The sequence below is a fragment of the Sphingobacterium sp. UBA7625 genome (genome assembly GCF_002484085.1).
In the GTDB taxonomy this organism is placed as follows: domain Bacteria; phylum Bacteroidota; class Bacteroidia; order Sphingobacteriales; family Sphingobacteriaceae; genus Sphingobacterium; species Sphingobacterium athyrii.
The window spans coordinates 486,948-602,290 of the sequence record NZ_DLJD01000051.1; the positions used below are offsets into that span (position 1 = coordinate 486,948).

General features: G+C 42.5%; 66 protein-coding genes (2 of these 66 cut by a window edge). 64 read left to right on the plus strand and 2 right to left on the minus strand.

Annotation, left to right across the window (positions count from 1 at the left end):
* From B4G94_RS22125 to B4G94_RS22245, 25 genes are all read left to right on the plus strand, one after another.
* On the plus strand, positions 1–2,238 hold the 3' portion of the coding sequence (locus tag B4G94_RS22125) for a malectin domain-containing carbohydrate-binding protein (RefSeq protein ID WP_286862006.1). Its footprint begins 1,224 nt before the window's first position; the window shows 2,238 of its 3,462 coding nt (coding positions 1,225–3,462); its start codon lies off the left edge, out of view; the stop codon is at positions 2,236–2,238.
* 135 nt (positions 2,239–2,373) lie between these two features.
* Complete coding sequence (locus tag B4G94_RS22130; protein ID WP_286862008.1) at positions 2,374–3,024, plus strand: DUF3826 domain-containing protein; 651 nt, start codon at positions 2,374–2,376, stop codon at positions 3,022–3,024.
* Between the two features lie 27 nt (positions 3,025–3,051).
* A complete protein-coding gene (locus tag B4G94_RS22135; RefSeq protein WP_108634895.1) occupies positions 3,052–6,336 on the plus strand; it encodes a SusC/RagA family TonB-linked outer membrane protein in 3,285 nt (1,094 codons plus the stop codon).
* Between the two features lie 8 nt (positions 6,337–6,344).
* Positions 6,345–8,378 carry a RagB/SusD family nutrient uptake outer membrane protein gene (locus B4G94_RS22140; RefSeq protein ID WP_286862010.1) on the plus strand — a complete coding sequence of 678 codons (2,034 nt, stop codon included), beginning with the start codon at positions 6,345–6,347 and terminating at the stop codon, positions 8,376–8,378.
* 120 nt (positions 8,379–8,498) lie between these two features.
* Positions 8,499–10,130 carry a polysaccharide lyase gene (locus B4G94_RS22145; RefSeq protein WP_108634897.1) on the plus strand — a complete coding sequence of 544 codons (1,632 nt, stop codon included), beginning with the start codon at positions 8,499–8,501 and terminating at the stop codon, positions 10,128–10,130.
* A 112-nt stretch (positions 10,131–10,242) separates the two neighbouring features.
* Positions 10,243–11,871 (plus strand): polysaccharide lyase, encoded by a 1,629-nt coding sequence (locus tag B4G94_RS22150; protein WP_286862013.1) that lies wholly within the window; start codon positions 10,243–10,245, stop codon positions 11,869–11,871.
* A gap of 9 nt (positions 11,872–11,880) precedes the next feature.
* A complete protein-coding gene (locus tag B4G94_RS22155) occupies positions 11,881–14,991 on the plus strand; it encodes a DUF6298 domain-containing protein (protein ID WP_286862014.1) in 3,111 nt (1,036 codons plus the stop codon).
* A 4-nt stretch (positions 14,992–14,995) separates the two neighbouring features.
* A complete protein-coding gene (locus B4G94_RS22160) occupies positions 14,996–16,396 on the plus strand; it encodes a glycoside hydrolase family 140 protein (RefSeq protein WP_286862015.1) in 1,401 nt (466 codons plus the stop codon).
* The gene (locus B4G94_RS22165; RefSeq protein ID WP_286862017.1) at positions 16,396–17,325 is read left to right on the plus strand and encodes a glycoside hydrolase family 43 protein; all 930 of its coding nucleotides are present in this window, start codon (positions 16,396–16,398) and stop codon (positions 17,323–17,325) included. The genes B4G94_RS22160 and B4G94_RS22165 overlap by 1 nt, the downstream gene beginning before the upstream one ends.
* A 1-nt stretch (position 17,326) precedes the next feature.
* On the plus strand, positions 17,327–19,159 hold the full coding sequence (locus B4G94_RS22170) for an exo-alpha-sialidase (RefSeq protein WP_286862018.1): 1,833 nt from the start codon (positions 17,327–17,329) through the stop codon (positions 19,157–19,159).
* Complete coding sequence (locus B4G94_RS22175) at positions 19,160–20,593, plus strand: sialate O-acetylesterase (protein ID WP_286862020.1); 1,434 nt, start codon at positions 19,160–19,162, stop codon at positions 20,591–20,593.
* Positions 20,594–20,605: 12 nt separating this feature from the next.
* Positions 20,606–23,383 carry a glycoside hydrolase family 2 protein gene (locus tag B4G94_RS22180; protein WP_286862022.1) on the plus strand — a complete coding sequence of 926 codons (2,778 nt, stop codon included), beginning with the start codon at positions 20,606–20,608 and terminating at the stop codon, positions 23,381–23,383.
* On the plus strand, positions 23,383–26,121 hold the full coding sequence (locus B4G94_RS22185) for an alpha-L-rhamnosidase (RefSeq protein ID WP_286862023.1): 2,739 nt from the start codon (positions 23,383–23,385) through the stop codon (positions 26,119–26,121). Before B4G94_RS22180 ends, B4G94_RS22185 begins: the two co-directional genes overlap by 1 nt.
* A 99-nt stretch (positions 26,122–26,220) precedes the next feature.
* The gene (locus B4G94_RS22190) at positions 26,221–27,369 is read left to right on the plus strand and encodes a sialidase family protein (protein ID WP_108634903.1); all 1,149 of its coding nucleotides are present in this window, start codon (positions 26,221–26,223) and stop codon (positions 27,367–27,369) included.
* The gene (locus tag B4G94_RS22195) at positions 27,350–28,762 is read left to right on the plus strand and encodes an acetylxylan esterase (RefSeq protein WP_286862024.1); all 1,413 of its coding nucleotides are present in this window, start codon (positions 27,350–27,352) and stop codon (positions 28,760–28,762) included. The genes B4G94_RS22190 and B4G94_RS22195 overlap by 20 nt, the downstream gene beginning before the upstream one ends.
* Entirely contained in the window at positions 28,759–29,640 is an 882-nt protein-coding gene (locus tag B4G94_RS22200) for a sugar phosphate isomerase/epimerase family protein (protein ID WP_286862025.1), read from the plus strand. The genes B4G94_RS22195 and B4G94_RS22200 overlap by 4 nt, the downstream gene beginning before the upstream one ends.
* On the plus strand, positions 29,637–31,100 hold the full coding sequence (locus tag B4G94_RS22205) for a glycoside hydrolase family 28 protein (RefSeq protein ID WP_286862026.1): 1,464 nt from the start codon (positions 29,637–29,639) through the stop codon (positions 31,098–31,100). The genes B4G94_RS22200 and B4G94_RS22205 overlap by 4 nt, the downstream gene beginning before the upstream one ends.
* Before the next feature lie 39 nt (positions 31,101–31,139).
* Positions 31,140–33,878, plus strand: a complete 2,739-nt coding sequence (locus tag B4G94_RS22210) for a family 78 glycoside hydrolase catalytic domain (protein WP_286862028.1) — start codon at positions 31,140–31,142, stop codon at positions 33,876–33,878.
* 94 nt (positions 33,879–33,972) lie between these two features.
* Complete coding sequence (locus B4G94_RS22215; protein ID WP_286862030.1) at positions 33,973–35,073, plus strand: glycosylase; 1,101 nt, start codon at positions 33,973–33,975, stop codon at positions 35,071–35,073.
* A 104-nt stretch (positions 35,074–35,177) separates the two neighbouring features.
* Positions 35,178–37,580 carry a glycoside hydrolase family 2 TIM barrel-domain containing protein gene (locus tag B4G94_RS22220; protein WP_286862031.1) on the plus strand — a complete coding sequence of 801 codons (2,403 nt, stop codon included), beginning with the start codon at positions 35,178–35,180 and terminating at the stop codon, positions 37,578–37,580.
* 44 nt (positions 37,581–37,624) lie between these two features.
* Positions 37,625–40,714, plus strand: coding sequence for a SusC/RagA family TonB-linked outer membrane protein (locus tag B4G94_RS22225; RefSeq protein ID WP_286862033.1), 3,090 nt, complete (start codon positions 37,625–37,627; stop codon positions 40,712–40,714).
* 5 nt (positions 40,715–40,719) lie between these two features.
* The gene (locus B4G94_RS22230) at positions 40,720–42,462 is read left to right on the plus strand and encodes a RagB/SusD family nutrient uptake outer membrane protein (RefSeq protein WP_108634910.1); all 1,743 of its coding nucleotides are present in this window, start codon (positions 40,720–40,722) and stop codon (positions 42,460–42,462) included.
* Positions 42,452–44,968, plus strand: coding sequence for an L-rhamnose mutarotase (locus B4G94_RS22235; RefSeq protein ID WP_286862034.1), 2,517 nt, complete (start codon positions 42,452–42,454; stop codon positions 44,966–44,968). Before B4G94_RS22230 ends, B4G94_RS22235 begins: the two co-directional genes overlap by 11 nt.
* Before the next feature lies 1 nt (position 44,969).
* Positions 44,970–46,064, plus strand: coding sequence for a Gfo/Idh/MocA family protein (locus B4G94_RS22240; protein ID WP_286862036.1), 1,095 nt, complete (start codon positions 44,970–44,972; stop codon positions 46,062–46,064).
* Positions 46,061–47,641 carry a sodium:solute symporter family transporter gene (locus B4G94_RS22245; RefSeq protein ID WP_286862038.1) on the plus strand — a complete coding sequence of 527 codons (1,581 nt, stop codon included), beginning with the start codon at positions 46,061–46,063 and terminating at the stop codon, positions 47,639–47,641. Before B4G94_RS22240 ends, B4G94_RS22245 begins: the two co-directional genes overlap by 4 nt.
* Before the next feature lie 6 nt (positions 47,642–47,647).
* Here B4G94_RS22245 and B4G94_RS22250 read toward each other — a convergent pair whose 3' ends face one another.
* Positions 47,648–48,424 (minus strand): IclR family transcriptional regulator, encoded by a 777-nt coding sequence (locus tag B4G94_RS22250; protein ID WP_286862039.1) that lies wholly within the window; start codon positions 48,422–48,424, stop codon positions 47,648–47,650.
* 378 nt (positions 48,425–48,802) lie between these two features.
* Here B4G94_RS22250 and B4G94_RS22255 point away from each other — a divergent pair, with 378 nt between their 5' ends.
* The 30 genes from B4G94_RS22255 to B4G94_RS22400 all read left to right on the plus strand — a co-directional run bounded on the left by B4G94_RS22255 (position 48,803) and on the right by B4G94_RS22400 (position 101,608).
* The gene (locus B4G94_RS22255; RefSeq protein ID WP_286862040.1) at positions 48,803–49,975 is read left to right on the plus strand and encodes an ABC transporter substrate-binding protein; all 1,173 of its coding nucleotides are present in this window, start codon (positions 48,803–48,805) and stop codon (positions 49,973–49,975) included.
* Positions 49,968–51,119, plus strand: a complete 1,152-nt coding sequence (locus tag B4G94_RS22260) for a CaiB/BaiF CoA transferase family protein (protein WP_286862042.1) — start codon at positions 49,968–49,970, stop codon at positions 51,117–51,119. Before B4G94_RS22255 ends, B4G94_RS22260 begins: the two co-directional genes overlap by 8 nt.
* A 1-nt stretch (position 51,120) precedes the next feature.
* Positions 51,121–52,263 carry a CaiB/BaiF CoA transferase family protein gene (locus B4G94_RS22265; RefSeq protein ID WP_286862043.1) on the plus strand — a complete coding sequence of 381 codons (1,143 nt, stop codon included), beginning with the start codon at positions 51,121–51,123 and terminating at the stop codon, positions 52,261–52,263.
* Complete coding sequence (locus B4G94_RS22270; protein ID WP_108634917.1) at positions 52,256–53,479, plus strand: extracellular solute-binding protein; 1,224 nt, start codon at positions 52,256–52,258, stop codon at positions 53,477–53,479. Before B4G94_RS22265 ends, B4G94_RS22270 begins: the two co-directional genes overlap by 8 nt.
* Complete coding sequence (locus B4G94_RS22275; protein ID WP_286862046.1) at positions 53,476–54,549, plus strand: Gfo/Idh/MocA family protein; 1,074 nt, start codon at positions 53,476–53,478, stop codon at positions 54,547–54,549. Before B4G94_RS22270 ends, B4G94_RS22275 begins: the two co-directional genes overlap by 4 nt.
* Positions 54,550–54,585: 36 nt before the next feature.
* On the plus strand, positions 54,586–55,038 hold the full coding sequence (locus tag B4G94_RS22280; RefSeq protein ID WP_165309219.1) for a MaoC/PaaZ C-terminal domain-containing protein: 453 nt from the start codon (positions 54,586–54,588) through the stop codon (positions 55,036–55,038).
* Positions 55,039–55,049: 11 nt separating this feature from the next.
* A complete protein-coding gene (gene fucP, locus B4G94_RS22285) occupies positions 55,050–56,345 on the plus strand; it encodes an L-fucose:H+ symporter permease (RefSeq protein ID WP_286862047.1) in 1,296 nt (431 codons plus the stop codon).
* A 132-nt stretch (positions 56,346–56,477) separates the two neighbouring features.
* Positions 56,478–58,637, plus strand: a complete 2,160-nt coding sequence (locus B4G94_RS22290) for a trehalase family glycosidase (RefSeq protein WP_286862048.1) — start codon at positions 56,478–56,480, stop codon at positions 58,635–58,637.
* On the plus strand, positions 58,615–61,935 hold the full coding sequence (locus B4G94_RS22295; RefSeq protein ID WP_286862049.1) for a glycoside hydrolase family 2 TIM barrel-domain containing protein: 3,321 nt from the start codon (positions 58,615–58,617) through the stop codon (positions 61,933–61,935). The genes B4G94_RS22290 and B4G94_RS22295 overlap by 23 nt, the downstream gene beginning before the upstream one ends.
* A gap of 152 nt (positions 61,936–62,087) precedes the next feature.
* The gene (locus tag B4G94_RS22300; protein WP_286862050.1) at positions 62,088–65,489 is read left to right on the plus strand and encodes a glycosyl hydrolase; all 3,402 of its coding nucleotides are present in this window, start codon (positions 62,088–62,090) and stop codon (positions 65,487–65,489) included.
* A gap of 7 nt (positions 65,490–65,496) precedes the next feature.
* Positions 65,497–67,515, plus strand: a complete 2,019-nt coding sequence (locus tag B4G94_RS22305) for an aceric acid hydrolase (protein WP_286862052.1) — start codon at positions 65,497–65,499, stop codon at positions 67,513–67,515.
* Positions 67,516–67,533: 18 nt separating this feature from the next.
* Positions 67,534–68,955 (plus strand): sialate O-acetylesterase, encoded by a 1,422-nt coding sequence (locus B4G94_RS22310; protein WP_286862053.1) that lies wholly within the window; start codon positions 67,534–67,536, stop codon positions 68,953–68,955.
* Positions 68,956–68,961: 6 nt separating this feature from the next.
* Positions 68,962–71,286, plus strand: a complete 2,325-nt coding sequence (locus tag B4G94_RS22315) for a DUF5703 domain-containing protein (protein WP_286862055.1) — start codon at positions 68,962–68,964, stop codon at positions 71,284–71,286.
* A 264-nt stretch (positions 71,287–71,550) separates the two neighbouring features.
* Entirely contained in the window at positions 71,551–72,627 is a 1,077-nt protein-coding gene (gene rhaT, locus B4G94_RS22320) for an L-rhamnose/proton symporter RhaT (RefSeq protein ID WP_286862057.1), read from the plus strand.
* A 23-nt stretch (positions 72,628–72,650) separates the two neighbouring features.
* Complete coding sequence (locus B4G94_RS22325; protein ID WP_286862059.1) at positions 72,651–74,759, plus strand: bifunctional aldolase/short-chain dehydrogenase; 2,109 nt, start codon at positions 72,651–72,653, stop codon at positions 74,757–74,759.
* Positions 74,760–74,840: 81 nt separating this feature from the next.
* Positions 74,841–76,115 (plus strand): TIM barrel protein, encoded by a 1,275-nt coding sequence (locus tag B4G94_RS22330; protein ID WP_286862061.1) that lies wholly within the window; start codon positions 74,841–74,843, stop codon positions 76,113–76,115.
* 14 nt (positions 76,116–76,129) lie between these two features.
* Positions 76,130–77,497, plus strand: coding sequence for an FGGY-family carbohydrate kinase (locus B4G94_RS22335; protein WP_108634927.1), 1,368 nt, complete (start codon positions 76,130–76,132; stop codon positions 77,495–77,497).
* 248 nt (positions 77,498–77,745) lie between these two features.
* Positions 77,746–78,813, plus strand: coding sequence for a hypothetical protein (locus B4G94_RS22340; protein ID WP_286862064.1), 1,068 nt, complete (start codon positions 77,746–77,748; stop codon positions 78,811–78,813).
* Between the two features lie 264 nt (positions 78,814–79,077).
* Positions 79,078–80,385 carry a rhamnogalacturonan acetylesterase gene (locus tag B4G94_RS22345; protein WP_286862066.1) on the plus strand — a complete coding sequence of 436 codons (1,308 nt, stop codon included), beginning with the start codon at positions 79,078–79,080 and terminating at the stop codon, positions 80,383–80,385.
* A gap of 446 nt (positions 80,386–80,831) precedes the next feature.
* Positions 80,832–83,360 carry an alpha-L-arabinofuranosidase C-terminal domain-containing protein gene (locus B4G94_RS22350; RefSeq protein WP_286862068.1) on the plus strand — a complete coding sequence of 843 codons (2,529 nt, stop codon included), beginning with the start codon at positions 80,832–80,834 and terminating at the stop codon, positions 83,358–83,360.
* A 28-nt stretch (positions 83,361–83,388) separates the two neighbouring features.
* Entirely contained in the window at positions 83,389–85,785 is a 2,397-nt protein-coding gene (locus tag B4G94_RS22355; RefSeq protein WP_286862069.1) for a glycosyl hydrolase 115 family protein, read from the plus strand.
* 43 nt (positions 85,786–85,828) lie between these two features.
* A complete protein-coding gene (locus tag B4G94_RS22360; protein ID WP_286862071.1) occupies positions 85,829–86,767 on the plus strand; it encodes a glycoside hydrolase family 43 protein in 939 nt (312 codons plus the stop codon).
* A 123-nt stretch (positions 86,768–86,890) separates the two neighbouring features.
* Positions 86,891–88,315 (plus strand): sialate O-acetylesterase, encoded by a 1,425-nt coding sequence (locus tag B4G94_RS22365; protein WP_286862073.1) that lies wholly within the window; start codon positions 86,891–86,893, stop codon positions 88,313–88,315.
* A gap of 458 nt (positions 88,316–88,773) precedes the next feature.
* Positions 88,774–89,358, plus strand: coding sequence for an RNA polymerase sigma factor (locus B4G94_RS22370; protein ID WP_146191077.1), 585 nt, complete (start codon positions 88,774–88,776; stop codon positions 89,356–89,358).
* A 56-nt stretch (positions 89,359–89,414) separates the two neighbouring features.
* Entirely contained in the window at positions 89,415–90,560 is a 1,146-nt protein-coding gene (locus B4G94_RS22375; RefSeq protein WP_286862075.1) for a FecR family protein, read from the plus strand.
* A gap of 31 nt (positions 90,561–90,591) precedes the next feature.
* Positions 90,592–94,197: a SusC/RagA family TonB-linked outer membrane protein gene (locus B4G94_RS22380; protein WP_286862077.1), complete on the plus strand. Its 3,606-nt coding sequence runs from the start codon at positions 90,592–90,594 to the stop codon at positions 94,195–94,197.
* A 12-nt stretch (positions 94,198–94,209) separates the two neighbouring features.
* Positions 94,210–95,634 carry a RagB/SusD family nutrient uptake outer membrane protein gene (locus B4G94_RS22385; protein ID WP_286862078.1) on the plus strand — a complete coding sequence of 475 codons (1,425 nt, stop codon included), beginning with the start codon at positions 94,210–94,212 and terminating at the stop codon, positions 95,632–95,634.
* A gap of 20 nt (positions 95,635–95,654) precedes the next feature.
* Complete coding sequence (locus B4G94_RS22390; RefSeq protein ID WP_286862080.1) at positions 95,655–98,105, plus strand: zinc-dependent metalloprotease; 2,451 nt, start codon at positions 95,655–95,657, stop codon at positions 98,103–98,105.
* 1 nt (position 98,106) lies between these two features.
* Positions 98,107–98,649, plus strand: coding sequence for a hypothetical protein (locus B4G94_RS22395; protein WP_286862082.1), 543 nt, complete (start codon positions 98,107–98,109; stop codon positions 98,647–98,649).
* Positions 98,650–98,746: 97 nt separating this feature from the next.
* Entirely contained in the window at positions 98,747–101,608 is a 2,862-nt protein-coding gene (locus B4G94_RS22400; protein ID WP_286862084.1) for a glycoside hydrolase family 2 protein, read from the plus strand.
* Between the two features lie 152 nt (positions 101,609–101,760).
* Here the strand turns inward: B4G94_RS22400 and B4G94_RS22405 are convergent, their stop codons facing one another.
* Positions 101,761–103,131 carry a glycoside hydrolase family 28 protein gene (locus B4G94_RS22405; protein WP_108634937.1) on the minus strand — a complete coding sequence of 457 codons (1,371 nt, stop codon included), beginning with the start codon at positions 103,129–103,131 and terminating at the stop codon, positions 101,761–101,763.
* Between the two features lie 565 nt (positions 103,132–103,696).
* On the opposite strand from B4G94_RS22405, the gene B4G94_RS22410 reads away from it, so the two are divergent.
* The 9 genes from B4G94_RS22410 to B4G94_RS22450 all read left to right on the plus strand — a co-directional run.
* Positions 103,697–105,019: a rhamnogalacturonidase gene (locus B4G94_RS22410; RefSeq protein WP_286862085.1), complete on the plus strand. Its 1,323-nt coding sequence runs from the start codon at positions 103,697–103,699 to the stop codon at positions 105,017–105,019.
* Positions 105,020–105,054: 35 nt separating this feature from the next.
* A complete protein-coding gene (locus tag B4G94_RS22415) occupies positions 105,055–106,905 on the plus strand; it encodes a rhamnogalacturonan lyase (protein ID WP_286862087.1) in 1,851 nt (616 codons plus the stop codon).
* A 59-nt stretch (positions 106,906–106,964) separates the two neighbouring features.
* Complete coding sequence (locus tag B4G94_RS22420) at positions 106,965–107,735, plus strand: rhamnogalacturonan acetylesterase (protein ID WP_286862089.1); 771 nt, start codon at positions 106,965–106,967, stop codon at positions 107,733–107,735.
* A gap of 8 nt (positions 107,736–107,743) precedes the next feature.
* Entirely contained in the window at positions 107,744–108,523 is a 780-nt protein-coding gene (locus tag B4G94_RS22425; RefSeq protein WP_286862091.1) for a rhamnogalacturonan acetylesterase, read from the plus strand.
* Position 108,524: 1 nt separating this feature from the next.
* The gene (locus B4G94_RS22430) at positions 108,525–110,120 is read left to right on the plus strand and encodes an arylsulfatase (protein ID WP_286862093.1); all 1,596 of its coding nucleotides are present in this window, start codon (positions 108,525–108,527) and stop codon (positions 110,118–110,120) included.
* A gap of 115 nt (positions 110,121–110,235) precedes the next feature.
* Positions 110,236–111,390, plus strand: a complete 1,155-nt coding sequence (locus B4G94_RS22435) for a glycoside hydrolase family 88 protein (protein WP_286862094.1) — start codon at positions 110,236–110,238, stop codon at positions 111,388–111,390.
* Positions 111,391–111,520: 130 nt separating this feature from the next.
* The gene (locus tag B4G94_RS22440) at positions 111,521–114,478 is read left to right on the plus strand and encodes a sugar-binding domain-containing protein (RefSeq protein WP_286862096.1); all 2,958 of its coding nucleotides are present in this window, start codon (positions 111,521–111,523) and stop codon (positions 114,476–114,478) included.
* 38 nt (positions 114,479–114,516) lie between these two features.
* Positions 114,517–114,828: an L-rhamnose mutarotase gene (gene rhaM, locus B4G94_RS22445; protein WP_286862097.1), complete on the plus strand. Its 312-nt coding sequence runs from the start codon at positions 114,517–114,519 to the stop codon at positions 114,826–114,828.
* Positions 114,829–114,840: 12 nt separating this feature from the next.
* On the plus strand, positions 114,841–115,343 hold the beginning of the coding sequence (locus B4G94_RS22450; protein WP_286862098.1) for a glycosyl hydrolase. The gene runs 2,239 nt beyond the window's last position; the window shows 503 of its 2,742 coding nt (coding positions 1–503); it begins with the start codon at positions 114,841–114,843; the stop codon falls past the right edge of the window.

Here is a 115,343-nt window from a genome sequence, read left to right on the forward strand (position 1 = left end):
TGGGTGCGTGAACGTCGAAATAGTCCATCAGTAATTTTATGGGGACTTGAAAATGAAAGTACGCTTCCGGAAGATTTTGCACGTGAATGTACTGCGTTGATTCGCAAATTAGATCCAACAGCATCTATACAACGTTTAGTAACCACATGTAATGGCGGTAGTGGGACCGATTGGGACGTACCGCAAAATTGGACAGGTACTTATGGGGGGGATCAAAAAACCTATGGTGACGATCTAAAAAAGCAACAGCTCGTGGGGGAATATGGTGCTTGGCGCAGTTTGGGAATGCATGCCGAACCGCCCTATCTACCCAACGAAAATAATTACAATGAAGAACGTTTTGCTGATATTTTACAGACCAAGGTACGTTTGGCAGAATCTGTGAAAGATAGCGCTGTTGGCCATTATCTATGGCTTTGGAACTCACATGATAATCCGGGCCGTATCCAAGGGGGAGAAGGATATCGAGAGATTGATCGGATTGGGCCGGTTAATTATAAAGGGTTGTTGACACCTTGGGGGGAGCCCACAGATGCGTATTATATGTATCTATCGCATTATGGTAAGAAAGAACAACCTATGCTGTATATCGCCATGCATTCTTGGCCGAATCGTTGGTTGACCCCTGGGATAAAAGACAATATTCGTATTTTTTCGAATTGTGATGAAGTCGAACTTTTCAACGATCTCGGTTCATTATCGCTCGGAAAAAAACAACATCCCGGATTTGGTGGGCATTTTGAATTTAACGGTGTTGATGTGAGATATAATGTCTTGTACGCCGAAGGAAGAATAGGGGGAGAAGTTGTTAGCCGTGATACCATTATACTACAGAACTTTCCTGAAAGTCCACATTTTGGTGACTTGTATAAGGCTCCATCAGAGATTCTAAAACCAGATCCAGGATATCACTATCTCTATCGCGTGAATTGCGGCGGCGATAATTATACAGATGAATATGGGAGAAACTGGACAGCTGACCAACCTTATCGATCCGGACAGGGCTGGGGCAGTAAATCCTGGGCAGATCATTTTGAAGGGATGAACACTAATTTTGCCAGCCAACGAATAATTTTTGATCCAATTAAAGGAACTAAAGACTGGCCGCTTTTTCAGACCTTTCGCTATGGGCTTGATAAATTGGGCTATCAGTTTGACGTACCCAATGGAGATTATTTCGTCGAACTATATTTTGCCGAACCCTGGTACGGAAAATTTTCACACGGAAAGGGAGATCGTATTTTTGATATCGCCATTAATGGTCAAGTAGTGGAAGATCAGTTTGATATATATAAAAACGCTGGATTCCAGCGTGCGGTCAGAAAAAGGTATTCTGTCAAAGTAGTTGACGGAAAGATTTTCATCGATTTCCCGCGCATTTATGCTGGACAAGCTGTCATACAGGCAATTGCTATTGCCTCAAATGAACCTGTTCAATTCGTTTCGGAATCAGGGGGGCAAAACCATTATAATCTAGATCTAACGCATCAAAATATAAAACCCCGTAGTTGGTTGGATATAGGTAGTGTATTGAAAAAGGAAGGGAATAAGGTAACATCGTTTTTTTCATTGCCATCATTCTTGTTTGGCTCAGAATATTTCGAGTTGGATAGTAATCGAGCCTATCGTCTACGCTTTAAAGAGCCTACTAATGTTTTCTTATTGGGGGGTAATCAGCCTGATGATTTTGAACAGACCAAAGACAGTGTGCAATTGAATACAGGGAAATATCTGGCGGTATTCCGTAAGGTATTGCAGGCAGGCGAAGAGCTTTCCATAACGGCCAAGACGCAAGGGAAAATTCTGGTCTTTCAGCAGCAAAGCGGTCTTCTGCCAGTTTATGACTTGAAAGAGGTGAAAAACTATAAGGCCTATCAAAGTAGCTGGCGCGACGGTGTTTCCGAAATCGAGCTTGCAGGACAAAAGCGTTTGGTATTCAACAATCAAGGAGGTTATATCGGTTGGCAGTTTCAGGTTGGTGCGGCAGATGTGTATGCGTTATCGATTAAGTATCATAATCCATTTAAGGAAGCACGTCGTGGTTATTATGAAATTTTGGACAAAGATATGCATGTGCTAGTGCCTAAAACTCCAATACAATTGGAACCTACACGTGTAGGCAAATGGAATTATATCAATACTGATACAAAGACAATGATTAATGCGGGCACCTATTTTGTTAAACTATATTCTTCTGATTTAGAAGGTGTTATTGTTGATAATTTAGAGGTTAAATAGCCTAGCTGCCAGCATAGTACATGACGGTTGTCAATGAAATTTTCAGTTATATTGAAGACTCAAAAATTCTTTAATGTCATTTTGAAGTTTATTTGAGCGTTTATAGAGGAAAATAAAGGTAAGGGACTTTATTTAATGTTTAATAATAACCAAAAAGGGATAAACTATTTCATGCCTATGAAACGTTTTGCATTACTCATGTTTTTATTTTTAAGTGTATCTATGACATTTAGTCAAACAGAAGACGCTTATTGGAAAACCATTACAGATCGATCCGAAAAAATTGTAGCTAAATTGGCGTTACAGGATCAAGCCAAACAAGAAAAAGCCGTTCACATTATTCGTGATCAGTATTATCTTTTAAATGCTTGTTATTCACTTCGGGATTTAAAAATTAAGGAGAATACGGATAAGAGCCTAAAAGAGCAGATCACGCAGGAGACGCTAAAGGAAACTACCAATTTAAATCAAGCTTTCGTCAAACGACTAAAAGAAGTTTTAACAGACCCAGAAGTTGAGGCCGTTAAAAACGGTATGACCTATAATGTCTATCCGAATACTGTGAAAGCTTACCAGGATATGATTCCTCGACTCACAAAAGACGAAGTGCATATGATCGACAGCTTGCTTTATGAAGCACGGGATTTTGCGATGCAGGCTGAATCTTCGGAAAAAAAACACGCTTGGTTTGGTAAATACAAAGGCAAAATCAATAACTATTTAGCGTCTCATGGCTATAACCTAAAGGAAGAAGGCGATAAATGGGCTGCGAGATTAAAAAAATAACCCAGTAAATAAACTAATACCCAAATTATGAATCAGCTCATATTCCCGAGTAAATCCTCTAAAAGGTTGGCACAACTGCTGGCTATTGGAATAATGACTGGCGGGATCATTCCGTCATACTCCTATGGAGTAAATCTAAGTGAATACAATTTAAACTTTTTTAAGAATATAACAGGAAAGGTTGTTGATCAAAATGGAAAACCGCTTGCCGGAGTAACGATATCCATTAAGGGATCAAAGACCGCGACTTCAACAGATGCAGATGGTACATTTAGACTGAACTTGCCTGTTGGAAACGAGATTCTGGTGCTCAATTTTGTTGGTTATAAAAGACTTGAAATCCCCGTTGGAAACCAAAGTGTATTGAATATACGCATGGAAGCCGATAGTCAGGAACTCGAAGAGGTTGTTGCTGTTGGTTACACCACGCAAAAAAAAGCGCATTTAACGGGCTCTGTCGTAGCGATTAAAGCGGAGGAAATCGAAGATTTACCCTCAACGAATGTGGGTGCAACATTGGCGGGCCGGGTTGCAGGACTTAGTGTTAGCGGAGGAACGAGTCGTCCGGGGTCAAAAGCTACGTTAACAATCAGAAAACCAATGGGGCCGAGTAAGGATGGTGGTACCACAGACCCGCTATATGTTATCGATGGTGTGGTGCAGGTGGATGGCCAAAATCAACCTGATGCAACCTTGTTTAGTAATTTGGATGCTTCGGAGATTGAAAGTATTTCTTTCTTGAAAGATGGTGCGGCTGCCGTATACGGTGTTCGAGGGGCTAATGGTGTGGTGTTGGTGACGACAAAAAAAGGAAAAGTAGGTACGCCGAAGATCAGTTACAATGGTTCGTATGCCATTAATGATGCAACTTATCGGACGAAAGTGTTGGATGCTTACCAGTTTGGGAATTATTTTAATATTTTGAACGGCCCAAATGGGAATTATAATGCGGTTACGGATCCTACAAAGCCCGAGCATAAGAATTACTTTTTTTCTCAAGATGAATTGGATTATTTTAAAGGCCACTCCTACAATTGGTTGGATGATGCTTGGAAAGCAAGTTATCTGACGCGGCATTCCGTGAATATTTCGGGCGGGGCAGATAAAGCGACCTATTTTGCCAATGTGGCCTATAACAAGCAAAACGGTAATTTAGGGACCTTGGATTATGATCGTTGGAATTTCCGAGCCGGTAGTGATATCCGGGTGGCTAGTAATTTTAAAGTAGGTATACAGGTGTCTGGAAATACGGGTAATCAGCAGAAGACCTTTAACAAGATTGGTGGTGAAAACGATGATAATGATTATCGTAATCTCCTGTTAGCGTCACCTTATATACCAGCTTATATCAATGGTCTGCCTGTTCGTTTACCAGGAACTGTTGGTGCTAGCGATTTATCGTCCTATCATTATTTTGAGTTGCAAAAGTTAGCCAATTTGGCGACAACAGATTCACGTCAATTTAGTATCAACTTGAATGGTGAATACCAAGCACCTTGGTTAAAAGGCTTAACGTTAAGAGGATCTTATAACAAAAATTATAAGAATGACCGGGGCACGCAAATTGGTACCAAATATCAAACGTATACATTCGATCAGCGAAGTGGACAATATGGTCATATTTATGATGATAACGTCAGTGGTGCGAAGGCTGCAAGCTATAGTAATGGTAATCGGGTTTATTTTTCGAATGCGGCAGGCAATAATTATCAAGCCAACTTTACAGCGACATATGATAAACAATGGAAACAACATAATTTCTCCGGTTTATTTTCGGTAGAAAAAGCTGAAGCGAATTCTTCGCAAGAAGACGTCTGGAAAGATAGCCCGCTTTCCAATACCAACGGGCAGTTCGGAACAGCCTTCGGGGCCGTTGATGGGCGTACCGCAGCGTATGAGTCGGGCACCCTTGGATATGTCGGCCGTTTAAATTATCGTTATAGTGATAAATACCTTGCCGAAGTGCTATTTCGTTCGGATGCGTCCACAAAATTTGCCCCCGAACATTATTGGGGGAAATTTTATAATATTTCTGTGGGTTGGGTAATCAGCGAAGAAGACTTCTTTCATGTCAAAGCTATTGATTATTTGAAATTACGTGTATCACATGGTAAGTTGGGTAATGATCAAACTAAGGCTTGGGGTTGGTTACAACGTTATACTTATCAACAGGGAAAAGGGGCTGTATTTGGGGACAACAATAACAATGTCGATGCAAGTACTGGGCTGAGAATGGAGAAATCCCCTAATCGGGATGCGACTTGGGCAGATGAATACAAAAACAATATTGGTATCGATGCTCGATTCTTGAATAACCGATTGTCAGCTACGATTGATGGTTACTATAATAAGGGTGTAAATTTGTTGGTCGAACGTACAGCTAATATTCCGGTTACTGTCGGTGGAACGGTCGCAGCCGAAAACTATGGTAAGAAAAACACCTTTGGTCTCGACTTTGATTTGGGATGGCGAGATAAAGTGAACGAGGTTAGCTATGGTGTCAGTGCACGCTTATCTTGGTGGAATGACAAAGTGATTCAAGACAATTTTAATGATGTTGATATTTTAAAACCATGGATAGCACATCCTAATGGACCTTCGGACAATGGTGCCTGGGGGTACGATTATTTGGGTATGTTCAAGACACAAGAGGATATTGAGCGCTATGTAAATCAATACAATATTACCCAGGTTTTTGATCAACCTGTTAATAGGTTGAGGCCGGGTATGTTATACTATCGCGATGTTCGCGGCCCCATACAAGCCGACGGAACTTTTGCAGCACCTGATGGCATCATCGATCAAAATGATCAGATTCAATTGGCAAAGAATGCAACAAATCATTATTCTCTTGGTATGACGTTAAGGGTTGGTTACAAAGGGTTTAGTGTAGAATCGGTAATCACAGGCTCCTTTGGCGGTTACAACGAAATTACCGAACGTAAGCCGTTGAATACTGACATTTCTAGGGTATATCAAAATGTACCGGCAATATGGGGAAATATTTATGATCCTGAGTTAAATCCGACAGGAACGATGCCCAATCCGTTTTGGGCTTCTATTTATGACGTAAGGTCAAGTTTCTGGACTGTTCCGGCTTTTCAGTTGCGTATGAGTAGCCTTAATGTCGGATACAAGTTTCCTGAAAAGCTGGTTAAATATCTAAAAGTATCAAATATGAGAGCATATATCAGTGCAGTGAATCCTTTTATACTGTACAATCCATTCAGTTATAAAGACGGAAATGGTGCCGCTTGGGATGTTTATCCAAATTTGAAAACTTATTCTTTTGGTCTTAACGTGACTTTATAATTTGAGAAATGAAAAAATTAACAATTTTAAATATAGGGCTTCTGTGTTTGCTTTTGACCAATCAAGCCTGTAAAGATAATTTTCTGGAAGAAAAGACGGATTTTGGAGCTGTAGGTGAAGACCAGGTGTTTAAAGATCCAATCTTGGCTGGAGCGTATGTAGATTATGTATATGGTTTATTCTTGCCACCAAATAATGCACAATCATTTGTTGCAACCCAGGATGCCGCTGAGAATGGAGGGTACACAAATACCTTTACACAAACGACGGATGAACTGGCAGGCGAGACAGCTTTTAATAAGACATGGAATGTCATTTCTTATGTCAATGACAATGCCAACAAGTACTTTGGTCAGCGGATGACGGCAAGTGTTGCCAACAATGTGTGGACTAGGATGAAAGAGATCAATGTTTTTTTAGAAAAAATTGATCAGGGGGGGATTGATGAGGCAACGCGCAATCAGATGAAAGGGCAAATGTACTTTTGGCGTGCCTTTCAATATTTTCAATTGGTGCGTATGTACGGTGGAGTGCCTTTGGTTCTTGGATCGCAAACTCCAACAGTTGTAAATAATGATGCTAACTCCGTTCCTCGAAGCACAACGTCAGAGTGTATTGAACAAATCGTGAGAGATTTGGATATGGCGAAGAGTTTATTACCTGGTAAATGGAATGCTGCAAATTGGGGCCGCATTACCAGTGGTGCAGCCGCAGCGTTAAAAGGACGCGTGCTCTTGACATATGCCAGCCCGCAATTTAATCCAAATGACTCACGCGATCGTTGGGAAGCAGCATACACTGCAAATGTAGAAGCCAAAACTTTATTGGAGCAAAATGGTTTTGGATTATTCCAGACAGGTGGTTCAACAGATGGAAAAGCTTGGGCCAATATGTTTATGCAAGAAGGTACAGCAAACACAGAAGCCGTTATCGTATATGGATTTAACACTGGTACAGCAGCAGCTAATGGTGTTAAAAACAATGGTTGGGAACAGGTGATTCGACCTCGAGCAATTTCTGGCTCAGGTTCGATTGCTCCGACTAAGCAAATTTTAGATGCTTTTCCGATGTTAGACGGTAAAAATATTGATGACCCGACATCAAAATATACCTATGATGCGAAGAAATTTTATAAAAACCGGGATCCACGCTTTGACAAGACTTTTGTTTATAATGGAGCGCTATTCCCTTATGCCGATGGACCGAACTATCGTCAATGGACCTATTATTGGAAAAATGAGAACGGTACTGCTTATTTATCTACTGAAGGATCGGGATTGAATGCCAGTGGTCTTTATTTAAGGAAAGGTTCTAACCCGAGTGCAAACAATAGGTCTAATGGAGGATCTGGTTTTCAACAAAGCGGTACAGACTTTATTGAATTACGTTTTGCAGAGGTAGTTTTGAATTTGGCGGAATCTGCTATCGGTTCGGATAAATTAGCCGAAGGATTGGAAGGAATCAAGGAAATTCGTAAACGTGCAGGACTTGAAGTTGGCGATGGATCATATGGTTTAGCCTCTGTTGCAGGAAATCGTGATAAATTATTTGGAGCAGTGATCAATGAAAGAAAACTAGAGTTTGCTTATGAGGGTAAGCGTTTTTACGATCTTAGACGCTGGAAGTTATTTGAAAAAGATTCGCCAACAGCTAAACGTATAGGCGTAAAACCATTGAATGGGACGAGAAGAACAGGCATATTGATTACATTTAAAAATAAAGATGCTGAATATAAAGGGGATAAAGACCCTTTGTTGAGAGATAAGAATGGTAATTTGGTTGTTATAGAGCGCGAACCCGCCACTTATCCAGGAGATATCAAAAACCAAGATGAATACCTCGATTACCTTTACGATAATTATTTCACCATCACAGAAAAAGATGATTTGGATCCAATTAAGAACAACTGGGTTTTCACATGGTATCCGCAATACTATTTCTTCGGATTAAATCAAACAATCTTGTCTACTTCACCTTATTTACAACAAACGACAGGTTGGGATAGCATGAATGGAGCAGGAACTTTTGACCCTTTGAAATAGGTTCCTTTTGCTAAAAATATTAAAGCAATGTATGTGAATTGTGACATACATTGCTTTTAATAAATGTACAATTGACATATATTTGAAATAGAAATTATAAATCCTACTAACTAGATAAACATGTTACATAAAATAACGCTGACAGCATTGTTGAGTCTCATTACATCAATCGCATTTTGTCAGTATCCCAAAATTCCAGAAGATGTCAAGAAGAATACAGATGAGCTGATGCGTAAAGCGACCAAACAATCGGATGAAGCTTGGCAAAAAGCCCTACCTGTCATAGAAGAATATGCGAAACAGGGTAAACCTTATATTCCATGGGCAGGCCGACCTGATGATCTCCCACAAGCTAAGATTTTGGCTTTCCCAGAAGCTGAAGGTGGCGGTAAATTTACTTTTGGTGGTCGCGGTGGGAATGTGTATGTGGTCACAAGCTTGGAAGACAATGGCCCGGGGTCATTGCGGGAAGCTTGCGAAAAAGGTGGGCCTCGTATTATTGTGTTTAACGTCTCCGGTATCATCCGCCTGAAAACACCATTAATTATCCGCGCTCCTTATATTACCATTGCAGGGCAGTCCGCTCCGGGCGATGGTGTCTGCGTGGCCGGTGAATCTGTTTGGATCAACACACACGATGTCTTGATCCGTCATATGCGTTTTAGACGCGGTGAAACTTATGTCGGCCGTCGAGATGATGCGATCGGTGGTAATCCCGTAGGAAATATTATGATAGACCATGTTTCGGCAAGCTGGGGTTTGGATGAAAATATGTCCATGTACCGTCATATGTATAATGACAGTACCGGAAAGGCAGAGGAGAAACGCGGTACTGTAAACATTACTATTCAAAATTCTATTTTTTCTGAAGCATTAGATACATGGAACCACGCGTTCGGAAGTACTTTAGGTGGAGAAAATTGTACGTTTATGCGTAACCTCTGGGCAAATAATGCAGCCCGTAATCCATCTATTGGTTGGAATGGTTTGTTCAACTTTTACAACAACGTGGTTTACAATTGGGTGCATCGTTCAATTGACGGTGGCGATTACCAAGCGACATACAATATTGTCAACAATTATTTTAAACCAGGCCCTGCGACTCCGTTGAGTCAGCCTGTAAGTTACCGCATCTTAAAACCGGAATCAGGAAGAAGTAAATTGCCTTATGTTGTATTTGGTCGTGCTCATGTAAAAGGTAATATCGTTGAAGGTAATGCAAAAGTAACATCAAATAACTGGGATGGGGGTATACAGTTGGAAAATAAAAAAGGGGATGCGATGACCTACGAGGAAGCACAACCATACTTTGCGGCGATGAATGCTAAAGAAGAATTTCCACATGCTCATTTTCCAGTGATGACTGCTCAGGAAACTTATGGTTTTGTTCTTGATCATGCAGGGGCAACCTTGCCTAAACGGGATCCTGTGGATACACGGGTTATTGCAGATGTGAAAAATGGTAAACCAGTCAAACTTTTGAGCAACGTGAAATTACCTGAAAAGGATTTTGAACACAGAAGATTGCCAAAAGATTCGTATAAGATCGGCATTATTACCGATATCTCCCAAGTAGGTGGATATCCAGTTTATCAGGGTAAACCATATAAAGATGCTGACAACGATGGTATTCCTGATGATGTAGAAAAACAAATGGGACTAAACCCGAATGACCCGAGTGATTCGGCAAAAATTACAGCATCAGGTTACGCAAACATTGAACTCTACCTAAATAAATTGGCTGCTAAATAATTCCGTGGAATACCCCTGTTTAGACGACAAATACAGCATCAAATAAGCTGGGGTATTTCATATAACTGAAAGAAATAAATTGAGCTTGTGGGCTTAAGTTAATCATCTGCATATGAAATCGTTATTTAATCGAAATACCGTCTTACTATTGGGCCTAATAAGCCCAATAGCTGCATTGGCGCAATATCCAGTTATTCCAGATTCTTTGAAGAAATTGGCTGCTGAGCGGGAAAATACGGAAAACATACGTTTAGAAAAGGTTTGGGAAAAAGCACAAGAGGCCATGAAGGTCGAAGGTAAGCCCTATATTCCTTGGGCAGCAAAACCTAGTGACTTGCCTCAGGCAAAAATAAAAGCATTCCCCGGTGCTGAAGGCGGCGGTGCTTTTACTGCTGGAGGTCGAGGCGGAAAAGTTTTTGTCGTGACGAGTCTTGCGGACAGTGGTCCAGGAACGTTGAGAGAAGCCTGTGAAGCCGGTGGCGCACGTATTGTCGTATTTAATGTTGCCGGTATTATTCAACTTGAGAAACCGATTGTCGTTAAGGCTCCCTATATCACGATTGCTGGACAAACAGCCCCTGGCGATGGGATATGTGTGGCCGGAGAATCTTTTCTGATTGATACCCATGATGTTATCTTACGGTTTTTGCGTTTACGTCGTGGGCAAACCGATGTAACGCGCCGTGATGATGCTGTAGGAGGAAATGTCGTGGGCAATATTATGATTGACCACGTATCTGCAAGCTGGGGCTTGGATGAAAATATGTCGATCTATCGGCATGTATACGACCGGGAAGGTAAGAACCTCAAATTACCTACAGTAAATATTACGATCCAAAATTCCATATTTTCGGAATGCCTGGATGCATATAACCATGCTTTTGGAAGTACAATAGGCGGTTTGAATAGCACCTTTATGCGTAATCTCTGGGCTTCAAATATCAGCCGGAATCCTTCCATAGGGATGTATGGCGACTTTGGATTTGTCAATAATGTTATTTGGAATTGGTGGAATAGAAGTGCTGATGGTGGTGATAATAGGTCGTTATTTAATTTTATCAATAACTACTATAAACCTGGCCCCATTACACCAAAAGATAAGCCGATTGCATACCGGATTTTAAAACCGGAATCTGGAAGAGATAAGGCGTTTAAGGATCAATATGGAAAGGTGTATGCGCATGGAAATGTGGTAGAGGGTTTCCCAAAAGTTACTAAAGACAATTGGGCTGGAGGGATTCAGATTGAAGATCTACCGAATGTAGGCGACCGCGAAAAAGAAATTCGGGTGGATAAAGCTTTTCCAATGGCGCCCGTTACAACACTATCCGCACAAGATGCTTACAACTATGTCCTTAAAAATGTAGGCGCATTTTTGCCAAAGCAAGATGCAGTGGATACACGGATTATAAAGCAAGTTGCTGAGAATAAAGTCTATTATGACACGACGAAAGCGCAACATGGTTTTGTATCGCCATATGTTAAGCGACGCCTCCCAGAAGATTCTTACAAACAAGGAATTATATCGGATATCGCGCAGGTGGGCGGTTATCCGGCTTATCAGGGAGTACCTTACCAAGACGCAGACAATGATGGTATCCCGGATGATGTGGAGAAAAATATGGGATTGAATCCCAATGATCCAAGCGATTCAAGAAAAATAGCGAAAAACGGCTACGCCAATATTGAGAACTATTTAAATGGGGTTGTAGCATTAGATGCTGTCGTGCCCAAAAAATAAGAAATAACCATGAGAAAAAGAATGCTGTTCTTTTCTTGTCTCGGACTATATGCCTTTATCTGTACTGCACATGCACAACAAATGAAGGCATATACTCCTTTGGTATGGGATGAGGCAAAGTTTGTTTATCATAAGGATTCACTTGGAAACCAAATTCCTGACTTTTCCTATGCAGGATACAAAGGGGGCAACGAAGCTATTCCTACAGGACAGATTGCTGTCGTTGTTCCTGTAAAATCAGGTGATGCGACGCAACGTATACAAGCTGCCATTAACTATGTGTCAATGCTACCGTTGGGTAAAGATGGATTACGAGGAGTGGTGCTTTTACAAGCGGGAGTTTATTCTGTTTCCGGTTCTCTTAAAATAAGTGCCTCAGGTGTTATTCTGCGTGGTAGTGGCTTCAAAACAAATGGAACTGTCATCGTTGGTGAAGGAACAACAAGAGAAACACTCATCCGTATTCTTGGAAAAGACGATATCACATTTGCGAAAAAGACAAACGTAACAAGTTCTTACGTCCCTGTCAACGCGCGGGTATTGGATATTGACCATGCCGCTTCCTATAAAGTTGGAGATAAAATTAGGATTACAAGACCTTCCACGCAAGATTGGATTAATCAGCTTGGTACCGATCATTTTGGTGGTGGTATTACTTCCTTAGGTTGGAAGCCCAGGCAACGCGATGTTACATGGGATAGAACGATCGTCGCTGTGAAAGGTAATCGTATCGAGATCGATGCGCCAATCACAACAGCATTGGATAGACGCTATGGCCAAGCGACTGTTGAGCAATATACTTGGAAAGGAAGAATCGAAGATGTAGGTATCGAAAATATTGCACTTAAATCTGCTTTCGATGCGAATAACCCGAAAGACGAAGACCATCGCTGGATGGCAATTACGATTGAAAATGCAGAAAACGTTTGGGTTCGCCGCATGCAGTTCCAGCATTTTGCAGGATCAGCTGTCTACGCTTTGGCAAGTACTAAAAAATTAACCGTTGAAGATTGTATTTCTTTGGATCCAGTTTCGGAAATCGGTGGGCAAAGAAGATATACCTTTTTTACAAAGGGACAGCAGACTCTGTTTCAACGACTCTATTCCGAACATGGTTACCATGATTTCGCAGTAGGCTACCTGGCGGCAGGACCAAATGCATTTGTTCAATGCCAAGCTGTAGAACCATTCAGTTTTAGTGGTAGTATAGACAGTTGGGCGTCTGGAATTTTATTTGATAATGCGGATATAGATGCACAGGCCCTTAGCTACAAAAACCGAGGTCAGGACGGCCAAGGCGCGGGCTGGTCAGCGGCAAATAGCGTGTTTTGGCAATCTACAGCGGGGCTTGTTGAGTGTTACCAACCGCCAACGGCGCAGAACTGGGCTTTTGGCATTTGGTCCCAGTTTCAGGGAAACGGCTATTGGGAGCAATCTAACGAATACATCAAGCCCAAAAGCTTGTATTATGCACAGCTACGGGAAAGAATTGGCCTAGCGGCTGATGAACGCGCAGTACTGTTGCCCCTTCTGACCGAAGCATCCAGTAGCCCTCCTGTCAGTGTTGCTATGGAGCTGACACGTCAGTCTGAAAACCCAATGACGAGACTGGTTGACTTTATTGCAGAAGCCGGTAATCGTTATCCCTTAAATACGACCGCAAATGTAAAGACCATCGATCAAATTGGCTATAAAGAGACTATCCCAGCAAAAAAACAAGCAGCTATGCGTGTCGTAAACGGTTGGTTGGTACGTGGTGATGAAGTACTCGTAGGGGCCAAATCGGATGTCCCATGGTGGAGTGGTAGCGCTCGCCCACATGGTGCTGAGAAAGCAAAACCACATATCACTCGCTATGTTCCTGGCGAGGCTGGCAGGGGATTGACGGACGATCTTGAGGAGATGACGGATTCATTAAAAAAAGATAATATTATTGCCATTGATCACAATTACGGACTTTGGTATGATCGGAGACGCGATGATCACGAGCGTATCCGACGGATCAATGGTGAGGTTTGGCCACCGTTTTATGAATTGCCCTTTGCGCGCAGCGGCCAGAGCTTAGCGTATGACGGCTTGTCGAAATATGATTTGACAAAGTATAACAAATTTTATTGGGGGCGCTTGAAACAATATGCAGATTTAGCCGACCAAAAAGGGTTAGTCTTGATTCACCAAAATTATTTCCAACATAATATTATCGAAGCTGGTGCACATTACGCGGACTTCCCATGGCGTGCAGCTAATAATATCAATAATGTCGGATTTCCAGAACCGGTTCCTTATGCCGGAAACAAGCGCATTTTCATGGCGGAGCAGTTCTATGATATCAGTAATCCTGTTCGTCGGGCATTACACCGCGCATACATCCGTCAATGTTTAAATAACTTTAAAGACAACTCGGGAGTCATTCAGATGATCAGTGCCGAATATACTGGACCTTTGCATTTCGTTCAGTTTTGGATCGATGTGATTAAAGAATGGAAGGCTGAGACGGGTAAAAATCCAATTATTGGTTTGAGTGCAACGAAAGATGTGCAAGATGCCATTTTATCGGACACCGAACGTGCCAAAGAAATCCAAGTCATTGATATCCGCTACTGGCATTACCAAGCCGATGGAAAGACCTATGCGCCCCAAGGAGGACAAAATCTGGCACCACGTCAGCATGCACGATTGTTGAAACCAAAGAAAACGTCGATGGAGGCTGTTTATAAAGCGGTATCCGAGTACCGGACAAGATATCCAGACAAGGCAGTGTTATACTTTGCGGACAACTATCCAACGATGGCTTGGGCCACTTTTATGGCCGGCGGGTCTATGGCCAACTTACCTAAAATAGGGAACAATGATTTCTACCGTGCGGCATCGACTATGAAAGCTGTACAAGTCAACAGCGGTACGTGGCTATTAAAGAGCACGCAGGGATTGATTATTTATAGCGAGCAAGCTATAGGTGAAAACATTGACTTATCCGATTATAAAGGACGTTTTGAAATGACACATATTAATCCGAAAAGCGGAGCGATTACCAAAACCGAGCAGATCAATTTGGGCAAGCACATTAATTTAAGCAATTATATAAAAGGGCCGGAAATTATTTGGCTAAATAAGAAATAACAACATGTCTATACGTAAGAAACTTATATTATTTACAGTTGCAGGAGCACTGTTTTCATGTACTTCCAATAAAGAGTCAAAGCACACTACATTATTGAAGATATCTGAAAATGGCAGATACATGATGACCAAAGATGGACAGCCCTTCTTTTGGTTGGGTGATACAGGTTGGTTATTGTTTAATAAACTCAACCGATCCGAAGCCGATCAATACCTTGAAGATCGAAAACAAAAGGGCTTCAATGTCATTCAGGCGATGGTCTTGCATACCGTTCCTTCTGTAAATATTTATGGAGATTCTTCGGTCGTCAATAAAGATATTTCTAAGCCATTTGTGACTGAAGGGAACAACCCGGATAATGCAACAGCGTACGATTATTGGGATCACATCGATTATATCATTGACAAGGCTGCTGAAAAAGGACTGTATGTAGCTTTGGTGCCAGTTTGGGGATCTCCGGTTAAGGATGGCAAAGTTTCGACGGAGCAAGCAGAAAAATATGCCACGTTTCTTGCGGAAAGGTGGAAAGACCGTCCGAATATCATTTGGTTAAATGGGGGTGATATTAAGGGATCAGATAAGATGGAAGTGTGGGAGAAAATCGGCCAAACAATAAAAGCCATCGATCATAACCATTTAATGACTTTTCATCCTAGAGGACGAACGGCTTCTTCGGATTGGTTCCACGATAGACCCTGGCTGGATTTCAATATGGTGCAATCTGGACACCGTACCTACGCTCAGGACACTTCCGCGAATGAACAGAAACATTATGGCGAGGATAACTGGAAGTTTATGGCAGCCGACTGGGATATAAAACCCATTAAACCAACGATCGACGGGGAACCTTCTTATGAAGGCATCCCACAGGGATTACACGATATCACCCAACCGCGCTGGAAAGATGCTGACGTCAGAAGATACGGTTATTGGTCTGTATTTGCAGGCGCATTTGGGTATACCTACGGACAGAACTCGGTCATGCAGATGCATGGAAAGCAAGACTCCACTTCGGCCTATGGTTCGGATGAATTATGGAGTTCGGCAATCAATGCACCTGGTGCTGCTCAAATGAAGTACTTAAAAGAACTTATGCTTTCTAGGGACAATTACTTTGATCGTGTTCCAGATCAGTCTTTAATTGCGGATAATGGTGAGAAATACAATCGTTTAGTAGCGACAAGAACAAATGGCTATGCATTTATTTACAATTACAACGGTAGAGAAATGAAAATTAATATGGGAATAATCAAAGGGGACAAGGTAAAAGCGTCTTGGTTTGACCCTCGAAATGGATCGACCAAGGTGATTGGGAAGTTTGAAAACAAAGGTGTACAAACTTTTGTGCCTGAGGGAGGACAAAAGGACGGAAATGACTGGGTATTGATCTTAGATAGCATTTAATGAGGAATTTGGTCAAATTGTTTGTTTTATTTAGTGTGGCATCGCTCTTGGCTTCATGTCAGCGGGATGTTTACCTATTTACCTCATTCCACGAACCTGCCAATGAAGGTTTGCGCTATCTATATAGCAAAGACGGATACCATTGGAATGCGATTAATGGGGTGTATTTAAAGCCGGAATTAGGAAAACAGAAAATCATGCGCGATCCGTCGATGATCCGGGATAAACGAGGTATTTATCATCTGGTATGGACCATTGGCTGGCAGGGAAATGAGGGGATTGGTTATGCCCGTTCAAAAGATTTGATCCATTGGGAAAATCAACAGATCGTTCCAGTGATGCAACAAGAAGCAACCACCGTCAATGTTTGGGCGCCAGAATTATTTTATGATGATGTAGAGGACCGATTTATAATTATTTGGGCCTCCACGATCCCTTATCGTTTTGCGAAAGGCGTAGAAGAGGAAAAGAATAATCATCGGATGTACTATACAACAACCAAGGATTTTAAATCTTTTACAGCCACGAAATTATTTAGCGATCCCGGATTTAGTATCATTGATGCGGTCATTGTCAAGAAAGCGCAGAAAGATTATGTATTGGTACTAAAAGATAACACGCGGCCCAACAGAAATCTAAAAGTTGCCTTTGCAGGCAATCCGCTAGGACCATTTCAACAGGTTTCTGAGCCTTTCTCGCCGTATTTAAGTGAGGGGCCAGCAGTGCTTAAAGTAAAAGATCAGTGGTTGATCTATTTCGATTCCTATGGAAGTAAAAGCTATGAGGCTGTGTCCACCAAAGATTTCAAGGTCTTCGAAAAGATCAACGACAAGATTTCCGTTCCAGAAGGGCATAAACATGGAACGATCTTCAAAGCGTCCAATAAAGATTTAAAAAATTTGCTTCGGGATGAAGCCAAAAAGAAATAGTATGAGTATCAAATCAGTATTAGTGAGTCTATCGCTGGCTTCTATTATGCACCAGGCGGTGGCACAACAAGATACGGTAAAGTATATAGGAAAGACATTATCCAATGTAGATTATCACCACGGACAGCTGACACCTGCAGTGGGTACGCACAATATTCAGGTATTTAGAGCAAATAGAGAGTTTCCTGAATTAGCAGGCGGACACAATTTTACGTATAACCATCAGCCCTTTTTGGCGTATTGGAATAACACGTATTATTTACAGTTTCTGAGCAATCCTGTGGGCGAGCATATCGCGGAAGGAAAAACCTTGTTGTTAACATCAAAAGATGGTCGCAATTGGTCCAGCCCTATAGATCTATTCCCTACTTATCTGGTTCCAGAGGGCTTTACCAAGCCGGGACGTACCGATAAGGCCGGAAAAAACCTGTATGCGATTATGCACCAGCGTATGGGTTTTTATCATGCAAAGAATGATAAACTGCTGACCCTCGCGTATTACGGTGTAGCCCTGGATGCCAAGGACGATCCAAATGATGGGAATGGTCTCGGACGTGTCGTCCGGGAGATCCACAAAGATGGTAGCTTTGGGCCAATCTATTTTATTCACTTCAATGCCTCTTTCGATGAGAAGGGTGCCAAATATCCTTTTTATAAAAAGAGCAAGGATAAGGCCTTTATACAAGCTTGTGACGAGTTGCTAGGCACGCCACTCATGATGCAACAATGGGTAGAGGAGTCCGATCGAAACGATCCATTAATTCCCTTGCAACGTCCGGTAAAAGCTTTTTCGTTCTATCACCTCAATGATGGAAGAGTCGTCGGTTTATGGAAGCATGCGTTGACATCGATGAGCAAGGACAATGGCAAGACCTGGCAATATTCACCGTTGCGCGCGCCGGGTTTCGTGAACAGCAATGCAAAGATCTGGGGACAAAAAACATCTGATGGACGTTATGCAACGGTGTATAATCCTTCCGAATTCAGATGGCCTTTGGCCGTATCGACCAGCAATGATGGCTTGAACTATACCGATTTGTTATTGGTCAATGGTGAGATCACCACCATGCGCTATGGCGGTAATTATAAGTCTTATGGACCGCAATATGTCCGTGGTATCGTCGAAGGCAATGGCATAGTTCCAGATCATAACATGTGGTTGACGTACAGTATGAACAAAGAAGATATTTGGACTGCTGTTGTACCTGTTCCGATCAAGTCTACAGTAGATGAGGTCGTGAACGATGATTTTGCGAAAAATGCTGTGCAAGCCTATCACAACTGGAATATTTATAGTCCTTTGTGGGCAAGTGCCAAAGTCGAAGGAGATGCGTTGGTCTTGCGCGATAAAGACCCTTTCGACTATGCAAAAGCAGATCGTGTGATTCAATCGGCCCAAAAAGGGACCATCGAATTTACAGTGAGGCCACAGCAAAATGATCATGGTACTCTACAGATCGAGTTGGTCAATGATATAGGCTTAGCTGCCGCTAGAATTATCATTGACAAAGATGGTATTATCAAAAATAAGGCAGGTTATCGAAATGCCTCGCTGACAAAATATGCAGCGGGAAAGACCTATCACTTTGTGTTAACTTTCGACGTGAGCACCCGCTCTTATCAAGTTGCCATCAATGGCGAGGATAACGGCACGAAGCTATTTTTCCAACCCGTAAGCAACGTCAGTAAAATCTCTTTCCGAACAGGCGATGTCAGAAGATTTCCAAATGCGGATACAGAAACAGACCAGGACTTTGATGTTGAAAATGCAGGTGTTTCGGTAAAAGAAGCTATTTATCAGATTACTTCGCTGAAAGCGGAAAAGTTGAAATAAATGAGACGGTTTATTGTACATATTGCTTTATTGGTAGCCAGTTTCTCGGCAAAGGCAGATGTCATATTGCCCAATATTTTTGCCAATCACATGGTCTTGCAACGCAACCAGCCGGTCGCCATTTTTGGTTCCGCGAATCCTGGTGAGCAGGTAAGTGTGACTTTCCAAAATCAGTTGAAGACGACAGAAGCCGATCAAAATGGCCATTGGAAAGTTGAACTAAAAGCCATGTCAGCCAATGCGGTTGGACAGACCTTGACCATCAAGGGAAACAATACGATCGAACTTAAAGATGTTTTGGTCGGTGAAGTTTGGCTGTGCTCGGGCCAATCGAATATGGAATACCAAATGCGTAAAATTGTGAAGGTAAAAACTCCGCTGAAGGGTAATTATTTTCCTAAAAACGAAGTTTCTGAAGCAAACAATCCCAATATCCGAATATTTTTGGTCCGCCGGAAATTTCTGGCCAAGCCGGATGGCCAATATGAGGGCTGGGCTGTAGCAAGGGATTCGGCACTGCGTCAATTTTCTGCACCGGCCTATTTCTTTGGGAAAACACTACAGCAAGAATTAGGTGTTCCTATAGGCATTATTTCATCAGCTGTGAGCGGCAGTAGAATCGAGCCTTGGTTTTCCGAAGAATATTGGACAAGTTCTCCTTATCTGAAAGATAAAAAGAAAGAAGGCGATCCCGGTAAATTCTTTCATAAGATGATTGCACCATTAGCACCTTACACCTTAAAAGGATTTGTTTGGTACCAAGGTGAATCCAATACCTTTCTAAAAGAGAATATTAGTTATAGTTATAAAATGAAGGCGCTGATCGAAAACTGGCGGACACTTTGGGGAAACCCCAAATTACCGTTTTATTTTACCGAGATCGCACCTTTCTATTATTCCCTGGACGAAGAAGGTCATGTCCGTATGCCGAGAACAGTGTTGCCGGAATTTCGGGAAGCCCAAGATCTGGTTTTGCAATTGCCGCATACAGCACGCATCATTACGACAGATTTGGTCGATGACCCACACGATCTCCACCCAAGTTATAAATGGGAAATCGGTCGTCGTCATGCCCTTAAAGCTTTAAAATACGTCTATCATAGAAATATTGTAGCCGATGGCCCTGAACTAGAGGCTGTAAAATACCAAGGCAAACAAGCAACGGTAAAATTGAAACATGCGAAAGGCTTAAAGACTATCGATGGCAACCCCTTAACATCGTTTGAAGTTGCGGATGAGGATGGCATCTTTTATCCAGCACAGGCTGCTATCAACGCACAGACAGTCATACTTGATAGTGAACGGGTACAACAGGTCCATCAGGTCCGGTTCGGATGGGACGAAGCTGCCCAGCCTAATCTGGTGAATGCTGCAGGTTTGCCCGCGGCACCGTTTAGAACAAATAATCCATTACAACATATTAAATTGAAATAGTCTTTAGCGATCATGAACTTGAAAACAAAAATAGCGTTATCCTTACTTTTTTTTGGGACTATGGGATTGCAGGTATCTGCCCAAAAAACAGCGAGCCAATACCTCTCTGGAACAGGAAAGGATGATGGTGTGTTATGGGATTTTTATGTGACCGAAGGCTTGAACGCTGGGAAATGGACTAAAATACCAGTTCCCTCCAACTGGGAACAACAGGGTTTTGGGAAATATAATTACGGTTTCAATAAAGAGGCTGATAAAGGCAAAGAGGTCGGTCACTATAAATATAGATTTAATGTATCCGATGCCTGGAAAGATAAGCAGGTGCGTATTGTTTTTGAAGGTTCGATGACCGATACCGAAGTCAAGATCAATGGTAAGCTGGCCGGCGCTATCCATCAGGGATCATATTATGTTTTCAAATACGATATTACGAAACTGTTGAAGTTTGGCGAAGAAAATCTATTGGAAGTCCATGTTGCTAAGCATTCGGCAAACAAGTCGGTGAATGCGGCGGAACGGGAAGGTGACTTCTGGATTTTTGGTGGGATTTTTAGACCGGTTTATTTGGAGGCCCTGCCTCAGCATCATATTGAACGTGTTTCGTTGGATGCAAAGGCTGACGGAACATTCCGAGCCAAAATAAAGACGGTGGGAGAAGCCGATGAAATTGCTGTTCAACTGTTTGACGCCAAAGGAAGGAAATTTGGAAAACAGCTGAGAACAAAGCTGTCAGACAAAAACAATTGGGTAGAGGGACAATTTTCAAGCCCGCAATTATGGTCTGCCGAATTTCCAAACTTATATAAAGCGCAATTTACCTTATCGAAAAATGGTAAGGTACAGCACCAGCTGGAGCAAAAATTTGGTTTTCGGACCATAGAAGTGAAAGAACGTGATGGCGTGTATGTCAATGGCGTAAAGGTTCGATTCAAAGGTGTCAATCGACATGCTTTCGTTCCGGAATCCGGACGGACGACGAGTAAGGAAGTTAGTATTGCCGATGTGAAGCTCATGAAGGAAATGAATATGAACGCTGTTCGAATGGCCCATTATCCACCAGACAATCATTTTTTGGCTGTCTGTGATTCATTGGGTTTATATGTCATGAACGAGTTAGCGGGTTGGCACGGGCATTACGATAAGGAAGTCGGTACCAAATTATTGCGGGAGATGATGGTCGTATCCGAAAATAATCCGTCCGTTGTTTTTTGGGCAAATGGGAATGAAGGTGGGCATAATCCGGATTTTGATCCCATCTTCGCGGAAGAGGATATTCAAAAACGCGCTGTAATTTATCCCTGGGCCGTACATGATGGTTTTGAAACAACCCATTACCGGGAATATAACTATGGTATTGGTACCTATGATCATGGGCACAATATCATTATGCCGACTGAGTTTTTGCATGGTATGTACGATGGCGGGCATGGTGCCGGATTGGAGGATTATTGGAAAGCGATGCTTGCCAATCCCCTTGCTGCGGGTGGTTTTCTTTGGGATTTTCGTGATCAGGGGATCGTTAGGACAGATAAAGGCGGTATTATAGATACTGACGGAAATCGTGGTCCAGATGGTATAATTGGTCCACATGGCGAAAAGGAAGGAAGCTTCTTTACCATTAAAGAAGTATGGAGCCCTATTTTCTTTGAAAAACGTGAAATGACTGAGGGATTTGATGGTTCGTTCCATATTGAAAATAGATATTCTTTTACCAATATTAATCAGTGCACATTTTCGTACGAACTCAAAAAGTTGGGTGGTTATGATGAGGTGAAGGAAACAAAAAGCGGAACGATTGACGCTCCCAATATCCGGCCTGGAGATAAAGGGATCTTAAAAGTTGATTTCCCTACAGGGTGGGAGGACTTCGATGTTTTATATATTACCGCAAAAGATGTGCGTCAACAGGAACTCTTTACTTGGAGCTTTCCGATTACATTGCCGAATCAGTTGGCAAGTAGCCTCCTGAAACCAAATGGAACAGGGGATATTGCCGTACAGGAGACCGCGAAAGCCTATTTGGTGAAAGCGAATGGCATTAGCTATCAGATCAATAAGACGAGCGGATTGCTGGAGCAGGTTCAAAATGCCAAAGGAATTATTCCTTTCAAAAACGGACCGGTTTTACAGGAAGCGACGACAAATTATAAAAATTTCAAATTGAGCCGTGAACATGGAAAGGTGATTATTGCATCTACCTTTGATAAAAAAGATAGTTATAATACCTTACGTTGGGAAATCCTTGCTTCGGGACAGTTGAAAATGCATGTTCAATATTTTCCTGAAAGTTATTTTACACGTTTTGTGGGGGTGAATTTCGATTTTCCAGAAGATCAAATCGAAGGTGTTGAATATCGGGGAATGGGGCCTTATCGGGTTTGGAAAAACCGGATGAAAGGGAATCAGTTTGGCGTGTGGAAAAAGAAGTACAATAACACGGCAACGGGCGAATCGACATTCGAATATCCCGAATTTAAAGGTTACCATGCCAATATGTATTGGACAAAATTTATCGGAAAAGATCAAAGTTTCCGCGTGTTTACCGACCGGGAGGATGTGTTTTTACGCTTATATACACCAAAAGAACAGCAAGATACCGAATGGAAAAACATGGAGCCTACCTTCCCAAAAGGTGATATTTCTTTTATGAACGGTATTTCGGCCATTGGGACGAAAACACAAAAACCAGAAACCACCGGGCCTATGGGTATGAAGCACGTTTACTATGATTTTGAGAAGGAACCGAGCCGGGCATTGCATATGGTACTCTATTTTGATTTTGAAAACTAATGAAAGCAAACATCGTCATATTCATTGTATCGGTTTTCTTATCGACTTTGTGGTATCAGGCTACAGCGCAGATCACTGTTGTAAACCTGCGGACTGAATTACGTTCGAATCCGATCGGTATAGATGTTGCCGCACCAAGACTGAGCTGGCAATTGCAGGTCAGCGAGCGGTCTATCCGGCAAGAAGCCTATCAGGTTTTGGTTGCTTCTTCGCAAGAAAAACTGAACCAAAATATCGGCGATTTCTGGGATTCGGGGAAACAGCTTTCGAATAATTCCACGCATGTAATTTATGCAGGCAGAGCCCTACAGAGCAGAGCAGCAGTCTTCTGGAAAGTAAAAGTGTATACGAATAAAGGCGAAAGTAGCTGGTCTGAGCCGGCTGGTTGGACCATGGGACTACTACATTACAAGGATTGGACAGGACGTTGGATTGGTTTTGATCAGTATTTCCCATCAGACAATGAACAGACCGGGCAATTGGCTGCCCGTTATTTCAGAAAGGAGTTTACAACAACCAAGCAGATTAAGCAGGCTACAGCTTATATAATGGGCTTAGGACTTTACGAGTTATATATTGACGGCAAGAAGATAGGGGATCAAGTACTGGCTCCAGTGCCTACAGATTATACCAAGAACATTAAGTATAATGTTTTGGATGTAACAAAATCACTTTCGCAGGGTAAACATGCGCTTGGTGTCATTTTGGGAAATGGACGGTTTTATGCCATGCGTCAAGCAAAACCTTATAAAGTAAAAACCTTTGGATTCCCAAAATTGCAGATGCAACTTATGCTGACTTATACGGATGGTTCAACAGAGGTCATTAAGACCGATGATTCGTGGAAAGGAACGACCGAAGGACCAATAACGGCAAATAACGAATATGACGGTGAGGATTATGATGCTAGAAAAGAGCTAACAGGTTGGGCAAAACCAAATTATGACGATAAAACATGGTTAAAGGCTGCTTTTGTACAAGAGCCCGGTGGCAATTACGAAGCGCAGTCGGAAGGTATGAAGGTGATGCAAGATATCGCACCGGTTTCGATCGTCAAAAAATCCGAAGGAAAATACATTCTTGATTTCGGACAGAATTTCTCGGGTTGGGTAAAGATGACGGTGGCCGGTAGGCCTGGAACAGCAGTGACACTTCGTTTTGCAGAATCGCTGACCGAAGACGGCGAATTATTCACAACCAATTTGCGCGATGCCAAAGCAACGGATCATTATATATTAAAAGGTGGTGGAAAGGAAACCTGGGAACCGCGGTTTACCTATCATGGATTTCGTTATGTGGAAGTCAGCGGTTATCCGGGGGTAGCTTCAAAAAGTAATTTTGTTGGCCGTTTTGTCTACGACGATATACCCGATGCAGGAACCTTTGTATCTTCCAACGTACTCATCAATCAGATCTATCAAAATGCATGGTGGGGTATCGCTTCCAATTACAAAGGTATACCGGTGGATTGTCCACAACGAAACGAGCGTCAGCCCTGGTTGGGCGACCGTCCGATTAGTGCCTACGGCGAGAATTTCCTCTTTGATAACGCCAATTTTTATAATAAGTGGCTCGAAGATATTCGGCTGTCCCAAAAGGAGGATGGAGCATTACCGGATGTTGCACCAGCGTTCTGGCGTTACTATAGTGATAATGTCAGTTGGCCGGGAACCTATCTGCTTATCGCCGATATGCTCTATCAGCAGACAGGTGACCTGCGCATTTTGGAAAAGCATTATCCAGCCATGAAAAAATGGATGGATTATATGCAGGCTCGCTATACAGGCCCGGGCGGTATCATTACCAAAGATAGTTACGGAGATTGGTGTTTCCCACCGGTAACCATTGAAGCCGGAAGAGGAAAGATTGCCGATAAAAAATACCCAAGTGCATTGATCGCAACATCTTATTACTATCATTTGCTGCAGACGATAGCCCGCTTTAGTGTTCTCGTCAGCAACGATCGAGATCAAGCTGATTTTTTGGGCCGTGCAGCGAAGATGAAAATCGCATTTAATGCCGCGTTCTATAACGATGCAGGTTATTATGGCAGTAATTCATTGACCGATAATCTACTGCCAATGTCTTTTGGCTTAATCGAAGATGCGAATAGAGAAAAGCTCAGTAATCGGATCGTTGAGATTGTCGAAAAAGAAAATCGGGGGCATCTGAGTACAGGACTTATCGGAACACAATGGATTATGCGTACGCTAACCGAAATCGGTCGTGCAGATCTTGCCTATAAAATTGCAACAAAAAAGACCTATCCTTCTTGGGGTTATATGGTCGAAAATGGGGCAACAACAATTTGGGAGTTGTGGAATGGTAATACAGCCCATCCCAAGATGAATTCACAAAATCATGTGATGATGTTGGGCGACCTCTTGGTATGGCTCTATGAGGATCTGGCGGGCATCAAATCAAAAGAGCATGCTTTTCAGACTGTTATCATGAAACCGCAGGTCGTAGCAGGGTTGGATCATGTGGATGCAAGCTACAAAAGTGTTTATGGAATCATTCAATCGAATTGGAGTAAAAGCAAATCTGCTTTCGAATGGAAGATTTCTATTCCAGCCAATACCAAAGCAGAGATTTATCTGCCAACGACAGAGCTGTCCGCGATCCTGGAAAATAATCAAAAATTAAAAAACAATACAGATATTCAGATTCTACGACAGGAAAAATCAGGTACTTGGTTAACTATAGGATCAGGAGATTATCAGTTTAGAATTAAATAGACTTAAGCGGATAAATAAAAAAAAAATAGAAAGCGCATGTGTGTCGGCAGCAATTGAAAGTCCAATAAAAATGCACATGTATAAAATACTGTTACACTGATGAAGATAAAAATTAAATTGGCAACAGCCCTATTGTTTTTATGCACCTTGAATTCTTACGGACAAAATCCGACATTAAAAGAATGGCAAAAAGGGGTCATAAAAGATGAGTTTATTTATGATACGGCATCTTTCCCTTCCTGTCATTCCGCTACTATGGCAGAGACGGATAAAGGTCTAGTATATGCCTTTTTTGGCGGAACGAAAGAACGCCATCCCGATGTGGAGATCTATGTGAGTAGACTTGAAAACGGCAACTGGTTAGCGCCAGTGTCGGCAGCGGATGGTGTACAGCCAGATGGCAAACGCTTACCGACCTGGAATCCTGTTTTATACCAAGTGCCCGGGGGAGAGCTCTTGTTATTCTACAAAATTGGACCCAAACCATCAGAATGGTGGGGGATGCTCAAACGGTCCAACGATGGCGGAAAGACTTGGTCTGCTGCCGAAAGATTGCCCGATGGCTTTATTGGACCGGTGAAAAACAAACCAGTTCTTTTACAAAATGGCACCTTGCTGAGTCCTTCAAGCACCGAAGGAAATGGTTGGAACGTACATTTTGAGGCGAGTTCGGATTTTGGTAAGACATGGCGCAAAATAGGTCCAATCGCTCGTGGTACAGATAATCTGGATGCGATACAACCGAGCATACTGGACCATGGAAATGGTCAATTGCAAATATTGGCGCGCACACGCAACCGTGCGGTCGTAACATCTTGGTCTAAGGACTGGGGCGAACATTGGACCCCATTGGAAAAAACGACGCTCCCCAATAATAATTCGGGTACAGATGCCGTAACGTTAAAAGACGGACGGCATGTATTGGTGTATAACCACGTGCTTCCGGAAGGTAACTTAGCCAAAGGGGCACGTACACCATTGAATGTGGCTTTTTCCAAAGATGGCAAGCAGTGGCAGGCCGCACTTATTCTTGAGGATTCGCCAATCAGTCAGTACTCTTATCCCGCAGTGATTCAAACCAAAGATGGGCTATTGCATTTTGGCTACACCTGGCGTAGAAAGAAAATGAAACATGTCGTCGTAGATCCGAAGAAAGTGAAGTTAATCCCGATTGAGGATGGCATCTGGCCAACAAAAAAAGGATATAAAAAACCAGATCCCAATGCATATGTCAAAGAAGAAGATTAATCTCGTTTGTGTAGTATGTCTGTTTTTTGTTTCGCTTGTTGTCAAGGGGCAGGACAGCTTACTCAATTATGAGCATAAATTTAAGCAACCCCTGGAAACAGTGCTTGTCATGATGCAGGAACGGTATCAGGTCAAGATTAAATATGATCCACGCAATGTCAAAGACATTATGGTGGACTATGCACCCTGGAAGTTTAGGGCGGATCTTGCGGGGACAGAAATCAATTTGCTGTATCCTTTGGGCTTTAAGTTGCAAGAGGAAGCAAAACCCAATACGTATAAATTAAAATCATACGAATATAACCGCTGGAAACCGCAGGAAGGCTGGGATTTTCTGACCTTATTATCCAAAAAATATACCGATCAGGCAAGTTGGGAAAAGAGAAAAGATCAATTGCGTGCTGCGGTAAGACAAGCGATGTATTGGGATAAACTGCAAAGTATACCGGATCAACCGATTCGCCTGGGCAAGACACGTCGCTATGCCGACTACCAAGTTCAGAACTTTGCCTTAGAAATTATACCGGGAGTCTATATCAATGGTAGTATCTATTCGCCGCTCAAGCAAAAGAAAAATATACCTGTGGTGTTATCTCCTGATGGGCATTGGCCACAGCAGCGGTACCGTTCGGATGCGCAGAAGAGATTTATCACCTTAGCCCGACTGGGCTGTATGGCTATAAGCTATGACCTATTTGCCTGGGGGGAGTCTTTATTGCAATTCGCTGGTCCAGATCATCGCAGCAGCGAAGCCATGTTGATGCAGACCTGGGGCGCTGAACGTATTTTAGATTACGTAACCAGCTTGCCACAGGTAGATCAAAAGCGAATAGGAATCAGTGGTGGATCGGGTGGGGGTAGCCACAGTATTTTAATGGCTGCTTTAGACGATCGCTTCACTTTGGTCGCCCCTGTCGTGGCGATGTCTTCCTACTTCTTTGGTGGTTGCCCCTGTGAGAGTGGACTGCCCGTACATTTTGTCTGTGGTGGAACCAATAATGTCGAACTGGCTGCAATGGCTGCGCCCAAACCACAACTGATCATTTCCGATGGACAGGATTGGACGAAGGAAACTAACGTGCATGATTTTCCTTATCTGAAACATATCTATGGTTATTATGGACAGCAAAATCAGGTGCAACACGCACATTTTCCCGAAGAAGGCCATGATTTTGGCTATAACAAAAGGCAGGCATTGTACAAATTTCTGATAGATCATTTCCATTTAGATCAGGCTAAAGCTGCCGATATTATTGCAGAGACTTCAGTTCAGATCGAACTGGAGGAGTTATTATACAGCTTTGGAAAGAAAGGTGAAAACTTACCAAAGAACGCGATTCATGGGATGGGACAATTGAAAGCATTATTAAAATCATACCAAATTGAACTATGATGAACCGAAAAAAATTTATACTGGATACCTTGGCGTTAGTTGGCGTTGCAGCCTTACCTTCTGCTGTTTTTGCTGCTCCTAAGCGACGCTATCATGTCGCCGTAATTGATCTGATGATCTTAAAACGGCAAAAACTAAGTGCATTCGACCTGGCGAAAGAAATAGGAGCGGATGGGTTAGAAGTTGATATGGGCGGATTGGGCAACAGGGTTACTTTTGACAGTAAGTTAGGCGATCCCGCTGAGCGGAAAGCCTTTCTCGACAAGGCGAAGGAAACTGGAATAACGATCTGTTCGTTAGCTATGACTGGTTTCTATGCACAGTCTTTTGCCACGCGACCGACTTATCAGCAGATGGTAGGGGATTGTTTGGACACTTGTCAGAAAATGGGGGTTAAAGTGGTTTTTTTGCCTTTGGGCGTAACGTGCGATTTGGTTAAGTATCCTGAGTTACGACCTGCTATCGTGGAGCGCCTTCGTGTGGTTGGCGAGATGGCAAAAAAGGCCGGTGTGGTGATCGGAATTGAAACAGCATTGGACGCGAAAGGCGAAGTCGGTCTTTTAAAAGAAGTCGGTTCCAAACATATCCAAATCTATTTTAATTTTTCCAATCCGTTGAAAGAAGGACGTGATCTGATTCAGGAGCTTACTATTTTAGGGAAGAAGAGGATCTGTCAGATACATTGTACGGATGAGGACGGTGTCTGGCTCGAAAATAATAAACGACTGAATATGCCCTTGGTAAAACAAACCTTAGATCGCATGGGCTGGCACGGTTGGCTCGTGATCGAGCGGTCGCGTGACGCAAATCTACCACCACGGGCTGTTAAAGAAAACTTTGGTGCAAATACACGTTACGTAAAACAGCTGTTTCAATGAGCATAAACTGGATAATATCACTTGTGGCGGTCATACTGGGAATACAGGGATGCCGAAGTATTCCAGTTGACAAGCAGTTGGATAAAGCCTTGCTGCGTGCGGATCAGGTAGGGGCTGGACAGATGCCCGCTGAGCCAGAAAAGGTGCAATCCCCTTTTAAGGCATGGAATGTCCAGCGGCCAACATTTCCGATGCGACAAGATACGGTATGGCCGAATGACGATATTCAGGGTAAGCTCGATCATCTTGCAGCTCAGGGAGGGGGTACGTTAGTACTGAAAGGACACCACCATACAGGACGGATTACGCTAAAGTCCGATATTAATCTAAAATTGGATGAAGGTTCCGTTTTGGAATTTAAGAATGAAATTAACGATTTTCTGCCTGTAGTGTTTACACGAAATGAAGGTGTAGAATTGTATAGCTTGGGAGCCTGTATTTATGCCAATGGGGCAGATAACATTGCCATCACGGGATCAGGTAGAATTATTGGCCCCGGTGAAGGCAGTGTTCGGAGTAAAACCATGACGCACGATGTCATTGAAAAGATTGTGGACAGTAATACGCCTGTTGATCAGCGAATCTATGATGGTAAAACAGCAGATTTTATCTTTCCACCCGCACTTATTGCTCCTATTAACTGCAAAAAAGTCTGGATTGAGGGCGTATCACTGGAGCGTACCGCTTTTTGGAATATCGTTCCTACGTACTGTGAGGATGTCGTGATCCGTGGGGTACGTATACAATCAATCGGCATACCACGTGGGGATGGTATTGATATTGAATCGTCTAAGCGTGTGCTCGTAGAGTACTGCACCTTAAATACTGGAGACGACTGTATCGCTGTAAAAGCGGGACGTGGATATGATGGACTGCGTGTGAATCGACCTTCGGAGGATATTGTAGTCCGTTACTGTTTTTCGGAAAAAGGTCATGGTGGATTTACGATCGGTAGCGAAACTGCGGGCATGGCCCAAAACGTGTACGTACATGATTGTGTATTTGGTAAAACCAATGTCGGTATCCGTTTTAAGACCAGAAGACCACGGGGCGGAGGTGGATCTGATATTCGCTTTGAACGTATTCGGATGCAGGATGTTGAGTCGGCTTTACGCTGGGATATGCTTGGACAGGTTCAACATGTGGGCAATCAGGCTAGCCGTGATTTCGAAGTTCAGAAGAACGCTCTGACACCACGTTTCTCGAATATCCAAATAAAGGATATATATATTGATGCGGCTAAGAATTGTATTAAGATCGAAGGTATTCCGGAATCTGTTTTGGAAAACGTATCTATTGATCGTGTTTTTGGACGCGGGGATCGATATCTGTCGATTAAAGATGCTAAAAATATCAAGATTAAAAATAGTGTTTTTGTGTGTAAGGATACTAGCGTTTTGACAATCAATGTTTCTCAGCTGATACAGGATCGTGTACGAGTGATGACTGAAGCTCCTTAATAGTTGGTTATGAATACAGTCGGGGAAAAAAGAAAAAGAATGAAGAATATCGTAAAACAGGGAATCGTTTTAGGAAGCATTTTCCTGTTATTGCTTGCTATGCCCATGGTTGGTAAGGCCAAGTTATCAGTAACTCGTGTTTTGATAGAAGGACGCGAAAACCCATTGGGTATAAATACATTAAAACCTTCATTTAGCTGGCAATTGCACAGCGATAAATTTGATGTGAAACAACTGGCTTATCGTATCCAGATCAGTAAAAGCGCTCGTTTTGCAAAGCAGGACATGCTTTGGGATTCCGAATGGGTAGCGGCAGAACAATCCCTAAATTTGTTATATCAGGGAACCCCTCTAACTACAGGTACAAGTTATTACATCAGGATACACGTTCGTGATAATAAAAACGAGACAGCCACAAGCGCGGTACAACGATTTCATACGGGATTGTTGAACGCAGAAGATTGGGGGAATGCCCGATGGATTGCAAAAGATATATTACCGGATTCGTTGGTCAATCCACTGCCACTAAGTTCCAGCAAGCTTCGGTTGGATAAAAGTTATGAACTTCCGGTTTTCCGGAAATCAGTTCAGGTGAAAAAGAAGATCAGTTCGTCAATCGCTTATGTGGCAGGCTTGGGACATTACGAGTTGCTATTGAACGGCAAGCAGGTAGATGATGCAGTGCTACAGCCGGGTTGGACAAAATATGACAAAGAAGCCTATTATGTGGTTTACGATCTTACCCAAGCCTGGCAACAGGGAAAGAATACAATTGCTGCCCTATTAGGAAATGGGTTTTATTATATTCCACCAATTAAAGGCCGATTTCAAAAACATAAAGTTGCTTTTGGCCTGCCAAAGCTCAAACTTAAGATCGTCAATACCTTCACGGACGGGACGCAAGAAATCATCGTTAGTGATGCAGGCTGGAAAACACACCGGTCGCCAATTACTTTTTCCAGCATGTATGGGGGCGAGGATTACGATGCACGGATTTTGCCTGAGCATTGGTCAGCTCCTGCTTACGATGACCGGAGCTGGCAGCAAGCGCTCATTACGGATGGACCAAATTTACGGGCACAGGATATCGATCCGGTGAAAATTATGCAGCGCTTCGCACCTGTTGGATTACAACAGGCTGATGAGGGGAAACGGATCACCTATGATTTTGGACAGAATGCATCAGGCATTGTCACCATGCAAATGACCGGACAAGCGGGAGATACGGTACGAGTGTATCCGGCCGAATTGCTGACAGCGGATGGACGCCCTAGTCAAAAACATTCAGGAAGCCCCTATTATTACCAATATATTTTTGCAAAAGATGGGACTGTGTCCTGGCAGCCACGTTTTACATATTATGGATTTCGTTATGCCGAAGTTCAGTTACATCCTGCTGGTGGCAAACCGGTTCGGATGGATGCGATACAGTTGGCCCATATCCGGAATAGTACAGCGCAGGTGGGAAGCTTTGAAAGCTCCGATACACTATTTAATCAGATCCATGAATTGATCAATTGGGCTATCAAGAGTAATATGGTCAGTGTCTTTACGGATTGTCCACACCGCGAAAAATTGGGCTGGCTGGAGCAGCTACATTTGATGGGGCCATCGGTACAATTTAACTTTGACGCTGAGCGCCTGTTTGCCAAGTCGCTGCGGGATATGCGACAATCTCAGACAAACGATGGTCTAGTTCCTGAAATAGCGCCCGAATATGTGCAGTTTGACTGGGGCGGCGATATGTTCAGAGATTCGCCCGAGTGGGGAAGCAGCTCAATTATCTTAGCCTGGTATGCCTATCGCTGGTATGGAAACAAAGCTTTCCTTGCTGATAATTATACCATGATGACCCGATATATTGATTATTTGGGCACAAAGGCAAAAGATCATATTTTGACACAAGGTTTGGGTGACTGGTATGATTTGGGACCAGAGCGTCCCGGTGTTTCCCAGCTGACTACTCCCGGGATTACGGCTACGGCAATCTATTACTATGACTTGAAGCTCATGGTAGACATCGCTACGCTACTTGGAAAAAAAGAAGATGCCGAAAAATTTAAGACATTACAGCAGGCCGTATTCAATGCGTTCAATCAGCAATTTTATCGACCTCAGGAACATAGCTATGGCTCTGGTAGTCAGACGGCGCTGGCTATGCCGCTCTACGTTGGTTTAGTACCCCAGGAGGCCGAACAGGCAGTCTTTGACAGATTAACAAAAACGGTCTGTCAAAACGATACGGCGTTGACAGCCGGAGATATCGGTCACCGTTACCTATTACAAGTGTTGCAAGCCCACAACCGTGATGATCTGATCTATGCCATGCATCATCGTGATGACCGGCCCGGATATGGTTATCAGCTGCGAAAAGGTGCCACGGCACTGACCGAGTCCTGGGCGGGCCTTCCAAACGTCTCCAATAATCATTTTATGCTTGGACACCTGATGGAGTGGTTTCATGCCGGCCTCGGTGGGATACAGCAAGATACAGGATCAATCGCATTTAAGCATTTTCGGATCGAACCCAAAATGCTGGACCTGCTGAAAGACTGTGAAATAAGTTTTAGGAGTCCTTATGGGAAAATTTATTTTAACCGAAAACAATCAAAAGAAAATTATCAACTGGAGGTTCCTGTCAATAGTCGCTGTACCTTGGTATTGCCTAAAGGAGTCTATCGGGTGAATGGGAAACAGCTGGATCCAAATGCAATGGTTTTGACAACGGATCATGTCGAGTTGCAATTAGGCTCCGGAAATTATACCATTACAAAGTAAAACAATGAAGTATCCGTATTTAAAAGTAGAAGGGCTGATGGCCATTCGGCAACATTAAGGCTTTAAGGCAAATAAAAAAGAATAATTATTACAGATGAAACCGTTGAAAAGAATCATGCTATTGCTATCCTTTGCATTGCTGGGGTGGAAATCGTGGGTACATGCCCAAAATATTTCCAGTACGGAAATGGCAAAAATTTATGATGAAGTAAAGACCCCCTATAAGTATGGACTTGTTTTAGTACCCGCGCATAAAGGCGAATTGATGGATTGTCCGACCATTTATAAGGAGGGGAAATATTGGTATATGACTTATATTGTGTTTGATGGAAGCGGTTATGAGACCTGGCTGGCGCAGAGCTCGGATCTTTTGAACTGGAAGACCTTGGGGAAACAACTCTCCGTGGCACCAGATGGCAGCTGGGATGCCAAGCAGCGAGCAGGATACAATGCTTTGGTTGATACAAAATGGGGCGGGAAATATCAGCTCAACAGCTACGCTGGAAAATACTGGATGTCCTATTTCGGCGGTTCTACCGCAGGCTATGAGCCTGAACCTTTGTCGATTGGGATGGCTTATACCAGTAAAAAGCCTACGAAGCCCGTCCAGTGGAAACAGCTGCCCAATCCGGTTCTAAAAAGTACTGATCCAGATGTTTCCTGGTGGGAAAATCGCCATAAGTTATTTAAAAGCTATGTTATCGAAGATCCTGATAAACATACAGGCCATCGTTTTGTGATGTATTACAATGCCGTGGGCGATTCCTTGGTAAATAACAAGGCGACCCGTTGGTATGAGCGGATCGGTATGGCCGTATCTGACGATATGAAAACTTGGAAGCGTTTTCAAAAGGATCCTGTGGTCCACCATCCGATGGGCATCACGGGTGATCCCATGATCCAACGTATTGATGATACCTGGGTGATGTTCTATTTTGGTGCATTTTGGAAGGATCGTAAGGGCGCATTTAACCGTTTCGCTGCATCTAAGGATCTGATCCATTGGACTGACTGGGAAGGTGCCAACCTAATCGAATCAAGTGAAAGTTTTGATCAGCAGTATGCCCACAAGTCTTTTGTGTTGAAAACGGAGGGGGTAGTTTATCATTTTTATTGTGCAGTGGACAGCAAAGGTAACCGTGGTATTGCCGTGGCAACTTCTAAGGGTCTGGGCAAGAGTCAGGTTAGTTTTTAAACCGAAGGCAGGATGCATGCCTCAATATAGATTAATGAATAAAGAAACATGCACTACTATCATTGACAGCAATGTAAGTAATGCTTATAAATCACCATTTAAATATGAAGTTACGTTATTTTATTTCCATGCTCATTTTATTGCAGCTTCAACTTGTATCTGGACAGGGACGTGCCACAATCAACTTTAATGAAAACTGGCATTTTACGTTGCAGGATCACCTCGGTTTTCGCTTGAACGACGGAGATGCCCAAGCTTGGGAATCGGTGGAATTACCCCATGACTGGAGTATCAAAGCTGATTTTTCCGCTAGCTACCCAGCAGGTAATGCCGGAGGAGCATTGCCTGGCGGAATTGGCTGGTATAGTAAGGAGTTTAAGCTACCGACCGCAGATCAGGGTAAATCCATACAGCTTCACTTTGGCGGAATTTACCGTTATGCGGAGATATGGATCAATGGCGTCTATTTGGGTAAAAAGCCTAATGGCTACCTCTCTTTTACATTAGATCTCACACCATATTTGAAATTTGGAAATCAGTATAACCGAATTGCCGTCCGTGTGGATAATAGCAAACAGCCAAACTCCAGATGGTATTCGGGTTCCGGAATCTACCGGGATGTTTACCTGATCAAGACCGGAGTAGTACAACTCGATGAACAGGAAACTTTTATCACCACGCCTGAGACACATGGTGAATTGGGGCAGTTGAAAGTACTTTCTAAATTGAAGAAGTTGGCGCGACCTAAAGGCGTTGCAGGGAATAAATATCAAATTACAGTATGGGATCCCAAAGGAAATATACTGTTGAAAAAAACAGGTGTGGAAAAGGATGGAAATATTAATGAATTACTTCGTGTGGACAAACCGAAGTTGTGGAGTACCAATGCACCGAATTTATATCGCGTACAACTCGCTCTTTTAAATAAAAATAATACAGTTGAAGATCAAATCGAAAAAAGAATTGGGTTTAGAACAATTCGATTTGATGCAAAAACAGGATTTTACCTCAATGGGGAAGCCCTGAAAATCTTAGGAGTCTGCATGCATCATGATTTGGGTGCGTTAGGGGCTGCTTTTAATAAGTCCGCTGCAAAACGGCAGCTTGTGATGATGAAAGAAATGGGCGCGAACGCCATTCGTACCGCGCATAATCCGCCGGCTGAAGAACTACTCGATCTCTGCGATGAAATGGGAATTTTGGTCTATAACGAAGCATTTGACATGTGGAAAAAGCGAAAAAATAAGTTCGACTACCACATTGACTTTCCGGCGGAACACCTTAAGGATATTGAAACTTGGGTGCGTCGAGATCGTAATCATGCTTCAGTTATCCTATGGAGCATCGGAAATGAAATCCGGGAGCAATTTGACTCCACAGGTATTGCCTTAACGCAAGAAATGGCCAAATTGGTTAAATCCCTAGATCCTACACGTCCCGTTACTGCTGCCCTGACAGAAAATAATTATGCGAAAAACTTTATTGCACAGGCACAAGCATTGGATGTCTTAGGATTCAACTATAAACATGAAGATTATGATAAATTGCCTGTAGAATTTAAGAATATTCCGCTACTGGCGTCAGAAACTGTTTCTGCTTTACAGACTAGAGCGGTATATGACAAGTTGCAAGATACGATTCAGCTCTGGCCCGCGTCTTCAAAAGATAAATATGTCGTTAATGGCAATCCTGATTTTACGGTTTCGGCCTATGATAATGTTGCTGCCTATTGGGGTACAAGCCATGAGAAAGCTTGGCTAGCGGTTAAGAACCGTCCTTTTTTGGCGGGAACATTTGTCTGGACCGGCTTCGATTATCTTGGGGAGCCTGTTCCTTACCCTTATCCTGCAAGGAGCTCTTATTATGGTATTGTTGATCTTGCCGGTATTCCCAAAGACGTGTATTATATGTACAAGTCTGAATGGACCGACAAAGATGTTTTACATCTTTTGCCACATTGGAACTGGAAAGCTGGCGACAGTGTAGACGTATGGGCTTATTATAATAAGGCTGATGATGTCGAACTCTTTCTGAATGGCAAGAGTCTGGGAACTTCAGCTAAAACCGCAGATCGTCTGCACGCCAGCTGGAAGGTGCCTTTTGAAAAGGGGGAATTGAAAGTCGTTAAAAAACGAGATGGTAAAGTTGTTCAGGAAGCTATACGGCAGACTGCGGGACCTGCGAAGACATTAAAAGCACAAGTCGAGCACGGTCTTTTTTCGACGGAAGATACACGAGATTTATATTTTGTGTCGGTTCAACTGTTGGATGGACAGGGTAGGGAAGTGACACAAGAGGATGTTGAAGTAACCTTCTTGTCGAATGACGGATATGAAGTAGTAGGAACTGATAATGGTTTTCAAGCCGATTTGCGTGGGTTAACGAATCCTTCCCGTAAAACATTTAAGGGTAAAGCTGTGGCGTTCGTCCATAAGAAAGATGGTACAACTGGAAGGGGAATGATACGTATTCAGTCTAAGTTGGGCGAAGTTGAGGTCAACTTGTAACCCCATTATTAAGAGAAATAAATAACCTTTAAATCTAATATTAAATGATGAACAAAACATGTCTAGCGATGGGCGGGTTTGCACTATGGATGGGCACACAATCTTTGTTCGCGATGAATGCAAGTCTCGAAAAATTACCCTTTTATTTCGCTATGCAGCAAACGGAGGTAAGTGGTAAAATAGTTGGGGAAGATGGAAAACCCCTCGGCGGAGTAACAGTTACATTAGCTGATGCGGTATCTTCTACCGCTACAGATGAGTCCGGCAATTTCACTCTGCGGATTCATGGTACGAGCGGAAAGATTGTTGTTTCGGCAATTGGCTATAAGACACAGACAATCTCGGTCAAGACTGGTGTTCCGGTTCAGTTAAAACTTGAAAAAGATGATCAGGCCTTGGATGAGGTTGTGGTAATTGGCTATGGAACGGTGAAAAAAAGAGACTTAACAGGGGCTGTGACATCGGTTAAGGCCGATGATATAGTTCGATCTCCAGCTTCGAATGCATTAGAATCGATTCAAGGTCAAGTCCCGGGATTAGATATTACACGTTCATCTGGGAGTGCAACTTCAGGCGTAAATATGACAATTCGGGGAAAACGTTCGCTATCCACTGCGGAAGGGTCCAATAGCCCACTTATTATTATCGATGGTATGCAAGGAGGAGAAATTAGTGATATTCCACCACAGGACATTGAATCAATAGAGGTCCTCAAAGACGCTTCCTCAACAGCGATTTACGGTTCTCAGGGTGCAAACGGTGTCATTATTGTTACAACTAAGCGAGGAAAAAATAGCGTGCCGAAAATAGCCTATACGGGTTATGTGGGTATAAATGGCTGGGCACAATATCCTACTATGCGGACAGGTGATGATTACATTGCCCTGCGCCGCGAAGCCGCAAAGACTGCCGGACAATGGAATACAGCTGCAGATGACCAGACTTTGTTTACGGTCAGTGAATGGGCTGCACTACAGCAAAATCAATGGACTAATTGGAAAGATCAGGTTTTTCATAATGGCATGGTTCAAAGTCACCAGCTTTCTATTGCTGGTGGCAATAATAATACGCAAGGGCGGTTGTCTGGGGGATATTATCGCGAATTAGGTTCTTTCAAAAATGATGCATTGGATAAGTTCAACCTACGACTTAATCTTGACCAAAATGTAGGCTCTATCGTGAAAATAGGCACGTCTTCGCAAATCACACATTATGATGGAAATAATAGAGCCGAAAATGTGCTTTGGCGCGCAGCAACGAATGTGCCATTGGGTTTACCCTATGATGAACAAGGAAAAGTGATCTTATGGCCTTTAGGAAGAGAAGGAAAGGTTAACCCATTAGCCGATGAATCCGACGAGTTTACTGCCCAACATCGTATAGCAAATACCCACTTGATCGCTAATGGTTTTGCCGAAATTAAGCCAATGAAAGCGCTTTCTTTTCGCTCTAATTTTGGCGTAAATCTCGCCTTTCGTAAGCGAAAGGACTTTGAAAGTGCAAGCTCGATAGACCGAGCAGGTGAGTTTCCGACGTCGTTGGCCAGTATCGATGATAAAAACAGGAGCTTTATTAACTGGGATAATGTATTGAACTATAGCTTTGCGATTCAGAATCATTCGATCAGTGTGACGGCATTAACATCTTGGACCCAAGCAAAATTAAATACAAGCTATATGGAAGGTACTGGTCAATTGGTACCTCAACAACTTTGGCATAATATAGGTGCAAATAATAAGGATTCTTACGTGATTCGATCAGGATATATACAAAGCCAAACACTATCATATGCATTACGCGCTAATTATTCCTATCAAGGGAAATATTTGCTAACAGTATCTAACCGTTGGGATGGAGCTTCGCGCTTATCCAAAGAGCATAAATGGGCTGCATTTCCTTCTGTTGCGGCAGGTTGGCGTATTAGTGACGAGAGTTGGTTTAAATGGAAGCCTGTTAAAGAGTTGAAATTGCGCGCTAGTTATGGACAGACCGGAAACTCCGGAATTAGTGAATACGGTACACAATCGGGAGTTTCTAGCTATACAAACGGTGCCTTTCAAAATCAGGGCTATGCCTATTATGTTTACAATAGGTTGATTGGAAATGCCGATTTGGGATGGGAACGTTCAGCGTCTTGGGACTTGGGCTTGGATGCCCAGCTTTTTAACAGCAGGGTTAATTTAGCTTTGGACGTGTATGATACCAAAACGACCGATATCCTATTGCCGAGAACTTTACCGACTTCAATGGGATCGGGAAACAATACCCCTTTCCAAATTTATCAGAATATCGGAAGTAGCAGTAATCGGGGCTTAGAGATTATTTTAAATACCAAGAATCTTACAGGTGCTTTTAAATGGGGAAGTGATTTAACATTTGGTACCAATCGCGAAAAAATTGTTGATCTAATAGATGGTCGGGATATTATTGGTACAACGACACGAGAGACGGAAAGTCTTTTGATCGGTCGCCCTTTACAATCATTTTATTCTTTCAAACGGATAGGAATATGGCAGCTGGATGAAGCAGAGGAAGCTGCACGATATTTTAAGGATACGGAAAAAACACAACCGTTTAAACCTGGAGATATTAAGTTGGCTGATCTGAATGGTGATTTTGTCATTGACGATGTCAACGACGTAACTTATCTGGGAACAACATCTCCACGATGGACCTTGGGTTTCAATAATACGTTCTCTTACAAAAATTTCGATTTGAGTATCTATTCGATTGCACGTTGGGGACAAATGATGGATTATGAGTTGACTGCAGCATTCGATCCACAAGGTCGCGGTAATCAACCGGCTTATCTCGATTATTGGACACCAGATAATCCTACAAATGATTTTCCAAGACCTGATCAAACCAACTTTTATAATTATTTGGGTTATCAAAGCTATAGTTATGTAGATGGTTCGTATATCAAGTTGAAAACAGCTACCCTAGGGTATCGTTTGTCTAAAGCTACATTAGATCGGTGGAAAATGAGCGGTGTTAGATTCTATTTGACCGCGAATAACCTTTTTTCCTGGTCGAAAAGTGATTTGGTACAAAATTATGATGCAGAGCGAGGTGGATCTGCAAAGAGTCCATTACTACGTCAGTTTGTCTTTGGTATTAACCTTGATTTTTAATCGTTATGAACAAAATAGCAAAATATATTATTGGAATAAGTCTGTTTGCGGGATTGCAAGGCTGTAGTCTGGAAGAATATAACCCCGGGGGAACAACATCCGATATTGTATTCTCTACAGAAGATGGAATAAATTCGTTGGTCAACTCGGCCTATGTATATTATGGAGCACAGTTTTATGGTCGTGAGGATATTTTGATGTTGACAGAAGGGGGGACCGACCTTTGGATTAATATTGCAAATTCAGGTTATGGTCGTCAAATGACGAAATACGATGGTTTGAATGCCACTGTAGGACAATTGCGAAATACATGGAATCGTTTTTATGAAATCATCAATTATTGTAATGCGGGACTTGAGCGTATCAATGCCGTTTCTTTCGCTAATCAGGAAGTAAAAAAATCCCGTATTGGCGAATTATCATTTTTACGTGCCTATGCTTACTGGCATTTGGTTGAACAGTTTGGCAATATCGATTTACGGACAAAGGAAACAAAGGAGGCGATCCTGACCGCAAATAGGTCCCCAATCTTAAGTTTTTACGACTTGATGCTTTCCGATCTGGAGGTCGCCATCGCGAACCTGCCTGTAGCCCCTATTCCTGCAGCCGAAATTGGCCGTGCCACCTTAAAGGCTGCATATGGTTTGAAAGCCCGTGTAGCATTGACTCGTGTAGCGTATGAAAGCGCTGCCGAAAAAGATAGGTATTATCAGGTTGCGTCCGAGGCAGCTCAATACGTTATTGATCATCAAGCAGCATTGCAGGTATCCTTATATGCGACGCCGGAGGAGGTATTCCGTCCGGCAAATAATAAAATTAATAAGGAAGCGATGTTTACGATAACCCACTCAACCATAAATTCGCTAAATCCACAACCGAATAATCCTAATAGGTTACATATTTGGTTTAAAGCAAAATATTCTGCCAAAGCAGGTATGGTGCAGGACCTGGAGTATGGTGCTGATCGTAATTCCAATTCTGGCGGAATGTGCTTTATGCCAACAAGACATTTGTTAGAGCTGTATAATGAGGACATTGACCGTCGGTATGAAGATTGGTTTAGAGAGAAATACTACTTGAATGTAAGTCAATACAAGTGGACAACAGATGATTTGGCTGCCTTTGAAAAACCCACATCTCTTGTCGGGTCAATTCTCAATCGTGGCGATTTAGCCCTGTGGTTTACGAAGAAAAAAATAACAGGTGAGAAAAGAAATTTTCCTTATGCTGTTGTGGATATAGACGATACTTACAATGGGGCAAAAGTAAATACAAATGCGCACTTTAATGTACATTTTCCGTCTCTGAACAAATACAATGATCCCGACTTGCCGTCGGTAGGGTCACAGGTGGGCACTAAAGACGTCATCGTAATGCGTTTGGCTGAAATGTACCTGATTGCTGCGGAAGCTGAAACAATGCGAAATGGCGGGAATAAAGGGAAGGCTGCCCAACTGCTGAACGTTTTACGAAAAAGAGCAGCTAAACCCGGTAAAGAAAATGATATGCTTATAAACGAATCTAAGCTTAATCTTGACTTTATATTGGCCGAGCGTGGTAGAGAACTGTGTGGAGAGCATATCCGCTGGTTTGATTTAAAGCGGACAAATAAGTTAGTCGATTACGTAAAACAATACAATCCTGATATAACGTTGATACAACCTTATCATGTTAACCGCCCTATTCCACAACAGTTTTTGGATGTAATTACTAACCCTATCGAATTTGGTCAAAATAATGGATATTAGGAAAACAGTTCTCGCATGGATTTTCGCTTTTTTTTCGCTCTGTAGCCTGTCGGCACAGACAGGTGAAATCCATGTAGGTAAACAAAGCAACAAGGAACAACGGGATGGCACCCAGGGAGCTCCATTTTCATGTTTGGAGGATGCCCTGCGTGAGGCTAGGGAATGGCGACGATTAAACGATCCGCGCATGCAGCATGGCATTACCATCTGGATTCAGGATGGTATTTATCGACCCGCACAGACGATCTTCGTCCGTCCGGAAGATAGCGGAACAGCCGAAAGTCCGACATGGATAAAAGCGGTAGGCAACGAAGCCATATTTTCGGGCGGGATTTCTGTTACAGACTGGCGGCAAGTAAAAAGTGAAAAGAGATTGGATCCTACTATTGCTAAGCATATCGTGGTGGCAGATGCCCCTCAGTCCGGAGGAAAGTATTTCCCTTTCCGTCAATTGTGGGTTGGTTCACGTAAAGCAATCCGTGCCGAAAGTCACGATGATGCCCACTTGCCCCGGATCATCAATTGGGATTTTCAAAAACAAGCGGCCGTCATTCCGAACGTGTTGCCGAAAAGGTTTGCCTATAAGGCCGGTATGGAGTTTTTCATCCATCAGTGGTGGGCAATAGCGCAGCTCCGGGTTCGTGAGACGGTAGTTACAAAAGATAGTACTACACTATTTTTTCATGAACCGGAAGGCAAAATCCAAAATGAACATCCCTGGCCTAAGCCTTGGTTGTCCAAAGAACATGGCAACTCGGCATTTCGTCTTGTCAATGCCCTTGAATTTTTGGACCAGCCCGGAGAATGGTTTTTGGATGAAGAACAGCATAAAGTTTATTATTACAAAAGACCAGATGAAAATATAAACCGTCTACAGGTGGTTGCTCCTTATCTGGAAACCATACTGACCATGCAAGGGACTCTGGAGTCACCAGTACAGCATGTCCATGTCGAGGGCATACAATTTCAGCACAGTTCCTGGTTAAGGCCACATTTTTATGGACATGTTGCCTTGCAGGCGGGTATGTACTTTTTAGATGCCTATAAGCTCACTAAACCCGGAACAGCTGATAAAGCGGGATTGGAGAATCAGGCCTGGCTGGGCCGGCCACAAGCGGCAGTCATACTTAGCCATACGGCCTTTACCAATATTTCAGCTTGCCGGTTTTCCCATTTGGCTGCAACAGGCATTGACTATCGGCAGGGCAACCTGAAGGATAGTCTAATTGGAAATCTATTTCAGGAGATCGGCGGATCGGGTGTACTGCTCGGTCAGTTTTCAGATGAGGAGGTTGAAGCACATCTGCCTTTTCAGCCCAGCGACGAGCGTATCTTGACAGATGGTGTTGTGGTCAGCAATAATCTAATCCAAGATATTGGGAATGAGGATTGGGGAACAGTAGGGATTGGCGCTGGTTTTGTCCGCAATGTAGCTATTACAAATAATGAATTGCTTGATCTTCCGTACACAGGCATTAGCTTGGGCTGGGGCTGGACACCGACAGTCAATGCTATGCGTAATAATCGTGTTTTCAAAAATAAGATCACACGTTATGGCAAATACATGTATGATGTAGCCGGTATTTACACCTTATCGGCTCAGCCCGGAACAAAAATTCAGGAAAATTATATCGACAGTATCTATGTGTCGCCTTATGCGCATATTCCTGAACATTGGTTTTATCTCTATACCGATGAAGGCTCAGCCTATATGAATGTTAGCAACAACTGGTTCCCATCCAATAAAATATTGCGAAATGCCAATGGGCCGAGCGTTGAGTGGATAAAGAATGGGCCCGAGGCGGATGCCAGGGTCAAAGAAGAAGCTGGTATCGGTCCACGTTATGCCTATTTATTGTCTGAAAAACGATCAATACCCAAAAATGTAGCTTTCAATACATATACTCCTTTTACCAAACCTGTATTTTTCCAGATCCATGATGTAAAAAAGCAGCTTGAACTGACTGAAATCAAAGATTTTTTTGCTAAACAAGGAGCCGATAGCAGCCAGGTATATCGCTGGAAGGATTACATCTTACTGATGACAGACGATGAGATCGGTAAGAAAATATCGAGTGCTTGGGTAGCCAATTATCCGGCAATTTCTTATAAGTTGTTCAATGATCTATTTTATACGTTCGATCGGAGCAACTGTGGAGCCGAGAAAGTGAAAGATATCGATTTTGTTTTACTTACTGCACAACTGGTGGACGATAAATCGAAACAGGAGGCTTATTTCGAAGCCCATAAAAATCAAACTAAAGAATGGCCCGAAGTTGCAGCAGGGTTCTGCAAAGCCGGCTTTGACGAGGTATTGGTCTACCGCAATGGAAGACAGCTTATGTTATATATTTCTTTTCCAAAAGGGCGGGATTTTAAAACAATCGATCAGCTGACGACCAGGGACAATCCACGGGTTATGGAGTGGAACAAACTTATGGGGACCTATCAGGAAGGTATTCCCGGAACGGGAGTGAATGAAACATGGATTTTTTATAAACAATAAAATGGAAAATATACAGCAGTTAAAATTAGGGATTTTAGGGCTCGGAGAAGGCCGGAGTACGATGTCTGCAGCCTTGCAGAGTCCATATATAGAGTTGGTCAAAGTCTGTGATCTCAATGAGGAACTGGGACGTAAGCGGATGAAGGAATTTGATTTTCATAATTATACCAATGACTATCAGGTTATGCTCAATGACAATAGTATTGAAGCCATCGCAATTTACACACCAGATCATCTTCACGCAAAACATATACAGCTGGCTTTGGAACATGACAAGCATATCATCTGTACCAAGCCATTTATTGATAATCTGGCCGATGCCAATGCTTTATTGGAACTCGCAGCTCAGAAAAATAAGCGTGTATTTGTCGGTCAGAGTTCACGTTTTTTTGAACCAGTGAAGAAACAAAGAGAAGATTTTGAAGCCGGGCTGATCGGTGAGTTGATTACCATCGAAGGCTATTATCATGCTGATCACCGCTGGTTTCTGGAGAAGCCTTGGTCTTTACAATCTTCCTTCAAATGGCTTTACGGTGGGCTGAGTCACCCGGTTGATTTTATCCGCTGGTATCTTCCGAATATTGAAGAGGTGATGGGATATGGCATGCTGAGCGCCAACGGAAAAAAAGGAGGGCTGCAAAATCCAGACACCATGCATTTTATTTTCAAAGCCGAAGATGGCCGTGTAGCCCGAGTAAGTGGTGCGTATACTGGGCCTGTGCAGCCTGTCACACGGGATAGTGAGATGAGCTGCATTTTACGGGGAACTGAAGGTGCTAGTCAGGCGGATTATATGGATCTCCGGTATGCAATTACAGATAAAACGGGCGAAGAACGCATGCTAACTTGGGAGCATAAACTAAAGCATTACTTCCGTTTTGAAGGAAAAAGTCATCATGCCGGTGAATATCAAAATTACCTGGAGCACTTCGCAAAGGCCATCCGTACTGGAGAGGAAGCATTTCCTGACATGAAAGAGGGTATAGGTACCATTGCTTTACTGCAAGCGATGGATGAATCTTTAACAACCGGAAAACCCGTTCGCCCGAAAGAATTATTGGCGAGGTTTGGAGTTGACTTGAATTTGGGAAGATGAACTCGATTTTAGACAAATTAACTATTTATGACTACTGCATTGTTGTCGTCTATTTGGTGGCGCTGTTGGCAATAGGCATTATATCTTCACGTAAAAAGACTGACGGAGCGGAACACTTCTTAGCCGGAAAATCCCTAAACTGGTACAGTATTGGATTCAATATGTGGGCGACAAATGTCGGACCATCCATGTTGCTGGCCTTTGCGACAGTCGGCTATACGACCGGTATTGTTGCCGTCAATTTCGACTGGTATGCGTTTATTTATTTATTCTTATTGGCCGTGCTGTTTGCCCCTCGTTATATTGCGACAGGTGTGCGTACCCTACCCGAATTTATGGGCAAGCGGTTCGGTTCAAATACGCAAACTATTCTGGCTTGGTATTCATTGGTAAAAATGCTCATTTCATGGTTGTCGTTGGGACTGTTTGCTGGTGGATTTTTAGTACGTCAGATTTTGGGAATTCAGATGTGGCAGTCGGTTACTGTACTCGTTGCCCTGGCGGGTTTGTTTGCTTATACTGGAGGATTAAGAACAGTCGCTAAGATCAATATCTTCCAGATGATTTTGCTCATCGCCGTGTCGGCCTTTTTGACTTTCCTGGGACTTTCCAAAATCGGTGGCATAAGTTCTTTAATGCAACAGACCCCCGACAATTATTGGTCGTTGATCAGACCGGCAAGTGATCCCGATTATCCCTGGTATGCCATTGCATTGGGATACCCCGTGGCCGCCATCGCTTTTTTCTGTACGGATCAGGCTATGGTACAGTCCGTGTTGGGGGCAAAGAATCTCGAACAGGGGCAACTGGGAATTAATTTTATCGCTTGGCTCAAGATACTTTCCTTGCCGCTGTTTATCCTGACCGGTATCATCTGTTCGGTTTTATTTCCGGGACTTAAAGACCCGTCACTTGCTTACATGACCATGGTGACCAACCTGTTTCCTACTGGTCTGAATGGATTGGTAATCGTGGTGTTAATTGCTGTATTAGTGGGTACCATTGGTTCCTCACTCAATTCTTTGAGTACCGTTTTCACCATGGATATATACTTAAAGCATATCCGGCCGGATGCGACCAATAAGCAAATAACCCAAATAGGGCGTTATACGGTCATCATCGGCTGTCTAGCTTCAGTTTTCGTCGCGCTGGCGATTGATCAGATTAAAGGACTCAATCTTTTCGATGTATTTCAGTCTATTCTTGGATTTATTGCGCCACCTTTAGCTGTTGCTTTTCTAATGGCCGTGTTGTGGAAAAGAACCAATCGAGCAGCAATCAATACGATTTTAACTTTTGGCGCAGTACTGAGCCTGGCGACAGGTGTATGTTATCTCTGGATTTTTCCAAAAGATGTTTACTCGTTTTGGCCGCATTATCTGATGCTATCCTTTGGTTTGTTTACCGCCCTACTGCTTATCGGCATTGCCGTCAGTCTGTTGGTGCCCAAATCCAGGTATGAACTGGAACATAAGGATAGCTTCCAGATTAAAATCGAGAAGCCGACTGTCCGGGTAAAGGCTGCCTGGATAGCCCTTTTTATTGTGATGATTGCCTTATATATGTTCTTTAAATAGCTTTGGTCAAGTTAATCCGAGATTGGATTCAATTTGTGATCGGCATTTTTTTAAGCTATCAACGATAGCTTCGGTCGGCATATTCTGACCCGTTTGACGTCGAACGAGCTTTGATACCGTGAGGCAGGCGATGATGCCTGTTTCGCTGGTTCCGATGGGAACAGAAATATCGATGATGCCCTCCGCATATGCGCTTGGCATTTCATAAAAGCCTTTGCGTTTGATATCGGCTAAGTCGCTGTCAAATTGCTGACGTTCAGCTTTCTTCAAGCTGCAGTAATACGGATCGGCTTCTAAAATGGATTTTCTTTTTTCAGTTTCGGAAAAACTTAAAAGGAGCTTGCCTGAAGCCGTTTGTGAAGTACTGTACAATTTGCCTTCTTCAACAACGATGCTGATGGGCGATGAACCTCTGGCGTAAGCGATGACCATCACCTGATTGTCGTAAATAACGCAGAGGTGACAGGGATCTTTGATTTCGTTGGACGTATCCTGCATCGGTAGTAATGAAGTTGCCCGTAGTTTCTCTACAAAGGAATGCCGGTGCGAAAGATAGTATAGCTTCAGTGAAAGCGAATATTTAGATGAAATTGGATCACGATGAATGTAACCGTTGGACTCCAGTGATGCAAGCATGCGATAGATTTCATTGGGACTTCGATATAAGCCCAAAGCGATCTCAGATTGGGATTGCGCTGTTGCTTGTAAGGCCAGAAATTCAAGGATCTGCAATCCCTTTTCGAGCGCTGGCGCTTTATATTTATCGGAGCTATTTGATGTCATAAAATGTTTTGCTTACAAATGATCGGGCTAAAGATAGAAAAAGTATTTGAAGAGACGTTTTTAGCTATTCGAAAAAAGAGTTTAAATTTTTATATTCAAATATTGTATTTATATTTGAATATTATAGACCGCTTTTTCTTTGTGAAAAAGCATTAGAAGGGAAAAAGATTATAAACACATTTAATACCAACATTAGATTATAGTACTGCGTTGCCTAGGCAATATTATCGTGCCTGGAAGGGCAAGAAGAATAGGGAAAATAGTTACAACTGCAATATCATGTTTTGCTGTTTTTGGAGATCGGAATAATTTTAAGGTTGGTAATCAAATAGTAAAAATGGTTGATAAGTCTCTCCGCAAGACTACATAAAATAATACATGAATACAATGACAGAGAAAATCCGGTTAAAGGGGATTACCTGGGGGCATACCAGAGGCTTTGTACCGATGGTTGCGACTGCGCAGCGTTATGAAGAATTATGTCCAGATGTTGAAATTGTTTGGACAAAACGGACTTTACAGGAATTTGCTGATAAGTCAGTGACGGATCTGGCAACGGAATACGATCTATTGGTCATAGATCACCCTTGGACAGGACACGCCGCAGCTAAGGGGATGCTTGCCTCATTTGACGATTACCTATCCGCAGACTTTTTGGCCGATCAACAGGCGAATAGTGTTGGGAAATCTTATGAAAGCTACAACTTTCTAGGCAAGCAATGGGCCTTGGCTATAGACGCGGCGACACCTGTTGCTGCAAGCCGTCCAGATCTTTTACAAGCCTTAGGCGTAGCACTTCCTCGTACATTCGAAGAAGTCTTGGCTTTAGCTAAAGCGGGGCGGGTTGGATTTTCGCTATTGCCGATTGATTCCTTGATGCACTTCTACGGTCTTTGTTGTTCTTTGGGTGAAGAACCTTGCCAAGATACCGAAAAAGTAATCAGCGATGCAGTTGGAATAAAGGTCTTAAAATTATTCAAATCACTTGCGGATGAACTGGATGCCGGATTTTATGATAAAAATCCATTTAAGGTGTTTGAAGAAATGACTCAGCGTGATGAAATTGCTTACTGTCCATTTGCCTATGGTTATTCGAATTACGCTCGGGCAGGTTATGCACGTAAGGTGTTGCATTTTCATGATTTAGTATCATTAAATGGTACGCCTATGATCAGCACACTTGGTGGAGCGGGACTGGCAGTATCCTCACAGGGCAAGCATATAGATGTAGCCATGGATTATGCGCGATTTGTCGCGACACCGGAAGTTCAGGAAACGCTATATGTCGAAAATGGTGGCCAGCCTGGACATTTACGTGCCTGGAAAAATGAGCAGGTAAATGCCGTTACAACCAATTATTTCAGCAGTACACTACCCGCATTAGATCGGGCTTATTTGCGTCCGCGTTATGATGGCCATCTTTATTTTCAGGATCATGCTGGTGATATCGTGGTTGGTTATCTAAGGAATGGCGGCGACGAAAAGGCAGTTTTGAACAAGATGAATGCGATGTATCGGGAATCATTAGTGGATAAAGAAGGCCATGGATAATAAACCACTGGAAGGACTTTTGGTCCTCGAGTTTTCACAATTTATGGCTGGACCAACTGCTGGCCTGCGTTTGGCGGATCTCGGTGCCCGAGTCGTCAAAATTGAACGTCCAGGGGCTGGCGAAGGGGGGCGGCAGATTGCGATTAAAAATATTTTTGTAGATGAGAGTAGCCTGGTCTTTCATACCATCAACAGAAATAAAGAATCGTATGCAGCCAATTTGAAAGATGAAAATGATCTGGAAAATATTAAAAAATTAATCCGTCAGGCAGATGTGATGACACATAACTTCCGCCCCGGTGTCATGGAAAAGATCGGTTTGGATTATGAGAGCGTGCAGAAAATTAACCCAAAAATGATCTATGCCACGGTAACTGGCTACGGCAATGAAGGGCCATGGGCTAAAAAGCCAGGGCAGGATTTACTCGTGCAATCGCTGTCGGGACTTTCCTGGTTATCGGGCTGTGCGCAGGATGGGCCGGTTCCTTTTGGATTGGCCGTGGTTGATATGTACTGTGCCACACATCTGACACAAGGTATATTGGCGGCATTGTTGAAACGTGCACGCACCCAACAGGGAGCTCTTGTTGAAGTCAGTTTACTGGAATCTGTGTTGGATATGCAGTTTGAAATGTTGACCACACATGTCAACGATGGCCGCAAGCTGCCGCAGCGGTCGACGGTTAGAGGAGCTGGGCATGCTTATTTAAGCGCGCCTTATGGACTCTACAAAACCCTTGATGGCTATCTAGCCTTGGCCATGGGCAATGTCGGGCATATTGCAGAAACCATAGGCTTGTCTGGACAGTTCTATCAAGACGCTGCAACCTGGTTTTCACGACGTGATGAAATACTTCAAGAATTTGCTGCGGTATTGTGTCAAAAGACAACCTGCGAGTGGATAGCCCGTTTGGAACCCGAAGGGATCTGGTGTGGTGCAGTCAACGATTATCATCGTTTTTTTGAGGAGCAGGGTTTTAAGGAGGCAGGAATGCTGCAAAAAGTCACCTTACAAGATGGCACCGCACTGACCACCACCCGTAGCGTGTACCAGATCGATGGAAAGCGTTTATATGCGGATAAACCTGCACCAAAAGTGGGCCAGCATACGGCATCAATTGTTCACGATTATTTAGAAAATTAATATGTTACCACTAGCAGGTTATACCGTAGTCGACTTTAGTCAATTTTTATCCGGCCCATTAGCAAGTTTACGGCTAGCTGACTTAGGCGCGCGGGTTATAAAAATAGAAAAACCAGAGACGGGTGATATTTGCAGACAATTATATACCTCTGATACGATATTGAATGGTACTTCAACAGTGTTTCATGCCATTAATCGGAATAAAGAAAGTATGGTGTTGGATTTGAAAAGCGAATCCGACAAACAGATTATACGTGATTTAATCGCGCGGGCAGATGTGGTGTTGCATAATTTTCGTCCGGGCGTCATGGAACGTTTGGGCTTTGACTATGCAGGTGTCCGAGAGATCAATCCGACGGTGATTTATGGAGAGATCTCGGGATATGGAAAAGAAGGACCCTGGGTGAAGCGGCCTGGTCAGGATTTATTATTGCAATCGCTTACCGGGATGACTTGGTTGAGTGGCGATGCGAATAATGGTCCAGTAGCCATGGGACTTTCCGTTGTGGACATGTTTGCCGGATCCAATCTATGTAGTGCCGTATTGGCCTGCCTGTACCGTCGAGCGATGCAAGGGATAGGAGCGCATGTTCATGTCAGCATGTTGGATTCTGCTGTGGATATACAGTTTGAGGCCGTTACAACCTATTTTCGTGATGGCAAATTGTTACCACAACGTAGCGAAGTGAGCAATGCACATGCATATTTGGCAGCACCTTATGGGGTGTATCGTACGCAGGACGGTTTTCTGGCCCTGGCGATGGGTTCCATTCCTTTTCTTGGTAAATTATTGAATTGTAAGGCGTTAGAAGGTTTTTCTGACGGAGAGCAAGCTTTTCGGGAGAGAGATACCATTAAGGCCATCTTAGCCGAGCACCTGACGACAGCGGGTACCGGACATTGGCTGGAGATACTCGAAGCAGCGGATATCTGGTGCGCCGATGTCTTGGATTGGCGTCGTCTGACCGAACATAATGCTTTTAAAATATTAGACATGCTACAGCAAGTAACGATGGGCGATGGCTTCCGTTATGAGACCACCCGTTGTCCCATTCGAATCGATGGCGAGCGGTTGACCGCCACAAAAGGTTCGCCCAAACTTGGTGAGCACACAGCTAAAATATTGGAGGAACTGTATGGATAAGTTACGTTTTGCTGTCCGGAAATTTGAACCCTTTGAGCGTGCCATGGAGAAATGTTGGGCAGCTTATCAGGAGGTATATCCATCGGATGTGGAGATGGAGTTTGTTCCGCTGGATTTAGAGGAATTAACAGCAGCTTTCTTTGAAAAGAAAGGCCTTAATAATGGCGATTGGGATATCATTCACATCAATACCGATTGGGTTGCACGTGCTTATGAAACCCAGGGTTTGTCGGTACTGGATAGTATGATCGTACAAAATCCACCGGAAGACCTGAAAGGGGCTTGGCCAGAAAGCTTACAAGCTCTACAACGTTTTGACGAGCAAATATTTGGCCTGCCTTTTCATGATGGTCCCGAATGCCTGGTTATTCGAAGAGATTTATTTGAAGATCCGCAGGAACAGACGCGTTTTCAGGTACGCTACGGAAAACCTTTGGCAATTCCAAAAACCTGGGCTGATTTTTTGACTGTTGTAGCATTTTTTACGCGGCCGGAAGATAACTTGTACGGGACAGTGTTCGCAGGCTACCCGGATGGGCATAATGCGGTATTTGATTTCTGTATTCAACTTTGGTCCCGCGGTGGAGATTTGCAGCAAGGCGACGTACCTGTTAAGTTGGATCAGCCGTTGGCTGTAGATGCATTGGATTTCTATCGTAGTTTATTTATGAAGGATAGCGGATTACATCCCGAATCGGCCAATTATGAATCCGTGCAGGCTGGTGCTGCCTTTGCGCGGGGTGAAGTCGCTATGATGGTCAATTGGTTTGGTTTTGCATCCTGGGCACAAATTGATACCGCCTCGGCCGTAAAAGGTAAGGTGGATGTAGCAGCTATTCCTTCAGCAGAAGGGGGAATGTCTCCCTCATTAAATGTGTATTGGTTGTATGCAATTCCGGAAGGTAGTCGTCATAAGCAGTTGGCTTATGACTTTATACGTTTTGCAGTCGGACGCCAACAAGATAAGCTGCTCACTGTCGAAGGAGGAGTAGGCTGTCGTTACTCCACCTGGTATGATTCCGAAATCAATCAGATGATACCCTTTTATAATAAATTGGCTGAATTGCACGATACTGCACGTACATTACCGCGCTTGGCCAACTGGCCGCAGATTGCACATATCATCGATGATACTGTAATTGCTGCGATTAAGACCGAAGAAAGTAGTCTTTCTTTATTAACAAAAGCACAGGAAAAAATAAATGCATGGTTATGATAGATATCCCTTATAAAACGATTTTACCCCAGACTGCTCTGCCGATTATTATTATAGGCGCAGGTGGTATAGTGAAAGATGCGCATCTCCCGGCTTATCGTAAAGCAGGCTTTCATGTGCATGGTATTGTCAATCGTACAAAGGCGAAAGCAGAAGCGTTGGCAGTAGAATTTGGTATTCCACATGTTTACGATACGGTGGAAGATGCCGTCGCACAGGCTCCCGAAAATGCGGTTTATGATGTAACCATTATGCCCAATAAATTTATCGAAACCTTGGAGGCATTACCTCATGGCGCGGCTGTATTGATTCAGAAGCCAATGGGTGATTATTATGCAGATAGTCAGGCGATATTAGAAGTCTGTCAACGTAAGGGCTTGGTTGCTGCGATCAACTGTCAGCTTCGGCAGGCACCCTTTGTCAATGCCGCACGCTGGCTGATCGACCAAGGCCATATCGGTGAACTGTATGATATGGAAGTACGGGTATCGGTACATACACCTTGGCAGCTTTTTCCGCATGTGATGGTACACCCACGCTTAGAAATTCTGTACCACAGTGTTCATTATATTGATTTGATCCGCTCATTTTTAGGCGATCCACAGTCGGTGTATGCAAAAACATTAAAGCACCCAACCAAAGCCTTATCATCCAGCAGGACGACCTTGCTATTTGATTATGGAGACACACTACACGCTGTTGTAAATACCAATCATGACCATGAATTTGGGCCAAAACATGAGGAAAGTTATATCAAATGGGAAGGTACCAAGGGGGCTATAAAAGCGACGATGGGTTTGCTGATGGATTATCCGCATGGGGTATCCGATGTGTTTGAATATTGTATCAAGCCAACAGATGGCAGCCAACCGGAATGGGTGGCTTACCCGATCGATGGAACTTGGTTTCCCGATGCTTTCATCGGCAGCATGGGTAGCCTGATGCGTTTTAAACTGGGTGAAATAGCCGTATTACCAGCTGCGGTTGAAGATGTAATCCATACCATGGCCGTCGTAGAGGCTGCTTATCAAAGCAGTGCCCAAGGGGGGCAACCGATAGCAAAAGGATAAAGAAACAAAGCCTTAAAACCAATAATAAATTAAATTATGCATTTCGAATCTATTTTTTTTGAAGATTATATATTAAACGATAAACGGACAACATTGGGCCGCACGATTACCGAAACAGATTTTGTTGTTCATGCCGGACATACAGGCGATTTCTTCCCCCATCACCTCGATGCGGAATGGTGCAAAACCCAACCTTTCGGGCAGCGCATTGCGCACGGAACAATGATCTTTGCGATTGGTATCGGACTGACGGCATCAGTCATTAATCCGGAAGCATTTTCCAAAGGCTACGATCGCCTTCGTTTTGTCAAGCCCGTATTTATTGGCGATACCATCCACGCTGAGGTGACTATTTCTGAAAAATCCGATGCAAAAAAGCCTGAATTCGGTACCGTAGTTGAGCATGTTGAAATTATCAATCAACATGGTGTGGTGGTGTTGGTCGCAGACCATATCCTATTGGCAAAACGCAAGGAAGCTTCAATTTAACCTATCATCACATGGAAATTGGTACAAAAACACCGATCAAGTTAACCGGGGCAGCTTCTGCTAAGGGGTATCTGCTTCCGTTTATTCTGATCGTCAGTCTGTTTTTTTTATGGGGTATGGCCCATAATTTAAATGGCGTTCTGATCCCGCATTTGAAAAAAGCCTGTCAGTTGAATAATAGCCAGTCAGCACTGGTTGATACTTCAGTTTTCTTCGCTTATTTCATTATGGCACTGCCGGCGGGTTATGTTTTGCGCAAATGGGGGTATAAGCTGTCTATTATTATTGGGCTGGTTACTTTCTCCCTAGGTGCATTTCTATTTATCCCCGCGGCAGATCACCGTATGTATGAGCTCTTCTTGCTGGCATTATTTATTATTGGTTGTGGACTCGCCTTATTGGAAACAGCGGCTAATCCTTATGCTGCAGTTTTGGGTAAGCCCGAAGCAGCAACACATCGGCTTAATTTGGCGGCCTCCTTTAATGGATTGGCGGCAATGGTCGCTCCGGTTGTAGGTACCACCTTTATTTTGTCGGGGACGAGCTATTCAGAAACGGAACTGGCGGCCATGACGGAGAGCAATCGGTTAACGTACCTGCTTCATGAAGCATCTTCCGTAAAAATGCCTTATTTAACCTTGGGCTTGATCTTGCTGGGGGTGGCACTGATTTTTTTATTTGTAAAACTCCCCGAAATTCAGGGTGAAAAGACGGAGGGAAACGCCGGGCAAAAAAGGGGCTTATTTGCTGTACTTCGACATAGACATTTGAGCTTTTCGGTGATTGCACAATTTTTTTATGTCGGAGCTCAGGTCTGTGTGACCAGTTTTTTTATTCGTATGGCGCAACAGGGGGCTGGTGTCGATGAGAAGACTGCGGGGTATTTCCTTGGCATATATGGTCTGCTCTTTATGGGCGGACGTTTCGTTGGAACGCTATTGTTACGTTATACCACGGCCCAGCGTTTGTTGGCCATTTATGCTGTTTGCTGCGCAGTATTGGCAGGGGTAGCCATTTCGGGAACAGGTATGGTCATTTTGTATGCACTTGGTGGATTAGGTTTCTTTATGTCAATTATGTTCCCGACGATTTTCTCTCTTGGTATTGCAGGTCTCGGCAACGAAACTAAACAAGCTTCTTCTTGGTTGATCATGTCCATTGTCGGCGGAGCGTTGTTCCCATTTCTGACCGGGATTATTATCGATTCCGCACATGACAATACCCAGCTAGGCTATAGTGTACCCTTCATCTGCTATCTTGTTATTTTATGGTTTGCACTGAAAGGATATAAACCGGCAAAAGCCTAAGTTGTGTCTCACCGTGTATTTTAGTGAGCAATTGAAAAAAATATAGCGCGTGTTTTACTAGTGAAAAACACGTATACCGCCGAAGTTAACGTTGGTTTCGGTGTTAGTGAATTGATTAACAATGATTCGAATATGAATAAAATTATTTTAATTGTAGGTTGTTTAATTGCAGCAACGACAGCATTTGCACAACAGGCAAGTACCTGGATCTGGTATCCGGGAGATTATGAAGTCTGGTTAAGCAACGATATGCAAAATCGCCGGACGGAAAGAGGTACATTTTTTCCGCCTTTTTGGAAAATGGACAGTCACTATGTGCTTGTCGAGTTCAGTAAAGAATTTGATTTGCCTGCTGATGAAGAAATCAGCATTTATGCCGAAGGCAAGTATAATGTCAAGATCAACGGAAAAATGCTTCCAGGGGCACCTGCTAAAGTGAAGCTTCAAAAGGGAAAGCAAAAAATCAATATTAAAGTTTACAATCAAGGAAATGTTCCCGCGCTGTATGTTGCAGGGAAAAATGTAACGACAGATAGCGATTGGAACGCAACCTATGAAGATAAGGAATGGATTGATGAGACAGGTAAAGCGTCTGATCAATCCGGGACAACCTATGTCAAAGCTGGTAAATGGAACTTTAACGGACCAACAGCTCGACCATCCAAGTTTAAATTGCCCGTGAAACCACAACAAGCGCTTTCGCAAGAAAAACAAAGCAATGGTATCTTGGTCGATTTCGGAAAAAATACATTTGGTTTTCTTACCCTGCATAAGCTGGTGGGGACAGGTCGCCTGAACATCTATTATGGCGAATCCCGAGAGGAAGCACTTTCGACGAAAACCAGTGAGACCATCGATTTACTTGAGATACAAAACCAACAGCCACAGGACAGTACACTCGATCTATCCAAAGCCTTCCGCTTTGTTTACTTAGAACCCGAAGGAACAGTGAAGTTCGATCAGGTATCCATGCAGTACGAATACCTACCAGTTGCAGATCGCGGATTCTTTCGTAGTTCAGATAATGAATTAAACAAGATATGGGATGTAGCCAAATATACCATGGAATTAACCACACGTGAGTTTTTCATTGACGGTATCAAGCGTGATCGGTGGATCTGGAGCGGTGATGCCTATCAATCTTATGCGATGAATTACTATTTGGGATTTGATTCCGAGTCCGTCAAAAGAACCATTTTAGCGTTACGGGGTAAGGAGCCTACGATCAGCCACATCAACACCATTATGGATTATACTTTCTATTGGTTTTTGAGTATCGCAGATTATTATCGTTATACCGGTGATAAGGAATTTATAGCAGGCATCTATCCACGTATGAAAAGTCTGATGCAGTTTTGTTTGGATAGAAGAAATAGCGATGGTTTGATGAAAGGTTTAGCTGGCGATTGGGTATTTATTGACTGGGCCGAAGGTCTCAGCAAGCAAGGGGAAGTGAGCTTTGAACAATTATTGCTGTGCCGCAGTCTCGAAACCATGGCGATGTGTGCCGATTTGGTTGGTGAGCCGAAAGACAACCAACACTATCAACAAGAAGCTCAACAACTCAAAGATAAGCTATTTGCCTATTATTGGAACGATCAGAAAAAAGCCTTTGCACATAGTCGTATTGATGGTAAGCAAACCGATAACGTGACACGCTACAGCAATATGTTTGCGATTTTCTTTAATTATCTGAACGAACAGCAGCAGGCTGGCGTGAAAGCAAATGTCTTGTTAAATGATCAAGTACAACAGATTACCACACCTTATATGCGTTACTACGAACTTGAAGCTTTGTGTGAACTTGGTGAAAAGGACTATGTGATGAAAGAAATGAAAGACTATTGGGGCAGTATGCTAAAACTTGGTGCGACGACCTTCTGGGAAGAATTTAATCCAGCAAAAAAAGGAGCAGAGCATTATGCCATGTATGGAAGGGATTTTGGCAAAAGCCTTTGTCACTCTTGGGGAGCAAGTCCGATCTATTTGCTGGGCAAGTATTATCTCGGTGTACAACCAACGGAGGCGGGTTATTCGAAGTACGAAATCAAGCCCTATTTGGCATACTTAGCGTGGATGGAGGGAAAAATTCCTACTCCAGAGGGTGAAATTGAACTGTATGTATCAAAAAACAAAATCAAGGTAAAATCACCTGTTGGAACAGGGACATTAAAATTGCGGAGCAAAATTGTTCCAAGTGTAAAACAAGGTCAGGTAAAACATATTTCAGGAAACGACTATGAGCTGGTTTTGGAAAAAGGAATCGCATATGAAGTGGATTATAAATATTAAATCAGCTACAGGAACTGCAGCGTTTCAATGGAGTGCTGCCTTGCTATTGTTGCTGACTGCAGCTTCGCTACAAGCACAGACAGTTGACGGAAAACCGGCAGTCATTCCCCCTGTACCGAATGGACAAATTGCTGCTCCTTGGGAAAATCCGATGATTACCGCCATCAATCGGGACGCCTCACGAGCGACGGGCTATTCCTATGAGACAGTGGAAGAAGCTTTGAAGAATGATCGGCAGAGCAATAAACGAATGCTCTTTTTAAATGGCGAATGGGATTTTAAATTTGCCTTTAAACCGGCTGATGCACCTCAAGATTTTCATTTATCCGAAGTCAAAGGCTGGGATAAAATTCAGGTTCCTTCTAATTGGGAGATGAAGGGCTATGATATTCCCATTTACCGTTCAGCAGTCTATCCATTTAGCCCAATTGATCCACCGCGCATTCCCAAAGATTACAATGGTGTAGGGTCTTATCAAAAAACATTCGAATTGCCCGAATCCTGGGATGGAATGAACATCACCTTACATTTCGGCGGGGTTATTTCAGCCTATCAGTTGTGGATTAATGACCAATACGTAGGTTATGCGGAAGACTCCTGCTTACCGTCCGAATTCAATGCGACACCTTACCTTAAAAAAGGTAAAAATCGTATATCCGTTCAGGTGCTGCGTTGGAGCGATGCTTCCTATCTAGAAGATCAGGATCATTGGCGCATGAGCGGCATTCACCGCGAGGTGTTTTTGATGGCTGAACCGAAGGTTCGTATTGCCGATTTTCACTGGCAGGCCACTCTAGACGCCAATTACGAAGATGCTAAATTTTCGTTGCGTCCAAAAATTGATAATTTTTCGGGTGACAGCATCAGCGGTTTTACGCTCAAAGCACAACTTTATGATAGCAATAATACAGCTATTCTCGACAAACCATTGGAAAAAGGGGCTTCAGCCATTTTTGACGAGATCTATCCGAGATTGGACAATGTGAAGTTTGGTCTATTGGAAACGACGATCAAAAATCCAAAGAAATGGTCCCCAGAAGAGCCTAATCTATACCGCTTGGTACTGACGCTGTATGATAAGAAAAATCGCTTGCTTGAAGCGAAGACTTGCCAAGTCGGGTTTCGGAGTATCGCTTTTTCTCCAAAAGACAGCAAACTTTTGATCAATGGAAAAACCACCTACTTATATGGAGTCAACCGGCATGATCACCATCCCGAACGCGGGAAGGCACTGACACGGGAAGATATGGAAGCCGACATTCGTCAGATCAAACAATTTAATTTTAATGCAATTCGTACCTCACATTATCCCAATGATCCGTATATCTATGAGCTCTGTGACCGCTACGGTATTATGGTGATGGATGAGGCAAATATGGAGACCCATGGTCTAGGTGGAAAGTTGATGAACGATCCAGCTTGGCTGGCGGCGCTCAACGAACGTGTGACACGGATGGTGGAACGGGACAAGAATCACCCTTCCATTATCATCTGGTCGCTGGGCAATGAATCGGGGAGAGGACCGAATACAGCCGCTATGGCCGCCTGGATCCATGATTTCGACTTCACACGTCCTGTACATTACGAGCCGGCAATGGGAAGCCACCAACTACCGGGTTATATCGATCCTTCGGATCCACGTTATCCAAAATCCAACGATCACTCCCATCGATTACAAAATATAAAAGATCAATATTATGTTGATATGGTATCGCGGTTCTATCCCGGTATTTTCACCCCCTCATTACTCTTGAATCAGGACAATGGCGATCATCGTCCGATCCTTTTTGTTGAATATACCCACTCCATGGGCAATTCGACCGGTAATATTCGTGATTTCTGGGATATCTTTCGTGCCCATCCACGTTTGATTGGCGGTTTTATCTGGGATTACAAAGATCAGGCACTGATCCGCAAAGATTCCGTTTATGGTAAAGTATTGGCCTATGGTGGTGATTTTGGCGAAAAAGTACACAATGGCGCTTTTAGTTTGAATGGTATCACCGATGCCTGGGGGCGACCAAAAGCGGCGATGTATGAGAATAAACGAATCTATCAGCCTGCAGAGATCACTTTAGTTGATTCAGCAAAAAGTACGGTACAAATCAAAAATAGATCATCGGTGCTGAACCTTAACCATTACGATGCTGTCTTATTGTTTCGCAGAAATGGTCTGCTGCTGAAGGAAGTGCCCATATCGGCTATTGATTTAGCCGCAGGCGATTCCACACAACTGAGTTTCGCCTCCTATTTGCCATCTAAACGCTTGGCAGATCAGGAATATCAGCTTGATATCCAATTCCGTCTACGGGAAGCGACAGCATGGGCGCCGGCAGGATTTGTCGTGTCTTCATCACAGGTCCGATTGCAGGAGCAATCTAATGCCCTACGACCTTTATCATACAAAGGAAGTAAATTGGTCAAGACAGAAACTGCCGATAAGTATCAGATCGCGGGTAATGCATTTCAGGTTAGCTTTGATAAATCGACCGGAAGTTTAACTGCGTTTAATTACAAAGGGCAAGAAATTATCAAAGATGCCATTCGACCCAGCTTTACACGACCAAGTACGGATAATGACCGCCGGGGCTGGAAACCGGAGAAAAAACTAAAATACTGGTATGGCACACCAAAATTAGTGTCGGTAACCGCTCAAGAAAAAGGCCAAGATTATGAAGTACAGACATTGTATGTTCTTCCGGGTGATTCTGCACAGGTAAAATTGATCTATACGGTTAAAAATCCAGGTATTGTATCGGTAAATTACCAGCTAAAGGTGAAGGCTGGATTACCTAATATTCCGAAAGTAGGACTTCAAATGGGGATCAATCCCACATTTGAAGACATCCAATATTATGGCCTAGGTCCAATGGAAAACTACCCTGATCGTGCCTATGGGTTTGATCTCGGTGTTTATCACATGAACATCGATCAATTTATGGAGCATTATCTTTATCCACAGGAAAACGGAAATCGGATGGATGTTCGTTGGATGCACCTTCAAAATAAAAATACAGGTGTTTTGGTTGTCGGCGAGCAGCCGCTGTATATGAGTGCCTGGCCTTATTCACAAAAAGCAATCGTCGAAGCAAAACACTGGTTTAAATTGAAGAAAGAAGATAAGATTACTTTAAATGTCGACTTAAAACAGATGGGTGTTGGCGGAAATGATACTTGGTCAGATGTATCGCAACCGTTGGAAAAATATCAAATTCCGGCAAAAGACTACAACTATTCCTTTTATTTGATTCCGACAGACTTGAAACAATCGATTAAGGAGTTTGTAAAATCTAATTAAATAAATGAAGATTAGCAGGAAGATATCCAGTAAGTAAAGTTAAACCCTGTAGGCGTCGACTAGTTGAAATGACGCGATAAGGGAGATAAATTCAAAATTGAAAGAAATAAGCTGTCCAACCTTTTGGATAGCTTTAAAGAACAAGATAAGATATGACGAGGATTAAGTTGCTATTAGGGACAAGTCTGCTTTTTGGCTGTTTGAGCGGTAATGCACAGATTAAAGGTATTCCAACGGCATTAGTTCCTTTGGATCAACATTCATTTGAACAGGCAAAACCTTGGGTATTTTGGTACTTTATGCATGCCAGCTATTCCAAGGAAGGGATTACTGCGGATCTAAAAGCGATGGCTGAAAATAAGATCGCAGGAGCCTATCTAGCACCGATCAAGGGCAAAACCAATCCGCCTCTTTTCGATCCGCCGACAGAGACGTTGACACCAGCATGGTGGGATATGTTCAAATATATCGTCCATGAAGCAAAAAAATACGGGGTAAAAATAGCTTTGCTGCCAAACGATGGATTTGCAACCGCGGGGGGACCATGGATCAGTCCCGAGAAGTCGATGCAGAAAGTCGTGCATGCCGATACCGTAATCGATAGCAAGGGCGAGCGGCTGCACAATGTTCAATTGCCACAACCACAAACCCAACAAGGCTATTACGAGGATATTGCCTTATTTGCGATACCATTGACACATTCGCCGCGAAAAAGCTTTACGGAGAAGGTCCACGTATCCAATAGCTATGGCGAAGATCTAAAACGATTGGCTGAAAGAGGGAATAAACAAAATTTTGCAACAGCTGCGTCCGGTTGGATACAGTATGCATTTGATCAGCCCTTCCCTTGCAATTCATTGAAAATTGAATGGACAGCATCCAACTACCAAGCGAACCGTTTGCAAGTTTGGGCTAGCGATGATGGCCTAAATTTTCGGAAGGTTACACAATTAGAATCCCCCAGAATGGGCTGGTTGGACTGGGACAATGGCGTCACCCACCTGATTCCGTATACCAAAGCGAAATATTTTCGTTTTGTCTACGATCCTGTCGGTAGTGAACCCGGAGCCGAAGACCTTGATTCCGGTAAATGGAAACCTTCGCTAAAATTAAACGGCATCAGTCTGTTTGAAGAAGCGCAGGTCAATCAGATCGAAGGAAAGACTGGTGAAATCTGGCGTGTTGGAAAAAACTCTGAACCAAGCGCCGTTGCCAAAGACGCTATTGTCGGACAGCAACAGCTTATCCGTCTACCGAACCCCGACAGGGCAGGTCGTGTTGACCTCACATTGCCGGCAGGAAAATGGAAAATATTGCGTGTTGGGCATACCTCTACAGGACATAAAAATGAAACTGCAGGTGCTGGTAAAGGCTTAGAGTGTGATAAACTCGATGCGGCTACTGTCGCTTTTCAATTTGACCAGTGGTTTGGGGCAGCAAAGAAATACGTAGATCCACAGTTGTCTAAAGAAGTCCTCACGGTATTTCATATTGATTCTTGGGAATGTGGCAGTCAAAACTGGACCCGAAGTTTTCCAAACGAGTTTTTGAAACGTCGAGGTTATGACCTGACCGACTATCTTCCTGTTTTGGCGGGTTGTTTTGTCAATAGTGTAGAAGATTCCGAAGCCTTTTTGCAAGATTACAGACAGACCATCAGTGAGCTGTTGCAGGAGAAAGGCTATGCGACATTACGTCAGAAGGCGGATGAATACGGTGTCGAATTTACGGCCGAAGCCACGGCTCCGGTGATGGTCGGTGACGGGCTGGCCCATTTTGCTTCTACCGATCGTCCGATGGGCGAATTTTGGTTTAGAAGCCCTTCACACGACAAACCTGCGGATATCCTGGATGCCGTTTCAGGCAGCCATATTTATGGCAAACAGGTGACTATGTCCGAAGCCTTTACCCAGATTCGGGCCCAATGGGACGAACATCCACGACTCCTAAAAAGTCTTCAGGATAGAAATTATGCCTTGGGAATCAACAATCTAGTCTACCATGTGTATGTGCATAATCCCTGGATGGACCGCAAACCTGGTATGACCATGGATGGTATTGGAACCTATTTTCAGCGCGATCAAACCTGGTGGAAACCCGGTAAAGAATGGTTGAATTATGCAATCCGGGCACAGCAGCTTTTACAACACGGGGTACCCGTACGTGATGTAGCTGTGTTTATTGGTGAAGAGATTCCTAGAAGATCTGTACTCCCAAGTACTTTAGTCGATGTGCTGCCTGGTATTATCGGTGATGCGCGTGTACATCGGGCAGATTCGCTGTTGGCCAATGTCGGCTTACCTCTGCAGAAAGTTGCGGGGGTGACCACTGGAGCTAATATGTATAGACCCGAAGATTGGGTCGATCCGCTACGAGGCTATGCTTACGATTCCTTCAATCCCGATGCGCTTTGGAACCAGACGAGGGTGCAGGACGGTAAGGTGGTTTTTGCGAACCATATTGCTTATTCGATTCTGGTGATGCCGGGTAAAACTGCGTTAAATCCGAATGGTAGTCAATATTCCTTACGGACCCTGGAACGCTTGTGCGGCCTTGTTCATGCGGGGGCTACGATACTCTTCCAAGATATCCCACATACCTGGCGGGGCAAATTGACGGATGAAAAAGTACAACAGTATCGCAGTTTGCTTGAGGAATTATTCAGTAACCTAGCGCCATTCACAAATACAACGTTAAAAGTTAAACAACTGGGCAAAGGACGGGTGCTTGTTGGACATTATCAAGCGAAGGATTTTAGTCCACTAAATATTGCTCCGGATGTGCTGATCAATGAAGGGGACAATCCGCATATCTCCTGGAACCATCGCCGTTTCGATGGTGGTCATTTGTTTTTTGTAGCTAATCAAGATAGCTTACCGCAAAAGGCAACGTTATCTTTACGGACAAAAGACAGCTATGCCTACCGTTATGATGCTGTGAGCGACAAGCTGACGGTTTTACCGTTTAAAATGATCAACGATAGGACAGTTGTTGACTTACCGTTTGATGCTTATCAATCCGGCTTTGTGTTGACCACTGATAAAAAGATCGATGTACCAACCTATCAGTTATCCAGGAAAACAGCCTTGATAGAACCTTGGTCATTTACTGCTGATGGCCTGCACAAAAAACAAACGCTTAAACAGCAGGAACCTCAGTTTTGGACAAGCAGTACAGACAATGAAACTAAATACCATGCTGGCTCTGGAAGCTATGAGACAACGTTACGTGTTCAAGAGATTGGTGAAAAACAGCGTGCTTATTTGGAATTTTCGGAGATCGAATCCATGGCTGAAATTCTTGTCAATGAACAGTATGCTGGTGTTGTCTGGACCAAACCTTATCAGATCGATGTGACTGATTTTATACGGCAAGGTGATAACAAGATCAGGGTGAAAGTGTACAACACCTGGGGCAATCGCTTGCTGTACGAAAAAGAAAAGCCCGCTGCAGAAAAGAAAATAAAAACGACGGCATCGGACAAGTTTCTGAAAGGCTTGCTGCCTTCGGGCTTGCAGGGGAAAGTTGAATTACTATGGCTAGATGCAAAATAAAGAAATCATGAATACGAAGCACAAACTAATGATCCTGGGTCTCTTCTTCGCTACGGGCTGGCAGGTCCAGGCCCAGGAAAAGTCTATTACAAATACCGGTGCAAGCCCGTATGCCGTTCAGCAAGCGGTCGATATGGGGGATGTGCAATGGACCAAAGGTTTTTGGGCCGATCGTACAAAGTCATGCTATGAGCAGATGGTGCCACAACTCTGGCACGTTTATACAGATGCTTCCATCAGTCACGCCTATCGGAATTTCGAAATTGCGGCCGGCTTGGAGAAAGGAGAACATACAGGGCCATCCTTTCATGACGGCGATTTTTACAAAACATTGGAAGCTGTCTGCGCAATTTATGCACAGACAAAAGATAAAAAGCTGCTTCACATGCTGGATGAAGTTATTCCCGTTATCCGCAAAGCGCAACGTGCCGATGGCTATATTTATACCAAGGCGACAATTGACCAGCAGCGATCGGGACAAAATATTGAGTTTCAAGATCGGCTGAGCTTTGAATCCTATAATATCGGGCATTTGATGACTGCAGGATGTATACATTATCGGGCGACCGGACAACGCGAGTTGTTGGATATCGCAATCAAAGCAGCTGACTACCTGTATGGATTTTATAAAAAATCCAATCCGACCTTGGCCCGAAACGCAATCTGTCCCTCTCATTATATGGGTACTGTAGAACTTTATCGGACGACCAAAGACCAAAAATACCTTGAACTTGCCAAGCACTTGATCGATATTAAAGGTGAGATTGAGGATGGTACTGACGACAATCAGGACCGTATCCCATTCCGCAAGCAGCATAAAGCCACGGGACATGCCGTACGGGCAAGCTACCTCTATGCAGGAGTTGCCGACTTATGTGCCGAGATTGCAGATACCACATTGAGCAACCGCCTTTTTGAAATTTGGGCTGACGTCACTAAGCATAAGATGTACATTACCGGTGGTCTGGGATCGCTGTATGATGGTACCTCACCCGACGGAACTTCCTATAATCCCAGTGAGGTACAGAAAATCCATCAGGCATTTGGGCGGGATTATCAATTACCCAACTTAACTGCGCATAATGAGAGCTGTGCAAATATTGGCAATATGTTGTGGAATTGGCGCATGGCTAATTTCACGGGCGAAGCAAAATACATCGATGTATTGGAGCTGGCACTCTATAATAGTGTGCTTTCGGGAATCAGTTTGGATGGCGACAAATTTTTGTATACCAACCCTTTGAGTTATTCATCCGATCTTCCATTCCAGCAGCGCTGGTCTAAAAAGCGGGTTCCTTATATCTCGTTATCTAATTGCTGTCCACCCAATATCGTTCGTACTATTGCAGAAGTTGCCAACTATGCTTACGGCCTATCAGCAGATGCTGTTGCTGTCAACCTGTACGGCGGAAATGCATTGAATACAAGATACCAGGGCAAACATATCAACATTGTACAAGAGTCCAACTATCCTTGGGAAGGATCCGCCAGCTTTATCTTGAAAGAATTCCCTTCCAACTACACCTTGAAACTTCGGATACCAGGTTGGGCTGGAAAGGCAGAAATATGGAAAAATAAGGTAAAAGTAGAAGTACCGATCGAGAAAGGCTATGCCCTTTTAGCAGGATCACTTAAAAAAGGGGACCGCATTGAAATTAGGTTGCCCATGGATGTTTCTTTGATGGAATCAAATCCATTGGTTGAAGAAACGCGTAACCAGGTTGCGGTCATGCGGGGCCCTGTGGTTTACTGTCTGGAAAAGCAGGATGTAGCTGCGGATGTCAATATCTTTGATCTGAAAATGAAACAGGGCGAACAGTTCGCGCCAAGGCATGAAAATATACTTGGCCAGGATATTGTCCTGTTGGAGGGAAATGCCTATCGGACAAACAGCACGAAATGGAATTCGCTGTACAGGAAAACATCTGATGGAAAGCAGGAGACTGTTCCAGTGCGTTTAGTACCCTATTTTGCTTGGGGAAACCGTACATTTGGTGATATGAGCGTTTGGATGCCAGTTTTTTAAAGCGATAAATTTATGACGATGAAAACTTGTTTTTTTGCGATCGTGTTACTGTTGGCCCAATTGAGTAGCCAGGCGAAAGTACGTTTATCGGCTCTCTTTACCGATGGGATGGTGCTGCAGCAACAAAGTAAAGTCCCTGTCTGGGGCTGGGCAGACCCACAGGCAACAGTAACCTTACAGACCTCCTGGAATGGGCAGAAATATCAAGCGAAAGTGGACAAGCTTGGCCAATGGAAAATTGTAGTGCAAACACCAGCAGCAGGTGGAGCTTATCAGATCAAGGTCTCAGAAAAAAATGTGATTGAACTGCACGATATTCTAATTGGCGAAGTTTGGTTATGTTCAGGTCAGTCGAATATGGAAATGCCTTTGAAAGGCTATCCTGGGCAACCCATCCTCGGCAGTACAGAAGCAATGATGAATTCCAAAGACGATCAATTGCGTATCTATACCGTTCCCCGCAATCCTTTGTTGCAGCCTGCATCGGATAGCAAACCAAGTGTTTGGAGAAAAGCAGAGCCACAGTCTGTTGTCAGTTTTAGTGCAACGGCCTATTATTTCGGTCGACAATTGCGCAAAACCTTGGGTGTGCCAGTCGGTTTGATTCATAGCAGCTATGGCGGTTCAAACATCGAAGCCTGGATGGAGGCATCTTGGCTGGCGGATCAGAAAGATATACAGATCCCAAAACAAGAGGAAGGCTTGAAAGATAAAAACCGCGTGCCGACCATGTTATACAATGGTATGATTCATCCCATTGCCGGTTACGGTATTCGTGGTATCATTTGGTACCAAGGTGAGTCCAATTACGAACGTCCGGATCAGTATGAGATCCTCTTTCCAAGAATGGTCGAAAAATTCCGTGCGCTATGGGGAAATCATGAACTTCCGTTTTATTTTATGCAAATTGCACCATTTGATTACGCTTCATTGCCGCCTTATCACATAGGGGGGAAATACAATTCTGCCTATCTACGCGACGCACAACGTAAATCTTTGGATAAAATCCCGCATTCCGCTATGGCGGTTACCCTGGATTTGGGTGAACAAAATTGCATCCATCCATCGCATAAACAACAAAGTGGTGAGCGACTGGCCTACCTTGCACTGCACGATAGCTACGGTTTTGCTTCACTAAATCTAGAAAGTCCTGTTTATGAAAAGTTGGAAATTAAAGGCAGTACCGCAGTACTCTCTTTTAAGGATGCACCGCTGGGGCTGACTTCATATGGTAAAGAAATAAAGACTTTTGAAATAGCGGGTAAAGATCAGGTTTTTTATCCTGCGGATGCTGTTTTGAAAGGAAAGACCATTGTTGTAGCGTCGCTCAAAGTTGAGGAGCCGGTGGCTGTTCGTTATGCATTTAAAGATTTCGTTGTCGGAGATGTGTTCGGGGCCAACGGCCTGCCCTTAAGTTCTTTTCGTACAGACGATTGGTAAACAGAAATGATGATTGAAAAACGTATTATAGGCATTCTAGTTTTAATAGTTGTTTTGTTAAGCCCAATTGAGGCTCAAGAGTTCAATTGGAAGGATTACAATGTATCTTGGACCACACAGAGCAAAAATTCATCTGAATCCATGCCTGTAGGTGGTGGAGATATTGGTTTGAACGTTTGGGTGGAGAATGGCGAATTACTTTTGTACTTGGGGAAGACAGGTGCATTTGACGAGAACAATACCTTGTTGAAGCTCGGTCGCATCCGCCTCCATCTATATCCCAACCCCTTTGCCGATGGAAAATTCCAGCAAGAATTGCAGTTGGATAAAGGTCATATTGTCCTGAAGGGCGAAAGCAAAGGCGTCAAGGCCGAAGTACTGGTTTGGATAGATGTGTTTAATCCCAATGTATATCTCGAAGTAAGTGCCAATCGGAAGATCAAGGTGGAAGCAGCTTACGAGAGCTGGCGTTTTCAGGATCTGTTTCCTAAGAAGAAGGAAAATAATGCGAATTCTTGGAAGTGGGCACCGCCAAAACCAGTGGTGACGCATAAAGATCAGATTGTGGCAGAAGCAAACAATATTATTTTCTATCATCAAAATCAAGCGACTACAGCGTTTGACCTTGTCGTCGATCAACAAGGCCTGACAACCATCAAAGATTCGTTATATAATCCCTTGAAAAACCGAATTTCAGGCGGTCTTTTAAAAGGTGAGGATTTTGAATACGTCGGCCAGCGTGCAGGGACGTATATGAATACCCCATACCAATCTTGGATACTCAAAAGTAAAGCGGCAAAGACCAATCATGCGCTTCAAGTGACGTTGCATGTAGGGCAACAAGCAGACTTGCAACACTGGAAAACAGCACTGGAGGATCTGGCTACGCCCAAACCTACCTTTGTATCGCTCAAACGAGCGACAGAATCCTGGTGGAAATCCTTTTGGGATAGAAGTCATATCGTCATCCAGCCAGGCTTAAAAGACCCTAATAATGAAGCTTGGCAAGTTGGCAGAAACTATCAGTTGTTTCGATTTATGCTGGCTTGTAATGCTTATGGGGACTATCCAACAAAATTTAACGGTGGTTTATTTACCTACGATCCTGTTACGATAGACAGTACGTTTACATTTACACCGGATTTTCGTAACTGGGGTGGAGGTACCCATACAGCACAGAATCAGCGTTTGGTCTATTGGCCATTATTGAAGAGCGGCGATTTTGATCTAATGCCCGCACAATTTAAGTTTTACCAACGCCTTTTAGGGAACGCTGAATGGCGATCCAAATTTTATTGGGGTCATTCCGGTGCAAGTTTTACGGAGCAGATCGAAAATTTTGGTTTACCCAATCCAGCAGAATACAATTGGAAACGGCCAAAAGATTTCGATAAGGGCCTAGAATACAATGCTTGGCTGGAATACGAATGGGATACTGTGCTGGAGTTCTGCATGATGATACTAGAAACCGAACGTTATAATAAGTCCGATATTCAGACTTATATCCCGCTGATAGAAAGTTGTCTACGTTTTTTTGATGAGCATTATCAATACCGGGCACGGCAACGAGGTAGCAAGGTATTGGATGATGCAGGTCACCTTGTCCTGTATCCGGGCTCCTCCGCGGAGACCTATAAAATGGCCTATAATTCGGCTAGCACGATTGCAGCGTTACAGGAGGTAACAAAAGGATTGCTGGCATTGCCAGAGGGGTATATCAACGCTGAGTCGCGTAGTTATTTTCAGGGGTTTTTAACCAGAATCCCACCTTTGCCACGGCGTGAACTCGGGGGCAAAAAGATGTTGGCGCCAGCACAGCTATGGGCCCGGATCAACAATACCGAATCCCCGCAGCTCTATCCCGTCTATCCTTGGGGAATTTATGGTATTGGTAAACCAAATATGGATATTGCAGTCAATACCTACACTGATGATCCCGATGTGCTTAAATTCAAAAGTCATATTGGCTGGAAGCAACATAATATTTTTGCTGCACGTCTCGGATTGGTCGACGAAGCAAAGCAATTGACTCTCCTGAAACTCAAAAATGCGGAACGGCGATTTCCAACTTTTTGGGGGCCGGGCTTCGACTGGGTTCCGGATCATAACTGGGGTGGTTCAGGTATGATCGGCTTACAGGAAATGCTTTTGCAGGTAGTGGATGATAAAATTTACCTTTTCCCGGCATGGCCCAAAGACTGGGATGTGGATTTTAAGTTGCATGCACCAGGGCAGACCACGGTCGAAGGGAGGTTGAAGGATGGTAAATTATTGGATCTAAAAGTTTTTCCAAAAGAACGGGAAGCAGCTATTATCAACCTCCTAAAATAGGTTATTCGTGGATTGCTAACGGTATATTATCGCTTATGAATTGATTTAAGCATTGCGAGGCAGAGCAAAAGTATACACTTTTGAATGCTTGAATCCTACATTGCAAAAAATACAAGGCTAAATAAATAAAACTGGGCTGTCCATTATTTTGGGTAGCCCAGTTTGTGTTTTTGACCCTCCATGGCGAGAAGGTCATAACAGTGCATAACAGTTCTAAAAAACCAATGAATTATCTTAGTTGCTAAGAACCTAAATAAAGTTTATATGAATGCAGTTTTCGGAGTTATATTTCATTTCATAGGCGGATTTGCCTCGGGAAGTTTTTATGTGCCGTACAAAAAAGTAAAAGGATGGTCCTGGGAATCCATGTGGATTTTAGGGGGGCTTTTTTCGTGGATTATTGTGCCGCCTATAGCAGCGATGTTAACGATACCCAATTTTACTGAAATTATTAAGGATACCAATAGTGCTATTTTAGGTTATACGTTTCTATTTGGCTTGCTTTGGGGAATTGGTGGATTAACTTATGGTCTTGGTGTGCGCTATCTCGGTGTTTCGTTAGGTAGCAGCATTATTTTAGGGCTTAGCATGGTCTTTGGTTCTTTGATGCCCAGCATCTATTATTTTTTCAATAAGGCCGAGGGCAAACATGGCATAGATTATTTTTTTACTACCCAATCTGGTATCTGTATCCTTCTTGGACTTTTAGTCTGTGTGCTTGGTGTCTATCTATGTGGTAAAGCTGGTGTTTCAAAAGAAAAACACTTATCCACATTATCCTCAGAAAGCAAGTCCGATTATAATTTTGGTTTAGGGATAGTTGTGGCTATTGTTTCAGGAATATTGAGTGCTTGCTTCAATTTCGGTATTGAAGCAGGAAAGCCCATGGCTGATGTGGCAAATATATTGTGGAAGTCTACTAATCCAAATCAAGGTGAATTTCTTTACCAGAATAATGTCACTTACATTGTGATTTTATGGGGTGGTTTTACGACTAATTTCCTATGGTGTCTTTACCTTTTGATCAAGAACAAAACGTTTTCGGACTATACGAAATCGGATGCACCTAAAGGCAAAAATTTCCTTTTATGTGCTTTAGCAGGAACGACTTGGTATTTACAGTTTTTCTTTTACGGTATGGGCGAAAGCCGCTTGGGTAATGGAGCTAGTTCTTGGATATTGCATATGGCGTTTATCATTTTGATATCAAATGCTTGGGGTGTGGTACTCAAAGAATGGAAAGGTGTAGATCGGCCTACCTATCGTTCCATAATAGCTGGTATCGTGACAATTATCATCTCCATTTGTATCGTGGGATTTGCTAAAACATTAGAAAATTAATATTAAAACAAAATATAGAAGAAGTGAAAACGTACAAACATGTCAATTATTTATGGGACGATCAGAAAGCTCAAGCACTTCATGGTGATGAGGTAGCTTTGTTGTTATATCGTTCAAATATTCTAGGTGCAGATTTAAGAATCACAAATTATGGCGGTGGTAATACGTCTTGTAAAGTTGTGGAAAAAGATCCGTTGACGGGCGAAGAAGTTGATGTGATGTGGATTAAAGGATCTGGTGGAGACATTGGAACGTTAAAAAAGTCAGGTCTTGCGGCGCTTTATTTACAACGTCTTCGCAATTTGGAGAATGTCTATCGTGGTCTTGAACATGAAGATGAAATGGTTGAGTTATTTAACCATTGTATCTATGATTTAGCGTCAAAAGCACCTTCTATAGATACGCCTTTACATGGATTCTTACCATTTAAACATATTGATCATTTACATCCCGATGCTGCGATTGCGATTGCTGCGGCCAAAGATGGTAAAAAAATTACGCAGGAATTGTTCGGCGGAACTATTGGCTGGGTAGATTGGCAACGTCCGGGATTCGATCTTGGGCTGCAATTGCGTGCCTGCTTGGAAGCAAATCCAGGTATCCGTGGTATCATGCTGGGCTCACATGGCTTGTTTACTTGGGGCGATACAGCATACGAATGTTATATCAATTCCTTGGATGTAATCGAAGCTTGCGCGGAATATCTTGAGCAGAACTATGGTAAAAAAGCACCTGTATTTGGTGGACAGCAAGTAACTAGCCTGAGCAAGGAGGAAAGAACGTCACAGGCCGCCAAACTCGCTCCTGTTTTACGAGGTTTCTGTTCAAGTGAACGTCACATGATCGGACACTTCACGGATGATGAGCGTGTATTGGAATTTATCAATTCACATGATTTAGAACGTTTGGCCCCGCTTGGTACCAGCTGCCCGGACCACTTCTTAAGAACCAAAATTCAACCGTTGGTGTTGAATCTGGATAAATCAGAAGATTTGGACAACGTGGAGGAGCTAAAAGCGAAATTGACGCCATTGTTTGAAGCATACCGTGAAATGTATGCACAATATTACGAAAACTGCAAACATGAAAACAGCCCAGCCGTACGTGATAAAAATCCGGTCATTGTTTTGTATCCGGGTGTTGGTATGTTTGCTTTTGCCAAAGACAAACAAACGGCACGTGTAGCGGCAGAATTTTATACCAATGCGATCAACGTAATGAAAGGGGCCGAAGCCGTAAGTGAATACACTGCTTTGCCTCGTCAGGAAGCGTTTGATATTGAATATTGGTTACTGGAAGAAGCGAAGCTTCAACGTATGCCAAAGCCAAAAGCTTTGTCTGGAAAAATTGCCTTGGTCACTGGAAGCGGTGGCGGTATCGGAAAAGCAATTGCCAAAAAGATGGCTCAAGAAGGTGCTGTTATTGTCTTAAATGATATCAATACAGAACGTTTGGAGTCGAGTAAAGCAGAATTTGTAGCCGAATTTGGAAAAGATGCAGTCATCGCTACGATCCTTGATGTAACCAGTGCGGAATCTATTAAGGACGCCTTAAAAGATGCTGCTTTAGCATTTGGTGGTATCGATATTGTCGTCAACAATGCGGGATTATCGATTTCCAAGACAATCGAAGATCATACAGAGAAAGATTGGGATTTATTGTACAATGTATTGGTAAAAGGCCAATTCTTAGTTACTCAAGGAGCGACCTCACTCTTAAAAGGCCAGGCAATCGGTGGCGATATCATCAACATCGTCAGTAAAAATGCCTTGGTTAGTGGTCCCAATAATACAGGATACGGGAGTGCAAAAGCTGCGCAATTGCATTTAAGTCGTTTATGTGCAGCAGAATTAGGGCCTGCAGGAGTACGTGTGAACGTTGTAAATCCAGATGCGGTTATTTCAGACAGTAATATCTGGGCAGGTGGATGGGCTGAAGGTCGCGCTAAGGCTTATGGCATCACGGTTGCCGAATTACCAGCTTACTATGCAAAACGCACGCTTTTGAATCAGATCATCCTTCCAGAAGACATTGCAAATGCATGTTTTGCTTTTGTCGGCGGATTATTGAATAAATCTACTGGAAATGTTCTGAACGTTGACGGAGGTGTTGCTATGGCGTTTGTACGCTAATTTTTATATCTTAGGTGTCGCGTTCAGAAAGGGAAAAGATGTGCGCGACACCTAACATTTTTACACGATAACCATTATATCATGATTTTAGATAAGAAAATTATAGATCAGCACAATAACCAATTAAAAGATAAGCATAAAAGAGCATTTGACTATGTGTCGGGAGATATTGCACAGGTAGATGAAATCCTGGATAAACTTCAAAAGTTTCAAATTGCCATACCAAGCTGGGCATTAGGTACAGGTGGAACTCGTTTTGGCCGTTTTTCCGGTGCTGGTGAACCGGGTACTTTAGAGCAAAAGCTTGAGGATGTTGGGTTGTTGCATGCTCTTAACAGATCAAGTGGAGCAATTTCATTGCACATTCCTTGGGACATCCCTTCAGATGCAGAAAAAATTAAAGCTTTGGCATCTTCATTAGACATTGGATTTGATGCAGTAAACTCTAATACTTTTCAAGATCAGGCAGGCCAGGAGCATAGTTATAAGTTTGGCTCCCTACACCATGTCGATCCAAAAGTTCGTCAGCAAGCTGTAGATCATAATATTGAAGTAATCAACTATGGCAAAGCAGTTGGTTCTAAAGCGTTGACAGTTTGGCTGGCTGATGGTTCTTCTTTTCCTGGGCAGTTAAATTTTAGAGAGGCTTTTCAAAATACATTGTCTAGTTTAAGTGAGATTTACAAACACTTACCAGAAGATTGGAAACTTTTTGTAGAGTACAAAGCATTTGAACCGTATTTTTATTCCATGACAATTGGTGATTGGGGCCAATCCCTTTTGTTGGCCAACAAATTAGGACCGAAAGCATATACATTGGTTGATTTAGGACACCATCTCCCAAATGCAAATATTGAACAAATTGTTTCTTTATTGTTGATGGAAGGCAAATTGGGCGGATTCCATTTCAATGATAGCAAGTATGCTGACGATGACCTGACTGCGGGTAGTATCAAACCTTATCAACTATTTTTGATCTTTAATGAATTGATCGATGGTATGGATGTGAAAGGTATTGACCATGCGAGCGGACTGGGGTGGATGATTGATGCTTCGCATAATCTGAAAGACCCATTGGTAGACCTTCTACAGTCAGTTGAAGCAATTAAGATTGCTTATGCTCAGGCTTTGTTGGTGGATCGTAAAGCATTGAAACAGGCACAACAAGCAAATGATATCGTGAAAGCACAGGAAATTTTACAGGATGCATTCCGTACCGACGTCAGACCGCTTGTTGCAGAAGCAAGACTAAAAAGTGGAGCAGCTTTAAATCCTGTTCAGTTATTCAATGAAGGAAATTTACGCAGTAAACTTATCGAGGAACGCGGAGTAAATTCTGTAGCTACAGGTTTGTAATTAGGGAAAAAAGAATGAAGGGGAAACCAATACCAGTAGTCGCGATATTCGACGTTGGGAAGACGAACAAGAAATTATTTCTCTTTAACGAGCAGTACCAAATCGTATTTGAACGGTCGGCTCGTTTTTTGGAAACTGTAGATGAAGATGGCGATCATTGCGAGAATTTGGAGAGTTTACGTCTGTCAGTTTTTGATTCGTTGCATGAGGTGTTTCGAAAAGGCGAGTTTGAAATCAAAGCAATTAATTTTACCTCATATGGAGCAAGTTTTGTCTACATTGATAAAGATGGCAGGCCTTTGACGCCATTATATAATTATTTAAAAGAATACCCTAAAAAATTGTTGGAATCTTTTTATGCACAATACGGTGGAAAGGATAAATTCGCATTAGAAACCTCCTCTCCAAGCCTAGGGAGTCTGAATTCAGGACTACAGGTCTACCGCTTGTCAAAACTTAAACCAGCTATATTTAAGGAAGTGAAGTGGGCGCTACACCTTCCACAATACTTGAGTTATCTGATCTCAGGACAAGCTTATTCGGATATGACAAGTATTGGTTGTCATACAGCGCTATGGGATTTTAGTAAGAATAATTATCATAGGTGGGTAGAAGATACAGGCATTATTGATAAAATGGCTCCGATCGTTCAGGGAGATCGTCTTTACAGAGCGACATTTCCGGGCAGTGGTTATCTCGTAGGTAGCGGTTTACACGACAGTTCGTCTGCATTGATCCCCTATTTACTGAATTTTCACGAACCTTTTATATTGATTTCGACAGGAACCTGGTGTATTTCTTTCAATCCGTTCAATATTGATCCGCTCACCAAAGAAGAACTTCACAGTGACTGTCTTTTGTATATGACCTATACGGGGAAACCTGTGAAAGCATCACGACTATTTGCAGGATATGAACATGAGGAGCAAATTAAACGTATCGCTAAAGCATTCCAGATTTCTACAGGAAAATTTAAGCAGATCGATTTGGATTGGACCATAATAGAGAAATATCAAGCTTTGGATATTTCGGATGAACTGTCTGCATTTTCCACAATTGATCTGAGTCATTTTAGCGATTATATCGAAGCTTATCATGTGCTAATGATGCATTTGGTCAAGGCTCAAGTGAAGGCGACTACGCTTGTCATGAATCAAACCGGAGTACAGCGAATATTTGTGGATGGAGGTTTTAGTCGTAATCACATATATATGGGACTACTGGCCCAAGCCTTTCCAAATAGTGAAGTGTTTGGAGCCTCTATGGCCCAAGCAACAGCACTTGGTGCTGCTTTAGTGATTCATGATCATTGGAATAGCCGGGAGATTCCAAATGATATTATAGAGCTAAGGTATTTTAGAACCAAACAGCAAACACATTAGTGCGATGTTATAGTTGAATAGGATTTAGTTTTTTTATTAGTTATCGTTTGAGGTCAGGCAAATCGTTGTCTGGCCTTATTTTTAAAATATATAATTACACAGTCATTCGCTTTCTCAAAAAATACTCAATAGTCATTGAAAGAAAGTGAATAAGCAAGATCAATGTATTTTAGGAAATGATAAACATGTCTAAAAAGTTAAAACGAATCACAGGTTTGCTGATGGTAGAATGTTAAATTTCAGAAACTATGATAAAATCAACAATAGGTTATAGTGCTATTTTAATGCTGGCAAGCAGTTTGTATACGAAAACTTTCTCGCAAACACAAAAAACGTTATTTGTCAAATCGGCCTATCCGACACCAGTAATTACAGAAGATCATCCTGATGTTTTGAAAAGCCAGAATAAAGCTGGTTTTGAAACAGGACAGATTGTAAAGATTGAAGGAACCTATCACATGTTTATTAACGAGATGTTCAATCGACCTCATAAGGACATGCGGATTGCTTATTGGACGAGTTCGGATGCAATACATTGGCAAAGACAGTCAACAATTGTGGAAAGTATTCTTGGAAGATCACCATATAATCCTCGCTCTGAGGTATGGGTAACTGCAGTTGAATTCAATAAACAGGAGAATGCATGGAATATTTTTTATGTTTCTTATCGTGCTGGTGATAAAGAAAAAGGCGAAGTCCTCGATTTTGATTATGCCGGTCGTATTTGGCGGGCGAAATCGGTAATTCAAGGTAAGAAGGGTATTGCGGGGCCTTATGCTGATATGGGTATTGTATTACAGCCGGACGAGAATAGTCAACCTTGGGAAGGTCAACAGGCAGTTGCAGCATTTAATCCCTACAAAGTCGGTAATACTTGGTATGCGTTTTATGATGGGCATACCCATATTCCAAAAGGTGATTGGCCGCTTGGAATGGCGACGGCTACGACACTCAATGGACCTTGGAGGCGTATGCCTCTAGGTCATAATCCAATTCCAATATCTCCGATATTTAATGAAAACTTGCAGGTTACGGAACTAAAAAAGGGGCATTATTTAGCAGTTTTCGATTCGATGGGAGATCAGGAAATTGGCTATAGCCTTTCTAGTGACGGTATACATTGGACTTCGGAAAAGAGACTGAAAATCCAGACCAGTGATCATCTTTGGGCAGAAGATGGCGATCATGCTACCCGTACACCCTTGGGTGCGATAGAGGAAGAAGACGGTACATTAACGGTATTATATACCGCGATGTATAAAAAGAATGGACGTACATTCTATGGATTGGGCAAATGTACCTTAGATTGGAAATAATATATTGAGCGCAAACAAGTGTTGAACTATTTGAACGTAAAAATAAAAGGCTTCCAAACGGGAGTAAGGAAACCTTTTATTAAAAACCTAAAATTATGAATAATTATACCAATTATTATATGATGATCAAAGGTGCTAATAATAGTTCAATTAGCTGTCCTGAACTGTCGACAGATGCGTGAAATGATGGGTACAGGTAAGCGCAGGGTAGTGGAGTGGAAATGGAAAACTATATTTGAGCGTCCTTAATTTGTAAACCTAAAGATGAAGAGATTAATCTTAGTGATCGGATTTTTTTTCCAGTTGCGGAGTCCTGTTTTGTTTGCCGAACAGATAGTAAGGGAATTTAGCTTTGGGAACGCTAAAGGCAGTACTGCAATTTCGTTGGAGAAAGCGCAGCCTTATCTGGAGGCTCAGGGGTATGGATTCGAGTTTTTGACAGAAAAGAATGTCGTTATCGATCACAAAAATAAAATGCTGTTAAGCAAAAAGCCATTTTACTTCTCTGTGAAAGTTCCGGAAGGGAATTATAAGATTACGATTAGATATCAAGGTTTACAGAACAAATCTTATATGAGTACAATACGGTCTGAATCCCGGAGGTTGCAAATTGAAAATCAAGTGGTGCTCCCTAATAAAGTGTTAGATAGGACCATTATCGTACACATTAAAAATCCGAAGATTGCTTCTGGTGGAATTGTAGCATTGAAGAAGCCACGTGAACTCCAGAAATTGGACTGGGATGAAAAGCTGACTTTAGAGTTTCAACAAACAAATTGTATATCAAGCCTCCGTATAGAATCGATTAATGCTATTCCTACAGTTTTCTTGGCAGGTAATTCTACTGTGGTGAATCAAGAGGATGAACCTTGGGCTTCGTGGGGACAAATGATTCCACGGTTTTTTGATGCGGAAATTGCGATAGCCAATCATGCTGAATCGGGATTGGCCTTAAGTTCATTTCTTTCCTCAAAAAGATTGGACAAAATTCTTTCTATTGCTAAGCCCGGCGATTATTTATTTATCGAATTTGGGCACAATGACCAAAAGGAAAAAGGAGAGCATGCCGGTGCTTATAAAGGATACAGCGACCGATTACGCTACTTTGTTCGTGAATTTCGGGCGAAAGGTGGTATTCCCGTTATCTTGACTTCAACAGCAAGACGCTCATTTGATGAACAGGGACATTTGGTACACACTTTAGGAGATTTTCCAGATGCGGCACGAAAGGTCGCGGCCGAGCTCCAGGTACCTATGATAGACCTCAATAAGAAAACGAGTATGTTTTATGAAGCATTGGGTGTTGAGGGATCAAAAAGGGCATTTGTCCATTATCCGGCCCATACTTTCCCAAATCAACAGCATGATTTAGCTGATAATACTCATTTTAACCCCTATGGGGCTTATGAAATTGCAAAAATGGTGTTAACAGGAATTAAAGAGAATCAGTTGCCGATTACGGAACATATCGTCGATTTTCAAGGCTTTGATCCGCAGCAACCAGATGATTTTAACACTTGGTATTGGCCACCAAGTTTGATTAATAGTGTTGTAAAACCAGATGGCAATTAGTTTTGTATTGATATAATGACAAGGTCGGACAATATTTGTTCGGCCTTTTTTATGCGCTATTTGCTTCTTCTTGTATAGCATTCTTGCTAGAATCAATTTACATTTTTTATTTTTCCAACATGAGCGGGGATTTTTCCTAAAAACTCATCTCACATATAAGATTGGGGGCATCCCGTCTTCAAAAAAATAGAGCAGAAAATTATTGAACATGATACCACAGGATAGTCAACACCATAATATTTAATATCATTGTACCATATATACCGCTTGTGAGAGGCAATCAACAACAACCGACCCCATGCCAAACTCAATAAAAAACCTAGTGGTAGATGATTAAAAAAATACAATCGTAATATGTCAGTGACGATTATTTCTTTTAATTGTGAGGTTTGTGTTTTATAAATGTAATTTATACATTTATAGATATTTCTGATTAATTATAACCAATGAGAACTGATAACTTCAAATTAAGAGCCTATAATTTGTTTCTTACAAAATCGCTCTGCTTCTTTTGTTTATTCTGGATTTCCAATGTCAATGCTAATGTGCATAGGGTGAAGGCGTCTGAACCGGATTCAGCCTATTTTTTTGCTTATGCAAAAGAAAAGAATGCTGGCAGAGACGGGCTATTATATGCCTGGAGTCTGGATGGTAAAAAATGGAATTCAATTGGGACAGATTTGGCTTTTGTGAAATCTGATTATGGTCGTTGGGGATCAGAAAAACGAATGATAAATCCGGTATTATTACCACGAAAAGGAGGAGGATGGACCTGTGTATGGCAATTAACCCCCGAAAATAATGGTCCGTATGCACATACTTATACAAATGATTTTTTCAATTGGGGTAGGCAAGACTATTATGTTGCATTAAACGATTTGGATAAATCAACGGCGTCTCTTGTAAAAAACAGTATGTTGGCTCGCGAACATATTTCACTTCTTGGAGATCGTTTACATGGGACGAAGTTGAAAGTTGCGTGGTCTGTTATTAAAGAATTGATTAAACATTATGATCTTGCTTTGCTTAAGCAAAAGCAATGGTCCGAAAGAAGTATTGATGATGTCGCCCGTTTCCCTGGCCTAAAGCCATTGGATATTAAGTTGACGCCGAAAACAGAACAAACCAAGCCGATTAGTGACATGTTGGTGGGTGTATTTTTCGAGGATATTAATTACGCGGCAGACGGAGGTCTTTATGCAGAATTGATTCAAAATAGGGATTTTGAATATAAATTGAGTGATAAGCAAGGGCAGGACAAAAATTGGAACGAAAAAACAGCTTGGTCCATTGATGGGGCAGGACAATTCAATATTGATAGTCTAAACCCCATTCATCCCAATAATAAACATTATGCTAGGCTGCGGGGGGAAGGTACATTAAGAAATATAGGGTACGATGGAATTGCTCTGGATAAAAACGAACGCTATGGTCTTTCATTTTTTGCAAGAGGTACGTCCGGTAAAGGGCGCCAACTAAAAATTCGGATGAGCACGAAAGATGGAAAGATCCTGGATGAGAAATCTTTAACTGTTGACAGCAAAAACTGGAAGAAATATCAATTGACATTGACCCCTAATTCAACCTGTAAGGATGCTGTGTTGGAGCTTGTATTTACAGATCTACAACAATTGGATCTGGACCTGATTTCTTTATTTCCTCAGCATACATATAAAGGGCGTAAAAATGGATTACGAAAGGATTTAGCGGAAGCAATTGCAGCGTTAAATCCTCGTTTTGTCCGTTTCCCGGGAGGCTGTTTGGCACATGGCGATGGAATCGAAAACATCTACCATTGGTCCAGTACAGTAGGGCCATTGGAAAGCCGCGTGCCGCAGCGGAATATGTGGGGATATCACCAGACTGTAGGGTTGGGCTATTACGAATATTTCCAATTTTGTGAAGATATCGGGGCGCATGCTGTTCCGGTAGTCGCAGCTGGTGTGCCTTGTCAAAATTCGGGATCACATGGACATCCGCTAGGTGGCCAGCAGTGCGGTATCCCAATGGAAGATATGGATGATTATATCCAGGAAGTATTAAATCTGATTGAATGGGCCAATGGTGATAAAAATAGCACATGGGGAAAAGTACGTGCGGCAGCGGGGCACCCCGAACCATTTCATCTAAAATATATTGGTGTAGGTAATGAAGACCTAATATCCAATGTATTTGAAGAGCGTTTTACCATGATTTACAATGCTATTCGCGAAAAATATCCGGATATACAAGTTATCGGGACAGCAGGTCCATTTTTCGAGGGCACAGATTATGTTGAAGGTTGGAAAATTGCCAATAAATTAAACGTGCCCATTATGGACGAACATTATTATCAGACACCAGGATGGTTTATTCATAATCAAGACTTTTATGACAAATATGACCGGAGTAAATCGCAAGTGTATTTAGGAGAATATGCGGCGCATATTCATGGGCGGGCGAGTACTTTGGAAGTGGCACTGGCGGAAGCAGCCTATTTAACAGCGTTGGAAAGAAATGGCGATATCGTTAAGATGGCTTCTTATGCGCCGCTGCTAGCCAAAGAGGACTATACCCAATGGCGCCCCGATCTTATTTATTTCTCCAATACTGATGTGAATTTAACACCGTCTTATTACGTACAGCAGTTATTTGGCCGTAATAATGGGACTGAATATATTCCAATGGAAGCCAGCTACTCTAATGCTGCCGTTGATGTACAGAAGCGCGTGGCATTTTCTATGGTTAAAGATCCGAAAGATAAATCGCTCATTGTAAAAATGGTCAATATTCTACCTGTTACGGTTAATATACAATTGGATCTGAACAAGCTTAATTTAAAAGCTGAAACAGCGGTGGTTTCACAGTTAACTGGAAACTTGGAGAGTAAAACTGCTAAACCTGAAGAGCGGACTGAAACAGTTGAAAAGCTTAAGCATCAACAATTGCCACCCTATTCGTTGACCATCATACGAATTGAGTCCGCAGCGAAATAGCTTGTTAAAATATGATAAACCGTCTCAAATGGAGAAATTTTTATTGATCTTGATTCATTTTTGTTTGGCAATAGCACCTTTGTTTGCCAGCAAGCCCTTCCATCTGATCAAAAATAATCAGGCAGCTAATATCTATTACGGTGGCGGAAATCCTGTTGTTGAAACTGCATTGGAACTTCTGGGGGCAGATGCGCAACAAGTCAGCCAATCTGCATTTAAGCGAATAGCACATCCCTATCCCGGAGCGATTATCGTTGGTCAATTAAATGATCCAGTAATCGGCAAATTAATAAAAGATCATCACATTTCTCTTTCTGATATATCCGATAAATGGGAGGCTTTTTATTTGAAAGTCATTCAAATTGAAAAAGTGCCGACACTGTTAGTGATAGGCTCTGATGCTAGAGGTACGGCATACGGTGTTATGGAAATTTCTAGAAAATTGGGTGTTTCTCCATGGTCTTGGTGGGCAGACGTAAGCCCCCGCAAAAGATCTAACGTTTCACTATCGCCCAACTTTGAAGATAAACAATCTCCCTCGGTACAATTCAGGGGTATATTTCTGAACGATGAGGATTGGGGACTAACGCCATGGAGTAGTAAGATCTATGAGCCGGAAGCAAAGATAGTGGCTGGAATTGATCTGACGAAAACAAAAAAAATGTCCACGATCGGGCCTAAAACTTATGCCCGTATTTTTGAATTATTGTTACGCCTTCGGGCCAATTCAATCTGGCCGGCGATGCATGAGGTTACAGTCCCTTTTTATTTTGTTCAAGGAAATCGGGAAATGGCCGAAAAATATGGAATATATATCGGCTCATCGCATTGTGAACCACTCGCTCGAAATAGTGCCACAGAATGGGATATCGTAGGCAAAGGGCCCTATAACTATTTAACAAATAGACAGGAAATACTGGACTATTGGTCAAATCGACTGAAAACACTTGGTCAATCCCATAACATATTTACACTTGGTATGCGGGGGAAACACGATGGAGCAATGGAGGGTATTAAAACAATTGCAGCTTATAAAAACGCATTCAATGAGGTTCTCCAGGATCAAACGGATCTGTTGAGAAAATATATCAATGCAGATCCGGCTCAGATTCCTCAAGTCGTTATACCCTATAAAGAGGTATTGGATGTTTACCGAGCTGGTATAGACGTTCCTGACTATACCACGTTGATGTGGTGTGATGATAATTATGGTTACATTACGCATTTCCCAGATGAACAAGAGAAGAAAAGAAAAGGTGGGAATGGGCTCTATTATCATATATCGTATTGGGGAAGACCGCATGACTACCTCTGGCTATCGACAATGAGCCCAGCACTGATCTATCAGCAGCTAAGTGAAGCATATCAGCACGATGTACGGAAAATGTGGATTGTCAATGTTGGGGATATTAAGCCTGCTGAATATCAGATTGAGCTATTGATGGACATGGCCTGGAATATAGAACAGGTACAAAAAATGGGCATCAACCAGCACATGAATCATTTTCTGCAAAGGGAATTCGGAAATCGTTTGGCGAAGAAAATAGTACCGTTAATGCAGGAACACTATCGGTTGGCCCATATTCGAAAACCTGAGTTTATGGGAAATACGCGGACAGAGGAGAAAGATCCAGCCTATAAAATTGTTAAAGATCTGCCTTGGTCTGAACAGCAGATTCAGAAGCGATTGGTACAGTATAAACATCTTCAGGACGCTGCCACTGCAATTGATGCCACTGTGCCGCTAGACCGAAAGGATACCTATTTTGAATTGGTCCTTTATCCAGTAGTTGCAGCGGCAAAGATGAACGAGAAGCATCTGTATGCACAATTGGCACGCCATGGCAAAGCTGAGTGGGAAAAAAGTCACTTGGCATATGATAAAATCCTTTCTTTAAGTAAACGATACAATGCATTGAATAATGGTAAATGGAAAGGTATCATGGATTGTAAACCAAGAGACCTTGCTGTTTTCGATAAACTTATTGAAGAAAAAGCGGTCGCACCGATGGCTGATGATGATCAGCCTGCTAAGCGAATTTCGGGTAAAGATTTAACGGGTTCAATTGGGTATGAAGGCTTAGGTTATCAAGGAGAGGCAGCGGCTATCCCATTGGGCGTGGAAGCCAAGTATCGACTTCCGAGATTAAAGGGCGATTCTGTGACCATTGTCGTCCACTTGCTGCCTACTCATCCTGTCTCTTCAGATGATTTGCGTTTTGAGCTGTCTTTGGGAAAAGAAAAATCTTCGCCCATTTCTTACAAAACAATCGGACGAAGTGAAGAATGGAAAGAGAATGTCTTGCGGAATCAGGCTATTCGAAAGATTAAATTTAAAATAACTAATTTACAACAAGATATATTGCGCATAAAAGCACTCGATGAAGGAGTGATAGTCGACGAAATCGCGCTATATCTGGATTAAAGTTTTCTTCTTCTACTATATACTTGTTCATAATGATATTAACATGAAAAAACAATTTCTAGTTACACTCTTCGTTGTATTGACTTGCCTGGTTAAGGCACAATCTCCTGTCTATCTTTTTTCTTATTTCATAGGTAATGGCGCCGATGGGTTACATCTTGCTTACAGCTTGGATGGACTGAAATGGGAACCATTGAATCAAGGAAAACCTTTCTTGACACCAACTGTAGGAAAAGATAAACTGATGCGCGATCCCAGTATTTGCCAAGGGCCAGATGGGACGTTTCATCTGGTATGGACTACCGGTTGGTGGGATAAAATTATCGGATACGCCTCTTCTAAAGATCTTATGCATTGGACTGAGCAAAAAGCAATACCAGTCATGGTAGATGAGCCTGAGGCTAAAAACGCTTGGGCTCCGGAGCTTTTTTACGACAAAGCAACAAAAGAATACTATATCATTTGGGCTACTACCATTCCCGGAAGACATAAAGAAGTACTGACCAGTGACAGTGAAAAAGAGTTAAACCACCGTATGTATAGCGTGACGACAAAAGATTTTAAACGTTTTTCAAAAACCAAGCTATTTTTTGATCCCGAATTTAGCGTCATTGATGCCGCCATTATAGAGCAGGCCAATAGGGAATATATGATGATTTTGAAAAATGAAAATTCTAACCCGCCTGAGAAAAATATTCGGATCACGACAACGAAGAGTTTAGCCAAAGGATTTCCGACTACTGTTTCTAAGCCTATTACAGGTGATTACTGGGCGGAAGGTCCTGCTCCGTTGCAAGTTGGGGAATATATTTATGTATATTTCGATAAATACCGTGACCACAAATATGGAGCTGTACGCAGTAAAGACGGTGTCAACTGGGAAGATGTTTCTGATTTGGTGAGTTTTCCGAAGGGAATTCGTCATGGGACAGCTTTTACGGTAAATCAATCCGTTTTATCAAATCTATTAAAAGTAAACTGATAGTTTAGCATGAGATTCCTTGCCTTCGATTGTAGCTTCTTTTTTGTGATAAACAGTGAAGTGCAGGTTGCATATCGATGAATAGATACTTAATTTAAGCTCATGAGTTCGGAATTTATATTTATGAAGAAAATTCTCCTTTCCATACTTTTAGCAGCGCTGGCGCTGAGTACGCAGGCTAAAGTCAAACTGCCCCATGTTTTTGGTTCAAATATGGTACTTCAGCGAGATAAACCAGTGGTTATATGGGGACATGCGGATCCTCAGGAGAGCGTTGAGGTCAAATTGAAAGGTTTAACAAGAAAAACAGTGGCGGATCAAAAAGGTGCATGGAAAGTTACCTTTAAAGCACAAAAGGCAAGTTTCGATGCATTTACGATTGAAGTCAAGGGGGATAATACATTGTTGTTGGAAAATGTTGTTGTTGGTGAAGTGTGGCTATGTTCGGGGCAGTCCAATATGGAGTATACGATGCAATTACGTAAGGGGTATAAGAAGCCTGCTGTTGGAGTTGATCAAGCGGAGGAAGAATTGCGGCAGCCTGAAAATCCAAAAATTCGCTTATTCCTTGTTGCCAAAAAGAAAGGGCCGCAGGAGGATGTGGAAACTAATGGATGGGAAATTGCCAGTCCGAGCTCACTTGCACCGTTTTCCGCTCCGGGTTATTTCTTTGGAAAGACATTGCAACAACAGCTGAATGTTCCTGTAGGTTTAATTAGTTCATCCTGGGGCGGCAGTAGAATAGAGCCTTGGACACCCTTGGAGGCCTATCAAAACTCCGGTCTCTTTAAGCAGGAGATGCAAAACGGTGAAACCAAAATTGAAAATGCCGTTGCTGGAGAAATGTATGAAGCGATGATCCGTCCATTGGCACCTTTTGCCATGAAAGGCTTTATCTGGTATCAGGGTGAAAGCAATCTGATGTTTGAGGATGCACGTTACTATGCAAAACAAAAATTGCTGATCGACACTTGGCGTCGTGTCTGGCAGGATAAGAATATGCCATTTTACTATGTCCAGATTGCACCTTATTATTATAGTAAAAGGAATGACAAAACAAAACACAATGCAGAGGCATTGCCTTGGTTCTGGGAGATCCAGACGAAATGTATGGATATTAAACATTCGGGAATGGCGGTCGTAACTGATTTGGTTGATGACCTTTCTGATATACACCCCTCCTATAAATGGGAAGTGGGGCGTCGTTTGGCATTGTGGCCCCTGGCATTAGACTATGGCCAAAGAAATACTGTTTTTTCAGGACCGCAATATAAAAGCAAAAAGATAGTCGAAAGTAGCATAATACTGAATTTTAAATATGCTGGTAGCGGATTGCAATGTAAAGGCGATCAATTGACCTGGTTTGAAATTGCTGGCTCAGATGGAAAATTTGTACCTGCAGAAGCGAAGATCGATGGTGATCAGGTTGTTGTATGGGCAGCATCGGTAAAATCACCAAAACAGGTCCGCTTTGGCTGGAATGAAACCGCCCGACCCAATTTCTTTAATAAAGAGGGATTACCGGCATTACCTTTCAGAACGGAGTAGTATATTTTTGTTCTTTTTCTATTGAAGTACGCTACTTTTGAAGCTATCAAGTTGTTACTGAAATGACGAAGTTGTAACTATAGTTGCCATTCAGTAATAGACGGTTGTTATAAAAAAAGGTTTTCAAACGGGGAGAATGAAAACCTTTAAAATAACCAATTAATCCTAAATTTATGATAAAAAATATAATGCTATCTAATAGTTTTCTTTCATTACCATTGAATTACTCACTTCACTAAATCGACGATGAGTCCGATTTGATAATACAAGTTTAGGGATATAGAATTGTTTTGTCATCCTGTGCTGTTCTGCTTGTTTGACTTAATCAAAAATCCTAAAATGAATATAATATGGTCGCTCGAAAGCTATTGGCGTCTATATTAAGTTGAAAATTTGTAAATTTGACGACTGGTTAGGTGTTTAAACAGCATACTATCTGCCCTTTTGAAAAGTTTAAAATGGATGTTACCGCAGAAAATAAGCTAATGATTTCGCTTTCCCAGGGAGACGAACACTCTTTTTTTGCTTTATACGAGCATTATAGTCATGCCTTATTTTCCAATGTTTTTCGAATGGTTAAAGATAGGCAGGTCAGTGAAGAGATCGTACAAGATGTATTCCTAAAAGTTTGGCAAAAGAGATGCACCATTGATCCGAATCGAAGCTTTAAGTCTTGGATCTTTACAATAGCTAAAAATGACGTGATTTCATGGTATAGGAAATTAGCAAAAGAAACCGCGCTGCAGGAAAACTTATACCAACATTTCGAGCACCTCTATGTCATGGAAAAAGAGGGGGATATTCAAGAAAAACAAGCGGCATTATTGGAACGAGCACTCAATACCTTAAGTGAGCGCAGAAAAGAAATCTTTGTTTTATGTAAAATAGAACAGAAAAGTTATGAGGAGGTTGCTCAGAAATTGAATATTTCCGTATCTACTGTGAGTAATGCCATGGTCAAATCCAACCAACATATTCGCCAATTTGTGCAGGATCACTATGATGAGATTTTAATCATTCTTGTTACGTTCTATTTTTTTTAAAAAAAATAAGTTAGCGATAGTGTTTTTGCTAGTAAGTTGCGTATTAACTTATAGATATGGCAAAAAAAATAGAAAATATTTACAAGAGCTATTTGAATGGGAGTATCAATCGTGTTGATCTGGATGCGCTCCTTCTGTATTTTGGGAAAGCTGGTGATGATGAATTGAATGCGCTGACTTCCTTTGCTATTGAAGATTTTGAGGCAGATCACGTCGAAGAATCTTTCGCTGCGCATATCCCGGTTATTAGGCAGCGATTGGAAAATAAACTGAACGAGTCCAAAAAGCAGCCGATCCGTTTAAGATATAGAAAGAGCTGGTGGGCGGCAGCGTCCATTCTGTTTGTAGCGGGATTGGCCACATGGTTTTATGCAAAACAAAGTCCCAAGCATTCCGATGTGATAGCCCCTTCGGAACCTATTTTATATGTTAAAGATAGATCTGGTAAAGAAATAGCCATTTTGCCGAAAACAGACTCGATTTGGACAGTAGGCGATATTGCCTTTTCTCGGATCGACAGTCAAACTGTAAAAGTAATCGCAGTAGGTAAAAATCCAAGTTTGCAAACGATATATACTCCCAATTCGGACTTTAGGCTAGTTTTGGAGGATGGTAGTAAGATTACGATGAACGCTGCATCAACCTTACGGTTTCAGCTCCCTTTTACCCCTGCTAAAAGAGAAGTTTCTTTGGAAGGAGAAGGTTACTTTGAAGTCGCTCATGATGCGCGAAGACCATTTACAGTAAATGCTGGTGCTGCAAAAATCGAAGTATTGGGAACTGTATTTAACGTACGAAATTATACGAGTGATGGGCGAGTTACCACATCTCTCATGTCTGGACGGATAGCCTTAAGTAAATCGGGGACCTCTGAAAGAATTGTCCTCCGCCCCGGCGAAACAGCTGTAACCGATCAGAAAGGAATACATATCGAAAATTTGGCTCCTAAGCAAGCTGTTGCTTGGACGGTTGGCTACTTTGATTACCGGGATCAGTCACTTCGCGTTATCTTGTCAGATATGTCCAGGTGGTATGGCGTAGATGTCGATACCATTACGCTACCTACTGATCAATCGATCTATATGAAGGTTCGAAAAAATATTCCATTACAGGAAATGTTGAATCTATTGAATGAAGCAAGTGGTCTAAATTTTCAATTGAACAATAAAAAAATCACATTAAAAGCTACTCATAAAAAATAACAACTAAATAGTACATTTACCTTAATCTACCATGTCACACCTAACCGAAAAGCAACCGGTATTTTTACGAAAATACCTGAGTTTGGTTGCTGGAATTGCCTTGATGAGCATGATTGACCCCTATGAATTACATGCGCAACAGGTACAATTGAATTTTAAAAATGCCGATGTCAAAGAGGTGATTACGAGTTTATCGGATCACTACGGCTATGAATTTGTATTTGACGGCAATCTGCTCAAATCGGCGCACCCGATCAGTGTTAATCTAAAACTTTCAAGCGTCGAAGATGCTTTATCCATTTTGTTTAAGGATCAGCCCTTCGGCTATCGTTTGGAAAACAAACGGATTATTCTCTATCGTAAAGCTGTGTCAACCATTAATCAGCTTGTACGCGGAAAAGTAATAGACAGTTTGGGTAATACCATTCCCGGCGTGTCTATTCATAATTTACAGGATGATAGCCAGACGATGAGTTCCGGAGATGGTGATTTTGAATTGAACGTCGCTAGCTCAGACATTCAATTGTCTTTTAGGCATGTTTCTTTTAATGAAAAGGTCATGCACTTCAGCCCGGAACAAATTGCTCGGCCCGTCCGTGTGATGTTGAGCGCAAAGGAGTCTATGCTCAACGAAATTATGATAACGGGATATCAACGTATCAGCAAAGAACGTAGTCCTGGAGCTTATACCGGTATCAGCAATGATCAATTGAACAAACAGATTAATACCGATTTGACTTCCGCGTTAGAAGGTCAGGTGGCTGGGTTGACCTATATCAAAAATCCAACGCGCTCCGGTGCAGACAGCCCCGTACTTCGGGGCATTGGCACCTATTCCAGTCAGGTGACCACCAATCCACTCATTGTTGTCGATGATTTGCCGACGGAGTTCACCTTGAACGATATTAATCCCTATGACGTTGAGTCCGTTACCGTTTTGAAGGATGCGACAGCAGCGTCCATTTACGGTGCCCGTGCGGCTAATGGTGTTATCGTAGTGACCACCAGAAAAGGGAAAGGGCAAGGTGTTTCCGTGAACTTTAATGTGGACCAATTCATCACGCAGAAACCGGATATCTCCAAAATGCACTATGCGCGTACATCGGATTTAATCGATTATGAAATTGATGTATATCAGAAGGAGCTATCCCGTTATGCGAATAGTGAATCGCTATTTAATTACTATGGAAAGCTGGGAAGTGGCAGTCTAAAATATTATTCACCATTGTATGATCTATTTCGAAAGGAATCCATTGGTGCGATTAGTCAGCAAGAACGGGAGGCAACGATCAATTCATGGCGGAGCAACGATTATATTAAGGAGTTTACGGACAATGTCTGGCAGAATGAAACACGTCAACGTTATAACGCGAGCATCTCCCAGAACTCCACTAAGAGCAATACCTTTGTTTCTTTTAATTATGATAAGGGAAAGGGACAGGTGGTCAATGAAAAGAATGAGAAATTCAACTTATATCTAAAGTCGGGCTTTAATTTGACCAAGTGGTTGTCTGCAACAGTAGGACTGAATGGTACGTATACAGTAAATAAAGAAACCGACGGCGTTTACAATAATGTGTTCTTGCAACCACGTTATGCTCGCATCAAAGATGAAGGTGGCAACTTAGTCTATACACCGTACGTTGAATTGCCCAGTTCAGTAGGACCAGGCTCTGCCATTAACGGCGAAACGGCGGAACAAATTGCTGCAAATGGAAATCTAAAAAGTACATCCTTTAATGTGCTTGAGGCATTAGGAGAGGGCATTGAAAGTAATAAAAGTTTAGGACTTCGTGCTTTTACATCGTTGCGGGCCAATATTTACAAAGGACTTTCTTTTCAGACACAGTTTTCATATGAATTGGGCCAAGCAGCACGTGAAAGCTTCTACGATGAAGATAGCTACATGATGCGCGTTGCATCAAATGCAATGGTCAGTTACAATGATGCGACGGGTATTTATACCAAGAATTTACCTGCTGGAGGACGTTACTATCAATTTGAGAGCAAACGCTATAGTTACACCTTTCGGAATCAGTTTAACTACGATAATACCTTTGGACAATATGGTCAACATCAACTGACAGCATTGGCCGGATTCGAGATGCGACAGTCACATGTACCACGCTCAATTGAACAATTGCTTTTAGGGTACAATCCTGTAACATTGACTTCGACAACAATTGATTGGGCAACCTTAAGTAAAACAGGAATAACGAGTTATGTGTATGGGGGAAACAACCGACTATCTGATTTGAATGGTGGGGCGCAAACAGAAACTTTACATCGATATACTTCACTTTATGCCAACGCAGGTTATACATATAATAATAGATTTAACTTGACTGGAAGCATACGGGTAGATCAAGCAGATCTATTTGGTGTAGATCCAAAGTTTAAATATCGCCCTTTATGGTCCGTCGGAGCTGGCTGGAATGTCAGCAACGAAGGCTTTATGAAAAATGAAGACTGGTTGAATTCACTCAAACTGCGGGCTACATATGGTATTACCGGTAACGTGGATCAAGCCAGTTCCAGCTATGGAACTGCAACCTGGAAATCGGATAAACTTTTCCCCTATCTGCAGTATTTGGAACAAAGGTCATTGCCAAACCCCATGTTACGCTGGGAAAAAACATCAACCACCAATTTAGGGATGGATTTTTCGATTTTCGACAACCGCCTTTCGGCTAGTATCGATGCCTATAATCGATATAGCTCGGATTTATTGATTAATTCTGTTCTCGATCCTACGGTGGGGGCCAGTTCCCGTGTGATTAACAACGGTGCACTACGTAATAAAGGGATTGAGTTTAATATCAACGGTGTGTGGTTTAAAAAGAAAGATTTTACGGCAAGTACACAGCTGGTATTTTCCTTTAATAAGAATAAGGTGGAGAAAGTGAACGGCTTAACTTCTACAGCCCAATCGTATGTTGGTTCACCAAGTAATTACTTTTTTGAAGGAAGTAGCTATAATTCAATCATGGCTTTTCGCTATGGAGGTATGGTGAATGGCTATCCTTATTTCTTGGATCAAAACGGTGAATCAAATGTTGTCTTTGATGAGAACGGTACACCGACGAGCATCAAAGAAATTACCTCGCCGGAGGCACTGGTAAATATGGGGACCTTGTTTCCTAAGTATACAGGTTCTATCAATCAACGTTTGCGCTATAAAGCATTTGATCTGTCTGCGATGTTCGTTTTTTCGGGCGGACATAAACTGCGTAAAGATGCAATCGACTTAGCAAGTGATAAGCTGACAAACGCGGGTTTGGTCAATCGATGGGCAGAAGGTGCGGATAATGATTATCCAAGATTACTGGTTGATTATCCAGACAAATTACGTACCGATGCGAGCAAACTATCTACCTTATGGCGGAATAGCGATAAGCAGATTGTTTCTGCAGACTACATCAAGCTGCGAAATGTGGCTGTGGGTTATCAATTACCAAAACAATTGGCGCAGAAAGTGGGGATGCAAAACGTCAAATTAACCTTGCAGGTGAATAATTTATGGACCTGGACTGCGGCTGGTGATGATATCGATCCAGAAGCCTATTCGCTCAATAGCGGAACACGCAATTTGCCACTGGCTAAATCATTCCTCATGGGGCTTTCATTAACTTTTTAATCTGAATCTACGATGACTTTTAAAACTTTAGCGGCGGCATTTGTGACTCTAGTGGTCTTTTCCGCCTGCGACAAATACCTCGATATAACACCAAAAGGCTCACAATTGGTGAGCACCGCTCAAGATTATTACGATTTGGTCGCTTATCCCAATAGGGGCTATCCGATTAATAACTTTCAATATTTGGTCGATGACCAGTATATGAAAGAATCCAATGTAATCGGTTTGACGCCTAATATGAATACCATTAACTTTTTGTTCCAAGAACAAGAGGATCGGGTAAGCCGCATTACCGCATCGAGCTTTTACAATCAATGTTATAAATATATTGCACAGTGGAATATGATTATTTCCTTGGTTGATGAAAGTACAGGCGATAGTCAATTAAAGACCCTAGCCAAGGCTGAGGCCAAGATGCTTCGGGCCTTTGATTATTTCCATTTGATTAATGTCTACGCCAAAGCCTATGACGCGAATACCGCTTCTCAGGATGGCGGTGTCTGTATTATGGATAAATATGACCTTGAAGCTAAGCCGGCAAAATCAACGGTACAGCAGGTATACGATTTTATCCAAAAGGATATCGAGGATGCTTTGCCCTATTTGCAGGAGAAACCTACGAATCCCTATCATCCGTCACTGGCCTTTGCTTATGCATTGAAGGCGAAGGTGCATCTTTTCAAAAGAGAGGTTGTTGAAGCGCAAGCTGCTGCAGAAAAAGCCTTGCAGCTTAATGGACAGCTAATTGATCTTGTTCGGTATGAAAAGTTAGGGGGGCCAAGCAAGACGCCTATAATCGCTGAAAATAACCCGGAAGTATTAAGCTATATGTATGTGAATGGCTATACGGAGATGAATTTTGGTTATAGCTATATCTTAAGCCCAGAATTGACAAGTATGTTTGACAAGGAAGACAAACGCTTTAGTCTATTCTATACGACCTCAAATGCTAGTTTTCTGGATATTGGTGCTGGAGCAAGTTACTACAACGTGAAATACACTGCTTTTTTCTTCCCCACAGTGGGACTGAAAACACCGGAGATTTACCTTATGCTGGCCGAATGTTATGCCCGTCAGGATCAATTTACAAAGGCTATCGACATGTTGAATACCTTACGTAAAACCCGGATCGAAGGCGATAAAGCAATACTGGCGGTTCCAACTACCCGAAAAGAAGCGATGAATCTAGTGATAAACGAACGCCGTAAGGAATTGCCAATCGGTTTCCATCGTTTTTTTGATTTGAAACGCTTGAACCTAGAACCTGACTATGCCAAAACACTTGTTCGTGTATTCCCTATTGTCAATAAGACGGTGGAGCAAAAGACCTATACGTTGGCCCCAAATTCACGAATGTATATTATTCCATTTCCATTGGATGCAATGAAGTTAAACCCAAACTTACGTTTGAACACGGATGAAACTGTACCGTTTTAATATATGCTATTACATTACACATGAAAAACAAAATTATCTATAGTTTGCTTGCCTTGCTCTTGTCCGGCGGTATGGCTCAAGGCCATCAAAATTTGACTCCGGTAGACACTATAAAATCAAAAAATGATTTGGATGAAGCCTATGAAAAGATTTTAAAGAAGAAAAAAATTGCCCGTTCCGGCGTATTTAATGTTTTTGAATCTGACAAAAAATGGTATCTAGAAATACCGGACAGTCTGTTGAACCGTTATTTCCTGACGGTAACGCGCTTGGTGTCAGCCCCACAGGGATTCCCAATGTATGGCGGTGAAAAGCTGAATGAACAGACACTTTATTTTGAGAAAGGCCTGGGTGACCGTATACAGTTGCGGGCAGCAATTTATAAACAAGACGCCCCGGAAAACGATGCTATACGGATCGCACTAGTTCAGTCTCAGGAAGATCCAATCATCGCTATTTTAGATATAAAAGGACTTAATCCGGCAAAAAACGGCTATCTTATCGATGTGACAGATCTTTTTCGCAAGGACAATGCGGCGATTTCCTTTGACAGCAAAATAAAAAGTGAAAATAAACTGTCATCACTGGCAGACGACAGATCTTTTATTACTGATATGAAAGTCTTTCCGATCAATTTAGAAGTGAAGACTACAAAGACATATTCATCCACCTCTGGTACACCGGCAGCGAGTTTGACGGGAGCGATGACTTTTACGACCAATACATCCATGGTATTATTGCCAAAAGTGCCGATGAAAAAGCGGATTTTTGATGATCGTGTGGGCTATTTCGCCAATAAATATATTTTATTCACCGATAAAGATCAACGCTCCAAAGCGTTGAATTTTATACAACGCTACAGACTTGAGCCTAAGATCAATGATGTGTCGCGATACTTAAAAGGTGAACTTGTAGAACCACAAAAGCAAATTGTATACTATATAGACCCCGCGACGCCCAAGAAGTGGCGCCCTTATCTCATCGCAGGGATCAATGACTGGAACGTCGCATTTGAACAAGCCGGATTTAAGAATGCAATCGTAGGCAAAGAGTGGCCCGAGCAGGATACGACCATGAGCCTGGAAGATGCGCGTTTTTCCGTCATCCGTTACTTTGCTTCTGAAAAAGCAAATGCTTATGGGCCGCGGATTTCAGATCCTAGAAGCGGTGAGATTATTGAAGCGCATGTCGGTTGGTATCATAATGTCATGAAACTTGTCCAACAGTGGTTTATGGTACAAGTGGGGCCATTAAACAAAGCTGCTCAAAAAATGCAGCTGGATGACGAAGTGATGGGGCAGTTAATTCGCTTTGTTTCTTCACACGAAGTGGGACATAGCTTGGGGCTACGGCATAATATGGGGGCGAGCAGCCAAACGCCGGTGGAGAAATTGCGCGATAAGAAATGGGTTGAAAAACATGGACATACCGTTTCGATCATGGATTATGCAAGATTCAATTATGTAGCCCAGCCAGAAGATAACGTTGCGCTTGCTGGAATATATCCACGCGTAGGCATGTACGATAAATGGGCCATTCAATGGGGGTATCAATATCTTCCACAGTTTTCGACTGGTGAAGAAGAGCGGGGTTATCTTACAAAACAGGTGACAGATAGTCTGATGGTCAACCCAAAGCTATGGTTCGGTGGGGAAGGAAACAATGAAGATCCGCGTAGTCAGAAGGAAGATCTGGGCGACGATTCTATGTTGGCGAGTACCTATGGCCTCAAAAATTTAAAACGCGTCGTTCCCCAATTGATCGCATGGACAGACGAGCCTTCGGATGATTACAGCAACCTAAAAGATATGCATAAAGCTGTCCGCGGACAATTTAATCGCTATTTATACCATGTGCTAAAAAATATCGGAAGTCAAGAGATTACGAATAAAGTCCGGGGTCAAAAAGGAGCCGTCTACGCGGCTGTTCCCAAAGAAAAGGTAAAAGCAGCAGTACACTATGTAAATGATAATGTATTTGCGCCACCCTTGTGGTTGTATCCTGACAATATACAGTCCCTAATTGGAATAGACGTCAATAAAGAAATCAATGATCAACAAGAGCAGATGCTCAACATGCTGATGAGTCCCGGTTTGCTTTATAATGTTTATATCAAGTCTCTAAGCAATGAAGACCCTTACACCTTGAATGAATATTTGGAAGATGTTGGTCATGGAATATGGACATTGCCCGGTGGTGATCTTCGTATTGATGCCTTCAAACGTGGCCAGCAACGCTTTTTTCTGGAACGGGTAAATCAAGTTGTTAACCCGAAAATCGGACCTGGGTCGGATATTATTACACAGGCACAGCGCAGTGACGTGCAACTGTATGTCAGAAATTATCTGCCAGGTTTGATTGAGCAGATCAATCTGCTTAATGCCAAGCAAACAGATCAACTCAATAAGCAGCATCTGAATTTGATGCTGCAAGAAATTAAACGTATTCAAAATCAAATAAACAAAGACTAAAATGAAAAGTAGATTTAAAAAAATGTATGTGGCATGCGTGATCGGCTTCATGCTGGTTTCTTGCCAATTAAGCCAAGGGCAGGATAATGCACAGGCACAACGGGACAGATTATTTAAGGCCTACATGGAAGTTAAAAAGGATATTACGGATGAGAACTTTGCGGGAGGTAAGGGGCATGTCGTTCAATTAGAAAAAGAAGTACAGAACTTTCGGCTAAAAGGTCTGCAGCTTGACGATATGATGCGCCTTAAGAAGGTCAGTCAGACCATGAAGGCAGACGCTGCCGGCTTGAAATCTGCCCAAGATATGAAGGCAATGAAGGTTTCATTCTCTGCAATTACGCAATCCCTATTTACCATTATGGAAACGATGAAATGTACAGATGAAGCCGTCTACTTACAATATTGTCCGATGGAAAAAGGTTATTGGTTAAGTTACGACAAGGACATTGAAAATCCTTACGCAGCTTCCATGCGTAATTGTGGACAATTGGTTAAGGGTATGGCGACAGAAGATTATCCTGAGCCCGTAGCCTGTCATTAAGGATCTTCGAAGAAATTACAACAAATCAGGTAAGTTCAGGACACTTTAGTGTCCTGAACTTTTTATTTTAGGGGCTTGCAAACTCAATGATAAACCTATGCTTAAAATTCGAATAGCCTTCCTTACATTGCTGTGTGTTACGACCGTCCTAATGGCCTCAGCACAGACGCAGAAAGAAATACATTATCTTTCGGGAACAGACAATATTCACACGGTCAATTGGGACTTCTGGGTCACAGGTGGACGTAAAGCAGGGAAATGGGATAAGATTGCGGTGCCGAGTCATTGGGAACAGCAGGGATTTGGGGCTTACAATTATGGTCGGGACTATGTGACCTATGGAAAGAATTTTGTATTTCACGATGAGAAAGGTCTGTATCGGCATCAGTTTACTGTTCCAAAGCATTGGAAAGGGAAGAAAATAAGCTTGGTGTTTGAGGGGGCGATGACGGATACTGAAGTCAAGATCAACGGTCAGCTGGCCGGAGATATCCACCAAGGTGCTTTCTATCGGTTTAAGTACGATGTTACCGACAAGATCACCTTCGGCAAGACTAACATATTAGAAGCCACTGTATCGAAGATGTCTTCCGATAAATCCGTTAACAACGCGGAGCGTCTAGCGGATTATTGGATTTTAGGCGGTATTTATAGACCGGTGTACCTTGAGGCGACGCCACAGGAACATATCAGCTGGACGGCTATTGATGCAAAAGCAGACGGAACTTTTCGAAGCAGTGTGCATTTGGAGGGCCTGTCTAAAGCGAATGATCTATTGGTAGAGATCAAAGATTTAAAGGGGAATGTGATCTCATCTCAGAAATTTCCGATTACTTCGAAAGATTCGGTGAAATTGGTCGAAATGAAAGTAGGAAAGCCGTTGCTTTGGACAGCCGAGACACCAAACCTATATCAGGTTACCTATACCCTAGTAAATGGCAAGAATAAAGGATATCAATATCGGGATCGTTTTGGTTTCAGGACGATCGAAGTTCGCCAAGGAGATGGCATCTATGTCAATGGTGTGAAAGTGAAGATGAAAGGTGTGAATCGTCATGTATGGTGGCCCGAAACCGGACGTTCAGTGAACGCGCAATTGGATCTGAACGATGTGAAATTAATCAAGGAAATGAATATGAATGCGGTACGCTGTTCGCATTATCCGCCAGATAGGTCGTTTTTGGCTTATTGCGATTCATTGGGCTTATATGTTTTGGATGAATTAGCTGGGTGGCAAAAGGCATACAGTACCGTTGTGGGCAAAAAGCTGGTGCAGGAAATGGTTATCCGCGATGCCAATCATCCTTCCATTATACTTTGGAGCAACGGTAATGAAGGTGGCCACAATAAAGAACTCGTAGACGAGTACAAAAAATATGATCTTTCCGCACGACCTGTGATCCATGCACACCATAGACCTGGGAATGCAATCAATGGAATCGACTGCAACCATTATGAAGACTTTTATTCGACCAAAAAAATTCTGGAAGGTCCTAATATATACATGCCGACCGAATTTCTCCATGCACAGGATGACGGTGGCGCCGCGGCAGGATTAGCAGATATATGGGAGTTGCATTGGAATGCCAAATTGGGTGCAGGCGGATTTATCTGGGACTTTGCGGATGAGGGTATCGTACGGACAGATTTCAATAATGTGATTGATGTCAACCGGGTAAATGCGCCGGACGGAATCCTTGGACCCCATCGTGAAAAAGAAGGAAGTTTCTATGCCATTCGGGAGATCTATGCACCTGTGCATATTACGATGAAGAAATTACCTGCTGATTTCAATGGAATTATTCCGGTGGAAAATCGATTCCACTTTACCGATCTAAAAGCGTGTCAATTTGAGGGTAAACTGATTACTTATCAACAGCCCTATGCGGATGAATCGGGCATGGATTCGGTGCTAAACCTAAAAGTAAACAGTCCTGTAGTGGCTCCTACGCAAAAGGGAGCTTTGCAATTGAATTTGCCCGGTGACTGGAAGCAGTATGATGCGCTGGTATTGACCGCGACTGATCCACAGGGTGCAGAAATCTATACCTGGACATGGCGTGTAAAATCCAATCAAGCCCTTACTGCTGAAATCCTACCTTTGAAATCTTTTACCGATGTTGAAGCGAAGGAAGACAGTGCGAATTATATTCTTAAGGCAAATGGAATAACCGCTTTTATTTCTAAAAAAACAGGATTATTGGTTGATCTGGCCAATGATTATAGCATGAAATTGGCTTTCAATAATGGACCTGTGCTTATTGATGGTCAGTCGGAGCTGAAAAGTGCTAAACGTTGGCAAGATGGAAAAAACGAAGTTGCTGAGTTTATGTTTGATGGTAATCTAAGCTTTATCCGTTGGACGATGCGTCCGGATGGTTGGTTGAAACTCGATTATGCCTACAACATGAAAAAAGCAGTACCTTATGCGGGAGTAAGCTTCAACTTTCCTGAAAACTATATTATCGGAGCCAAATGGTTGGGAAATGGCCCTTACCGCGTATGGAAGAATAGGTTGCAAGGAGTTACGCTAAATACATGGGAAAAAATGTACAACGATGGAAAGGCCGGTATTGGGCCATGGACATTTCCTGAATTTAAAGGCTACTTTTCGGATGTCAGTTGGGTACAATTCAATACCGTGCAAGGAAAGTTTTTGGTCGCAACAGATCAAGATGATCTATTTCTGCGGCTGTTTGAATTTTATGGGATTTCAGGTCCCAAAGGATATCCACAATTACCTACTGGAGATATTTCCTTTTTGGACGCCATTCCGCCTATTGGAACAAAGTTGGCCCTGGGGATCAATGGTAATGCAGCAGTGAATGGACCTGCAGGAGAGCCGAATCAAATGGATAAAAAAATAGACCGGACACTCTATTTTTACTTTGGTACACCGAAGGGAGAAAAAGAAAATACCCAATTCGTGATGCCTAAAGTAAATGTATTGACCGATTAATATACTGGTTCACACATGAAAAAGGGCTTTTCTATTTTAATGGAAAAGCCCTTTTTTATGTATGAAGATTTATTGTATCAGGTTTATTGAATGATTTCATGGTGCGAATCTCTTTAATGAGGAGAGATTGGAAACCAATTCAGTATGGCCTGTTATTCTTTGTAGGAGAAATCCTTAACATATTGATTTTGGACTGCAGTTGAGGTTATTTTTTTGAGTCGTACATCCTTCAATTGAACCGTCTGAATGGGAAGTTCCGAATTGCCGTTGATTTTTGAAATAAATTGACCCACCTCCGCTTGGATGTTCGAAAGATAGATATTCGATATTGGCGTTAGTTTTTTTACTTTGGTTGGTACCAGGTTGCGCCATTGATAGAGCACATCTGTATCTATCCCAAGGATTCCCTCTTTTACATTTTGGGCTTTGATATTTGAAAAATAAATGTTTTTGACATAGCCGCCCATACGTTCATTGGTTTTGATGAACAGTAAATGCATGAGTTTCTCATTAGGCAATACCGTACAATTATTTACATAGATGTTTTCGATGCCACCCGATAGCTCACTCCCAACGGCCAGTAATTGGTGACCGTCACGGATTTCACAATTGCGGATGACGATATTTTTTGTTGGTGTTTTTAATCGCCAGCCTTCCGGATTCCGGCCCGATTTCAATGCAATAGCATCATCACCTTGGTCAAAAATACAATTCTCAATCAATACATTCTCACTCATTTCTGGGTCGATCCCATCATTGTTATGACCATGAGCATAGATGTCGATCCCACGTACAAGGACATCTTTCGTTAAGTAGAGGTGTAAGGTCCAAAAAGGACTGTTTCGGATTTTGATATCCTCTACCCGAACCTGTTGGCAACGGTTGAATTGAATAAATTGCGGTCTAAGGTTGGATGTATCATTGACCATAAGGCGTTGTTCGACAGGTATCCCTTCTTGCGCCCAATTATAGAGATTTTTGATACTCTCCATATGTGGTTTCGGTCTTGGAAACCATTTCTCCCAAACAGTAAGATCCGCTTTTATGGTTCCCTTGCCAGTAATGGCAACATTTGTGGCTTCGTAAGCATAGATCAGCGGGGAGTAATTATAGCATTCTAATCCTTCCCAACTACTGTGAACAGCAGGCAGATAGTCCTTCGGGTCTCCCGAAAATAATAACGTTGCTCCTGCACTGACATGTAAGTTGACATTACTTTTTAAGTGTATAGCCTTCGTTATCCACTCACCTGGGGGAATAATGACATTCCCTCCAGCTCTTGTCGCCAGATCAATTGTTTGAGCTATTGCAGTGGCCGTACTTTCCTTATCGCCTTGGCGTGCACCAAAATCGCGGATATCGTAGTTTTTACAATGCTCGAAATTGGGAACCTTAAACGTTGGGATTTCAAAAGGAGCCTGAATGTTGATCTCTTCCTGTGCGAGCTTGCCTGTTTGCGCAAAGCTTAAGCCAACAAAGGATATTGATAATAAAATGATTGTAAAGATTGATTTATATGTCATAATTGATCCGTAATGTGTTCTGAAGGGGGTACTAGCGCTAATTGCTCCAAAACAATAATTGTTAAAAATAAAGAACAATCATAGGAGAACCTAATTTTGCAAAGCAGGACAGTACAAGGTGGTTTGGAGATGCTTTCTTGGGGATAAGTTATGGACAAATTCCTACCAACTCCTGACTGCAAGTGAGTTGTTAAAACGACGTCAACATGGTATCTCAACAATTAAAAGGTGGACTCAACATGGACACACTATGGACTCAAGGTGGTTACAGTCAGGAGTTGGTGATAAGTTAGTAGGGAGTTGGTGATAGGGATTCTATAACAAATATATTACGAAAAGCTTTGAAACCTTGCTATTAGGCTCACTGTCAGGAAAAATGAGCGCTTGCTGACTGTGTATCTAGTTTGTTCAGGATACTACAGGACAGCTCTTCTTAAAAATGTTGATACTTTTAGATTAGCTACTCATTAAGCATATTTTAATGCGCTAATCAATTTTTAAAAGCTTTTCAATACATGAATTTTAATTGTTGGGCTAGGGAAAACATGTTTATAAACTAAATATTATGAAAAAATTCTTTCGATTTTTACAGTTACTAACATCAATTGTGGTTTTGTCAAGTGCGCAGGCGCAGGATAAGTTCCCAGATGGAACAGCAATCTCAAAGTGGTTTGAGACGATAAAATCGACCAACATAGAAACGCTCGGAAAGAAATTTTTGATCACGGATTTTGGTGTAACGACAGATAGCACCGTTGTGCAAACGGCCAAAATCCAACAAGCAATTGATAAAGCCTATGCCAGTGGTGGGGGAGTGGTCGTTGTACCTAAAGGTATCTATTTGAGTGGGTCATTATTTTTTAAACCAAAGACACATTTGTACCTGGAAGAAGGTGCTGTACTGAAGGGAAGTGATGATATCGCAGATTTTGCATTGGCTGAAACCCGTATGGAGGGGCAAACAGTAAAATACTTTATGGCGCTCGTCAATGCAGATCAGGTGGATGGTTTTACAATTTCAGGCAAGGGTACACTCAATGGAAATGGGTTACGCTACTGGCGGTCTTTTTGGCTTAGACGGCAGTTTAACCCAAAATGTACAAATATGGACGAGATGCGCCCGCGTTTACTCTATGTATCCAATAGCAAAGATGTACAGATTTCGGGTATTCGCTTGATCAATTCACCTTTCTGGACCTCACATTATTACAAATGTGAAAACCTCAAATTGATCGGTTTGCATATTTCAGCGCCAAAGGAGCCTGTTAAAGCGCCTAGTTCTGATGCGATTGACTTGGATGTCTGCCGTAATGTATTGATTAAGGATTGTTATCTTTCCGTCAACGACGACGCGATCGCATTGAAAGGTGGGAAAGGGCCCAAGTCTGATAAGGATCCTAACAACGGCCCGAATTCAAATATCATTATTGAAAATTGTTTTTTTGGATTTTGTCATAGTGCACTGACGTGTGGAAGTGAATCAATTCATAGTTACAATGTGATTTTTAGAAACAACACGCTGGATAAAGCGCGTAAGCTGTTGCAGCTAAAGATGCGCCCGGATACACCACAGAAATATGAAAATATTTTGATTGAAAATGTAAAAGGAAATGTCAATAGTATGTTGTTTATCAAACCTTGGACCCAATTTTTTGATTTAAAGGGCGAGAAAGATATCAAAATGTCCTATGCGAGAAATATTGTCTTGCGTAATATTGATCTGGATTGCGACATTGTTTTTGATGTGCTCAATTCGGAGCAATATGTACTGTCGGATTTTACATTTCAAAATATGCATGTCCGTGCGAGCAAAGATCCTATTATTCATAAGGAGTACATTAAAAATTTTATCCTAAACAATGTAACGGTTAATAATAAAAAGCAATAATATGTACCAGCATATAGCTGTGATGTAGACCTTGAATGATGAAAGCAAAACTTATTCTTTTGACAGGAGCATTGATCGGTTCTCTTGCCGTTTCAGGCCAACGCAAAATGGAGTTTTTAGATCGCGGAATGGTCGGTGTAAAAACTACGGATAACGCCGTGTTTTTGAGTTGGCGTTTGCTGGGTACCGACGATTTTGACACGGCCTTTGCTATTTATCGGCAGGAAGGAAATGGTATACAGAAAAAATTGAATAAAACACCTTTAACAAAGGGTACCAATTTTTTGGATGATCATGTTGACCTGAGTAAAGATGTAACCTACACCTTGGATATTGTGGCGGGAGGAAAAGAAAAGGAAGTTGCTAAACTTACTTTATCCAAAGATCAAAAAGTACAGCAATACCTGAATATTCCGTTACGCACCCCCAAAGGCTACACGCCAGGAGATGTTTCTGTAGGCGATTTGGACGGAGACGGGACGTATGAACTTATTGTTCATCAAACTGGTGTTGGACATGATAATGCGCACAATGGGATCACTTCAGAACCTATTTTTCAGGCTTATAAATTAGATGGTACCTTTCTATGGGAAATCAATTTGGGTAAAAATATCCGGGAAGGAGCACATTATACCCAATTTATGGTGTATGACCTCGATAGTGATGGCCGTGCAGAATTGGTTTGTAAAACTGCGGATGGTACTAAAGATGCACTGGGACATGTTATTGGTGATCCAAAAGCCGATTGGCGTGATACCGTATCAAGTTCAAGAACTGTAGGCCGCATATTGAAAGGACCTGAATATTTAACCGTATTTGATGGGCTGACGGGTAAGGCGCTAAGTACCGTGGATTATCTACCTGAACGTGGGGATCTGCGTTCGTGGGGAGACACGAATGCCAATCGTAGCGATCGATTTCTAGCTTGCGTAGCATATCTGGACGGCATGCATCCGAGTGTCGTGATGACGCGGGGGTATTATGAACGAACGGCCTTGGCGGCATGGGACTTCAAAGATAAAAAATTAGTGAGCCGCTGGGTATTCGACAGCAAAGTTCGTCAAGATCCTTATTCCGGTCAGGGATATCATAGTCTCACGGTTGCTGATGTAGACCAAGACAGTAAAGATGAGATTGTCTTTGGGTCGATGGTTATTGATGATAATGGAAAGGGGCTGTACAGTACAGGATTGGGACATGGCGATGCATTGCATGTCAGTGACTTGGATCCTGAAAGGCCCGGACTGGAGATTTTTGGAATTCATGAACTGAAAGGGGGACGAAAGGGGACGGGGGTAGCCTTGTTGGATGCCAAAACGGGAGCCATATTGTTTCAAAGTGCAAGAGACCAAGATATTCCTCGCGGTGTTGCTGCAAATATTGATCCCGATCGTAAAGGAGCGTATCTGTGGTGGCTGGGGTCTAAAGACATGTATGATACCAAGGGAAATATTGTCGGGCGGGCTCCGAGATCGACCAATTTTTTGATCTGGTGGGATGCTGATTTAAGCCGTGAGCTTTTAAACAGCAACTATATTGAAAAATATCAAAATGGGAAAACGGAACGAATCTTTACAGCTATGGGAACATCGTCGATCAATGGCACTAAAAGCACACCCAACCTGAGCGCCGATATCTTTGGCGACTGGCGTGAAGAATTGGTCTTACGTTCAGAAGATAACCAGAATCTCCGTATCTATACAACGACGATCCCAACAGAGCAACGCGTATATACACTCATGCATGATCCACAATATCGCTTGAGTGTAACATGGCAGAATGTAGGCTATAATCAACCACCACATACGGGCTATTACCTTGGTGTAGGAATGGATCGTCCGGTTAAACCGAATATTCAGCTGGTCAAGTCCGCCCACAAGAAATAGAAGGGTTGGAAGTGCACGATTTAAATGGGTAGATTAAAAAGAAATAGATAAGTTAGCACATGAAGCATACAATAAAATGGATAGGAATGGTATTGGTAGCCTTTCTTTTGATATCCTTTGCAAAACAACAAAATAAGCCTACGATTTATCTTATAGGTGATTCGACTGTGAAGAATAGTAATAAGGAGTATTGGGGCTGGGGAACATTGCTTCCTGAACTGTTGGATACTACACGTGTCCGAGTAGATAATCATGCGATGGCAGGGCGTAGCACAAGGACATTCGTCAAAGAGGGAAGGTGGGCAAAAGTTGACTCATTGTTTAAACCTGGTGATTTTTTATTGATTCAGTTTGGCCATAACGAAGGAAGTAAGCCTGATACGAGCAGACAGGGGTATCGCGGCGTACTGCGGGGGATTGGTCTGGACTCTATTGTATTGGATTGGGGAAATGGGAAGAAAGAGACCGTACGTACTTACGGTGAAAACCTACGTCGTTTTGTGATTGAAGCAAAGAAAAAGGGTGTAACACCGATCTTGTTATCCATGATTCCGCGCAACCAATGGGATGATAAAGGGAAAGTGAAGCGGGCAGATAAGGATTTTGGATTGTGGGCAAAGGAGATCGCGGAAGAACAGGGCGTCGCTTTTTTGGATCTTAACAGTATTACTGCAGATAAATATGATCGGCTTGGCCCTGAAGCGGTAAAATCCGGCTATTTTCCGGGGGACCATACCCATACGAATAAAGATGGCGCGCGCGAAAATGCTTTATCAGTTGTCGAAGGATTTCGTAGGATTAAAAGTCAGCTAGTACAATATATTAAATAATAAAGAAGATGAAATTGAAATTGTTGCCATGGGCTGCGGTCCTTTTTGCTGTAATCAGCATGTCCTTTTTGGGACAACAACATAAACCGACCTTGTTTATTATTGGTGATTCCACGGTAAAAAATGGGCAAGGAAACGGTTCAAACGGACAGTGGGGATGGGGAAGTTTTATTGGCCAGTATTTTAAATCGGATAAAATCAACGTCAAGAACCGTGCATTGGGTGGAACGAGTACACGAACATTTTATAACAACCCAAAACTTTGGCAGAAAGTGCTGGATAGCATACAGCCAGGTGATTTTGTTCTCATGCAATTTGGACATAATGATTCGAGTCCCATTGTGGATACGTTACGGGCTAGGGGGACGATAAAGGGGAATGGTGACGATTACCAAGAAGTGTATAATCCGTTATTGAAGCAACATGAAGTCGTGTATAGTTATGGTTTCTATTTACGACGCTTTGTGAAAAATATTCAAGATAAAGGGGCGACAGCAATTATCTGTTCGCCAATTCCGCGCAATGCTTGGGAAGGAAATCAGGTTCGTAGATCAGATTATGCGCTATGGGCTAGGGAGGCTGCGCAACAGGCTGGGGCATTTTTCATTCCATTACAGGAACTCGTTATTGCTCAGTATGAAACATTTGGAAAAAAGAAAGTAGAAACGGAATTTTTTGATCCGAAGGATGCGACTCACACGATTAAAGCGGGGGCCTTGCTGAATGCCAAATTAGTCGCCGAACAATTGAAAGCACAGCCCAAAATCGGGCTAAAGAAATTTATGTAGTATGATGAAACCAATATTTACGCTGTGTCTCTTTTTTCTGTTGACACGATTGACACTGCATGCGCAGCAACGGCCAAATATTGTTCTGATCTTGGCAGACGATATGGGATATTCCGATTTGGGTTGTTTTGGCTCTGAAATTCAAACCCCAAATCTGGATAGAATGGCAAAAGATGGAATTAAGATGACCAACTTTTACAATGCTTCGCGTTGCTGTCCATCCCGAGCTTCTTTATTGACAGGTTTATATCCACATCAGGCAGGGGTTGGCGATATGATGAATAAGCGTCCTTTTCCTGCTTATCAGGGGTTTCTAAATAAAACTTCAGTGACTTTGGCCGAACTATTAAAAGGCGCAGGCTACGGAACCTATATGGCTGGGAAATGGCATGTGGGGCAGGAAAAAGAAAATTGGCCTTTACAACGTGGATTTCAACGGTATTATGGACTGATTGATGGGGCAAACAGCTATTTTGAAAACCGACCTTATCGGCCCAACCAAAAATTGACGATAGCCTTGGACAATGAAGCGATTGTTCCGCCAGCAGATTATTATAGCTCGGATGCCTACACGGATTATGCGATGACTTTTATTGGCGAGCATCTAGACACTAAAAAAGAGAACCCCTTTTTCCTGTACTTAGCTTTTCAGGCTCCACATTGGCCTTTACATGCCAAACCTCAGGATATCGCAAAGTACCGCGGTAAATATATGGAAGGATGGGATGCTGTCCGTGAAAGGCGTTTTGAAAAACAGCAGCAGTTGGGCTTACTGCCACCAACGACCAAATTGTCTCCAATGGATACCGCATTGCGAAAATGGAACGATTGCAGCTGGGAAGAAAAAGTAAAATGGGATGAAAAGATGGCTGTATACGCGGCGATGGTCGACGAATTGGATCAAAATGTAGGGCGATTGGTTGATTATCTCCAGTCGAAAGGACAATTGGAAAACACTGTTTTTATCTTTCTTTCCGATAATGGAGCGAGCAATGAAACAATAACCAATACTGGATTCACGGCTGATATTAGGGCTGCCAATGAATTTCCGGCCAGTCACCCACGTTCTTTTACCGCCTATGGAATAGAAGGTGCCGCGGTCAGTAATACGCCTTTCAAAAAATTCAAGCATTGGGAGTTTGAAGGAGGCAATGCAACTGGTTTTATCGCCTATGGGCCAAAGTTCCTGCCGCAGGGAAAACAGTTTGATCTGCCGGCCCATTTGATCGATATCATGCCAACCTTGGCGCAGTGGTCGGGTGCAAACTACCCAAAGAACTACGCCGGTAACACGATCAAACCAATGGAAGGAATGTCCCTGCTTCCTATTTGGATGGAAGGACAGCGGTCTGCGGACAGGGAGATTTGTTTTGAACATGAGGGCAATAAAGGGGTGCGCAAAGGAAAGTGGAAACTTGTTTCCTCCTACCCTGAAAACAAATGGTATTTGTATGATGTCGAAAAAGATAGGAGTGAAACTATAGACTTATCGGCTACTTTTCCAAAAATATACCACGAAATGGTTCAGATCTATGAAAATTGGGCAAAAAGGGTCGGTGTGATACCCTACGAGCAGCTCGCTCAAAAACCTTCATGACTTCACAGACACCAACAGCAATGAAAGCGAAAGAAGGTTCTTTCTGGCCAATAAGATCAGACACTTTCAGAAAAAAAAGGGAACTCCCGTTATGAATAATTATAGCAAGAAAAACATGAAAATATTTAATACGTATACAGCAACTTTACTGATTGCGTTTTTCCTTTCGGCCTGTTCATCGACAAAAAAAGTAGTCGAACAGAAGAAGGAAATCACCGCTGGGGATGTACTTCAATCCTTGCAACTGACCAATCGCTATTTCATGAATAAATGGACAGACACGGGCAAACCCATCTATACCAACCGTTGGCGGCCAAGTAATATCTGGACCAGAGCCGTTTATTACGAAGGTCTCATGGCACTGTATCAGATTGATAAAAACAATGACTACTACAATTACGCGGTGGATTGGGGAAATAAACATGAATGGGGTATGCGCAATGGTGTAGAAACTCGAAATGCCGATGACCAAGCCTGTGGGCAAACTTATCTTGATCTCTATGAGATTGAACAGAAACCTGAGCGTATCCAGAAGATTAAAGCGAATATAGATTACATTATCAAATCTGGCAAAGTAGACGATTGGACCTGGATTGACGCGATACAAATGGCCATGCCAATTTATGCCAAATTGGGTGTAATGACCAAGGATCAAACTTACTTTGATTACATGTATAAAATGTATCATCATTCAAAAACGCAAGAAGGTGGTGGCCTGTATAACAAGGCCGACAAACTTTGGTGGCGCGATAAGGATTTTGTTCCTCCTTATAAAGAACCAAACGGTGAAGATTGCTATTGGTCACGTGGTAATGGATGGGTCGTGGCGGCTTTGGTCAGGGTACTTTCGTTAATCCCAGAAAACGAAGTACATCGTGCGGAGTATATGGCGGATTATAAAGCCTTGATGGAAGCGCTTGTTCCTATTCAAAGACCGGATGGATTCTGGAATGTCAGTCTGCATGATCCCACTAATTTTGGCGGGCGTGAAACTTCAGGAACGGCATTATTTGTTTATGGTATGGCCTGGGGTATCAATAATGGTTTGCTGGATGCTAAAATATATCGACCTGTTGTAGAAAAAGCGTGGAAAGCAATGACAGCAGAAGCGGTACACCCTTCAGGCTTCTTAGGCTATTTACAAGGAACGGGAAAAGAACCTAAAGATGGTCAACCTGTCAGTTTTTCCAGTCAACCGGATTTTGAAGATTACGGTTTGGGTTGTTTTTTATTGGGAGGGACAGAGGTTTATAAAATGTTGTCGAAATAAGTTGTCTCATTATTCATTCAGTGTGTAGCCAATAACTTAATTAATCAGCGCCCATCATGGAAATGGTACACAGTTATGCTATAGATAAAAGAAATTACTCGATCTCACATTAGCCATAAAAAAATATAAAATGAAAAGAGTATTATTTATTTTTTGTTGCCTTCTGCTTTCATTTGGCACCTATGCTCAAGCAGGTCGGAAAACTTTAAGTTTTAATGCGGATTGGCGTTACCACATTGGCGATGTCAGCGATGCTGCTACTGTTGGATTCGATGACCGGGAATGGAAACAAGTTGTCTTGCCTCAAGCTTGGAATGAAGATGAAGCTTTTGCAAAAGCGATACATGACCTTTCTGCAAATATTGTTTGGTATCGGAAGAAATTTCGTATTCCTAAGGGCATTACTTCTGATAAGGTATTTTTAGAATTTGAAGGAATTCGCTTTGGGGGAGAGTTTTACCTTAACGGGAAATTTATTGGACGGCATGAAAATGGTGTCATGGCCGCCGGATTTGATCTATCAGATCTGATTGATCGTGATCGCGAAAATATCTTGGCGATACGCATTGACAATAGCTGGAGCTATCGGGAAAAGGCGACAAACAGTACTTATCAATGGAACGATAAAAACTTTAACGCAAATTATGGTGGCATTCCAAAAAATGTATGGATCCACTTTGCTTCCAAGATCTATCAGACGCTACCCTTGTATTCCAATTTAAAAACTACGGGTGTTTATGTCTATGCGAAGAATATGAACATCCCTAAAAAGACATTGGATCTTTTTGTTTCTTCGGAGGTGAAAAATGAAACCGATAAATCGAGTTTAGTCAACTTTGTTGCCGAAGTACGTAATGCCGATGGGAAGTTGGTGAAAACTTTTTCAAAAAAATTCAATCTCCCAGCCAATCAAACACAACAATTGACCATGAATTCAGCCTTGAATCAGGTTAGTTTTTGGAGCTGGGGGTACGGCTATCTCTATACAGTTACGACAAAAATCTTGCGGGATAATAAAATCATAGATGCTGTGCAAACGAAAACAGGGTTTCGAAAAACAGCTTTTAAGAATGGAATGGTGTATCTGAATGATCAAGTTTTGATGATGAAGGGCTATGCACAGCGTACAAGTAATGAATGGCCTGCTGTCGGCTTGTCTGTAGCACCTTGGTTAAGTGATTTTAGCAATGGGCTGATGGTCAAAAGCAATGCGAATCTGGTTCGATGGATGCACGTAACCCCTTGGAAACAGGATGTTGAATCCTGTGATCGCGTGGGACTAATGCAAATGCTACCTGCCGGAGATGCCGAAAAAGATACCCAAGGCAGACGCTGGGAACAGCGGACAGAACTGATGCGTGATGCAATTATCTATTATCGAAACAGTCCCAGTGTTCTGTTTTATGAATGTGGAAACGAGTCTATTTCTGAGGAGCATATGGCGGAGATGAAAGCTATCCGGGATCAATACGATCCAGCTGGCGGACGGGCAATTGGTTCGCGTGAAATGTTAGACAGTAAGCTAGCTGAATATGGTGGTGAAATGCTATACATTAATAAAAGTGCCCGTCACCCGATGATTGCAACGGAATACATGCGCGATGAAGCCTTACGTAAATATTGGGACGAATTGAGCTATCCGTTTCACAAGGATGGTGAAGGTCCGCTTTACAAGGGTGTTGACGCCAGTGACTATAATAGAAACCAAGATAGTTATGTCGTGGAGACGGTCCATCGTTGGTGGGAGTATTGGAAAATGCGTCCCGGTACTGGTGATCGCGTAAATTCAGGTGGCGTCAATATTATTTTCTCGGATTCCAATACTCATTTTCGAGGAAAAGAAAACTATAGACGCAGTGGCGAGGTCGATGCCATGCGTATTCCCAAAGATGCTTACTTCGCCCATCAGGTCATGTGGGATGGTTGGATTGATCCAGATCCAAAGGGATTACATCTTGTTGGCCACTGGAACTATGCTCCCGGAACGAAAAAGGATGTATTAGTCGTCTCCGCTGCTGATCGTGTTGAATTATCCGTAAATGGCAAGATCCAAGGTGAAGCAGAAAAACGCTATAATTTCCTATACCGTTTTCCTGCAGTTGACTTTGAGGCCGGTGTATTGACTGCGAAATCATTTACGAAAGACGGAAAGTTGTTGAACAAAAAAGAACTAAGGACAGCAGGCGAACCTTATAAAATCCGTTTGACAGTGCAACATGGTAAAAATGGTTTATTTGCTGATGGTAACGATATGGTACTGGCGGAAGTTGAAGTGCTTGACAAGAATGGCGTACGTTGCCCATTAGCATCAAACAGGGTTGATTTCAACTTAGATGGACCGATGGATTGGCGCGGTGGTATCGCACAGGGACCCGATAATTATATTTTGGCCAAATCACTTCCGGTGGAGGCAGGTATAAATCGTGTATTACTTCGTACACAGTACGATAAATCGGGTGGAGTGCTGTTGAAGGCGACAGCTAATGGTCTTTTATCAGATTCAGTCGCCTGGACGGTGCAACCTATCAAAAAGACGGAGAATTATTTTGTAAAAGAATCTGCTGAAAATTTACCTTCCTTTTTAGAGCGGGGGCCAAGTCCAGAAAAACCTACTCTGGTACAGCTGAAAAAAAGCCTTAAAATCCGTGCGGCTACCGCTGGCGCTAATTCAGAGAAGGCAGCACAATCCTACGACGACAATGAACTGTCGGATTGGGTCAATGATGGACAGTTGGGCACAGCATGGATAACATACATTTTACAGGAAAAGTCCGACATTGATGAGATCGATCTGAAATTAAATAATTTTAGATCAAGATCCTACCCGCTACAGATTTTCGTAGACGACAAACTTGTTTTTGATGGAAATACGGATATTACTTTAGGCTACTGTACACTTTCGTTTCCGCGTACTAGGGGCGAAAAGGTAACCATAAAACTTAAAAATGCGCCTTTTACTGCAAAGGAAAACAATCAGGTAGAAATGGGCGGTAAAAAGCTTGATGATGGCGTGGCACGTAATGATGCCAATGCCAAAGGGACCTTGAGTATTATCGAAGCCGATATACATCAGGTGTTGGTTAATTAGGATTATACAGTAACACTAAAATAGTTTAATAACTCGAAATGGAGAAAATAGCATTTAAGATGAAATTAAAACCAGGCATGTCTGCGGAGTATCAGCGGAGACATGAAGCGATCTGGCCGGAATTAACAACCTTATTGCGCGAAAATGGCGTGTCTGATTATAGCATTTTTTTGGATGAAGAGACGGATACCTTATTTGCTGTTCAGTACCTTGCAGGGCATTCCTCGCAAGAATTGGGCAAAGAAGCTATTGTTCAGAAGTGGTGGGATTATATGCATGATATCATGGAAGTAAATCCGGATCATTCCCCAGTTTCGATAAATTTGAAAAAAGTATTTCACATGGATTAGGCCAATTTTAACATGAAGAAAATCTATATATCGTTAATGCTTGCCTGTAATCTGTTGGCTTTCGGTCGAACGATGGCACAGGATTTATGGCCAGCAGTTACCAAAGAAATGAAACCCTGGACGCGTTGGTGGTGGCTCGGTTCAGCAGTGGACAGACCCAACCTCGAACGGGAACTAACCTTATTTGACAAAAGTGGGTTTGGCGGTGTTGAGATAACGCCTATTTATGGTGCTAAAGGTTTTGAATCCAGCTATTTGACCTTCCTTTCTCCCCAATGGATGAGTATGATAGGTGTAACAACGGATAAGGCAAAAACCTTGGGGATGGGGGTGGATATTAATTTGGGAACAGGTTGGCCTTTTGGTGGACCTCAAATCAAGGAGAAAGATGCCGCCACGAAATTGATCCTGGATGAATTTGAATTGAAAAAAGGTGAAAAAATTACTTTCCCTTTGAAATCAAAAGACCCCAAACAGCGTTATTTTTTCCTGCAAGCTTTACGCGCATTTAAATC

What these genes read in the sequence shown, in the direction of transcription:
- B4G94_RS22130 (WP_286862008.1), top strand. Translation starts at nt 2,374, where the DNA reads ATGTTTAATAATAACCAAAAAGGGATAAACTATTTCATGCCTATGAAA.
- B4G94_RS22135 (WP_108634895.1), top strand. Translation starts at nt 3,052, where the DNA reads ATGAATCAGCTCATATTCCCGAGTAAATCCTCTAAAAGGTTGGCACAA.
- B4G94_RS22140 (WP_286862010.1), top strand. Translation starts at nt 6,345, where the DNA reads ATGAAAAAATTAACAATTTTAAATATAGGGCTTCTGTGTTTGCTTTTG.
- B4G94_RS22145 (WP_108634897.1), top strand. Translation starts at nt 8,499, where the DNA reads ATGTTACATAAAATAACGCTGACAGCATTGTTGAGTCTCATTACATCA.
- B4G94_RS22150 (WP_286862013.1), top strand. Translation starts at nt 10,243, where the DNA reads ATGAAATCGTTATTTAATCGAAATACCGTCTTACTATTGGGCCTAATA.
- B4G94_RS22155 (WP_286862014.1), top strand. Translation starts at nt 11,881, where the DNA reads ATGAGAAAAAGAATGCTGTTCTTTTCTTGTCTCGGACTATATGCCTTT.
- B4G94_RS22160 (WP_286862015.1), top strand. Translation starts at nt 14,996, where the DNA reads ATGTCTATACGTAAGAAACTTATATTATTTACAGTTGCAGGAGCACTG.
- B4G94_RS22165 (WP_286862017.1), top strand. Translation starts at nt 16,396, where the DNA reads ATGAGGAATTTGGTCAAATTGTTTGTTTTATTTAGTGTGGCATCGCTC.
- B4G94_RS22170 (WP_286862018.1), top strand. Translation starts at nt 17,327, where the DNA reads ATGAGTATCAAATCAGTATTAGTGAGTCTATCGCTGGCTTCTATTATG.
- B4G94_RS22175 (WP_286862020.1), top strand. Translation starts at nt 19,160, where the DNA reads ATGAGACGGTTTATTGTACATATTGCTTTATTGGTAGCCAGTTTCTCG.
- B4G94_RS22180 (WP_286862022.1), top strand. Translation starts at nt 20,606, where the DNA reads ATGAACTTGAAAACAAAAATAGCGTTATCCTTACTTTTTTTTGGGACT.
- B4G94_RS22185 (WP_286862023.1), top strand. Translation starts at nt 23,383, where the DNA reads ATGAAAGCAAACATCGTCATATTCATTGTATCGGTTTTCTTATCGACT.
- B4G94_RS22190 (WP_108634903.1), top strand. Translation starts at nt 26,221, where the DNA reads ATGAAGATAAAAATTAAATTGGCAACAGCCCTATTGTTTTTATGCACC.
- B4G94_RS22195 (WP_286862024.1), top strand. Translation starts at nt 27,350, where the DNA reads ATGTCAAAGAAGAAGATTAATCTCGTTTGTGTAGTATGTCTGTTTTTT.
- B4G94_RS22200 (WP_286862025.1), top strand. Translation starts at nt 28,759, where the DNA reads ATGATGAACCGAAAAAAATTTATACTGGATACCTTGGCGTTAGTTGGC.
- B4G94_RS22205 (WP_286862026.1), top strand. Translation starts at nt 29,637, where the DNA reads ATGAGCATAAACTGGATAATATCACTTGTGGCGGTCATACTGGGAATA.
- B4G94_RS22210 (WP_286862028.1), top strand. Translation starts at nt 31,140, where the DNA reads ATGAAGAATATCGTAAAACAGGGAATCGTTTTAGGAAGCATTTTCCTG.
- B4G94_RS22215 (WP_286862030.1), top strand. Translation starts at nt 33,973, where the DNA reads ATGAAACCGTTGAAAAGAATCATGCTATTGCTATCCTTTGCATTGCTG.
- B4G94_RS22220 (WP_286862031.1), top strand. Translation starts at nt 35,178, where the DNA reads ATGAAGTTACGTTATTTTATTTCCATGCTCATTTTATTGCAGCTTCAA.
- B4G94_RS22225 (WP_286862033.1), top strand. Translation starts at nt 37,625, where the DNA reads ATGATGAACAAAACATGTCTAGCGATGGGCGGGTTTGCACTATGGATG.
- B4G94_RS22230 (WP_108634910.1), top strand. Translation starts at nt 40,720, where the DNA reads ATGAACAAAATAGCAAAATATATTATTGGAATAAGTCTGTTTGCGGGA.
- B4G94_RS22235 (WP_286862034.1), top strand. Translation starts at nt 42,452, where the DNA reads ATGGATATTAGGAAAACAGTTCTCGCATGGATTTTCGCTTTTTTTTCG.
- B4G94_RS22240 (WP_286862036.1), top strand. Translation starts at nt 44,970, where the DNA reads ATGGAAAATATACAGCAGTTAAAATTAGGGATTTTAGGGCTCGGAGAA.
- B4G94_RS22245 (WP_286862038.1), top strand. Translation starts at nt 46,061, where the DNA reads ATGAACTCGATTTTAGACAAATTAACTATTTATGACTACTGCATTGTT.
- B4G94_RS22250 (WP_286862039.1), bottom strand. Translation starts at nt 48,424, where the DNA reads ATGACATCAAATAGCTCCGATAAATATAAAGCGCCAGCGCTCGAAAAG.
- B4G94_RS22255 (WP_286862040.1), top strand. Translation starts at nt 48,803, where the DNA reads ATGAATACAATGACAGAGAAAATCCGGTTAAAGGGGATTACCTGGGGG.
- B4G94_RS22260 (WP_286862042.1), top strand. Translation starts at nt 49,968, where the DNA reads ATGGATAATAAACCACTGGAAGGACTTTTGGTCCTCGAGTTTTCACAA.
- B4G94_RS22265 (WP_286862043.1), top strand. Translation starts at nt 51,121, where the DNA reads ATGTTACCACTAGCAGGTTATACCGTAGTCGACTTTAGTCAATTTTTA.
- B4G94_RS22270 (WP_108634917.1), top strand. Translation starts at nt 52,256, where the DNA reads ATGGATAAGTTACGTTTTGCTGTCCGGAAATTTGAACCCTTTGAGCGT.
- B4G94_RS22275 (WP_286862046.1), top strand. Translation starts at nt 53,476, where the DNA reads ATGATAGATATCCCTTATAAAACGATTTTACCCCAGACTGCTCTGCCG.
- B4G94_RS22280 (WP_165309219.1), top strand. Translation starts at nt 54,586, where the DNA reads ATGCATTTCGAATCTATTTTTTTTGAAGATTATATATTAAACGATAAA.
- fucP (WP_286862047.1), top strand. Translation starts at nt 55,050, where the DNA reads ATGGAAATTGGTACAAAAACACCGATCAAGTTAACCGGGGCAGCTTCT.
- B4G94_RS22290 (WP_286862048.1), top strand. Translation starts at nt 56,478, where the DNA reads ATGAATAAAATTATTTTAATTGTAGGTTGTTTAATTGCAGCAACGACA.
- B4G94_RS22295 (WP_286862049.1), top strand. Translation starts at nt 58,615, where the DNA reads ATGAAGTGGATTATAAATATTAAATCAGCTACAGGAACTGCAGCGTTT.
- B4G94_RS22300 (WP_286862050.1), top strand. Translation starts at nt 62,088, where the DNA reads ATGACGAGGATTAAGTTGCTATTAGGGACAAGTCTGCTTTTTGGCTGT.
- B4G94_RS22305 (WP_286862052.1), top strand. Translation starts at nt 65,497, where the DNA reads ATGAATACGAAGCACAAACTAATGATCCTGGGTCTCTTCTTCGCTACG.
- B4G94_RS22310 (WP_286862053.1), top strand. Translation starts at nt 67,534, where the DNA reads ATGAAAACTTGTTTTTTTGCGATCGTGTTACTGTTGGCCCAATTGAGT.
- B4G94_RS22315 (WP_286862055.1), top strand. Translation starts at nt 68,962, where the DNA reads ATGATGATTGAAAAACGTATTATAGGCATTCTAGTTTTAATAGTTGTT.
- rhaT (WP_286862057.1), top strand. Translation starts at nt 71,551, where the DNA reads ATGAATGCAGTTTTCGGAGTTATATTTCATTTCATAGGCGGATTTGCC.
- B4G94_RS22330 (WP_286862061.1), top strand. Translation starts at nt 74,841, where the DNA reads ATGATTTTAGATAAGAAAATTATAGATCAGCACAATAACCAATTAAAA.
- B4G94_RS22335 (WP_108634927.1), top strand. Translation starts at nt 76,130, where the DNA reads ATGAAGGGGAAACCAATACCAGTAGTCGCGATATTCGACGTTGGGAAG.
- B4G94_RS22340 (WP_286862064.1), top strand. Translation starts at nt 77,746, where the DNA reads ATGATAAAATCAACAATAGGTTATAGTGCTATTTTAATGCTGGCAAGC.
- B4G94_RS22345 (WP_286862066.1), top strand. Translation starts at nt 79,078, where the DNA reads ATGAAGAGATTAATCTTAGTGATCGGATTTTTTTTCCAGTTGCGGAGT.
- B4G94_RS22350 (WP_286862068.1), top strand. Translation starts at nt 80,832, where the DNA reads ATGAGAACTGATAACTTCAAATTAAGAGCCTATAATTTGTTTCTTACA.
- B4G94_RS22355 (WP_286862069.1), top strand. Translation starts at nt 83,389, where the DNA reads ATGGAGAAATTTTTATTGATCTTGATTCATTTTTGTTTGGCAATAGCA.
- B4G94_RS22360 (WP_286862071.1), top strand. Translation starts at nt 85,829, where the DNA reads ATGAAAAAACAATTTCTAGTTACACTCTTCGTTGTATTGACTTGCCTG.
- B4G94_RS22365 (WP_286862073.1), top strand. Translation starts at nt 86,891, where the DNA reads ATGAAGAAAATTCTCCTTTCCATACTTTTAGCAGCGCTGGCGCTGAGT.
- B4G94_RS22370 (WP_146191077.1), top strand. Translation starts at nt 88,774, where the DNA reads ATGGATGTTACCGCAGAAAATAAGCTAATGATTTCGCTTTCCCAGGGA.
- B4G94_RS22375 (WP_286862075.1), top strand. Translation starts at nt 89,415, where the DNA reads ATGGCAAAAAAAATAGAAAATATTTACAAGAGCTATTTGAATGGGAGT.
- B4G94_RS22380 (WP_286862077.1), top strand. Translation starts at nt 90,592, where the DNA reads ATGTCACACCTAACCGAAAAGCAACCGGTATTTTTACGAAAATACCTG.
- B4G94_RS22385 (WP_286862078.1), top strand. Translation starts at nt 94,210, where the DNA reads ATGACTTTTAAAACTTTAGCGGCGGCATTTGTGACTCTAGTGGTCTTT.
- B4G94_RS22390 (WP_286862080.1), top strand. Translation starts at nt 95,655, where the DNA reads ATGAAAAACAAAATTATCTATAGTTTGCTTGCCTTGCTCTTGTCCGGC.
- B4G94_RS22395 (WP_286862082.1), top strand. Translation starts at nt 98,107, where the DNA reads ATGAAAAGTAGATTTAAAAAAATGTATGTGGCATGCGTGATCGGCTTC.
- B4G94_RS22400 (WP_286862084.1), top strand. Translation starts at nt 98,747, where the DNA reads ATGCTTAAAATTCGAATAGCCTTCCTTACATTGCTGTGTGTTACGACC.
- B4G94_RS22405 (WP_108634937.1), bottom strand. Translation starts at nt 103,131, where the DNA reads ATGACATATAAATCAATCTTTACAATCATTTTATTATCAATATCCTTT.
- B4G94_RS22410 (WP_286862085.1), top strand. Translation starts at nt 103,697, where the DNA reads ATGAAAAAATTCTTTCGATTTTTACAGTTACTAACATCAATTGTGGTT.
- B4G94_RS22415 (WP_286862087.1), top strand. Translation starts at nt 105,055, where the DNA reads ATGATGAAAGCAAAACTTATTCTTTTGACAGGAGCATTGATCGGTTCT.
- B4G94_RS22420 (WP_286862089.1), top strand. Translation starts at nt 106,965, where the DNA reads ATGAAGCATACAATAAAATGGATAGGAATGGTATTGGTAGCCTTTCTT.
- B4G94_RS22425 (WP_286862091.1), top strand. Translation starts at nt 107,744, where the DNA reads ATGAAATTGAAATTGTTGCCATGGGCTGCGGTCCTTTTTGCTGTAATC.
- B4G94_RS22430 (WP_286862093.1), top strand. Translation starts at nt 108,525, where the DNA reads ATGATGAAACCAATATTTACGCTGTGTCTCTTTTTTCTGTTGACACGA.
- B4G94_RS22435 (WP_286862094.1), top strand. Translation starts at nt 110,236, where the DNA reads ATGAAAATATTTAATACGTATACAGCAACTTTACTGATTGCGTTTTTC.
- B4G94_RS22440 (WP_286862096.1), top strand. Translation starts at nt 111,521, where the DNA reads ATGAAAAGAGTATTATTTATTTTTTGTTGCCTTCTGCTTTCATTTGGC.
- rhaM (WP_286862097.1), top strand. Translation starts at nt 114,517, where the DNA reads ATGGAGAAAATAGCATTTAAGATGAAATTAAAACCAGGCATGTCTGCG.